The 115,343-nt window shown below is 33.4% G+C and carries 88 protein-coding genes and 1 pseudogene (1 of these 89 only partly in view); 35 read left to right on the top strand and 54 right to left on the bottom strand.

Annotated elements, in window-relative coordinates; all coding sequences use genetic code 11:
* Positions 1–2,095, top strand: partial view of a carboxypeptidase-like regulatory domain-containing protein gene (locus tag Q0845_RS03665; RefSeq protein ID WP_298509331.1) — the 3' portion only. It extends 662 nt beyond the left edge of the window; the window shows 2,095 of its 2,757 coding nt (coding positions 663–2,757); the start codon falls outside the window, past its left edge; the stop codon is at positions 2,093–2,095.
* 96 nt (positions 2,096–2,191) lie between these two features.
* On the opposite strand, the gene Q0845_RS03660 is transcribed toward Q0845_RS03665, so the two are convergent.
* The 3 genes from Q0845_RS03660 to Q0845_RS03650 are packed head-to-tail and all read right to left on the bottom strand — an operon-like array spanning position 2,192 to position 4,238.
* Positions 2,192–2,386, bottom strand: coding sequence for a hypothetical protein (locus Q0845_RS03660; RefSeq protein WP_298509328.1), 195 nt, complete (start codon positions 2,384–2,386; stop codon positions 2,192–2,194).
* A gap of 30 nt (positions 2,387–2,416) precedes the next feature.
* Positions 2,417–3,166 carry a nucleotidyltransferase domain-containing protein gene (locus tag Q0845_RS03655; protein ID WP_298509325.1) on the bottom strand — a complete coding sequence of 250 codons (750 nt, stop codon included), beginning with the start codon at positions 3,164–3,166 and terminating at the stop codon, positions 2,417–2,419.
* A 10-nt stretch (positions 3,167–3,176) separates the two neighbouring features.
* Positions 3,177–4,238: a lanthionine synthetase LanC family protein gene (locus Q0845_RS03650; RefSeq protein WP_298509322.1), complete on the bottom strand. Its 1,062-nt coding sequence runs from the start codon at positions 4,236–4,238 to the stop codon at positions 3,177–3,179.
* 136 nt (positions 4,239–4,374) lie between these two features.
* Between Q0845_RS03650 and Q0845_RS03645 the strand changes: the two genes are divergently transcribed.
* Positions 4,375–4,806: a hypothetical protein gene (locus Q0845_RS03645; RefSeq protein WP_298509320.1), complete on the top strand. Its 432-nt coding sequence runs from the start codon at positions 4,375–4,377 to the stop codon at positions 4,804–4,806.
* A gap of 135 nt (positions 4,807–4,941) precedes the next feature.
* Here the strand turns inward: Q0845_RS03645 and Q0845_RS03640 are convergent, their stop codons facing one another.
* Positions 4,942–5,988 (bottom strand): endonuclease/exonuclease/phosphatase family protein, encoded by a 1,047-nt coding sequence (locus tag Q0845_RS03640; RefSeq protein WP_298509317.1) that lies wholly within the window; start codon positions 5,986–5,988, stop codon positions 4,942–4,944.
* 138 nt (positions 5,989–6,126) lie between these two features.
* Here Q0845_RS03640 and Q0845_RS03635 point away from each other — a divergent pair, with 138 nt between their 5' ends.
* Positions 6,127–8,931, top strand: a complete 2,805-nt coding sequence (locus Q0845_RS03635) for a carboxypeptidase regulatory-like domain-containing protein (protein ID WP_298509314.1) — start codon at positions 6,127–6,129, stop codon at positions 8,929–8,931.
* 62 nt (positions 8,932–8,993) lie between these two features.
* Positions 8,994–10,403 carry a DUF5689 domain-containing protein gene (locus tag Q0845_RS03630; RefSeq protein ID WP_298509311.1) on the top strand — a complete coding sequence of 470 codons (1,410 nt, stop codon included), beginning with the start codon at positions 8,994–8,996 and terminating at the stop codon, positions 10,401–10,403.
* A gap of 760 nt (positions 10,404–11,163) precedes the next feature.
* On the opposite strand, the gene Q0845_RS03625 is transcribed toward Q0845_RS03630, so the two are convergent.
* The 3 genes from Q0845_RS03625 to Q0845_RS03615 all read right to left on the bottom strand — a co-directional run bounded on the left by Q0845_RS03625 (position 11,164) and on the right by Q0845_RS03615 (position 15,489).
* A complete protein-coding gene (locus tag Q0845_RS03625) occupies positions 11,164–13,338 on the bottom strand; it encodes a prolyl oligopeptidase family serine peptidase (RefSeq protein WP_298509308.1) in 2,175 nt (724 codons plus the stop codon).
* A gap of 122 nt (positions 13,339–13,460) precedes the next feature.
* Positions 13,461–13,634: a hypothetical protein gene (locus tag Q0845_RS03620; RefSeq protein ID WP_298509305.1), complete on the bottom strand. Its 174-nt coding sequence runs from the start codon at positions 13,632–13,634 to the stop codon at positions 13,461–13,463.
* A gap of 118 nt (positions 13,635–13,752) precedes the next feature.
* A complete protein-coding gene (locus tag Q0845_RS03615) occupies positions 13,753–15,489 on the bottom strand; it encodes an AraC family transcriptional regulator (RefSeq protein WP_298509302.1) in 1,737 nt (578 codons plus the stop codon).
* A gap of 477 nt (positions 15,490–15,966) precedes the next feature.
* On the opposite strand from Q0845_RS03615, the gene Q0845_RS03610 reads away from it, so the two are divergent.
* From Q0845_RS03610 to Q0845_RS03575, 8 genes are all read left to right on the top strand, one after another.
* A complete protein-coding gene (locus Q0845_RS03610; protein ID WP_298509299.1) occupies positions 15,967–16,131 on the top strand; it encodes a class IIb bacteriocin, lactobin A/cerein 7B family in 165 nt (54 codons plus the stop codon).
* 73 nt (positions 16,132–16,204) lie between these two features.
* On the top strand, positions 16,205–16,369 hold the full coding sequence (locus tag Q0845_RS03605) for a hypothetical protein (RefSeq protein WP_298509296.1): 165 nt from the start codon (positions 16,205–16,207) through the stop codon (positions 16,367–16,369).
* Positions 16,370–16,392: 23 nt separating this feature from the next.
* On the top strand, positions 16,393–16,557 hold the full coding sequence (locus Q0845_RS03600; RefSeq protein WP_298509293.1) for a hypothetical protein: 165 nt from the start codon (positions 16,393–16,395) through the stop codon (positions 16,555–16,557).
* 339 nt (positions 16,558–16,896) lie between these two features.
* On the top strand, positions 16,897–17,079 hold the full coding sequence (locus Q0845_RS03595) for a hypothetical protein (protein WP_298509290.1): 183 nt from the start codon (positions 16,897–16,899) through the stop codon (positions 17,077–17,079).
* A 6-nt stretch (positions 17,080–17,085) separates the two neighbouring features.
* Positions 17,086–18,087: a grasp-with-spasm system ATP-grasp peptide maturase gene (gwsG, locus tag Q0845_RS03590; RefSeq protein WP_298509287.1), complete on the top strand. Its 1,002-nt coding sequence runs from the start codon at positions 17,086–17,088 to the stop codon at positions 18,085–18,087.
* Positions 18,088–18,089: 2 nt separating this feature from the next.
* The gene (locus tag Q0845_RS03585) at positions 18,090–18,296 is read left to right on the top strand and encodes a hypothetical protein (RefSeq protein WP_298509285.1); all 207 of its coding nucleotides are present in this window, start codon (positions 18,090–18,092) and stop codon (positions 18,294–18,296) included.
* A gap of 4 nt (positions 18,297–18,300) precedes the next feature.
* Entirely contained in the window at positions 18,301–19,374 is a 1,074-nt protein-coding gene (gwsS, locus tag Q0845_RS03580; RefSeq protein WP_298509281.1) for a grasp-with-spasm system SPASM domain peptide maturase, read from the top strand.
* Positions 19,375–19,390: 16 nt separating this feature from the next.
* Entirely contained in the window at positions 19,391–20,005 is a 615-nt protein-coding gene (locus Q0845_RS03575) for a DUF6624 domain-containing protein (protein WP_298509278.1), read from the top strand.
* A 102-nt stretch (positions 20,006–20,107) separates the two neighbouring features.
* On the opposite strand, the gene msrA is transcribed toward Q0845_RS03575, so the two are convergent.
* From msrA to Q0845_RS03530, 9 genes are all read right to left on the bottom strand, one after another.
* The gene (gene msrA, locus Q0845_RS03570) at positions 20,108–20,647 is read right to left on the bottom strand and encodes a peptide-methionine (S)-S-oxide reductase MsrA (RefSeq protein WP_298509276.1); all 540 of its coding nucleotides are present in this window, start codon (positions 20,645–20,647) and stop codon (positions 20,108–20,110) included.
* A 1,346-nt stretch (positions 20,648–21,993) separates the two neighbouring features.
* Positions 21,994–23,433, bottom strand: coding sequence for an alpha-amylase family glycosyl hydrolase (locus Q0845_RS03565; RefSeq protein ID WP_298509273.1), 1,440 nt, complete (start codon positions 23,431–23,433; stop codon positions 21,994–21,996).
* A gap of 17 nt (positions 23,434–23,450) precedes the next feature.
* Positions 23,451–25,835, bottom strand: a complete 2,385-nt coding sequence (locus tag Q0845_RS03560) for a TIM-barrel domain-containing protein (RefSeq protein WP_298509270.1) — start codon at positions 25,833–25,835, stop codon at positions 23,451–23,453.
* A 3-nt stretch (positions 25,836–25,838) separates the two neighbouring features.
* On the bottom strand, positions 25,839–27,902 hold the full coding sequence (locus Q0845_RS03555) for an alpha/beta hydrolase-fold protein (protein ID WP_298509267.1): 2,064 nt from the start codon (positions 27,900–27,902) through the stop codon (positions 25,839–25,841).
* 371 nt (positions 27,903–28,273) lie between these two features.
* Positions 28,274–30,196 carry a glycoside hydrolase family 13 protein gene (locus tag Q0845_RS03550; protein ID WP_298509264.1) on the bottom strand — a complete coding sequence of 641 codons (1,923 nt, stop codon included), beginning with the start codon at positions 30,194–30,196 and terminating at the stop codon, positions 28,274–28,276.
* A gap of 336 nt (positions 30,197–30,532) precedes the next feature.
* Entirely contained in the window at positions 30,533–32,839 is a 2,307-nt protein-coding gene (locus tag Q0845_RS03545; RefSeq protein WP_298509261.1) for a glycoside hydrolase family 65 protein, read from the bottom strand.
* A gap of 82 nt (positions 32,840–32,921) precedes the next feature.
* Entirely contained in the window at positions 32,922–33,578 is a 657-nt protein-coding gene (pgmB, locus tag Q0845_RS03540) for a beta-phosphoglucomutase (RefSeq protein WP_298509258.1), read from the bottom strand.
* 8 nt (positions 33,579–33,586) lie between these two features.
* Positions 33,587–35,161: an MFS transporter gene (locus tag Q0845_RS03535; RefSeq protein ID WP_298509255.1), complete on the bottom strand. Its 1,575-nt coding sequence runs from the start codon at positions 35,159–35,161 to the stop codon at positions 33,587–33,589.
* A 202-nt stretch (positions 35,162–35,363) separates the two neighbouring features.
* On the bottom strand, positions 35,364–36,404 hold the full coding sequence (locus Q0845_RS03530) for a LacI family DNA-binding transcriptional regulator (protein ID WP_298509252.1): 1,041 nt from the start codon (positions 36,402–36,404) through the stop codon (positions 35,364–35,366).
* Positions 36,405–36,707: 303 nt separating this feature from the next.
* Between Q0845_RS03530 and Q0845_RS03525 the strand changes: the two genes are divergently transcribed.
* The 4 genes from Q0845_RS03525 to Q0845_RS03510 all read left to right on the top strand — a co-directional run bounded on the left by Q0845_RS03525 (position 36,708) and on the right by Q0845_RS03510 (position 45,333).
* Positions 36,708–39,635 carry a SusC/RagA family TonB-linked outer membrane protein gene (locus Q0845_RS03525; RefSeq protein WP_298509249.1) on the top strand — a complete coding sequence of 976 codons (2,928 nt, stop codon included), beginning with the start codon at positions 36,708–36,710 and terminating at the stop codon, positions 39,633–39,635.
* 25 nt (positions 39,636–39,660) lie between these two features.
* Positions 39,661–41,241: a RagB/SusD family nutrient uptake outer membrane protein gene (locus Q0845_RS03520; protein WP_298509905.1), complete on the top strand. Its 1,581-nt coding sequence runs from the start codon at positions 39,661–39,663 to the stop codon at positions 41,239–41,241.
* Between the two features lie 12 nt (positions 41,242–41,253).
* Positions 41,254–42,315: a SusE domain-containing protein gene (locus Q0845_RS03515; protein WP_298509246.1), complete on the top strand. Its 1,062-nt coding sequence runs from the start codon at positions 41,254–41,256 to the stop codon at positions 42,313–42,315.
* 141 nt (positions 42,316–42,456) lie between these two features.
* Positions 42,457–45,333, top strand: coding sequence for an alpha-amylase family glycosyl hydrolase (locus Q0845_RS03510; protein ID WP_298509243.1), 2,877 nt, complete (start codon positions 42,457–42,459; stop codon positions 45,331–45,333).
* Between the two features lie 176 nt (positions 45,334–45,509).
* Here Q0845_RS03510 and Q0845_RS03505 read toward each other — a convergent pair whose 3' ends face one another.
* The 6 genes from Q0845_RS03505 to Q0845_RS03480 form a co-directional block, all read right to left on the bottom strand.
* Positions 45,510–47,069 (bottom strand): hypothetical protein, encoded by a 1,560-nt coding sequence (locus Q0845_RS03505; RefSeq protein WP_298509240.1) that lies wholly within the window; start codon positions 47,067–47,069, stop codon positions 45,510–45,512.
* 195 nt (positions 47,070–47,264) lie between these two features.
* Positions 47,265–48,668 carry a hypothetical protein gene (locus Q0845_RS03500; protein WP_298509237.1) on the bottom strand — a complete coding sequence of 468 codons (1,404 nt, stop codon included), beginning with the start codon at positions 48,666–48,668 and terminating at the stop codon, positions 47,265–47,267.
* Positions 48,669–48,688: 20 nt separating this feature from the next.
* Positions 48,689–50,518, bottom strand: a complete 1,830-nt coding sequence (locus Q0845_RS03495; RefSeq protein WP_298509234.1) for a hypothetical protein — start codon at positions 50,516–50,518, stop codon at positions 48,689–48,691.
* A gap of 32 nt (positions 50,519–50,550) precedes the next feature.
* Positions 50,551–51,810: a phosphatidylserine decarboxylase family protein gene (locus Q0845_RS03490; RefSeq protein ID WP_298509231.1), complete on the bottom strand. Its 1,260-nt coding sequence runs from the start codon at positions 51,808–51,810 to the stop codon at positions 50,551–50,553.
* 228 nt (positions 51,811–52,038) lie between these two features.
* The gene (locus tag Q0845_RS03485; RefSeq protein ID WP_298509228.1) at positions 52,039–52,602 is read right to left on the bottom strand and encodes a hypothetical protein; all 564 of its coding nucleotides are present in this window, start codon (positions 52,600–52,602) and stop codon (positions 52,039–52,041) included.
* Positions 52,603–52,689: 87 nt separating this feature from the next.
* Positions 52,690–53,976 carry an ATP/GTP-binding protein gene (locus Q0845_RS03480; protein ID WP_298509225.1) on the bottom strand — a complete coding sequence of 429 codons (1,287 nt, stop codon included), beginning with the start codon at positions 53,974–53,976 and terminating at the stop codon, positions 52,690–52,692.
* 267 nt (positions 53,977–54,243) lie between these two features.
* On the opposite strand from Q0845_RS03480, the gene Q0845_RS03475 reads away from it, so the two are divergent.
* Both Q0845_RS03475 and Q0845_RS03470 read left to right on the top strand, forming a co-directional pair.
* A complete protein-coding gene (locus tag Q0845_RS03475) occupies positions 54,244–56,451 on the top strand; it encodes a peptidase domain-containing ABC transporter (RefSeq protein WP_298509222.1) in 2,208 nt (735 codons plus the stop codon).
* Between the two features lies 1 nt (position 56,452).
* Positions 56,453–57,814: an HlyD family efflux transporter periplasmic adaptor subunit gene (locus Q0845_RS03470; RefSeq protein ID WP_298509218.1), complete on the top strand. Its 1,362-nt coding sequence runs from the start codon at positions 56,453–56,455 to the stop codon at positions 57,812–57,814.
* Positions 57,815–58,019: 205 nt separating this feature from the next.
* On the opposite strand, the gene Q0845_RS03465 is transcribed toward Q0845_RS03470, so the two are convergent.
* From Q0845_RS03465 to Q0845_RS03425, 9 genes are all read right to left on the bottom strand, one after another.
* A complete protein-coding gene (locus Q0845_RS03465; protein WP_298509215.1) occupies positions 58,020–58,265 on the bottom strand; it encodes a hypothetical protein in 246 nt (81 codons plus the stop codon).
* A 63-nt stretch (positions 58,266–58,328) separates the two neighbouring features.
* The gene (locus Q0845_RS03460) at positions 58,329–58,595 is read right to left on the bottom strand and encodes a hypothetical protein (protein WP_298509213.1); all 267 of its coding nucleotides are present in this window, start codon (positions 58,593–58,595) and stop codon (positions 58,329–58,331) included.
* Positions 58,596–58,776: 181 nt separating this feature from the next.
* A complete protein-coding gene (locus Q0845_RS03455) occupies positions 58,777–59,019 on the bottom strand; it encodes a hypothetical protein (protein ID WP_298509211.1) in 243 nt (80 codons plus the stop codon).
* A gap of 87 nt (positions 59,020–59,106) precedes the next feature.
* Positions 59,107–60,801: a helix-turn-helix domain-containing protein gene (locus Q0845_RS03450; RefSeq protein WP_298509208.1), complete on the bottom strand. Its 1,695-nt coding sequence runs from the start codon at positions 60,799–60,801 to the stop codon at positions 59,107–59,109.
* A 161-nt stretch (positions 60,802–60,962) separates the two neighbouring features.
* Entirely contained in the window at positions 60,963–61,871 is a 909-nt protein-coding gene (locus Q0845_RS03445) for a thiopeptide-type bacteriocin biosynthesis protein (RefSeq protein ID WP_298509204.1), read from the bottom strand.
* Positions 61,864–64,119, bottom strand: a complete 2,256-nt coding sequence (locus tag Q0845_RS03440) for a lantibiotic dehydratase family protein (protein ID WP_298509201.1) — start codon at positions 64,117–64,119, stop codon at positions 61,864–61,866. Before Q0845_RS03440 ends, Q0845_RS03445 begins: the two co-directional genes overlap by 8 nt.
* A gap of 5 nt (positions 64,120–64,124) precedes the next feature.
* Positions 64,125–65,342 carry a lanthionine synthetase C family protein gene (locus Q0845_RS03435; RefSeq protein ID WP_298509198.1) on the bottom strand — a complete coding sequence of 406 codons (1,218 nt, stop codon included), beginning with the start codon at positions 65,340–65,342 and terminating at the stop codon, positions 64,125–64,127.
* 139 nt (positions 65,343–65,481) lie between these two features.
* A complete protein-coding gene (locus Q0845_RS03430) occupies positions 65,482–66,294 on the bottom strand; it encodes a tetratricopeptide repeat protein (RefSeq protein ID WP_298509195.1) in 813 nt (270 codons plus the stop codon).
* Positions 66,291–66,848, bottom strand: coding sequence for a sigma-70 family RNA polymerase sigma factor (locus tag Q0845_RS03425; protein ID WP_298509192.1), 558 nt, complete (start codon positions 66,846–66,848; stop codon positions 66,291–66,293). The genes Q0845_RS03430 and Q0845_RS03425 overlap by 4 nt, the downstream gene beginning before the upstream one ends.
* A gap of 168 nt (positions 66,849–67,016) precedes the next feature.
* Here Q0845_RS03425 and Q0845_RS03420 point away from each other — a divergent pair, with 168 nt between their 5' ends.
* Complete coding sequence (locus Q0845_RS03420) at positions 67,017–70,691, top strand: T9SS type A sorting domain-containing protein (RefSeq protein ID WP_298509189.1); 3,675 nt, start codon at positions 67,017–67,019, stop codon at positions 70,689–70,691.
* Positions 70,692–70,814: 123 nt separating this feature from the next.
* A complete protein-coding gene (locus Q0845_RS03415) occupies positions 70,815–72,143 on the top strand; it encodes a S8 family serine peptidase (RefSeq protein ID WP_298509186.1) in 1,329 nt (442 codons plus the stop codon).
* Positions 72,144–72,230: 87 nt separating this feature from the next.
* Here the strand turns inward: Q0845_RS03415 and Q0845_RS03410 are convergent, their stop codons facing one another.
* Positions 72,231–72,359: a hypothetical protein gene (locus tag Q0845_RS03410; protein WP_298509183.1), complete on the bottom strand. Its 129-nt coding sequence runs from the start codon at positions 72,357–72,359 to the stop codon at positions 72,231–72,233.
* Between the two features lie 93 nt (positions 72,360–72,452).
* Here Q0845_RS03410 and Q0845_RS03405 point away from each other — a divergent pair, with 93 nt between their 5' ends.
* Positions 72,453–75,206, top strand: coding sequence for a CHAT domain-containing tetratricopeptide repeat protein (locus tag Q0845_RS03405; RefSeq protein ID WP_298509180.1), 2,754 nt, complete (start codon positions 72,453–72,455; stop codon positions 75,204–75,206).
* 32 nt (positions 75,207–75,238) lie between these two features.
* Here Q0845_RS03405 and Q0845_RS03400 read toward each other — a convergent pair whose 3' ends face one another.
* The gene (locus tag Q0845_RS03400) at positions 75,239–76,189 is read right to left on the bottom strand and encodes an NAD-dependent epimerase/dehydratase family protein (RefSeq protein WP_298509177.1); all 951 of its coding nucleotides are present in this window, start codon (positions 76,187–76,189) and stop codon (positions 75,239–75,241) included.
* A gap of 300 nt (positions 76,190–76,489) precedes the next feature.
* On the opposite strand from Q0845_RS03400, the gene Q0845_RS03395 reads away from it, so the two are divergent.
* The 4 genes from Q0845_RS03395 (at position 76,490) to Q0845_RS03380 (ending at position 80,731) form a co-directional block, all read left to right on the top strand.
* A complete protein-coding gene (locus Q0845_RS03395; protein WP_298509174.1) occupies positions 76,490–77,158 on the top strand; it encodes a hypothetical protein in 669 nt (222 codons plus the stop codon).
* A gap of 3 nt (positions 77,159–77,161) precedes the next feature.
* The gene (locus Q0845_RS03390; RefSeq protein WP_298509171.1) at positions 77,162–77,680 is read left to right on the top strand and encodes a nuclear transport factor 2 family protein; all 519 of its coding nucleotides are present in this window, start codon (positions 77,162–77,164) and stop codon (positions 77,678–77,680) included.
* A gap of 97 nt (positions 77,681–77,777) precedes the next feature.
* Positions 77,778–79,850: a M13 family metallopeptidase gene (locus tag Q0845_RS03385; RefSeq protein WP_298509168.1), complete on the top strand. Its 2,073-nt coding sequence runs from the start codon at positions 77,778–77,780 to the stop codon at positions 79,848–79,850.
* Positions 79,851–79,978: 128 nt separating this feature from the next.
* On the top strand, positions 79,979–80,731 hold the full coding sequence (locus Q0845_RS03380) for a hypothetical protein (protein WP_298509166.1): 753 nt from the start codon (positions 79,979–79,981) through the stop codon (positions 80,729–80,731).
* 344 nt (positions 80,732–81,075) lie between these two features.
* On the opposite strand, the gene Q0845_RS03375 is transcribed toward Q0845_RS03380, so the two are convergent.
* Positions 81,076–83,355 (bottom strand): M28 family peptidase, encoded by a 2,280-nt coding sequence (locus tag Q0845_RS03375; protein ID WP_298509164.1) that lies wholly within the window; start codon positions 83,353–83,355, stop codon positions 81,076–81,078.
* A gap of 433 nt (positions 83,356–83,788) precedes the next feature.
* On the opposite strand from Q0845_RS03375, the gene Q0845_RS03370 reads away from it, so the two are divergent.
* Positions 83,789–84,259: a CBS domain-containing protein gene (locus Q0845_RS03370; protein ID WP_298509161.1), complete on the top strand. Its 471-nt coding sequence runs from the start codon at positions 83,789–83,791 to the stop codon at positions 84,257–84,259.
* A 5-nt stretch (positions 84,260–84,264) separates the two neighbouring features.
* Here Q0845_RS03370 and Q0845_RS03365 read toward each other — a convergent pair whose 3' ends face one another.
* The 7 genes from Q0845_RS03365 to Q0845_RS03335 all read right to left on the bottom strand — a co-directional run bounded on the left by Q0845_RS03365 (position 84,265) and on the right by Q0845_RS03335 (position 88,325).
* Entirely contained in the window at positions 84,265–84,948 is a 684-nt protein-coding gene (locus Q0845_RS03365; protein ID WP_298509158.1) for a hypothetical protein, read from the bottom strand.
* Positions 84,949–85,001: 53 nt separating this feature from the next.
* Positions 85,002–85,202 carry a hypothetical protein gene (locus Q0845_RS03360; protein ID WP_298509155.1) on the bottom strand — a complete coding sequence of 67 codons (201 nt, stop codon included), beginning with the start codon at positions 85,200–85,202 and terminating at the stop codon, positions 85,002–85,004.
* 63 nt (positions 85,203–85,265) lie between these two features.
* Positions 85,266–85,460 carry a hypothetical protein gene (locus Q0845_RS03355; RefSeq protein WP_298509152.1) on the bottom strand — a complete coding sequence of 65 codons (195 nt, stop codon included), beginning with the start codon at positions 85,458–85,460 and terminating at the stop codon, positions 85,266–85,268.
* A gap of 1 nt (position 85,461) precedes the next feature.
* Positions 85,462–85,824, bottom strand: a complete 363-nt coding sequence (locus Q0845_RS03350; protein WP_298509149.1) for a hypothetical protein — start codon at positions 85,822–85,824, stop codon at positions 85,462–85,464.
* Positions 85,812–86,570: a hypothetical protein gene (locus Q0845_RS03345; protein WP_298509147.1), complete on the bottom strand. Its 759-nt coding sequence runs from the start codon at positions 86,568–86,570 to the stop codon at positions 85,812–85,814. Before Q0845_RS03345 ends, Q0845_RS03350 begins: the two co-directional genes overlap by 13 nt.
* The gene (locus Q0845_RS03340) at positions 86,515–87,789 is read right to left on the bottom strand and encodes a discoidin domain-containing protein (RefSeq protein ID WP_298509144.1); all 1,275 of its coding nucleotides are present in this window, start codon (positions 87,787–87,789) and stop codon (positions 86,515–86,517) included. The genes Q0845_RS03345 and Q0845_RS03340 overlap by 56 nt, the downstream gene beginning before the upstream one ends.
* Entirely contained in the window at positions 87,789–88,325 is a 537-nt protein-coding gene (locus Q0845_RS03335; RefSeq protein ID WP_298509141.1) for a GNAT family N-acetyltransferase, read from the bottom strand. The genes Q0845_RS03340 and Q0845_RS03335 overlap by 1 nt, the downstream gene beginning before the upstream one ends.
* A gap of 832 nt (positions 88,326–89,157) precedes the next feature.
* Here Q0845_RS03335 and Q0845_RS03330 point away from each other — a divergent pair.
* Positions 89,158–89,337, top strand: a complete 180-nt coding sequence (locus tag Q0845_RS03330; protein ID WP_298509138.1) for a hypothetical protein — start codon at positions 89,158–89,160, stop codon at positions 89,335–89,337.
* A 17-nt stretch (positions 89,338–89,354) separates the two neighbouring features.
* Here the strand turns inward: Q0845_RS03330 and Q0845_RS03325 are convergent, their stop codons facing one another.
* The 3 genes from Q0845_RS03325 to Q0845_RS03315 form a co-directional block, all read right to left on the bottom strand.
* Entirely contained in the window at positions 89,355–90,296 is a 942-nt protein-coding gene (locus Q0845_RS03325) for an IS1595 family transposase (protein WP_298509136.1), read from the bottom strand.
* A gap of 504 nt (positions 90,297–90,800) precedes the next feature.
* The gene (locus Q0845_RS03320; protein WP_298509133.1) at positions 90,801–91,298 is read right to left on the bottom strand and encodes a hypothetical protein; all 498 of its coding nucleotides are present in this window, start codon (positions 91,296–91,298) and stop codon (positions 90,801–90,803) included.
* Positions 91,299–91,680: 382 nt separating this feature from the next.
* Positions 91,681–92,121, bottom strand: a complete 441-nt coding sequence (locus tag Q0845_RS03315) for a JAB domain-containing protein (RefSeq protein WP_298509130.1) — start codon at positions 92,119–92,121, stop codon at positions 91,681–91,683.
* A gap of 307 nt (positions 92,122–92,428) precedes the next feature.
* Here Q0845_RS03315 and Q0845_RS03310 point away from each other — a divergent pair.
* The 3 genes and pseudogenes from Q0845_RS03310 to Q0845_RS03300 form a co-directional block, all read left to right on the top strand.
* Positions 92,429–92,593: pseudogene (locus Q0845_RS03310) on the top strand (single-stranded DNA-binding protein); the annotation flags it as partial.
* The gene (locus Q0845_RS27885) at positions 92,553–92,861 is read left to right on the top strand and encodes a helix-turn-helix domain-containing protein (RefSeq protein WP_367180640.1); all 309 of its coding nucleotides are present in this window, start codon (positions 92,553–92,555) and stop codon (positions 92,859–92,861) included. The pseudogene Q0845_RS03310 and the gene Q0845_RS27885, both read left to right, overlap by 41 nt.
* An 11-nt stretch (positions 92,862–92,872) precedes the next feature.
* Positions 92,873–93,205, top strand: coding sequence for a single-stranded DNA-binding protein (locus Q0845_RS03300; RefSeq protein ID WP_298509127.1), 333 nt, complete (start codon positions 92,873–92,875; stop codon positions 93,203–93,205).
* Between the two features lie 64 nt (positions 93,206–93,269).
* On the opposite strand, the gene Q0845_RS03295 is transcribed toward Q0845_RS03300, so the two are convergent.
* From Q0845_RS03295 to Q0845_RS03285, 3 genes are read right to left on the bottom strand one after another with little or no spacing between them, the layout of a single operon-like run.
* The gene (locus Q0845_RS03295; protein ID WP_298509125.1) at positions 93,270–95,819 is read right to left on the bottom strand and encodes a DEAD/DEAH box helicase family protein; all 2,550 of its coding nucleotides are present in this window, start codon (positions 95,817–95,819) and stop codon (positions 93,270–93,272) included.
* Positions 95,820–95,879: 60 nt separating this feature from the next.
* Positions 95,880–97,319 carry a hypothetical protein gene (locus Q0845_RS03290; protein ID WP_298509122.1) on the bottom strand — a complete coding sequence of 480 codons (1,440 nt, stop codon included), beginning with the start codon at positions 97,317–97,319 and terminating at the stop codon, positions 95,880–95,882.
* Positions 97,316–98,344, bottom strand: coding sequence for a hypothetical protein (locus Q0845_RS03285; protein ID WP_298509120.1), 1,029 nt, complete (start codon positions 98,342–98,344; stop codon positions 97,316–97,318). The genes Q0845_RS03290 and Q0845_RS03285 overlap by 4 nt, the downstream gene beginning before the upstream one ends.
* A 233-nt stretch (positions 98,345–98,577) precedes the next feature.
* On the opposite strand from Q0845_RS03285, the gene Q0845_RS03280 reads away from it, so the two are divergent.
* The gene (locus Q0845_RS03280) at positions 98,578–100,458 is read left to right on the top strand and encodes an NACHT domain-containing NTPase (protein WP_298509117.1); all 1,881 of its coding nucleotides are present in this window, start codon (positions 98,578–98,580) and stop codon (positions 100,456–100,458) included.
* 97 nt (positions 100,459–100,555) lie between these two features.
* On the opposite strand, the gene Q0845_RS03275 is transcribed toward Q0845_RS03280, so the two are convergent.
* From Q0845_RS03275 to Q0845_RS03265, 3 genes are all read right to left on the bottom strand, one after another.
* Positions 100,556–101,068 (bottom strand): hypothetical protein, encoded by a 513-nt coding sequence (locus Q0845_RS03275; protein ID WP_298509114.1) that lies wholly within the window; start codon positions 101,066–101,068, stop codon positions 100,556–100,558.
* A complete protein-coding gene (locus Q0845_RS03270; RefSeq protein ID WP_298509112.1) occupies positions 101,058–101,264 on the bottom strand; it encodes a hypothetical protein in 207 nt (68 codons plus the stop codon). The genes Q0845_RS03275 and Q0845_RS03270 overlap by 11 nt, the downstream gene beginning before the upstream one ends.
* Positions 101,265–101,560: 296 nt before the next feature.
* Positions 101,561–102,523: a tyrosine-type recombinase/integrase gene (locus tag Q0845_RS03265; protein WP_298509109.1), complete on the bottom strand. Its 963-nt coding sequence runs from the start codon at positions 102,521–102,523 to the stop codon at positions 101,561–101,563.
* 403 nt (positions 102,524–102,926) lie between these two features.
* Between Q0845_RS03265 and Q0845_RS03260 the strand changes: the two genes are divergently transcribed.
* The 4 genes from Q0845_RS03260 to Q0845_RS03245 are packed head-to-tail and all read left to right on the top strand — an operon-like array spanning position 102,927 to position 105,910.
* Positions 102,927–104,096: a type IV secretory system conjugative DNA transfer family protein gene (locus Q0845_RS03260; protein ID WP_298509106.1), complete on the top strand. Its 1,170-nt coding sequence runs from the start codon at positions 102,927–102,929 to the stop codon at positions 104,094–104,096.
* 20 nt (positions 104,097–104,116) lie between these two features.
* Positions 104,117–104,587 carry a RadC family protein gene (locus tag Q0845_RS03255; protein WP_298509103.1) on the top strand — a complete coding sequence of 157 codons (471 nt, stop codon included), beginning with the start codon at positions 104,117–104,119 and terminating at the stop codon, positions 104,585–104,587.
* A gap of 33 nt (positions 104,588–104,620) precedes the next feature.
* Positions 104,621–105,406, top strand: a complete 786-nt coding sequence (locus Q0845_RS03250) for a DNA adenine methylase (protein ID WP_298509099.1) — start codon at positions 104,621–104,623, stop codon at positions 105,404–105,406.
* 33 nt (positions 105,407–105,439) lie between these two features.
* A complete protein-coding gene (locus tag Q0845_RS03245; protein ID WP_298509097.1) occupies positions 105,440–105,910 on the top strand; it encodes a hypothetical protein in 471 nt (156 codons plus the stop codon).
* 84 nt (positions 105,911–105,994) lie between these two features.
* Here the strand turns inward: Q0845_RS03245 and Q0845_RS03240 are convergent, their stop codons facing one another.
* From Q0845_RS03240 to Q0845_RS03225, 4 genes are read right to left on the bottom strand one after another with little or no spacing between them, the layout of a single operon-like run.
* The gene (locus Q0845_RS03240; RefSeq protein WP_298509094.1) at positions 105,995–106,609 is read right to left on the bottom strand and encodes a hypothetical protein; all 615 of its coding nucleotides are present in this window, start codon (positions 106,607–106,609) and stop codon (positions 105,995–105,997) included.
* Complete coding sequence (locus Q0845_RS03235) at positions 106,590–111,209, bottom strand: DUF6443 domain-containing protein (RefSeq protein WP_298509092.1); 4,620 nt, start codon at positions 111,207–111,209, stop codon at positions 106,590–106,592. Before Q0845_RS03235 ends, Q0845_RS03240 begins: the two co-directional genes overlap by 20 nt.
* Before the next feature lie 7 nt (positions 111,210–111,216).
* The gene (locus Q0845_RS03230) at positions 111,217–114,819 is read right to left on the bottom strand and encodes an RHS repeat domain-containing protein (RefSeq protein ID WP_298509089.1); all 3,603 of its coding nucleotides are present in this window, start codon (positions 114,817–114,819) and stop codon (positions 111,217–111,219) included.
* 39 nt (positions 114,820–114,858) lie between these two features.
* Positions 114,859–115,254, bottom strand: coding sequence for a LytTR family DNA-binding domain-containing protein (locus Q0845_RS03225; protein ID WP_298509086.1), 396 nt, complete (start codon positions 115,252–115,254; stop codon positions 114,859–114,861).
* Between the last annotated feature and the right edge of the window lie 89 nt (positions 115,255–115,343).

The following is a 115,343-nucleotide window of genomic DNA, read 5'->3' as shown; positions in this document are numbered from 1 at the left end:
CTCTTCTGTAGGTGGTACTTTAAACATTGTTACTAAAACTACCGAAAGAAATGAAGGTGGATTTGTAGGAACAACAGTTGGTAACGATAGCTACCTTAAAACCATCGCTTCCTATTCTACAGGAAGAATGGAAAATGGATTCGCATTTACAGGATTATTCAGTAGAACTGCTGGAGATGGATATATTGACGGAACTGCTTTTGAAGGATTCAACTACTTCGTAGGATTTGGTTGGGCTAACGAAAAAAGAACACACGATATTCAGTTTACTTTAACTGGTGCGCCACAAGTTCACAACCAAAGAACAACGAGTTTCTTTAACGCTGCTACTATTGCACAATACTTACAGTACGGAGATAAGTACAACTTTAATAACGGTACGTTAAACGGAGAAGAATTTAACTGGAGAAGAAACTTTTACCACAAACCAGTATTATCATTAAACTGGGATTGGAATATTACAGATAATACAAAATTATCTTCTGTAGCTTACGCTTCTTTCGGACGTGGTGGAGGAACTGGAGATATCGGTAGAGGTAGAACAGGCGCTGGACGATCTGCTTTTGCTTCAAGCTTAGCCTTTAGAGATCCTGCTTCTGGAATTGTAAAGTTTGATGAAATTGCACAGTGGAATGCTGGACAATCAACTTCTTTTACAGGAACTGCAGACGATCAAATTGCATTAACACAACCTGATGCGCAAGGAAATCACTTTGTAACATCGAGAAGTAATGGTATTGTTCGTAGAGCTTCTATAAACTCACACAACTGGTTTGGTTTATTAGCAAACTTAAATACACAGTTAAATGACAACATAACCTTAGATATTGGATTTGACGCAAGAACTTATAAAGGTTTCCACTATAGAAGATTGGATAACTTATTAGGAGCAGATGGATATTTAGATAATAGTAATGTAAATAACCCGAATGTTGTTTTAACAAACACGTACTCTTCTGATTTTTCTTCTATTGTAAATGTATTTAAAGACATTGATAACGAAGATAAAATTAACTATTACAACATTGGATATGTTCGTTGGTTAGGAATCTTTGGTCAATTAGAATACAAAAAAGATGATATTTCTGCATTTGTTCAGTTCTCTGGGTCTAATCAAGGATTTAGTAGAGAAGACTTATTCTTACTAACGCCTGCACAAGGACAACGTACAGATTGGGAAAACATCTTAGGAGGAACTATTAAAGGTGGATTGAACTATAACATCAATGAAAATCACAACGTATTTGGTAACGCAGGATACTACTCAAAGCAACCTTTGTTTGATGCAGTATACTTAAACAATACCAACGAATTGAATGATGATTATAGAAATGAAAAAGTATTAGGAATTGAGTTTGGTTACGGATACAAATCTGAAAAATTAAGCGCAAACGTAAACATATACAGAACTTCTTGGAAAGATAGATTCCAAAGAATTACAGGAACATTCCCTGATCCAGACGATCCTATGGAAGAAGTTCAAGGACGTACAAATGTAGTAGGACTTGAGCAAGTTCATACAGGACTTGAAGTTGAAACTACGTACCGTCCGTTAGATTTCCTAACGTTTAGAGGAATGTTATCTATTGGTAATTGGGAATATGGAGGAACAGTAAGTGGACCTGCAATTGACATAAACAGTGATAACCAGCGTGTAGTTGGAGAAAACACATTATTCTTAGACGACGTAAAAGTTGGAAACGCTGCACAAACTACAATGCGTATTGCTGCAATTGTAGAACCTGTAGAAAACTTAAAGTTTGATATTGCATGGTTTAGAGCAGATGATTTATATGCAGACATTAGAGCAGAAGACTTTGATACAGCAGATAACAATGGTTCGTTACAATTACCAGCTTACAACTTATTTGATGGTGGTATCTCGTACAAATGGTTATTTGGAAAAGAACAAAATCAAAAAGTTAACTTACGATTAAACGTTAACAACTTATTCAACACTACATATCTTGCAGAATCGCAAACAAACATCTTTGCAAATCCTGGAGACGATACGTATGACGGAATTAATACAGCAAACAAAGCATTCTTCGGATTTGGAAGAACTTGGAACTTTAGTGTACGTTACTCATTCTAATACGAATTAGTTACAGCTAAAGAAAGCTTAAAACATAAGAAAGCCTCGTAAAATTTACGAGGCTTTCTTGTATTTTGTAATTAATGTGATTCAAAATCAGGTTTCACGATCACAGTATGAGTCCATACGTGTGTCACAACATTGACTTTCTTCTGTCGGAGGACATCCCGCTGAATAGTTGCCACCACCACCAATAGTAATAGTACACCAAACAGTTCTTCCTCCTTTTACAGTTGCCAAATTAGATATTGACATCTTTTTTAGGTTTAACTTTGTTTTACTTTTTTTCATGATTTAAAATTTTAATTTACCCAAAGATACTCAATCATGCCAAGAAATGATAGTATTACTATCGTTAAAGTTATGCAAATTCTTTCTTAAATAGTTGTGAATTTCTGCAATGCAAGAAGTGCTTTTTTCTTTCAAACCCGCAAGCCATAAAGCCATAAAGTCTTGATCTGGAAATTTTTCATATCCATAAGCAGCCAAATAACGTTCATCAGTTAAAAAACGACTCAGTTTGCTATCGTTCTCAAACATAATCTCAGCATTTATGAAATCTGCATAACGATGAAGCGCACTTTTTAAATACATCATATAATTATATACATAAAAAGGATCATCAGGATCAGTGCTCATAATGTAACTGTACTTTTTATGCAATGAATACATATACAATTTCAAATCGGCTTCAGAAATTTCTTTGGCAACCAGCGGTGTATCAACATATATCTTAGCTACTTTCATAATTTCAGCAATATCACCAAAAGGATCATGTAAAATTTTACCAACATTATAAATGCACGCTTCCATTTTTACATGCGAAAAAAACTGTCGGTTAAACTTTTTCAACGTCACAGCTTTGCTTCTTCCAATAAAAGAAAAGCTAAAACCATCAATTGTTTCCAGTCCTTTAAATGATTCTGGCACATCATCCTTCAAAATCAAACGAATATCTACATCAGAATCTTCTTTCTGTATACCAACCGCATAACTTCCTGTAAGCAAAATGCCTCTTACGTTAGGTTGCTGTTTCCAATGTGATATAAATTTTTCCAGTGCTTTCTCCATAAACAAAAAATTAAATAAGCATACAAGCTTCCCAATGTGTAGTAAGGTTAAACTTTACAGAAAGATCAGTCAATCCAATGCCTGCATATCCTTTCCAAATGCTAGTATCTTTTACATCTTCTTGTGCGAGTTGTTCTTTCATGATTTGAAAACTCTCTGTAGCTTTTTCTGTGAAGAATGCATCATTTGTTTCATGGCCAATGCTTTGGTAAATCAGTACAAACTTACTCAATGAAATACTGTTCTCTTGGGAAAGATAGTCTGTTGTCTGTTTTAAAAACTGAATTGCTTTTGCTTGAAGCGAATCGTTTTCCAGCACCTTTCCAGCTTTCCATAAGCAATACGCCTGATCCATTCGAATACTTTCTTCCGTTTCCAGTTGATACAACAACCAACTACTCGACGTTTTCAACAAAGGCAAACACACAGGATTAAAATCAGCAATCTTTGCAATTTCAGTCAATACCAACATCAATCCAGAAATATTATTGGCTGCACTCAATTGGTAACGTCCCTGATCATTTTCAAAAGGATACGAATGCTGTTTCCAATACTTGCCATGTACATCAGTAATGCTTCTGTATTCTATATAAAACAGAAATTGAGTAATATATGTTTTGTATGTTTCTTTTAAAGCAGGATTTTGTGTCGTTATAAATCTTTTTAAAAAATAAAAGCAAATACCTGTGGCGCCATAAAAGAAATCATACAAATTCATATTCAAAAACTGAATCATATCTTCATACAAAAGTGTATCTACCGAAGTATCTAAAAAATCTTCAATATCAATTTCTGCAATTTCAGCTTCGTTCAAATGACAAATAAACCAACCAATACCAGCCAAACCATTATAAAACGTAGTATGCACTTGACCACTACTCATAATTTCAATGACTTGTTGTAGTTTTAATACAGCAGTATCATACGAAGCGTCTTCATCTAGTAGTTCACTTCTATAAAAATGATACAAGCTTTCACCTGCAAGTCCATTCAAAATACCAACATTAGTTGTGTTAGAATGCTCTTGAAGCTTTTGTAAAATAAATGCTGATAGGTTGTCTTTAGTTGTCATTTAAGAAACATATAAAGTCTAAAATTAGCACAAAAAGTAAAACAATGCTTACGGTTTTTAAACTTTAGCAAAACAATAACACAATCAAAAAAATAAGTACCTTTGTGTATCAACTAAAAACAAATACTCTCAAAATATGATAAAAGATTTACACTCTTACTTTGCCTACTTTGTATTATTAATGCTAATAATAGCGGTAGCCAATGCGGTTATAGGGTTTACGACGAACAAAAAATTTACAGCGAAAGACTTACGCATTTCTTTATTTGCGCTCATCTTTACACATTTGCAATTACTAGTAGGAATCATTTTATATTTTACTTCTGCTAAAGGATGGCAAACTTTCAGTACAACCAAAATAGGAGATATGGGAGGCGCAAGACTAATAGCTTTAGAACATCCAATAATAGGAATCTTAGCCATTGTCTTTATTACTATAGGATGGTCTAAACACAAAAAACAAGAAACAGCTAAAAGAGCCTTTGGGAAAATTGCTCTCTTCTACGGAATAGGATTGGTGTTAATTCTTTCAAGATTGCCTTGGAAAATTTGGCTAGGTTTAAGCTAAAAACAAACAATATATAGCATACAAAAAAAATCCTTATCAAGTACGATAAGGATTTTTTTATGTTATTCTTGTAAAGTGAAATACCAAACAAGTCTAATATCTAAGTTCTAACAGCAAAGCGGTCTAAAATCTAAACTACTTTACTTCTTTAATCAAATGTACATACACCGGAAAGTGATCACTATAACCACCAGTATACGATCCGCCTGCAAAGCTTCTAAAAGGATATCCTTTATAGCGTCCACGTTTGTTTGATAAATACGTTTTATTATAAATTCCAGCTTTATAATAACGATACTCTGAAAAGTCTTTCTCTAATAATGGAGCAGACATTACAATTTGATCAAACAAATTCCAACCATCTCTATATGCTAAAGTTCCATTTCCTTTCCTTGCCATTCCTTCCATAGGATTGAACAGGTCTTTTCCTTTAGCATCTTCACGCTTGTCTTTCGTTTTAAGTACTTCTTTCATACTTACATTAAAAGGATCATCGTTTAAATCGCCAATCGTAAAAATCTTAGCTTTCTTATCAATATCTTGTAAAGAATCAATAATACGTTTATTCAACTCGGCAGCTTTTACACGTTTTGGTCTACTTCTTGCTTCTCCACCACTTCTTGAAGGCCAGTGATTTACAATAATATGGACTTCATCTCCATCAAGCACACCAGAAACCAATAATTGATCTCTCGTATATACTCTTTTATCACCATTATATATATATAAAGGATGTTTTGAAAAACTATGTGGCTGAAAAACATCTTCTTTATACAGTAAACCAACATCAATTCCACGCTTATCAGGAGAATCAAAATGGATAATACTATAATCAGAATCTTTCAATTTTGGATGATTTACCAAATCTTCCAATACTTTCCTATTCTCAACTTCGGCAACACCTAAAATAGCAGGAGATGTTTTAGCAACATCGTATCCTATATCAGAAATAACACGTGCCAGTTTAGAAAGTTTATCTTCATAAATCTTTGAACGATCTCTTTGAATTTCCATCATCGGACTCTTCTCATCGTCTTTCAATGGATCATTAATAGTATCGAACAGATTCTCTACGTTATAAAACGCTATTGTTTGCACTTTATACTGCTTCTTTTTCTGTGCCCATGCCTGGGTAAAAACTACTAAAAAAGTCAGTAATACTAGGGATTTAAGGTTTTTCATTTATTGAATGTTATGTTATCTTAAACAATCTATACAAAAGATAGACCAAAAGTAGTTATTAATTATAAATAATGTACATTTGCGCGTCGTTATTAAAGATTTTTTAAACTCGAATAATAATTAATTGCAAATTACAGTATGAAAAAACTTATTTTTTTATTTGGATTGCTATCAGTTTGGTTTGTCAGCGGACAAAATTCAATTACGGGAATCGTACTTGATGCCAATACAGATGACGCAATTCAAAATGTTTTGGTTTCGGTTGCCAGTAACAACAAACAGGAAGTTGTTACAGATGCATCTGGAGCTTTTAAGTTAACAAATGTTGCAGCAGGAGATGTGGATATTGTATTCACAAAAGATGGATACTCAATTTTGAGAATGCCTGTAACAGTTGCCGATGGTCAAGCAATTGACTTAGGGACAATTTTGTTAAAAAAATTCGCTCAAGAAGATGTTACCCTTATAGCATTGACTGATGACGAATTGAATGATGATTCAACAGCAGCAGACAACATTTCAGGATTATTACAATCTTCTAGAGATGTATTCCTAAGAACTGCAGCTTTTGAATTTGGAGCAACTTTCTTCAGAGTAAGAGGTTTGGACTCAGAAAACGGAACAGTACTTATCAATGGTATTGAAATGAACAAGCAGTTCAACGGAAGACCACAATGGAGTAATTGGGGAGGATTGAATGATGTTGTAAGAAATCAAGAACTTACAAATGGTTTAAGTGCTTCAGATTATACATTTGGAGGTGTTTTAGGAACAACAAATATCAATACAAGAGCTTCTCAATATAGAGAAGGTGGTAGAGTAACGTATTCGTCATCAGACAGAAGTTATACCAACAGAATTATAGCAACATATTCTTCTGGTTTACTTGAAAGTGGATGGGCGTACACAGTTTCAGCAGGAAGAAGATGGGGAGATGAAGGTTTTAACGACGGTACTTTCTACGACGCAAATTCTTTATTTCTTTCAGTTGAAAAACAATTAAACGACAATCACAGTATTAACTTTACTGGAATTTATGCGCCAAACAGAAGAGGTTTATCTTCTGCAAACACACAAGAAGTATACGACTTAAAAGGAATTCGTTACAACGAATTTTGGGGATACCAAGACGGTGAAAAGCGTAATTCAAGAGTACGTAGAGTAATTGAACCAATTTTAATGTTAAATCATTATTGGGATATCTCAGAAAATACAACATTAAACACAAATGTTGCCTACCAATTTGGTGAGCAAGGAAGAAGTCGTTTAGATTTTGGTGGAACAGATTTAGATGTTAGTGGTTTCCCAGTTGGAAATGCTGCAAATCCAAGTCCTACATACTACCAAAAATTACCAAGTTACTTTAGAAGAAACTTCCCAGACAATCCATTATTAGCATTCCAAGCGCAAGAAGCGTTTGTACAAGATGGACAAATTGACTGGACAGCTTTATATACAGCAAACCAAAATAACTTAGTTGCTGGCGGAAACGCTATCAATATTGTATATGAAGATAGAGCAGATGACAGACAGTTTACTGCAAATTCAATTTTGAATTCAGTAATCAACGATAATATTACCTTCAACGCAAATGTAAACTTCACTTCATTAGTTTCTGAAAACTTTGCAGAAGTTGTAGATTTATTAGGAGGAACTGGATATTTAGATGTAGATCCTTTTGCAAGCGATTTAAACATTGATCCAGGAGCAGTACAAAACGACTTAAACAACCCAAATAGAGTGGTTACAGAAGGAGATCGTTTCCGTTATAACTTCGAAATCAGATCAAACACTATTGGAGGTTTTGCACAAGCACAATTCAAATACAAAAAAGTAGATTTCTTTGTTGGAGCTAGTGTAAAAAATACAACCTACCAACGTGAAGGATTATACAGAAATGGTGGTTTCCCAGACAATTCTTTTGGAAAAAGTGAAAAATTATCATTCACTGGTTTAGGAGCTAAAGCTGGATTTACGTATAAATTAACAGGTCGTCACTTATTTGATGTAAATGCTGGATACTTAACAAAAGCACCATCAATTCGTAATACATTCTCTAACTCAAGAGAAAACAATAATGTAGTACCAGACATTACAGAAGAAAAAATTACATCAATTGATGCAAGTTATATCTTCAGATCTCCAATCGTAAAAGCGAGATTAACGGGGTATTACACAAAAATGGAAGATGCTAATGAAATCTCTTTCTTCTTCGCAGACGGAATTGGAGGAGACAACCAAGCATTTGTTCAAGAAATCTTAAAAGGTGTAGATAAAAGACACGTTGGAGGAGAACTTGGAATTGAAGCACAAGTAACATCAACTATTAAATTAAAAGGTGTCGCTTCTATTGGACAATATACATACGCAAACAATCCAAATTTATCTGTAACGACAGAAGATAATATTGATGCAAGAAATGCAGGATTTGTTGATGGTAGATTGGACTTCGGAGAAGTAAGCTTAAAAGACTATAAAATTGCTGGTGGACCACAAAGAGCATTCTCTGTTGGTTTTGAATATAGAGATCCAGATTACTGGTGGTTTGGAGCTACAAGTAACTTCTTCTCAAATGCATACATTGACGTAAGTCCATTACAAAGAAGTAGCAACTTCTACACGGACTTTGATGGACAAGTATTTAATGATTACGATCCAGAATTGGCACGTGAGTTATTAAGACAAGAACAATTTGACGATTACATGTTAGTAAACTTAGTAGGTGGAAAATCATGGAAACTAGGTGACTATTATGTTGGTTTCTTTGCAAGTATCAACAACGTATTTGACAAAGAATATAGAACTGGAGGTTTTGAGCAAGGAAGAAATGCTAACTTCAGAGAATTAAGAGACGATTCTGCATTAGAAACAAGAGTATTTGGTAACAGATATTGGTATGGTAGAGGAAGAACGTATTTCTTAAACTTATATTTTAGATTCTAAACAAAACAAAAAAATTAAAGATTGCGTATCTTTATAGGACGCAGAAAAATAAAATCGAACAAATGAAAGCAAATAAAATTTTTAGTTTAATAGCTGTCTTAGGAATTATGGGATTAGTTATTACTTCTTGTGTTCAAGACGATGAATTTGCAATTCCTAACGGAACAACAGCTGTTGATCCAGGATTAACTGCAAATGCTACTTTCCAAAATATGGTAGCAAGATACCTGCAAGCAGTAGGTGATGGAGACCAAATTGCAACCATTGCAACGGATGAAGCAGAAATTATTATTGAAGGATATGTAGTATCTAGTGACCAAGCTGGAAACTTCTTCGAAGAATTAGTAATACAAAACAAAAAAGACGGTGCAAACCCGGATTCAGATCCAAGATTAGGATTCCGTGTTGATATCAACCAGTCTGCATTATTCAACAGCTACGAATTTGGTAGAAAAGTATATATCAAAATGAATGGTTTAGCTATTGGACTTGAAAATGGTGTATACGCTATTGGAAAACCTAATGGAAACGATATCGATCAAATTCAACCATTTGAATTAGAAGAGTTTGTAGTACGTGGTACTGAAGTAGCTGAAATTTCTCCTAAAGTAACTACGATTGGAGAATTGACAGAAGCTGATGAGAATACATTTATTCAAATAGAAGGTGTTCAGTTTGCATTAAACAATATCGGATTAACATATGCTGGTGAAGCTTCTGATAACTTTGACGGATTTAGAAATCTTGAAGAATGTGATAATAGTGGAGTAATTTCTTTACAAACAAGTACATTTGCTGATTTCAAATCATTAACTGTTGATGATAAAAAAGGAACAATTCAAGGAGTTTTCACAAGAGATTTTGGTGATGATGCCAATGTTTTAGTGATCAATACTTTAGCAGATATCAACTTTACAGATACGGTTCGTTGTGATCCAAACGTTTTAGATTGTACAGGACCAGTTTCTACTGCAATGACTGTATTTGAAGAAGATTTCCAAGCAATTACAAACGAAGCACAATTAGATGCTTTAGGATGGACAAACGTAAATGTTTCAGGTGGTTCTGAGCGTTATGAAGATAATTCTTTCTCTGGAGACAGATACATGAAGATTTCTGCTTTCGGAACAGGTGAAAGCCCATTAGAAGCTTGGTTAGTTACTCCAGCTATTAACTTAGACGGAACAACTCAAGAAGAATTAACTTTTGAAGTTTCTGCAAACTTTGAAACAGGAACAATCTTAGAAGCATTCATCACAGAAAACTATACTGGAGATCCAACAACAACAGAGTGGACATTACTTGACGCTAACATTCCAGTAGGAGGAAGCGGATTTGGAAGCTTTGTAGGATCAAACATCAATATCTCTTGTTTAAATGGAGATGTACACGTAGCATTCAAATATTTAGGTGCTGATGGTGGAGCTGAAACAAGATACCACATTGACGATATCAAAGTAACAGGAATGTAAGATTCTTGAAACATAATACATTATAAAAAAAGAGTGCTAGCAATAGCGCTCTTTTTTTGTGTTTAAATTATTAGAGTAGTTAGATGCTCCAAAACGTCACATCGAGTGATTTTTGAAGAAAATTGTATTGAAATGCACTATGAATTAGTATTGAGTATTGAGATGTTAGTATTGAGAAGTTTCAAAGATCAATTTGATTTCTATTGAAGGGTTATTGTTGCTTAGGTAGTTTATCAGTTTATGTTTTGAGATCAAATCAAGAAAAGCAAACAAACAAATCAACAAAAAAACAAACAAGAAGTTTGAAAGGTTGATAAGTTTATGAAGTTTCAAAGATCAATTTGATTTCTATTGAAAGTTTATTATTGCTTAGGTAGTTTATCAGTTTAAGAGTTTATGTTTTAAGATCAAATCAAGAAAAACAAACAAACAAATCAACAAAAAACAAATAAGAAGTTTGAAAGGTTGATAAGTTTATCAGTTTATGAAACTTCAAAGATCGATCATAGGAAAGTAAAGTATATTTCGAATTTCGTCATTACAAACAAAAGTGAAGTAATCTGTATCTTGGGGAAACTTTACATAAACAAACAGACAAAAAAACAAATTAACAGAGAGACAAAGAGACAAAAAACAAATAAGAAGTTTAAAAGGTTTATCAGTTTAAGAGTTTATGTTTTGAAATCAAATCAAGAAAAACAAAAAAACAAAAACGCAGTGACCCAACACCCAACACCAAAGACCCAACACCCAACAAACCCTACTTCAACCGATACTTCTCACTTCCAGTTCGCCACAAAGCAAAAGAAATAATATCTGCAAGTTCTTCACGTTTGCTCTTCTGTGTACGATCAAAACCGTGACCTTCCGAAAAATTGACAGACAATAAAATAGGATTTTCTGAACTCGTAGCTGCTTGCATACGTGCAGCAAACTTAGCCGGTTGCCAAGCTGCCACTCGCGAATCGTTGATGCCCGAAGTTAAAAACACCGAAGGATACGCTACATTTTTCTCAATATGATGATAGGCATCCATCGCTAACAACGCTTCAAACTCTGTAGAATCTTTTACCGTACCAAATTCCTTAATATTATTTTGTCCGTTAGGTGCAATCTCAGATCGTACTGTATTCAACAAGCCAACTCTAATCACAACAGCAGCATACAAATCAGGGCGTTCCGTAACTGCGCGTCCAATATTAATTCCTCCAGCACTTCCGCCCCAAACAGCAAAACGTTCTGAAGAAGTATATCCTTCATCAATCAAATATTCGGTACAAGCAATAAAATCTTTCCAAGTATTTGGTTTTGTTGTTTTATAACCGCTTTTGTGCCATTGTTCTCCTTTTTCACCGCCACCACGCACATGAGCTACCGCGTAAATGCCACCTTCGGAAATCCAATACAATAAATACGGATACAACATAGGCGCATTAATCCAGTTGTAGCAACCATAACCATTCAGCAGCATACGGTTTTTACCATTCTTTATCATTCCTTTCTTATAAATGATCGATAAAGGAACTTGTACACCATCGTGAGACGTAATTTCAATCTCTTTTATGACAATATCATTAAATACTGGATAATCTAGTACTGGAGTTACATTCTCTTTCTTAAACGTCTTCTTTTTGACGGAATAGCGATAACGGTTTTTATGACTTGTCCAACCTTGAGTTTCTATCCATAACTCTGGAAATTGTGTGCCAATCGTTGATAAATGAATACTTCCAGATGTTTCAGGCAATGCAATCTTTTCATTTTTTGTATTGGTGGAATGGTATAAACTTGCGAGTACACCATTTTTGGAAGTTGTATAGAATAAGCCTTCGGAAGTTATGGTGAAATCTTTGATGATTTCATCAGTTATGGTAGGAATTACCTCCGAAGGCGAGTCAAAATTAATATCTTTAAAAGTTGTTTTATACAAGCTAAAGTTGGAAACTTTTTGTGCGCTTGAAAAATAGATCTCTTCTCCGTGAGGCAAAAACTTTTCTACCTTATGTTTCTTTTTAAACAGCGGTTTCCAAGTCACATTTTTTTGCTGTAATTCACTTATGGGTGCATAGTAATAGTCTTTAAACCCAATTCCGCCAACTCTGCCAAACATATACTTTTGGTCTTTCCCAAAAATATTTACAATAGGAAAATCGGCAGGATTTAAATGAAGTTGTGGATGTGTTTTTCTGGAAAAAATAATATGTAAATCTTTCGGATTTGTTCCTAAATGGTATAAAACGGTAGCAGAATCTAAGATATAATTAGGCGATGTAGTATCAATATCTGGGATATGTAAATAGGTGAATCCAGAATTATCATCTAACCAATTAATTCCGCCTAATTCAGACGGCCAACAATGGTCAATAATTTCTTTGTGAAATGTTTTTGTGGGTACATCGTAAATAACAACTTCCGAGAATTCTTCGTCGTTTTTAGTAAATCCAATGGCTATTTTTTTACCATTCCAGCTTGGCTGAAAATAATTAATAATATACTTGTCTTTGGAGTTTGACTTATAATTCTCAGAATTAAAAATCTCCATTTCTTTTCCGTGAATTCCATTCTTAAAATACAGAACATTAGCTTCATGATTTTTAGCGTATTTTAAATAGTAATATGCAGACGGTGATAGTACTTTTAGGTTATAAGTAGCTTCGGAACCCATGTTATCGTAGGTTTCAATCTTTTTCAAAAGTTGTTGGCGTCCAGAAATATGCTGCAATGTAGTTTTGGTATATTCATTTTGAGAAACCAGCCAGGATAGTACGGCACTATCTTTTAAATTTTCTAGGTATTGATACGGATCTTCAACTATGGTAGAAAAATACGTATTGATTACAGGTTTTTCAGTAGCGAAAAGAGGTTCTTGTTTATTAGTAGTGCATTGTGTATTAAAAACAAGAAGTAATAAATAAAGAGGGAATGGGTATTTCATTTGGTAGTTTTTGAGTGTTCTTCTTTCTAAAAACAAAATGCTACCTCAAGAGGATGGGTGTGCATCACACTTGAAATAGCATTTTTGTGATTATGAAAAAAGAGAAATATAAATTCTTTATACTATTGTGTGTCTATGGTATCGCCAGCGCATAATAGTGTACAAATATTTTGACTTGTACAGTTTTCTGTTGGCCTTGGAAGAGATCCTCCACATATTTTTCTTGGGTCTCCAACTTGAGCGATCATTAATTTAGATAATGTAAGTTTTCCTAAGTTTCTTTTTGTAGTTTTCATGGTGTTAAAGTTATTTTGATTACGATGTAAATGTATATCAAAACACACCCCTTTTATAATGAAGTATAGTGGTATTTATAAATATCACGATAAAAATTAAAATATAAATAATTGAAAATCAACCACTTGAAACTTTATTCTGATTTTCAAGTTGTTTTAAGAAGTAAGATGGATTAATGCCCGTTTTTTTGTGAAAAGCGATTGAAAATGACTGTGCATTATTAAAACCAACCTCCTGTGCAATGGCCTTAATTGTGTACGAACGAAACAGTTTATTTTCTTTCAATTGTGTAATTGCATAATCAATTCGGATTTCATTCATATACTTTGCAAAATTCATTCCTTTGGTCATATTAATGATCTTTGATAAGTAAGTACTATTGGTATCTAATTCCTTAGCAAGTTTTGTTAAGGTGTAATTTTTCTTCGTAAATCGATGTGTATCTTCAAATCTTTTCAATTTCACCAAAATGGGCGCTACAATTTCTTCTGGCAATCCAATGCTTTCTTTTTGTGCCGATGAAACCAAAGTTTCCTTTTCTGTAGTTGTATTGTTTGTATTTTGTGCTTTTTCTTTCTCAACTTTCTTTTGATCGTATTCTTCCATCAATGCTTTAAAGCGTTTCTTGTATACAACATTTCTTCTAAAAAAGTAAAAAATGATGACTAAGAACAATATAGATGTAATCACAAGTGCCGTAACTTTCTTTTGTGATAAAAAGTTTTTGTCTTGTAATTGATTGATGAGTTCTTCTTTTTGATTGATAAGTTCTTCGGTTTCAGAAATCATCAAATGTGTATCATACTTTTGAACAATCTCTTTTCCCAGATTTTGATACTCATCTTCAATAATTTTATTTACCGCTAATAACTTTTCAATAGTTGCCAATTGTTTTTCAGGATCTTTAGCAGCTTTGTGTTCTATATTTAAAGACTCATACGCTTCTCTGGCTTGAAAAATGACCTTTGGTTTTTGATTGTAAATAGAATCTACCTTATATAAATAAGAAATACCAGCATCATTTTTCCCTAACTTTTCCATACACCTATATATATATAGGTAATTAGAGCATAATGCTTTTTCGTTATTCTTTAAAAATTTGGTGGCTTTTAACAAGCTGTCAATTCCAGTAGCATAGTTCTCTCTATAATAGGAAGTAACTCCGTAAGAAGTTAAAAACCAAGGATACAAATATTTGGTAGGATGTTGTAAACTCACCTTTATTCCGAGCTTGTTTACAATTTCGGCAGAATCTAACACACGATTCTTATTATAGGAATTAGAAAGAGCAAACAAGGACTTTAAATATTGCTCCGGATTTTTCTTTTCAAAATTATTCTCACGGATAAACTCAATATTTTCCTGAAAAATCTTTAAAGCTTCCTCGCGTTCTTCACTTACATTTTTAAGTAAACCTATATAATGCTTAATTGAAATTTGCTGTCTAATATTTTTATTTGCCAGCGCCATGTCATTTGCAGTCGCAAAATTGGTAAGCGCATCATTATATTTAGAGTTGTAGTATAACTGGATCCCTTTTGACAAATATCCTTCTGCAGGATAGTCTTCTAGTTTTGCATTTTTGGTCAATAAAATAATACTATCGGTATACGAAACTGCTTTTGGTGTATGACTATAATAGGAAACAAACAATTCATAACCTTCTACAATTCGGTGTACTTCATTTACTTCTTTGGCTTTCGCCAGATACGTTTTTGCGCTATTAAAAGCCTCTTCAGAATTTTTAGCAGCCTTCGTAAACTCAGATTTTATTCCTTCAAAAGAGTCAGTATCAAGCTGTGCAGAAACAGAAATTGAGCAAAAAAGCAGTAAAATAAGGTGAATTTTAAGCATAAAATCATGTTTCCTACGGAAAAAATCTGCGAAAACGCATGCAAAAGGGGCTAGATTTTGAATATAATTTTTCACTTTTTTCTAATTATTTAGAATTTGATGCCAAAAATGCTCTTTTCCAAAAGCTATAACGGTTAAAATTCAATTAAAATTGTAGGTTAATACATATGTATAATTGACAAAAATTAATTTGTGACTTTAAAATTACTGTAAATGTGTATAAAGATAGCGTTTTATGCAAGAATAAAGACACATATTCGTAAAGCTATTATAGATAAAGCAATTGCGGAAAATTTAGCAACGTGAGATTTATAAATCCGTTGCATGAGATTTATAAACGTCAGTACTAACCACTTGATAAATAGGAAATTCCGCCATTAATTAGCACTGTCGATTCGTTGCAACAATCACGAAAAGGTGGAATCCGAAAAACCTTAAAACAGAGTAGGAACCAAAATTTTTTAAAACTTTAATATTATGAAATTAAATAAAAAGAACGTAAAGGAAATGACAGCTCAAGAATTAGAAGCAATCTCTGGAGGATTAAGTAGAATTAGTGGAGATACTGCAACAGCAACTGCAACAGCTAGTGCTCGTTCATCTGCAGAAGCAGAAGCAGAGGCAGAAGCTTCTTCTAAGTAATAGTTAATTTATAACTAATGGCTGCTTCCACAAAAGCAGTCATTAGTATATAAATAACCAAAAAACTAACGTCATGAAGATAAGTAAAAAAAGTATCGAAGAAATGAAACCAGAAGAATTAAAAGTAATTCGAGGTGGTTTCAGAGAACAAAATAGTGATACAAATACTATTTCAAGAAGAGCTAGCGCTCGTGCTCCCATAGAAACGGAATATGAGATACCAATACCGACAAAATAGTTTAATCTATTAAACCAATTCTTATGAAACTCAACAAAAAAGAAGGTATCAAAGAAATGTTACCAGAAGAGCTTAAAGTGATTGCTGGAGGTGTTAAAAGTTCAGATGGACAAACACAAACAAATACAGATTCATACAGTGCACGTTCTTCGTCTGAAGCAGAGGCCGAAGCAGAGTACGGAAATTAGTCTTGAATTTGTATAAAACACAAGTAATTATCAAGCTATATACTAAATATTGTAGTGTAGGTGATAAATGAGTATTACCTACACATTACAAAACAAAGAATCATCAGTACTTAACAAAGGTTAATACAGTATATTCTTCAAAACACACACCTTTAGAAACATTGTCTAAGCACCAAGTGATATAACAATATTTACCACACTAATTTAAACGAAGACGCTAATCTTCTAAATCACTTTGCTTTTAGTTTCTGACAACAGAATATTTACTGTTACCTATACGTATTACTGATTCAAATTTATATTACAAACACATTTTATAAACCACAAAAATCAGTCATTATGAAATTAGCAAACACAAAAATCAAAGAAATGTCTAAAAAGGATTTAGCAGCTGTTCGAGCTGGTAATATAGAACCAGTTAGAAGTTCACAAGACACCTATTCTAAAACCCAAACGTTAAAAGCGATGGCAGAAACAGAAGTTGATCTTGAGTACGAGTATGACAATCCAGGAAAATTTTAAGATACCATGGAAAACGATGAAAAAATATTAGTACTCAGCCGTCAAGATGATGGAAGTACGAGCAATGTAATTGAATGGCTTGTAAAATATAACAAGCCATACATTCGCCTCAATACCGACGATGATAAAGCACGCCTGCATTTTCTCGATATTGACGATAGAGAATTGACCGTTTCCAAACATGGAGAAGAACATAACTTATTCAATATTTCATCAATTTGGCACAGAAGAAGAGGTTTTTCATTGAAAAATGTAGCGATCAATTTTGACGAACTTGAAAAAGGAATCTTATTCGATACACCAAACTATCACAAAAATCACATCAACTCAGAGTACAAGGTGCTCACAGAGTATTTTCATTACATATTACAACAAGATGTAACTGCTATTGGAAATTATGTGAGTACTGATGTAAACAAACTGATTGTCTTAGAAATTGCTAAAAAATACAATGTTCCAATTCCAAAAAGTTATGTGGTGACCACAAAAGCAGGAATTCGAAGAATTTTAGCAAATACAGATGCAAATTTTGTAGTAACCAAAGCGATTAGTCAAGGAGTATATCACTTTACGCCAGATTATGGATATTATTCATATACCGAGCGTATTACTGAAGAAAGTTTGGACGAATTACCAGATCGCTTTTTTCCATCATTACTGCAAGAAGAAATCAAGAAAAAATACGAACTCAGAGTTTTTTATCTCAATGAAGAATTCTATGCAATGGCAATATTCTCGCAAAAACGAGCAGATACGGTAGTTGATTTTAGAAAACATACCGATCAAGAAAATCCGCAGCGTAAAGTGCCATATAATTTACCACAACATGTAAAACAAGGACTTATTGACATCATGAACGAACTGCAATTAAACACAGGTTCTATTGATATTTTAGTCGATGAAGACAACAATTACATCTTCTTAGAAGTAAATCCTGTTGGACAATTTGGAATGACGTCCGCTCCTTGTAATTATTACTTAGAACGAAAAATTGCTAAAATCTTGTAATCATGATAAAACTAAAGAAATTACCAATTAGCGAACCACAACTAGAAAACTTACCATTATTTTATAATTACCTTATATATAATGAGTTGCTGCCTTCAGATCCTTTTTATAGAACTGCATATAGTGAAAAATATAGTAGTATCATTTTTTATTCAGGATCCGATAAACCAATTTCGAAAATTGTAGATGTTACTGAAATAAAAAGATAAAAAGATGAAAGAATTAGCCACCATAAAAGATAAATATCTCTATATGTTCGCAGATTGTTTTCCTGTAAAAGGACACACAAGAACAATGTTATGCGATGTTTCTAGACAAAAAGTGTACTTTGTTGATAATTCATACTATGAACTATTATCAGTACTTAAAGAAAATAATATCGGTACTGTTGCCGAAATGCTCGATGGAGAAGAAGATCTCATTTTCTTTAAAGACTTTATCGATTATTTAGTTGACATAGAGTTGGCAATTGTAGTGGATACTTTAGATCGATTTCCAGCAATGGAACTGGAGTGGGATCATCCATCAAAAATTATCAATTCTATTATTGATATCCGTGATGAAATGCACGATTTTGAGAAGATTTTTAACGAATTAGAAGTCTTGGCGTGTTATCACATTCAAATTAGAGCTTATTGCCAATTACCTGTTTCTAGATTAGAAGAAATATTGGCATTGACCGTTGGAAAAAACTTCCGATCAATTGACTTCTTAATTGAATATGACGGAAAAGAAAAAGAAATAAAAGCACTTTTAGATAAATATGAAATTGCTCAGGTTACCTATCACACGTATGATATGGAACTTTTTGATGAAGAACCTGAAGCTAAAAACAGATCAAAAGTTTACCACGGAAGTTTGGGCTATACCAAACAAAAAGTAAGTGGTTGCGAAGGTTGCGGATTAATCAATGTAAACTCTATGCGAATTAGAGATGTAAAAGGATTTACCGAAAATATAAAGCACAACGGATGTTTAAATAGAAAAATTTCTATTGACGAAACAGGAAATGTGAAAAACTGTCCTTCTATGCAAAAATCGTATGGACATGTAAACAACATTTCATTGACAAAAATTGCCGATGATGCCGAATTCCAAAAACCATGGAATATCAACAAAGATAATATTGATGGTTGTAGAGATTGCGAATATCGATACATCTGTACAGATTGTAGAGCGTATACAACAGACGGAGATTTACATTCCAAACCAGCAAAATGTCAATACGATCCTTACACAGGAAAATGGGCAGATAAAGTGGAAAGTGTAAACACTGTTTTTGCTTAAAAAAGCGCACAACATCATGAAACAACTACTTTTCATAACAATTATTATTAGTTCAATAACGATGCAGAGTCAAACGCAAATACAAGCAAAACCAATAGATTACAAACTGCTCAAAGCACAATTGGAAACTATTCGTATCGAAGATCAAACTTTACGACAATTACTTCCAGAAGCTGAAGCTAAATTTGGAAGAAATTCAGATGAGTTAGCATACATATGGAAACTTATTCATGAACAAGATAGCATCAACGAAAAAAAAGTGTTGCACATTATTGATACTTATGGTTGGCTTAGTAAAAATAAAGTAGGAGAAATGGCGAATCAAACCTTATGGTTGGTCGTACAACATGCAGAAATTGACACACAAGAAAAATATTTACCCTATTTAGTTACATCGGTTAATAATAATGAATCTGATGGTTGGTATTTAGCCTTTCTAAAAGATCGGATTTTAATGCGAAACGGTAAAAAACAACACTACGGTACTCAAGTGAAAAAAGACAAAAAATCTGGATTCACATATATATATCCAATTGCAAATGCTCATAAAGTAAACGAAAGAAGACGCGCTATAGGACTCAATTCAATTGAAGAATATGCGAAGACTAATAACTATGTATTGCATAAATAGTTTAAAAGATCTAGAACCTTAGTGACTAGAGTTTAAATTAAAGGTGGTTAAAAAGAGTACTAATATTTTAGTACTCTTTTTTATATAGTATAAGTATAAAAATTATTTCAATTTATCTGCAAACAGCTTGCGAAGTTTTGTCAACTTAGGAGTAATCACATAACTGCAATATCCTTGTTGTGTGTTTTGTCTGTAATAATTTTGATGTTCAACTTCGGCTTCATAAAAAGTTTCTGCCGCAGTTATTTCGGTTACAATTGATGCATCATAATATTCAGAAAGTTCCTGAATGACAACTTCAGCTGTTTGCTTTTGAATGTCATCATGATAAAAAATAACCGAACGATATTGCGTTCCCACATCTGCACCTTGACGATTTAAGGTCGTTGGATCGTGTGTTGCCATAAAAATGATTAAAATCTCCTGAAAGGAAATAACATCAGCATCAAAAGTAAGTTGTATTACTTCTGCATGTCCTGTGAGTCCCGAACAAATTTCTCTATACGTAGGCTTTCCAGGAACAGTGCCACCAGTATATCCAGAAACAATGGTTTCAACACCTTTTACTTCCTGAAAAACAGCTTCTGTACACCAAAAACAACCACCGCCAATAGTGGCAATTTGTATATTTTTTTCTTTCATCTAGTCTTCTTTATTTAACAAAAAACAAAGATACTCATAAAAGTATTTTATTATTTTATATGGTTGCAAATACAACAAAAAAACACTTGTTGTCATATCTGTGACAAGTTGTAGGTGTTTTTTTTAACTTTTAGAACATATTGGTGAAAGAGACTTAACATTAATTTGACATTACGCTGCGCATTCGTCTATAAAAAGTATACGTTCGTCGAAGGAATGTAAGTTGTTGTCTAATATATAGGGTTTTATGAAATAGAGGTATTATATTTGGACTTAACTTTTTTTCATGGTTAAAGTAATTTATTGGTTATAAATTATTTCCCTTATTACCCTAAGACCCCAAATAAGAATAACCAATTTTTGGTAAGAGAAAAGAGCTTCCGCAAGGAGGCTCTTTTTATTTTAACAATATTCGGTTTTGAAAAATCAAAAATTGAGTTGATTTCTTTGTAGATGAAAAGCTCAAAGTATTTTCTATGATACTTTTTTTAACTGAATTAAATTGTCAAATAGAACACAGTCAAGATAAAATTGAAACGTTCAATTTGCTTAGTTTATTGATTGTTTATACCAGATATCTTCAATAAAAACATATTTCTATTTCAATTGACTCACTGTTTTTTTTAAAATTCACAAATAGCAATCTTCACTACTTAATCTCACATAATTCGCGGAATTGGCGGATGCTTTACTAGTTGCTATCACTGATCTTCAGTACTTTAGTTTCATTATAAATCATTAAAACTTATTTAATATGAAAACATTGAATCAATTAACACAATACCAAATTGAAAACGAGCAGCTTATCATTGGCGGTTCAATTGTTGAAGAATACGGAGGTATTTAATCCTAATTTTATAAATTTTAAAACAAATTCTTATGAGTATAATACATCAATTAGAAGAATATCAAATTGAAAATACGCAACTTATTGTTGGTGGTTTTATCATTGAAGAAGGTGGAGCAGTTTAGTTTCTTTCAGCAGCATTAATCTTAATTATAAATTTTAAAACAAATTTAGATGAAAACAGTAGATCAATTAGTACAGTATAAAATTGAAAATGAGCAAGTTATAGTTGGCGGTTCAATTATAGAAGAAAGTGGAGGTCTTTAATTTTAGTATAAACTCTTAAAACAAATTCAGATGAAAACAATAAATCAATTAGCACAACACCAAATTGAAAACACGCAACTTATAGTTGGCGGTTCAATTATAGAAGAAGTTATTGGACTTTAGGTTTCTCAAAAAAAGCTGTCTAAAGAATGAATTTTTCGTCAAATCGAATCGAATTCAAGATGACATTTTTCAAAATTTTTTAGACAGCTTCTTTACTGTTTTTTACATATTATTCAGCAACTAACACCATATATTGCCAAGGCTGCAAGGCTACATCTTGTCCTTCTCTAAACATAATAGTGTCGCCATTTATATGATTTGTGAAGCTTCCAACAAGGTCAATTGTTGTGATGACAGCTTCGTTAGATAAGTTTCCAATATAATACACTTGCTTACCATCTTTTTCACGTTTAAATGCCAATACCTGAGCTGCTTTACTAGTTTGCAACTTTGTGTATGAAGCAGGATTTTTTCCGCCGTGCAATGCAATATTTGTATTCTTTAATGCTCCTAACTTTTCTAATAATGGCCACATTTCGCCTTTTTCTTTCGGAATTTCATCTTTCTCGAAGAATTTCAAACGATGCTTCATATCATATTCTTGTCCTGAGTAAATCAATGGCATTCCTGGTGCCACAAAACTCAATGCTGTAAATGCAGCAGCGCCTTTTCCCATGCGTTCTTCAATAGTTCCATTCCATGAATTTTCATCGTGATTGGTAACGAAATTCATTAAAATATCATCGCTTTCATACAAAGAATCAATTTGCTGCATACGCTTGTCCCAATTGGCAACAGTTTCTTCTCCTTTGGCAATATGATTCATTCGGTGATGCGTGTCCCAACCGTACGCCATATCAAACAATTTACCTTTCAATAATTCTGGTTCCCATGCTTCAGCTAACATAAAAATATCTTTGGTAGCGCGTAATTGTGGTACAGCTTCTTCCCAAAAATTTGTGGGAACTGATCCTGCCACATCACAACGAAAACCATCTACGTTTTCTTCTGTCAACCAAAATTGCATGTCTTTAATCATGGCTTTGCGCAGTTCCTTATTATCATAATTCAAATCAGCAACATCTGCCCAACCTACAGGTATTCCATCTTCGTTTAGCGGATCGGTAATTTCGCCTTTTGCATTTTTTGTATAGAAATCTGGATTCGTTTTAATCCAAGTATGATCCCAACCTGTATGGTTTGGAACCCAATCTAAAATCACGTAAATACCGTTGTCATGTGCGGTTTTTACGAGTTCTCTAAAATCTTCCATCGTTCCAAATTCCGGATTGATCTTGGTAAAATCAGAAACGGCATAATAACTTCCTAAGTATTTTTTACGCTCTTCAGGATCTTCAATATCACTGGCAAACTTGTCACCTGTAGCTTTGCGTTTGGTTTCTGAAATAGGAAAAATCGGCATCAGCCAAATAATTTTTACGCCTAATTGTTTTAACTGTGGAATATCTTTCGTGAAAGCATCAAAAGAACCTTCTTTCGAATATTGACGAATGTTTGCTTCATAAATTACGGCGCTTTCCATCATGTCTTTTGAAACAGCTGCAATTTCTTTTGCTTTGGGTTCTGGTGTTTTTACAGCTTCTTTTTTCTTTGTATCGCACGATAGGAAAAGAAGCGTTACAATTAAAAATAAGTTTAGATTTTTCATTGGTTTATATGTTAATTTTATAGTTTGATCGTAATTTTACGTTCTTTTTTGGTGTTCCAGCTAATTGTAAATTTCACGGTTTTATAAGTGTTGTTCCAATCAAATTTGACACGCTTTCCGCGGAATTTTATTTTTCTAGGTTTTTTCTGAATATTATGAATAATCACTTCCATTTCTTTGGTGCTTGAAGCGTAGTTTTTACCAATTTCTGCTTCCAATTCAATAAGCAAACGATTGTTGCCAAACTCACTTTCAAACGTCAACAACTCATACATACCTTTTTCATATGCATTTTTTGTTTCGCCATCGTCATTGTACAATTTGCGTTCACTTTCTGAGATACTTTCATCATGATAATAATGAAGCTGTACAACATTTGGATTGTATGCTGCGGTGGTTTGCATCGGGTTAGCTATCGGAATAAACGCGCCACCACGAACATATACAGGAATGGAGTTTTCTTTGGTGTTGACCATTTTTGTTTGCCCGCCAAGTACTTTTTCATCGGTTTCAAAGTCAAACCAAACAGCATCTTTTGGAAAATAAACTTCTTTGGTGTCCACGCTATCTTTCACAATCGGAGTTACTAAGAAATCATGTCCCCATAAATACGTAGCAGTGTTTGTATACAAGTTTTTGTTATGGTCTTCTACAAAAAACAACGGACGCATCAACGGAGTTCCTTTTTGATTGTTCTCAAAAGCAATGGTATAATTGTAGGGCAATAATTGGTAACGCAATTCAATTGCTTGCTTTGCTAATGCTTTCGCTCTTGCGGAACGAAACACAGGTTCACTTGGTACTTCTTCTTGTGCATGCGGTCTGTAAATTGGTTGAAAAACGCCGTATTGCAACCATCGAGTGTATAAATTATCGTCCAAATTCGCGCCAGCAAAACCACCTAAATCAGAGTGCATATAACTCAAACCTTGCATGGCCATTTGCATGGCAATTTCTGGTTGCGATTGCAATCCGCCCCAAGTTCTATTCACATCGCCAGACCAAGGAATGAGTCCGTAACGTTGCGAACCCGAATATCCTGCACGCATCAAAATAAATGGTCGCGTGTTTGGAAAATCTCTGGCGTATCCTTCATAAATCAATCGTGCCCAATCGTGTCCGTAAATATTATGCTTCTCGTTGGCAGTTCCTGTGTGATGCATTAGTTTTTCTGGATGCACTTCAGGTTCTCCCAAATCGCCCCAAACTCCTGCCACACCTAAGTCTGCAAGTTCTTTATAAATATTCCAAAACCATTGTTCTCCTTTCGGATTGTAAATATCAATCAATCCAGTATTTCCAAAATAGAAATCGAACTTAAACGGATTTCCGATAGAATCTTTCGCTAAAATTCCCAAATTTGACGCTTCATACCAACGTTTGGAAGTCGTTAGAATAAACGGTTCGGTAATGAAAATCGTTTTTACACCTTGATCATTAAAATCTTTAATCATCTGCTTTGCGTTGGGAAACGAATCTTTGTGAATTTTTAAATTCCCCATCGTTCCTTTAATCTCTTTTCCAAACCAATACAAGTCCAAAATCACAGCATCTACAGGAATTTCTTCATCCTTAAACGCTTTAATAGTCGCTTCGGTTTCCGCTTGAGAATGATAGCCAAATCTGCTTGAAAAATTACCAAAAGCCCAACGTGGTGGCAATGGTTGTTTTCCTGTCAAATCGGTATAATTATCAATCACATCAACCCAAGAATCGCCAGCAATCACTTGATAGGTTTTACGACCCGAAATGGTTTCGTACGTAAGCGTATTGTCTTTTTTACTATCCAAATCCAAATAACCAATCGGAGCATTGTCAAAGTGAATCATGTATTTTTGAGAAGACATTACAATTGGAAGTGTAAAATTCATCAATTCAGAACGTGTTTCGTAGCCGTAATGCGCTCGGTTATAAAGTTTCAAGCGATTTCCACGACGATTCATTCCCAACGCACGCGCGCCGCCGCCCATGAGAATTTCATCTTTTGTCAAATTAAAATCAATCGCTTCGCCACCTTCTACTTTTTGATAGCCAGTTTTTTCAGAAATAATAGGTTGTCCTTTATAGCTGTATGAAATTTGAAATGGTGATTTTTGAATATGCGCTGAAATTCCATCAGAAACCAACTCAATACTCGTGTCTGTCTCAGAAACGGACTTTATTTTTTGAATGTCTTTTAAAATTACGGCATGACTTTGCGCTGTAATTTTTTGTCCTTTTGGAATAAAGGTTGTTCCAATAATATTGTCATTAATCAGCCGAATAAAATACGTTCCATCAGATACTTTGATGGAGTGTACATTCAAGCTTTCAGCATAACTCACAAACTTTCGATCTGCATTCTGTGCCAACGAAAACTGACAGCATAAAAACGATATGAATAGTATTTTAAATAGTTTCATGTATTACTTTTTAAGTAGAAATGTAAATGGAATGTGTAAACGTTTTTGCCAAGCATTCTCGGAATGATTAGTGCCTTCAAACTTTAGATTCGTATAATTTGCTTCGGTATATCCTTTTTCCTTAAAAACTTCATCCACATTTGGTGCATATTGCGGATAATGTTTGTCTAAAGTTTCTGTTCCGTAATCAAAATAGAATCGATGTGTTTTTGGTGATGGCAAATGATCACGCATATAGGCAAAAAATGCATTTGGAATTGGATTGTCTTCTCTCGGACTTGCGCCAACCCAATGTGTCGAAATACAAGCGGCTGCACTATAAATTTCTGGATATTCACACATGGCATACATCGAAATTAGTCCGCCCATGCTAGAACCAGCCACAAACGTATGTTCGCGATCTGTTTTTACTGAATAGGTGTTATCAATATATGGCTTTAGTTCTTCCGTGAGGAATTTTAAATAGTTGTCTGCATTAAAATTGAGCGAAAAATTATTCTTTTCTGCTTCTTCGCGAAACGTCTTTTGTGTTGCTTCATCTAAATAAGTAAATGCTTTTTGTGGAAAGTAATCTTGCCAACGAATTTCAGCTATATTCCATGGAGACACGACAATAAAATCTTTTACTTTTCCTTCTTTCATCAATTTGGAAGCCACTTCGTCAACTTTCCATTCTTGCTTATTCCAAGTTGTAGAAGCGTCGTATAACATTTGTCCGTCATGCATGTAAAGCACATTGTATTTTTTTTCTTTTGAATAGTTTTCAGGCAACCAGACATCTACATTTCGTGGACGAATATAGTTGGATGGAAAATCGACCACACGCATGAGTTTTCCGCTTGCCAAGGTTACATTCTTTACTTCTTGTGCTACAGGTTCGCCGTGATGTTGAATCTTGATATTTTCAGAAAACAACCAAAGCAAGGCCGTTTTTAATTCACTGCGCCAAAATGCTTCGCTGTGCGTGCCATCGGGAGAAAATTTAGTAGTAAACTGATCTTTTGGAAAACCATTTTCATTTAGCAATTTCAACATTTTATTCAGGTTTGCCATCATAACTTCACCTTCTTTTTCGCCCATTAAGTAGTATAATTTTGAGTGTTGAGCTTTCGCTAGATTGTCCTTTGTGAAACTAAATGTATCTTCTGAAAACCAAAACGAAGGTGAAAATACACCAGCTTTTCCAAATACATCTGGATGTGCAAAAACAGCATAATGTGAAATTAATCCGCCCATAGAACTTCCCATGATAGCTGTATTTTGAGCGTCTTTTTTAGTTCTGTATTTTGCATCAATCGCAGGTTTTAAGGTTTTTGCAATAAACATTACATATTCTTGTCCTTGTGGTAATTTATACTTTGGACTTGTCCATGCTGAATATTCTTGCATGCGTTCTTCGCTATTATCAATAGCAACGACAATGACGTCTAAACCGTGCGTTTGGTGTAGTGAATTCAGTGTTTCATCTACTTCCCATTCGCCAGAATACGAAGTGGCTTTGTCAAATACATTTTGTCCGTCGTGCATATACAACACAGGATATGATTCGGTAGTATTCGCATAATTTGGTGGTAGATACACTTGAATTTTTCGAGTTTTGTTGAGCTGTGGTATTTCAAAGGTTTCTGCAAACGTTTCTACATTTGGTTGTTTGGTAGAAGCTGTTTTATTTTTGTTTCCTTTGGACCAATTCCATACAGCGTATGTACTCGTTTTTAAATTTTCATCATACGTGTAGGTTCTGTTTTCAACGTCAAATCCTTGACTGTCGAGTTCTACTGTTTCCCAAGAACCTAAGGTAAATTTGAAATTGATGGTTTCTTTTTCCATGGGAATTTTAATTCGGTATAGTTTTCCCAGTTTTTCCATTTTGAATTCAGGTTTACCACCTGACCAATCTTCAAAATCTCCTGAAATATAGATGTCTTTCGAAAAATCGTGGTCTTTAGGTAAAAAATTCACCACGATTGTAGCAACTTTTTTATCTTGAGGAGTCTCACCTTTTTGTTGTCCTTTGCAGGAGAAAAACAAGACGGAAATTATGAGTAAGGTTAGTTTTAGTTTCATTGACATTTTTGTTATTCTCGCGTAAGCGGGAATCTATTTAGTTATATTGTTTTTTATTCCTATACATTTCGACTGCGCTCAACAGATGTTTTCAAATTACTTCTCGATACAATTTTCTTCATTTCATTTCGAAAATCACTCGAAGTGACGTTTTGGTATTTGTTTACGCTTTACGTCAGATCGAGTGGAATTCTGAAAGAATTTTGTATCGAGATCTGCTTAATTTTTCAAAACTTCTCACGACTAATATTTTATATTTTCGTTTCCAAGTACTTCTCGATACTTTTTCTCGCTTCACTCAAAAACACTCGAATTGACGTTTAGTTTCCAAATTGGTTTTCAGTTCTTGACTAATACCCAAAACCTAATCCCTAATTAGATTTCGTTGTTAATATCATACTTCCTTTTTCTTTGAATTCAATTTCATCATTCCATGTAAATTGTTTTCCGGTAATAATATTCGTCAACGTTTTTCCTTTCAAATTCATTTCTGCATAACGTTTAAGATCAATGGTAATAGGTTGTTCGTTTTTATTGATGATATGTACGATGGTTTCGTCGTCTAAAGTTCTAAACAAGAAATAAGTTCCTAAAAATGGTGCAAAATGTGTGGTTTTCCCTTTGTGAATGGCGTTGCTGTTTTTGCGGAAATTCAATAGTTTTTTAAGGTATGATTGCATGTCTTTTTGTGCCGCAGTTAAACCTTCGCCTGTAAATGCGTTTGCCGTATCACCTTGCCAACCACCGGGAAAATCGGTTCGGATCAATCCGTGATCGCCAGGTTTTTCAAAGTCATTCATGAGAATTTCTGTTCCGTAGTAGAGTTGTGGAATTCTTGGTAAAGTCAACAAATAGCTCAATGCCATTTTGGTGTTTACAATGTCTCCTTTGAGTTGTGTAAAGATGCGACTCATATCATGATTGTCTGGAAAAATCATAATGTCTTTCGGGTTTGGATATTGAAAATCGTTTGCCAAACCTTCATAGATTTTTACCAAGCCTTTGTCCCACGATTCTTCTTCGTTTAAAGCTTCTACGGTTTTTCGCTGCATTGCAAAATCCATCGTAGATTTTAGATTGCTTTCATATCCATCTTTATTGTTGGCGCCAGTTTGCCAATAGCCAATAAGTAACGGATTGTAACTCCATTCTTCGCCCACAATAGAAAAGTTTGGATATTCGGTCATAATTGCGCCAGCCCATTTGCTCATAAAATTCTTGTCAGGATACGGATATGTGTCTTGTCGAATTCCGCTCAGCCCGAGAGATTCAATCCACCAAATACTGTTTTGAATGATGTAGTTTGCCATGTATGGATTGCGCTGATTGAGATCGGGCATTGTTATGACAAACCAACCGTCGGTCATGCCTTTTTGATCACTTTTGGAAGCGTAGATATCTTGATTGGAAGTCCGTCTATGATTTGAAAAGGTTGTTTTTTCGCCATTTTCAAAGTCTTTTTGATAGTTTACCCAATCGTTGAATGGCAAATCTTTCATCCACCAATGTTCCAATCCGCAATGGTTTGCTACTTGATCCATGATGAGTTTCATTCCGCGTTTGTTGGCTTTGTCTGCCAGTTCTTTGTATTCGTCAAAGGTTCCAAAACGTGGATCTACTTGATAGTAATCTGTAATGGCATATCCGTGATACGAACCGCGTTTCATGTCGTTGGTGAGAAGCGGACAAGACCAAATTGCCGTAAATCCTAAATCGTCAATATAGTCTAAATGATTTGTGATTCCTTTGATATCGCCACCATGACGCGCATAATTATCCTTGCGATTAATGGTTGTTTCGTTTAGGTTTTCAAACACATCATTTTCAGGTTTTGCATTGGAAAATCGGTCTGGAGTGATTAAATAGATCGCGTCTGAACTGTTGAACCCAATATATTCTTTGGCAGCTTTTGTTCGTTGTTTGAGTTCATAGGTTTGCGTAAGTGTTGAACCGTTTTCGAGTTTAAATTCGATATTGAATTTTCCAGCTTTTGCTTTAGAAATGTCTAAATCGATGAAGAGATAGTTTGCACTTTCTCCTGCTTGTATTTTTTCAATCTTAACATTGGTATTTGTAATACTTGGTGTTGTTTTGGCAATGTTTGGATGTTTAACTAAGAGTTGGAGTTTGGTGTTTTGAAAACCTGTCCACCAATGTGGCGGTTCTATACGTTCGATATCGTTTTTGATGTCGGTTACGACTTCCGTTTTTGATGCGGCATCAGATGCTTTGTCTTCCGTTTGTTTGCAAGAGAAACATAATGCAAGTACTGTAAGTAAGATTATTTTTTTCATCTGATTGTTGTTTTTAAGTATTGAGCTTTTAGTATTGAGTATTGAGACAATTGGATTCCTGCCTTCGCAGGAATGACAGTTGTTTTCAAAGTGCTTCTCGATACGATTTTCTTCATTTTATTATGAAAATCACTCGAATTGACGTTTTGAGTATGAATTCCAATGGATTCCTGCCTTCGCAGGAATGACATAAAGAAACGTTCTCAATACTCACTACTAATTAATCTATATTTGGTATGAAACACTAAAGTTTCTGACTAGCCCTGATTGCAGTGGCATCCTCCCGATTTGTTCGGGAGATACAACGGAAAGCAGGAAATAGCTTCAAATTTACATTCAAACTGTAACCAAATCGTTTGGTGAAACGGCTACTTTTTTTCCATCGACCAAGATCACTAAATCTTCTCCTTTTTCAAGTTCGAAAGAAGTTCCGTTTTGCGTGACGTTGATTTTAAGAATGTGATTTCTATAGTTTACTTTGAACGAATATCCTTTCCATCGTTCTGGAATTCTTGGTTCAAAGGAAAGTGTGTCATTTTTCATGCGCATGCCACCAAAACCTTCTACAATACTCATCCAAGTTCCTGCCATGGAGGTAATGTGTAAGCCTTCTTCGACTTCTTTGTTGTAATCGTCTAAGTCGAGTCGCGATGTTCTTAGATAGAATGTATACGCCATGTTCATTTTGTCCAATTTAGCTGCTTGAATGCTGTGAACACATGGTGAAAGTGATGATTCGTGCACGGTAAATGGTTCGTAGAAGTTGAAGTGTTTTTCAAGTTCTTCTTTGGTAAAATGATCTTCAAAGAAGTAAAAACCTTGTAAGGTATCTGCTTGTTTGATGTATGGTGAACGTAGAATGCGATCCCAACTCCATTTTTGATTGATTGGTCGTTGTGATGTATCTAAATCGGCCACACTTACCAAGTCTTTGTCTAAGAAACCATCTTGTTGTAAGTACACGCCGTATTGCTCACTGTATGGAAAGTACATGTTTTCGGCAACTTCCATCCATGAAGAGATTTCCTGATCGGATAAGCGTGCTTTTTGCATGATGCGATCATAATCGGCAGCATATTCATTTTTTACTTTTTCGATGTGTTCTTGTGCAAATTTGATACACCATTGTGCAATGTAGTTTGTGTACCAATTGTTATTTACATTATTCTCGTATTCGTTAGGTCCAGTGACGCCCAGAATTACATATTTGTTTTTTGCGGTAGAGAAACTTGCTCTTTGATGCCAAAAACGTGCAATTCCGATCATGACTTCTAGTCCCATTTCTGGAATATAGCTGTAATCGCCTGTGTAACGTGTATAGTTATAGATAGCAAACGCGATGGCTCCGTTTCGGTGAATTTCCTCAAAGGTAATTTCCCACTCGTTGTGACATTCTTCGCCATTCATGGTTACCATTGGATATAGCGCAGCACCATTATTGAATCCTAGTTTTTCCGCATTTTCAATCGCTTTTTCTAAGTGATTGTATCGGTATTGCAATAAGTTTCTAGCTACTTGCTGATCTTTTGTAGTCATGTAAAAAGGAATACAATAAGCTTCCGTGTCCCAATACGTACTTCCACCATATTTTTCGCCTGTAAATCCTTTTGGGCCAATGTTGAGGCGAGAATCTTTTCCAAGATAGGTTTGATTCAGTTGAAAGATATTGAAACGGATTCCTTGTTGTGCTTTTACATCACCTTCAATGGTAATGTCTGCCATTTCCCAAATTTTTGCCCAGGCTTCTTTTTGGTTTTCTAATAGTGTATCGAAACCAAGTGAAGTTGCGTTATGCAATGCTTTTTTTGCAGCAGAGATGAGTTCGTATTTGTCATGATTTGTACACACGGTATAGCCGCCATATTTGTAAATGGTAAGCGTTTCGTTTGCTTTTACTTCTTGTGCGTAGTTGAATGAAATGTACGTTGATTTTTCAGAAACATTCGTAGGTACATCAAGTGACTTTCCGTTTAATTTTAATTCCGTTTGCATGAAAGTACATGCATAGAAGTCAGTTTTTAGTGTTTTTGCAACAATAAACGCTTGATTGTTTTCTTCTTTTACTTGAATGGTTTCCCAGAATTTTTCTTCCCAGTTGGCATCTTCATTTTTGATTCCGGAATCTAAGTATGGCGTATATTTTATAGTGGCATCACTGTTGCGTAATTGTATGCTGTAAGCAATGGCACCAACTTCGTCAATGTCTAAACTTAGAAATCGTTTTGCAGCAACCGAAATTTCGATATCGTTTTGTAATGTTACTACAAATGAACGTTCGTACCAACCTTCTTTCATGTTGAGTTCACGACGGAAATCGGTTACTTTTTTGCAGGCATTTAAGTCTAGTACTTCATCATTGATGCTTACATTGATTCCAATCCAATTGGGAGCATTGAGTACTTTGGCAAAATATTCTGGATATCCGTTTTTCCACCAACCTACTTTTGTTTTGTCTGGATAATATACTCCGGCAATATAACTTCCCTGAAAGGTAGCTCCAGAGTAGTATTCTTCAAAATTAGCTCGTTGTCCCATCGCACCGTTTCCGATACTGAAAAGACTTTCGGAAGATTTGACACTTTCTGTATCAAATCCTTCTTCGATGATCGACCAATTGTCTGGTTGTATATAATTCTGATTCATTTTTTTATGGGTGTTTGGTTTTGGGTCTTGGGTTTTAGGTTATAGCACGACACTAATTCCTAACACCTAACACCTAATACCATCATCTATTTATTAATTCTTCTATAAAACTTGTTTGTATTTCGGTAAAATCTTTGAAGACATAATCTGCATGTCCAAGTGTATCTTCGGAACCAATTCCGATAGAAATCATTCCTGCGCTATTTGCAGCAGTTACGCCAGCTACAGAGTCTTCAAATACAATACAATCTGTTGGTTTTTTGTCTAATTTTTCGGCAGCAATTAGGAATACTTCTGGATCGGGCTTGGCTTTGCTGACATCATTTCCATCAACAATACCTTCAAAAACTTCAAAGAGTCCTACTTTTCGTAGAATTTTGCGTGCGTTTTTGCTGGCTGATCCAAGTGCAATTCCTTGCTGTGTTTCTTGTAAATAGTTTAGTGTTTTTGGGACATCAGGAAGAATTTCTCCAGCATCCATTTGGGCAATATGCGATAAATAGTTATCGTTTTTCTCTGCCATATATTTATCGAACGCTTCTTGGGAGAGTGTTTTATTTCCCCAGCCTAAAATAATTTCTAGGGAACGGACTCTACTGACTCCTTTGAGTTGTTCGTTTTGTTCTAATGAGATGTCAAAACCTAGTTCATTGGCAAGGGATTTCCAAGCTAGGTAATGGTATTTTGCAGTATCAACAATGACACCATCTAAATCAAATATAAATCCTTTTTTATTCATTGGTATACTTATGATTCTTCTGTTTGGTAACTAATAGCTTTTTTGTTGGTAATGAGGAAGTTGCAAAGTCCAGCAATAATTAAACTTACTCCTGCTAGGATCATTGCATTGATAGCGCCTTCTCCAAATAGTCCTGTTATAAAGGTGATTCCGCCCAAAGCGGCAATAATTTGAGGAATTACAATAAACATGTTGAATATTCCCATGATGACTCCCATTTTTTTAGGATCAACAGAACTTGATAACATTGCATATGGCATTGATAAAATACTTCCCCAAGCAAAACCAATAAGCGTAAAGCTTACAAAGAGATAGTCTGGTGATGGAACAAAATACATTAGAATAAATCCAATTCCTCCAAGAATTAATGATGACATGTGTACATATTTTCTATTAATTCTTCTTCTAGAAGTGTACAATACTAGGATCAACGCAAAAACCATAGATGATAATCCGTAAGTTCCCATATATGATCCTACTAAGTTTGATGATTTTTGGAATTTATCATTGCTTACCCAATACCATACTTTTTGATCTTGGAATGAATCTACATTCTCTTTTAAGTATGCTAATTTTTCAGATTCACTTTGTAATGCCCCATATTTGGTAAAGATTTCTTTAGAAAGTACTGTATTTGCAATTAATGTGTCTTTCATTGCATTGTTTACAAACACACTATCTTTTGCGGCTAATTCAAAGAACGCAGTTCTGTTCTCGCTTTTAAAAGCATCGGTCTTTTTAGTTTTTTTATATATTTCTTTCGTAGGATTTGGAGTGTTGAATACATGTTCGGTTAAGGCAGGATTTGCCATACTCCACATCGTAAAAAATGCAAACCAACTAAAAAATTGAATCACACCTAAACGTTTCATCGTTGTTGGCATGCTACCAATATTTTCTAGAATATCAGGAATAAACCTGTTTTTTTGTTTTTTCTCTCTTTCGAATTCTTCCATGTCTTCTGGAGGATATTCGGATGTTGTAAAAACGGTATACAGAATACTAACTAAAAACACAAATGCACCAATGGCAAAAGCTACTTTTACAGACATAGGAACAACGCCGCTTGCTGCAGAATCACTAACACCTAACTCTGAAATAAGCCAAGGTAAGTTACTTGCAACCCAAGTACCAATTCCAATAATAAGTGTTTGAACAACAAAGCCATAGGATCGTTGTGATTCAGGTAGTTTATCGGCTACTAATGCTCTAAAAGGTTCCATAGATACGTTGATGGACGCATCTAAAATCCATAGGAATCCTGCCGCCATCCATAATGCTGGTGAATGTGGAACAAAAAATAATGCAACAGAACTTAGAATTGCTCCAATAAGGAAATAAGGTCTTCGTCTTCCCCAACGCGGATGCCATGTTCTATCACTTAAATAGCCAATTATTGGTTGTACTAGTAAACCTGTCAATGGAGCTGCAATCCATAACATGGGAATGTCGTCTTTTGCTGCACCAAGAGTTTGAAATATTCTAGACATGAATCCACCTTGTAAGGCAAACCCAAATTGTATTCCCAAGAAACCGAAACTCATGTTCCATATTTCCCAGAAACTTAATTTACGCTTTTCCATTATCGTAATGTATTAGTTAATAACTATGTACGATAAGCGTTTAAACTTATCAAAACTTACTTTTTGGGTGAGAGGTAAAAATATAAGTCTTGATATTTATGGTGTAAATATAGTTGTTTTTTTGAAACAGCCACTATTAAATTGCAAATCTGAATTGTAATTCTGTCAAAATTTAACAATTTGATAGCTGAAAATCACCTGATTATCGTGTGGTGTCACGTTCTATTAAGGTTGTACTAATAACTTCTGTTTGATATTTTTCTTCGTCTACTAATTCTTCTAGTTTGTCAATTAACATGGTTGCAGACTTTGCGCCCATTTCTACTGCATGTTGGCTAATGGTACTTAAAGAAGGAATGGCGTGTTTTGATAAAACGCCATCTGTAAACGCAACTATAGACATGTTTTCTGGAATTTTATAGCCTTTATTAATTGCTATTTTCATGGCTGTAATGGCATAGAGTTCATTTACAGCAAAAATTCCATCAATTGATTTTTCTTTATCAAGCAAAGCAGAAATTTCCTTTTCTAAGGTTTCAATCTCTATTTCTTTGTCTTTGTTTTCTTCTACCTTAATAATCAGCGAAGCTTTTGGGTCAATTTTATGTTCTTCTAATGCTTCTAAATATCCTTGTGTTCTGAGTTTACCTACGTTTACATAATCTTTGGTCGTAATCAAAGCAATGTTTTGGCAACCACTTTCTATCAATTTGGCAACTGCTTTTTTTGAACCGAGTTTGTCATCTACCACAACTTTATCGCAGGCAATTTCATTTACAACTCTATCAAACATAACAATTGGCATTCCTTGATTGATGGTTTCATAGAAATGATGGTAATCTTGAAGTAATAGGGTTTCTTTGGCAACTGAGAGTATAAAACCATCAATACTTCCATTGGCCAACATTTCAATGTTGATCACTTCTTTATCAAATGATTCGTTCGACAATCCAATAATAACATTATAACCTCTGTTATTGGCTTCTTTTTCAATTCCGCTGATCACTTTAGAGAAAAAATGATGTACAATTTCAGGAATAATCACACCAATGGTTTTGGTACGCTTGTTTTTGAGACTTAACGCAATATTATTTGGACGGTAATTATAGAGTTTTGCAAACGCTTGAACTTTACTTCTGGTGTCCAAACTTATCTCTTTGCTATTTCTTAAAGCTTTGGAAACAGTTGATACAGAAACGTCTAATTCTTTGGCTATTTGTTTGAGTGTTACTTTTCGCTTCATGAGGATATGTTATAAGATCAATAATTAAAGCTAAGGATTTTTATTTTTTTGTTAAAAATACACCGTTTTTAATGGATAAAACCCAATGTTTACAAAAGTTGTCAACACGAAAACGATTGCGTAACCCCAAAATTTATGACTGCATTTTTATTTACTCAAAATTTACATAGTTTTAACATCGAGAGGTAAAAATATAATAGTATTTGAACAAAAATATCACGGATTTTATCAAAAATAGTTCAGAAAAAATTGAAGAAAATCGTGATCATTTTACGACAATTTTGAAAATAAAAAATTAGACAAATGAAGAAAATGCAAAAATTTATTTTGTTTTTGGCTTTTTTGATTCCCATTGGAATGCTTGCCCAAACAAAAGTGACAGGTGTTGTTACTGAGCAATCTACAGGAACTCCATTATTAGGAGTAAATGTAGTTATCAAAGGAACAACGACTGGAACCACAACGGATTTTGATGGTAAGTATCAAATAAACGCTACGAATGGTCAAACCATCGTATTTACGTATGTGGGCTACAAAACCCAGGAAATCGCATATACAGGACAAGCTTCTGTAAATGTAGCCTTGGAAGAAGATGCTTCCAAACTTGATGAAGTAGTCGTAGTAGGATATGGTTCTGCAGTAAAGAAAGACGTAACTGGAGCTGTTGAATCGGTTACATCCGATGATTTTAACGGTGGAGCTATTGTTTCTCCAGAACAATTAATTGCAGGTAAAACTGCCGGAGTACAAGTAACACCACCAAGTGGAGCGCCAGGTTCTGGTTCTGCAATTAAGATTAGAGGTGGAGTTTCATCGTTATCGGCAAGTTCTGCGCCACTTATTGTTGTCGACGGAGTTCCGTTAGACCAAGGAAGTAGTGGACTAAACTATATCAATGCAAACGATATTGAGTCATTTACAGTATTAAAAGATGCTTCTGCCGCTTCTATCTACGGATCGAGAGCAACAGGTGGAGTTATCTTAATTACAACAAAAACTGGAAAATCTGGTCAGCCTGTAAATATTAATGTAAATCATTTTACTTCTGTTGGAAACAACGTAAATGAAGTAGATGTTTTATCGGCTTCTCAATTTAGAGACTTAGTAACAGCGAACGGAAATCCAAATCAAATTGCACAGTTAGGAAATACGAGTACAAACTGGCAAGATCAAATCTACAGAGGATCGTTAACTTCAGATACCAATGTAACGGTTTCTGGAGGTTTTGATAACTCTAACTATAGAGCTTCTGTTGGTTTTGTAAGTCAATCAGGTACATTAAGACACTCTCAAGTAGAGCGTTGGACAGGTTCTGTAAAGTTTGTACAACGATTATTAGAAGATGACCTTCGCATTGAAGCCAATGTATTAGGTGCTTTATTAAATGATAATTTTGGAAATACAGGAGCTATTGGAGCTGCCGTTTCTTTTGATCCAACGCAGTCTGTATTTGACCCAAACAGTCCTTTTGGAGGATATACTGAAAATGTAAACAATGATGGTTCTATCAATACAATTGCTGTTCGTAACCCAGTTGGTTTACAAGAATTGTTCAGCAATAGAGCGGACACACAAAGAAGTACAGGAAGTTTAAAAATTGACTATACATTACCATTCTTTAGAGATTTAAAATTAACCGCAAAAGGAGGTTATGACTATTTGGAAGTTGACGGAAACTTAAACATTCCGGGAGTTGCAGCATCTAACTTTAACGACCAAGGATTATTTGGAACGTATAGCACACTCAATAGAACTCGATTATTAGATGTATATGCATTCTATAAAAAAGATATTGAAAGTATTAAGAGTACAATTGACTTAACAGTTGGACATTCATTCCAAAGCTTTTACAGATCTAACAGATTCCAAAATGTAACAGGATTAGATCAAGTTACAGGTAATATATTTAAAACAGAAAACGCTTTAGAGTCGTATTTCGGGAGATTGAATTTTGCGTATGACAATAAATACTTAATCACATTCAACTTAAGAAACGATAGTTCTTCACGTTTAAATCCGGATGATCGTTCAGATTTCTTCGGTGGACTTTCAGTAGGATGGAATATTATTGATGAGAACTTTATGAAAGATTCTAAAGTATTCTCTCAATTAAAAATAAGAGCTGGATACGGAGAAACTGGACAGCAAGAATTTGGACAAGATTACGGATACATTCCACGTTATACCACAGGTGACGGACAAGTTCAGTATCAATTTGGATACAATGCAGATGGATCGCCACGTTTTGTAACAACACTTCGTCCAGAAGAATATGACGAAAACTTACGTTGGGAGCGTTCTAAAACATTCAACATTGGATTGGATTTCGGATTCTTCAACGATCGTTTAACTGGTTCGGTAGAAGTATATGAGCGTAAAGTAGAAGACTTAATCAACTTTATTCCTGTACCAGCTGGAACCAACTTATCAAACGCTTTATTTACAAACGTTGGTAACTTAGAAAACAGAGGTTTGGAAGTGAATTTGAATGCAACAATTGTAGAAAATGATAACTTTTCTTGGAATACAAACTTCAATATTTCATTCTTCGACAATGAAATCACGAAATTATTCTTAACAGATGATCCAACGTCTCCAGGTTCGCCAACAGGAGGAATTGCAGGTGGAGTTGGAAATACTATCCAGATCAACTCGGTTGGATTTGAAGCAAACTCTTTCTATGTATTCAAACAAATTTATGATGCTAGCGGAGCGCCAATTGAAGGAGCGTATGTAGACATTAACGGAGATGGTGTTGTTGATACGAGCGATAGATATAGATACAAGAGTCCAAACCCAGATGCAGTTATAGGATTTAACTCTAATATGCAATATGGAAACTTTGACTTTGGCTTTACAATGAGAGCTAGTTTGGGTAACTTTGCATACAACAACGTAGCCTCTAATACAGGAAACGTACAAGCATTATTTGGTGCAAATTCTATCAACAACGTAAATGCATCAATTTTAGATACAGGTTTCCAAAATCAGCAATTATTCTCTGATTACTATGTACAAGATGCTTCTTTCTTAAAGTTAGACAACTTAACGATTGGTTATAGCTTCGACAATATCTTTAAAGATGTACGCATGAGGTTATACGCAACAGGACAAAACTTATTTGTAATTACAGATTACGATGGATTAGATCCTGAAATCAATGGAGGAATTGATAACAACTTCTACCCAAGATCAAGAAACATCTTAATGGGAATTAATTTGAACTTATAATAAAGTATACCAAATACACACAATGATGAAAACACTAAAAAAACAATCAAATCGTATAGGTATTGTACTATTATTACTCGTAGCCAGCATAGGATTTACGTCTTGTGAAGATCAGCTAGACTTAGAGCCAATAGTAGAACAGTCAGCAGCAGACGTATTCGACGATCCTGCAGCTTACGAACAATTTCTTGCAAGAATTTATGCAGGTTTTGTAGTGAGTGGACAGCAAGGTCCAGCCGGAAATCCTGATATTACAGGAATCGATGAAGGATTCTCAAACTATTTGAGACAATACTGGAAACACCAACAATTAACAACAGATGAAGCTTTAATTGCTTGGAATGATGGTACTATTCATGACCTTAACTGGCAAGTATGGACGCCAGCCAACGAGTTTATTACTGCAATGTATAACAGAATTTATTTTCAGATTTCAATCTCAAATGAATTCTTAAGAGCGACAGCAGATGTCCCAGAATCAGAATTTTTACCAGCAGCATACAAAGCTGAGGTTCGTTTCTTAAGAGCATTAAGTTACTGGCATGCTATTGATATGTTTGGAAATGTTCCTTTTGTAACAGAAGCAGATCCAATTGGAGCATTTTTACCAGTTCAAGGAAGCAGACAAGAAGTATTTGACTTTATTGTTTCAGAATTAACTGCGATTGAGCCAATGATGATTGATGCACGTCAAAATGTATACGGAAGAGCTGACAAAGCTGCGGTTTGGATGTTATTAGCAAAATTACACCTAAACGCACAAGTATACACAGGAACAGATCAAAGTGGACAAGCAATTCCATACTTAGAAAATATTATCGGAGCAGGATATGCTTTACATACAGATTATGACGAATTATTCTTGGCAGATAATGATACGAATGGAGCACAAAATGAAATGATTTTCTCTTTCAACTCTGATGGATTAAACACACAAGGTTTTGGAGCAATGACATTCTTAGTACACGCACCAGTAGGAGGAAGCATGAGTGCAGCAGCTTTCGGTATCAACGGAGGTTGGGGCGGAATTAGAACTACGAAAGCCTTCGTAAATCAATTCTCAGCTTCAGAATTATTAACAGACGATAGAGCTAACTTCTTTACAGACGGACAAGAATTAGAAATTGCAGATGTATTCAACTTTAACGATGGATATGCAGTAGAAAAATTCAAAAATGTAACAAGTATGGGAGTTCCTGGATCAGACAGTTCAGGTGACTTTATCGATACAGATTTCCCAGTATTCCGTTTAGCAGATGCGTATTTAATGTATGCAGAAGCTGTAAAAAGAAGTGGAACTGGCGATCAAGGATTGGCAGTACAATACGTAAACTTAGTAAGACAACGTTCAAATGCAAATCCAATTGGCGGTTTCTCAGACATTACAGATGAGTTCTTATTATCAGAGCGTTCAAAAGAATTGCACTGGGAAGGACATAGAAGAACAGATTTAATTCGTTTCGGACAATTCTCTGATCAAGGCGTATGGCCATGGAAAGGAAATGTAGAAAATGGAACTACAACAGAAGCTTTTAGAGACTTATTCCCAATTCCATCTACAGATATTACCGCAAACCCTAATTTAACTCAAAACCCAGGTTACTAAAAAAAGATTCATATGAAAAAATTAAACAAAATAACAGGAGGCTTTTTAGCAATTGTTGCCTTTGTTGGATTCAATGCATGTAGTGATGATGATAATTTAATCATTGCTTCTCCACAAGGCGGACCAGAATTAGTTACACCAGCAGCAGGAACAGCAATCGTTTTAAGTGCTGCCAACGAACAAAATGTAGCAACTACGTTAGTTTGGAACGATGCAGATTACGATACACAAACGTCAGTTACTTATGATGTAGAAATTGCATTAGGAGGAACAGATTTTGCAGCACCAATTGCAGGCGGATCTACAAATGAGAGATTTATATCTTGGACTAACCAACAATTAAATGATGTATCAATCGCTGCAGGATTAAGTCCATTTGTTGCAGGTGATTTAGATATCCGTGTAATTTCTTCTATTGGAACACAAGATGCACAACAACAAATGTCTCAAACATTGACATTAAACGTAACTCCTTACACAACATCATTACCTATGATTGCTGTGCCAGGAGATCACCAAGGATGGGATCCAGGAACAGCACCAAGATTAGCTTCTTCTGAATTCGGAGCTTCTGACTATGAAGGATATGTTTGGTTAAGTAACGAATACAAATTTGTGGCACCAGATGATACTGGAAACTTCGCTTGGGGAAATACGGATTGGGGAGATGATGGAAGCTTCTCAGGAATCTTAACAGAAGATGGAGAATCTAACGTGCAAACAACACCAGGATATTACTACTTACAAGTAGATACTGAAAACTTAACATACAGTGCTGCTCAATATACAAATTGGGGATTAATCGGATCTGGAACACCAACAGGTTGGGACAGTGATAACGACATGACGTATGATGCAGATTCACAAACATTCTCAATTACCATCGACTTAACTGCTGATGAAATTAAGTTTAGAGCAAACGACGGTTGGGATTGGAACTATGGAGATACTGGAGCTGACGGAAGACTAAACAATGGCGGAGACAACATTGTAGTACCAGCAGCAGGAAACTATACAGTGGTATTAGACTTGAGCAATCCAAGAGAATACACATATACACTGACGCTTAATTAATATAACGATCATTCAAAAAGGCTGTAATACAATCATTACAGCCTTTTTTATCTTCATGAATCAATATTTAAACAAAAGCTATGAAATAGGTCATGACGCGTTCGCATTCCATGGCAAATTTTATCTGAAAAAGGGAAAGAGATGAAAAAAAAACTACACATACTCTGTTTATTGTTTGCGAGTATCGCATTTGGTCAAGTGACCATTACGCCAACACCTTATGAGGTTGACGACTCAATTACAATTACAGTAGACATTAATAGTACTGCAACGGATTGCGATGGAATCAACAGTCCGAACAAAGTATACATGCACTCAGGTGCAGGAACTGACGCCAATCCTTGGACCTATGTTATTGGAAATTGGGGACAAGATGATGGTGTTGGAGAAATGACCGATATGGGTGGCGGATTATGGCAAATTACCATTGTGCCAGAAACCTATTACGGACTCACAACAGCACAAGCAGAAACGATTACCAAAATGGGAATGGTTTTTAGAAACGAAAATGGAGGACAAGAACTGAAGGCAACAGGTTGTTCTGATTTCTTCTTTGATGTAGGAGCGTTTCAATCTACTTTAGTAACGCCAAACGATGGAAGTACTACCATCTTAGCATCAGGTTCAAACTTTACCATTACAGCAAATAATACAGGCGGAAGCGCTGCGTATGTTTTAAAAGCAAATGGAAGTACGATTAACTCAAATAATGGCGCTTCGTATTCGTATACAGATACAAATATTACCGAAAATAAAAGTTATGCTTTAGAAGTAACTTTAGGCGGAACTACCATTACAAAAACTTTTAATGTAATTATCAATCCTGGAACCGTAACAGAATCATTAGCGGCAGGTTTAGAAGATGGAATTAACTATGATGCCGATACGTCAAAAGCTACATTGGTATTAGATGCGCCAAACAAAGACTTTGTATACATTGCAGGAAGCTTCAACAATTGGCAACCAGATGGAAGTTATGCCATGAAAAAAGATGGTACGACAGGAAAATTTTGGTTGGAAATCACAGGATTAACTCCAGGACAAAACTACACTTATCAATATTGGGTGATTGACGAAACGCCAATTGCAAATTCGCCAGCATTAGTCAAAACAGCAGATCCATATTCTACATTAGTATTATCGCCTTTTGACGATCCATTTATTCCGGCAGCAACTTATCCAAACCTTCCAACATATCCTGCGGGACAAGAACGTGAAGTTACGGTATTGCAAACGGGACAGACACCTTACAACTGGCAAGTGCAAAACTTTACAAAGCCAAAAAAGGAAGACTTAATTGTATATGAAGTATTAATTCGTGATTTTGATGCCGATAGAAACTATCAAAACCTAATAGATCGTATTGATTACTTTAAAAACTTAAACGTAAACGCCATTCAATTAATGCCAATCATGGAGTTTGAAGGCAATGAAAGTTGGGGATACAATACTTCTTTTCACTTAGCATTAGACAAATATTACGGAACCGCAGATAAGTTTAAAGAATTCGTAGACTTATGTCATCAAAACGGAATTGCCGTGATTTTAGATGTCGCGTTAAACCATGCTTTTGGAAGAAATCCAATGGTGCGTATGTGGATGAACGATCCAGATAACGATGGTTGGGGCGAACCAAGTTCCGAAAATCCATATTTCAATCAGGTAGCAACACACAGTTACAGTGTTGGATCTGACTTTAATCATCAACAAACACGAACCCAGTATTACACAGAACGTGTGGTAAAACATTGGATTGAAGAATATAAAATTGATGGTTTCCGTTGGGATTTAACCAAAGGATTCACACAAGAATGTACGGCAAGTGACGAAGGTTGTACCAACGGTTATAGAAATGATCGTGTAGCAATATTAAAGCAATATGCAGATTATTCTTGGAGTTTGGATGACGATCATTATGTGATTTTTGAGCATTTGGGACAAGACAATGAAGAAAAAGAATGGGCAGATTACCGTTTGGGTGAAGGAAAAGGAATTATGATGTGGGGAAAAATGACCGATCAATACAATCAATTGACGATGGGATTTGCTTCTAATGCAGATATTTCCAGAATGGGACACAACAGTAGAGGTTTTAATGGACCAAGATTGATGGGATATGCTGAAAGTCATGATGAAGAGCGCTTAATGTATAAAAACTTGCAGTTTGGAAATACAGCATTAGCAACGCATAATGTACAAGATTTGAATACGTCATTATCCAGAATGTCTGCTTTAGGAGCAGCTTCTTTAACGATTCCTGGACCAAAAATGATTTGGCATTTTGGAGCGTTAGGAATGGAGAATTCTATCTTTACCTGTGGAAATGGAAGTGTCAATTTACCAAGCGATCCAACACCAGGCGATTGTAAATTGGATACGAAACCACAACCACAATGGACGAACAATTGGTTGGCAGATGCTAACAGAGCTAAAATCTATGACGATTGGGCACGCATTATTGACTTAAAAGTAGAAGAACCTGTATTTGAAGGAAACTACTCCATCAGTCCATACATTAACGATATCAGACAACGTATTTACATTTGGGATGATAACATTCCTGCGTCTGAATTAAAGAATGTAGTGATTTTGTGTAATTTCTCTGTGGCAGATTTAACGATTGTTCCAGATTTCCCATACACAGGAACTTGGTACGATTTAATGGACGATACGGGTGCAACAAGCATCAATGTAACCAATACGGCGGATCCGATTTCTATTCCTGCGGGACAGTTTAGAATCTTTGGAAATCAACAATCCATCTTAAGTACCCAAGAATTTCAAAACACAACAAACATACTTTCCTTATATCCAAATCCTGCTTCCGACAGCTTTAAACTAGACAAAAAAGTAGAAGAAGTACAGATTTATGATATTACAGGAAAACAAATCAAAACCTTTAAAGGTGGTTTTACTGCAGGATATTCTTTTGATGTTTCTGAATTAACCAGAGCGTTATATTTAGTAAAAGTAGTTTCTGATAAAGGAACCACCACAAAAAGAATCGTAATAAACTAACATTTTTTTCTAATCAAATGAATCGGCTATATATATCATTATTTTGACTAAACTTGTTCGTAGCTAGTGTTATTATAATTAAAAATATAGAAGAAAATGTTTAAAAAAGGTCGCTAATTTTAGCGACCTTTTTGTATAGTTATCGTTTGATAACGAATTGTTATAGTTAACTGATATTACTTTTTTCGCCAAAGCATCACTTTTCCATTACTAGAAGAGTTTCTTGTCGTAGGATATCTAGAAACTCCTTTTCTGTTGATTGATAATATTCCATCAAAATTACTATTTGCATCCCAACTAGGATCAACACTATAAAAAATTGGACTTAGAGAAAAAAGGTCTAAATAGTTTTCGCACAATGTGTTTTGAAACTTTTTGGTAATCTCTTCCGCTTTCTTTTTAGTAGCCAATTGCCAATCATTATATCCTAAATAACTATAATTATTTCCTCCAATAGCAGTCGCATGTTTTCTCCATGTTTGAGAAGTTAGCTTCATAGGGTTCACAACCATTTCATTAGAATTAGGCACATCAATCGTATTAAAAGTATACCCATTTTTATGAGTTTTTGGCAGCCCTTGAGATGAATTATAAGTTTCAAAAGCGATAGGAAGTGCGTCTTTTTTCTCCACAAGCGCATCTTGATAAAAATTAACTTTACCATTCCAAACATTACCCAGATACAGACCAGAAGCTCTATTTTGAAGAATGTAAAAATCATCTGTTACTTTCTCAATGTTCCAATATTGATCTCCTAGAGATGAACCGCTAGTCTTTTCAAATACAACTAATTGACCAAGGATATTGTCATAGTAAGGTTTTGTGTTAGAAACTTTTATAGGACTCAATACTCTCTGACTCTTCCCTGTAATTTTGTACCCTTTGCTAGCTCCTAGATATTCAATTTTATATATATAATCTTGAGCAAAGTCATCACGTTCATTTAACCCTGAATAATTACCTGTTGTATATACCCAACATATACTACTTGTACAAGGAATTCCCGGAGCATAATTTTGTTGATTCACCTGACTCTTTCTTCTATACGCAACACCTTTATTAAGTGTAGATGTATTTGTCATCCATTGATTTCCTATAATATTAGGATGTTTTACAGCTTTCGGAATCTTTTTTCCTGCAACAAATCCTCTAGAAAAATTTCCATTAACAGGAATCACATTAAATTTTCCAGCTCTTCTGTCTGTTTTTCCATAGTAGGCTGCCAATACTTGTGATTTGCCTTTTAACATATCGGGACGATCGTTTCCAGGATGGTAACGAGTTACATATTTGCCATTGAAAGCTTTAATCATGTAAAAGTCACTATTCTTAACAGGAATAAAATCAAATAATGCTTCGCGCGATACTTTTCTGTTAGACTTTTTCTTCATTGTAGCAACTAAAAGGGAATTAGGACCTTTTTTTCTACAGTCACCACATACAGAAAGATACGTGCCAGCATAGGTGAGCAATCGTATTTTTCCATCTTGGTATTCTACTGTGTAAATGGATTCTTTGTTAGGATTTCTGCTTGATGCGTCTGTGTTAGACGTTACTGTTAAGTTGATAGATGAATACTTTAATCTTTGACAGTCCTTGCAAACGGTTGCCCATCGATTCAAGTCTGTGACTAAGGCAATTTGAGTACCTTTAGGAATGGTTTGTTGTGCAAAAGCACTGTTGGTAGAGGTTAATAAGATTAAAAAAAAACTGGATACTACTAATAAACGTTTCATAAAAATTTTGGATTAGTTAAAAATGAATAATTTTGGCTATTAAACAATTTTTAATGCTTCCTCAATTTTTGTAGTTAATGCGTTATTTCAACTTTAAAATATAGTAGAAAAAGGAGTAAAAAGGTCACTAATTTTAGCGACCTTTTTGTGTAGTTATCGTTTGATAACAAGTTGTTATAGTTGACTGATATTACACTATTTCATAGTTTTCTCTTTTTTGTTTGCTACTGTAGCTGTAGGAACTTGCTCTTGCGCCATTCCGAATATAAAACTATAGTCAGAAGCATATTCTTGTCCATCTTTTTTATGATTAATTCCAGCACCAACATGACAATCTAAACAAGAAATCGTTTGTACATAAGTTTCCATGGTTACATTGGTCATAATCATTGGTGTTTTTCCACCATCTTTTAGCGGAGTGAATGTTTCGTTGTCATTATCAGAGACGGCACTCGAAGGCCATTGACTGTCTACTAAATGATAATATTTAAAGACACTATTTGGACTTAGTTCTTTGATGCGTTCATGCACAAATTCATTCAGTACTTTGGCATCCAATCCCACAGTAGCTTCGTGTTCTTTAATTACTTGAACAGGCTGATCAATTGGATCTTTTCCAACAGTTGGTGTTTGATTTGGTGTTTCATTGTATTTCTCCGGATTGTATAACAACCAATCTATTTTAGACTCTTTAATTTGCTTTTCAGGAGCTAAATCCGCATGTTCAAAGGTTGCCCAGTGGAATTGTGGCATGGTTGGCGTTTTTTGAATAATGTGTAATCCTACCAAGCCTAGTTTTGTTTCTTTATAATCACTCATTTTCACAGAGTCTCTGCTTTTTACGACTACTTTCTGCGGAACCCAAGCGGTAATAATTTTATAGCGATCTTTCAGCTTTTCGTAATCTGCATCTGCAATTTCGCGCCAAGCTGCTTTAATCTCAATAGAACCATTTGGCAACCAAATTCCACCATTTTCTGCCATTGCATTTTGCTTTACAGGATTGTATAATTCGTTCGTAGAAATATAATCGAACTCAGTATGATTCACTTTAATTTCATACCAAATCAACTTTCCATTTTGATCCGTTAACCACGAAGTTCCACCAGAAGCTTGAAACAACTCGTTTACTACTTCTTTATCATCATCAAACTTACTAAAATCGGCTACTTCTCTATGTGAAATATTATCGTTAGGATCGGTATTCATAATTTGATCTAAATTGCTTCCCCAACGTGTTGGCTTGTGCTTGGTAAAGATATTTTCGGCACTTTTATAGGTTCCTAAAGCCATTGGTGTTAAATCGCCTGGTTTCCCCCAATCTTCAACAGTTTTAGAACGATCTGGTTGTCCTGCTTCTACTGGACTCGATGGCCATGTCAACGCAATAAACGACTGCCAAGCAAAGGTATTGGCACACTGTTGATTCAATATTTTAACATCAATTGGATTGTTTGGTAAAAACACCAAAGTATCGCATCCTACGCCACAGGCATTTGCGGCAGACATGTCTACATAGGTTGCTTTTTTATTATTCTTGCAGCCAATAACCATAAGGATTGCTACAACTGTTACGAAACTGATAATTTTTGTTTTCATTGTATAATTTTAAATGGTTATTATTTGGCTAATGCATCGGCAGCCACTACTTCAATCATGTGCGGAACTGCCAAACCAAAATTGTTGTTTGTTACCAGAATACTGTATTGTCCAACAGATACATCTGCAGGGACTTTTACGCTAATATTAAACGTATATTCTTCGTTTTTGGTCAACGTAGCGTATGCAGGATCGTTTCCAACATAGCTCGATGTAACTTCTATGTTAGTATCTGGAAAACTGATTTTAAAGTTTTCTGGTTGAAACTTATTCGGAGGAATTCCATTGCCAAATTTATCCACTACATTGCTAATAACTACGGCAAGATTATCTACGGTACTTCCTTGCGCTACTTGCGTAATATTACTTGTTACATTCGCGTATATATTCAATTTATTATAACTGTCAATACTCGTTTTTAAGATGTTGGCATCTACAAAATAATCGACTCCAACAATTCCATTATCTGCTGTACAGTCAAGTTCTAGGGCTTTGGTTTCTACAGAAGCAGGTTTTCCAGCGGCCGCTAGTTGTACTTTGATGGTTTCCATCACTTGAGAACCATATTTTATGTTCTTACCAAACACTTTAATATCTTCCAAAGTAATACTGTCATCCCAACTTTCAGGAATTTCCATAATCATATGCAAAATCATATTGTTTGGATATGGCAATTGATCTTCTTTGTTATGAACTTCTCCACGTACAAACTTGAAGCAATCCTGTATTTTAGCATATTTTGGCGCGTTTGCAGGAAGTTCAAAATATTGGTATAATGGTTCTTGCAAATACAATCCAACAGGATTTAAAAGTGTAACTTCCAAGCCTTCTTGTACTGCCTGATATACGTTTTGTCCAATATGCGGATCGCTATGTCTAAAGCGTCTTCCGTATTTACTACAACAAATTAATGTGTTTGCATCAGCGTTTTCTTCCACATTATAGCTGCGTAACACAGCACCGCCACCAGCCAAGACAATTTCAGCTTGCAATTCATTTGGCGGACTCGTTAAATGCATAGCGCCACCTTTAGTATCGGTCATTTCAGTTCCGCTATTCCATTTGTTGATAGGATTATAAGCAGGTAACTGCGTAGTTCTGTCAATTACAGCATTTCCTTTAGCATCTGTGAGGTACAAATCTTCTAACTGGATATTTGTATTGCCTAATGTTTTTTGATAGATGTCCAATACTTTATTTGGATCTACTTTCCACATGGTCCAGTAATACTCTGGATTTTCACAGGTAAAGTGAAGCTTTTTAATTTTTTTGGCTGAATTTCGCATGATACCCATTTCGCAATATTCATCGAGCCAACCTCTCGGTCCAAGTGGATCGAATAATTTTAAATTATCTGGATTTGGATTGCAAGGACTTTTGGGAATATATACAATACTGTCTTTGTATTCCGCTTGATACGCTACAGGTCCCATATCAACCATTTTATACATTCTGTCGGTTCCTTCGACAAATCCGTAGGTGTCAATAAACTTCTGTTTTAAATAGTATAAAACACGTCCTGGGAAGGCTTCCCAACGTACAGGAATTTGTGCTGCATCTTTAAAGAAATCGGGATATTCTTTTGGATTTACGTATGTTTTTCCTGGCACTGTGTATTCGTAGCCTCCACTTAAATTATAAGTTGCAGCATTAACTGTGTACCGATTTACATATTTGTCCCAAGCATCTGCAAAAGCAGCTCTTTTATCAGGATCTTGAAAATCCTTGTTTCCTTGATACGCTGGTGTGTCAAATACAAAACTGCTAGTGCTTGTTTGCGATTCTGACATATTCATCAGCAACACACCAAAAACAGCTAATAGCAGTACTATTACGATTATTCTTTTCATTATGATGGTTATTATGGTTCGTTAGTTTTGGTTTAATTCGCTACAGCGATGGCAGAGTTTACAGGAACAATTTTAGAATCTGCTCCTTGTTCTCCTTGTGGAATAGCAGGCAATGTAAAATTGGCAATGGCTCCTTTTTGGAACAATACACAATGCGTAGAACCTCCAAACTGGAAATACCCAATTTGTTCTCCTTTTTTCACTTTATCTCCAACTTTTACGGTGACTAAGCAGGAAGAAACTTCTGCCATTCCGATTGGCATGACACAAACAGTTCCTAAGTTTTTATCGCCACTATCAATAAAGATTAAAGCTCTTGCTGCGACTTGTGCTAAGTATGCTTGCGAATTGTTCGGTCCTGCAGGATCAAAACCTTCAGAAGCTGCTTCGGAGTAGTACGTTCCTTTTACATGACGAACTTCAACAATTTTCCCATCAATTGGAGCATGCCAACGGTGATAATTTTCAGCACTTAAATACGCTTGATAGACTGTTCCGCCCACATAATAATCGACATTGTGACCATCGAGCATGTGTTCTAGTGAATACGGTTGCCCTTTAATCCAAAACTCGCTCGTACGCTGAACATTGCTGCTAATGCGTAATGGAGCCGCTTCACAGGCACTTACAATTACTTTTTTGTTTTTAGGAGATGCAATAGGTCTTTTTCCTTTTTTGAATTGACGAATAAAGAAATCATTCCACGATTTAAATCCCCAAAAAGGTTTGTCTGGTTCATGAATAAAATCTTGCATGCTCAACGCTTTGTAAGCGCTTTTGCTCATCCAGCCATTTGGTCCTGTATTGAGTACATATAACGAATCTGGAGTGTCTAAATATTTTTGCCATTTCTTTAAGATTCTCATCAAAGCTTTGTTCACTTTTGCATCGGCAAAGGCTGCTAAACCTGCGGGAGTAATCATTGGGAAATCGAGAATAGCGTTGATTGGAAAACCGACCATTCCTGTGGTATTGTATTCTGGAGCTGTTTTTAGCACATGATTCATGATGAGCAACATTTCCTGATAATTCTTAATTTTTACATCACCACTATTTGGTGGCGGCGCAAATTTTGGTTGTTGCTGAAACATTTGTGTGAAGTACATATTGATGATAGGATCGGTTTCTATCAACTTTTTAAAACTCTTAATCGTAGGATCAAGTTTAAGCTTCTTCTTCTTTGCTTCTTTTTTAGTCTTTTCGAGCCAAGCTGCTGCGTCTTTTTTGGTTGGAAGCCAATTTCCCATTCTGTTGGTTACTGGCATGTGCGCATCATTTTTTGGAGATTTCATGCTGTTATGGATTTAGGTTAGTTGTATACAAATACCGCTTTCGGGTACGCTCGTAAATATGTAATAATAAACCTAGTCTTGTAAGCGTAAAACCTCTAAATTTTAAAAATAGGTAGTTATACTTAGTCCTTTGAGGTGCAATAGGTCACTTTTGCCGTTTAGGTAAAAGTGTAGTAGAGGAGCAGGATTTTGGTATGAATTATTCTCGCGAAAGCGGAAAAAACCAATTTAAAAATCACCTTGACAAATGACAATCCATTCGGTCCATTTTCCATTAATACGCTTGTAAAAAGATAAACTTGTATGCCCGTAAATGTGACCACAGCACAAATCTGCACTGTACACACAAGCAATGGTATTGTTTCGTATGAAGATTGGTTTGGAAACAATTTTTAAGAGGCTGTTTTTGTTTTTTGCAAGGAAGTGGACAGCGAGTGACTCATTATTTTCAACAACAAGTAATTTGTTTTTTCTGTTCAAATTCCACTCAAAATTTTTAGAAGCTCTCAATTCGGTAATTAAGTATTTTTTTTCTGTAGAACTTAATGTAATGCTATCAGTACGTTTTGTGTTTCTTTGATATGTAGAATAGGTTAATGATTTGTGACCTTCAAAATTTTTCAAGTCGAAAGAAAGCATTCCGAAATGCACTTTTTTTAAGTATCCAACTTTACTGTTTTCATCGGAAGATTCAAGATCAACGATATCAAAGAAAAGCTGTTCAATATTAACAGACTGACTTCGTATGTTCTGACAACAAATGATGAGTAGTAAAGTTGCTATGTATTTCATGTTCGAAGACAGTTGCTTTTATACTAAAACATGATAGATAGTAATATTATTGCTAAGGCTTTTGTTTTTTGTAAAGTTTGATATGAATTACTCATCAAACAAGCGGAAGTCATCGTCAATTTTAATATCTGGAATTCCACTATATTTTCCTTCGAGATAGTCTTTTTCGAAAGAAGCATCTTTTCGGATTTTCTTATCGTATAAAGATTCCATATTGGTCACGCCAAATTGATCTTTTTCGGTGATAATGATTTGATCACGGCGGAAAAGTTTACGTTTCGGATTGATCAACGCCGGATTGTGTGAAGCAAAAATTAATTGTGCACCGTGCGGATTATTTTCTTTAGAATTGAACAACTCTACAATCGCTTTGCTTAAATGCGGGTGCAATTGTGCGTCAAATTCGTCAATAATTAAGGTTTTTCCATTCATTAACGTATCTATGATTGGACCTGAAAGTGCTACATATTTTCCTGTTCCCAATGATTCGTTGACAAATAGGTTGAAATAAATATTGTCTACTTCCTCATTATTTTCATCGTAAATTGGGTGTTTTGTGCTGACTACAACATTTTCCTCATCAGATTCTAAAATCATTTTTCGAATCTCTTTTGGAACGTTTCCTTTTTCTAAAATTTCTTCCGTAAGCTTGAAACGTTCTACTTTGGTCTCGGTAAATCCTAAATCGGCACTGGCAATAAAATTGTCTATATATTTCTTCTTGGTAGGATCGTCCATCATATCAATGGTAAAGTTGACCGTATAACGATCTTGCATTCCTGAAATGTATTGTACATTGCTCAATGCTTTTAAAATGGCCATTGCTGTGGGAATATTAAATTGCGCACATACAGAAATAAATAAAGCATTTTTTCGTGTAATAGACGTTAAGTTATTACTGGCAGCATCGTATTTTTTAGTAATGGTAATGTCTTGAAAGTCTCTTTCAAACAAGAGTTGTTCCTTGTTTTTGGTAGTCATATATAACCATTCCTTATGAATTTCGGTTTCATCAACTTGAAAACCATAGCGATATTTTACAGCATCATGAATAAATACCAATTCAAAAAGACTCGGATTTTCTATCGTTTCAGTAGATAGGCAAAACGGTTGAACTTCTATAGCTTCGTCTGATTGTGAATCTTTCGAAGAATTGATGATAAACTTTCGCGCAAAGCTAATTGCTTTAAACAAATTACTCTTTCCATTGGAATTTGCTCCGTAAATAATCATGCTCTTTAACAAGGTCACATTTTTTAATGGTGATTGATAAAGATTTGCATCTCGCAGTTCGGTAAGGGAAGTCGCTGTGAAATCAATAGAGGTTCTATTTTTGAAAGATAAATAGTTTTCTACTGTGAATTTTACGAGCATCTGGGTTATTTTTTAGGTTCTTACACTACAAATATATCAATTTATACGAAAATATCGTACAAAAAGTCATTTTTTGTTTGGTGAAAATCAAATAAAAATATATATTTGTACGTGTTTTTCTCATAAAAGACAATTTTTTTAAGAAAAAACCAAAGTTATTTATGGAATCGTCGCAAATGTCGTGTGAACTATTAAAAATAAGAAAGTGATCGAAAAAATTCCATAAAAACAGAAACCAAACTATAAATTACACAAGAAAGAAAGTTAATGATAAAGAGAGAATTTCCTTTTTACCGACAGTTAGATCAGATGGATTGTGGACCAACGTGTTTACGTATGGTAGCAAAGCATTTTGGACGTGCCTATACAATTGACTTTCTGAGAAAGAAAGCAAATATTACCAGAGAAGGTGTTTCCCTTGGTGGAATTGCCGAAGCTGCTGAAGAAATTGGCTTGCATACTTTAGCCGTTAGTGTTGATTATAAAACCTTAGTAGATGAAGTTCCGTATCCGTGTATTGCACACTGGAGACAGCGTCATTTTGTAGTGGTTTATAAGATAAAAAGAAATACAGTATATGTTGCCGATCCTGCACATGGTTTGGTAAAATACTCAAAAGAAGATTTCATAAAAGGTTGGATAGGAAGCAATGCTGATCCGGATAATGCCGAAGGATATTTGTTGTTGTTAGAGCCAACTCCAGAGTTTTATGAAATGGAGAAGGAAGAAAAGAAAGAATATGGCTTTAAGTTCTTATTCTGGTATTTTAAACCTTATAAAAAATATATTGCTCAGTTAATTTTAGGACTACTGGTCGGGAGTTTGCTGCAGTTGATATTTCCGTTTTTAACCCAATCCGTGGTGGATTATGGTATTAATTATCAGAATAAGAATTTTGTCTTCCTGATATTAATTGCGCAATTAACGTTGTTTATTTCGCAAACTACCGTAGAACTGATTCGAGGTTGGATTTTATTACATATGACAAGCCGGATTAACATCAACCTGATTTCCGATTTCTTAATCAAGTTGATGCGTTTGCCAATTGCCTTTTTCGATTCTAAAAATACGGGAGATATTATTCAGCGTATTTATGACCATAACAGAATTCAGAGTTTCTTATCGTCTACAACCTTGAATACTTTGTTTTCTGCTTTTAACATGTTCATTTTTGGAGGTGTATTAGCGTACTATAATATGCAAATATTTATCGTATTCTTTGTAGGTTCTGCGTTGTACATTGGTTGGACACTGTTATTTATGAAGAAAAGAGCGGAACTCGATTACAAACGATTCGATCAATCTTCAGACAACCAAAGTAGTTTGTATCAGCTAATTTCGGGAATGCAAGAAATTAAACTGAACGGTTCTGAACGAAGAAGACGTTGGGAATGGGAAGCAATTCAGGTGCGTTTATTTAAAATTTCTATTAAAGGATTAGCACTTTCGCAGACACAAAATACAGGTGGACGATTTATCAACGAGCTTAAAAATATTATCATTACCTATATTGCGGCGACTTCCGTAATTGACGATCCAATGTTTACCTTAGGTATGATGCTTTCGGTACAGTATATCATTGGACAGTTAAACTTACCAATCAACAATTTCATTACGTTCATTCAATCTGGACAGGATGCAAAAATTAGTTTAGAGCGTTTGTCTGAGATTCACAATAAAGATGATGAAGAAGATCGTTTTGAAGAAAATATCAAAGAATTACCAGAAGATAAAACAATCAAACTTACGAATGCAAGTTTCCGTTATGGTGGAAAAAGTTCGCCATTAATCTTAGACGATTTAACAGTAGACATTCCACAAGGGAAAGTAACAGCTATTGTTGGAGCCAGTGGTAGTGGAAAAACAACCTTGATTAAATTGTTGCTTAAATTTTATGATTTTAATGAAGGTTCAATTCATATTGGTCCGCATAAGTTAGGTGACATTAGTACAAAATACTGGCGTAAAGCGTGTGGTTCGGTAATGCAAGATGGTTTCTTATTTGGAGATACGATTGCGAGAAACATTACAGAATCAGATTCAGAAGGAATTATAGACAAGCAACGTTTGATTCATGCTGTAAAAGTTGCCAATATTGAAGACTTTATCGAAGAATTGCCATCAGGATACAATACTAAAATTGGATCGAGTGGTGTGAATGTTTCTGGAGGACAAAAGCAACGTATTTTAATTGCACGTTCTGTATACAAAGATCCGAAGTATATTTTCTTTGACGAAGCAACCAGTGCTTTAGATGCGAATAACGAGAAAGTTATTATGGAAAATCTTCAAGAATTCTACAAAGGAAAAACAGTAGTTGTGGTAGCGCATCGTTTGAGTACCGTAAAAAATGCAGATCAGATTATAGTACTAGATAAAGGAAAAATCATAGAACTAGGAAATCACGAAGAATTAACCGCAAAACGCGGAGCATATTACACATTAGTAAAAAATCAATTAGAGCTAGGAAATTAATATGGCTAAGAAGAAAGACGAAAAAAAGGAAGAAAAGGAAAAAAAGGAAGAGAGACGCAAGAAAATTAATGATCTTGACGAACGTTCCGATCAGGTCAAGGAAATCCTTGGCCAAGCACCTAATTGGGTAATTCAATGGGGAATTTCGGTAGTGTTTATCATTATTATCATGTTTATAGTTGGATCTTCTTTGCTGAGTTATAATGATATTATTCCGGCAAGAGTTACTATTACTTCTGAGAATCCGCCTGCACATTTAACGGCAAAAGCTTCTGGAAAATTGACAAGTATTTTTGTAGAAGCTGGACAAAAGGTAGAAGCCGATGAAGTACTGGCTGTTATTGAAAATACAGCAAGCTATGAAGATGTACAGTTGTTAAAGAAAGTATTGAAGGATTTTGTACCTAAGGAGAGTCACTTTGATTCGCTAGCCTATATACTTCCAACAAAATTGAAATTGGGTTCAGCACAGCCTGCTTATAATCAGTTTAGAGCACAGTATTTAACGTATTTAAACTATACTATTTTCAGTGAAGATAGAAATCAAGCGAATAATATACGTTCACAGCTCATTAGAGTTCGAAACAGGTTGCGTAACAGTAAAAATCAGCTCGCTTTGCAAGAAAAAGAGCTAGAAAACGCTAAAGATGATTATGAAATATATAAGCGTTTGTTAGCAAAAGGAAGTGCTTCTGAACGTGAATATAAAGATAGAGAGAATATGTACTTAGCGAACCAGCGTTCGTATCAAGGATTGTTATCTGCTATTGAGAATGATGAAAATTCTATTTTAAACTTACAAAATAATCTACGTCAAGCTTCGGTTGGTGATAAAAGTTCGGAAATTTCTACCGATCAAAATTTAGAGCAAGCCAAGCAGGATTTAGAGAATCAAATTTTACAATGGGAACAGCAATTTGTGTTGAAATCACCTATAAAAGGAGAAGTTACCGTATTTGATATTTGGTCAAAATACCAAAATGTGACTGTAGGACAAGATTTGTTTACCGTAATTCCAGATAAAATGGAAGGTATTATAGGAAGAGTTTCGTTTCCTGTAGCGAATTCAGGGAAGATTAAAGTTGGACAAAGAGTGATTATCAAATTAGATAGCTATCCGTACCAAGAATGGGGAAGTTTATCAGGAGAAATCATTAATATTTCAGGTGTTCCGCAACTAAGTCCGCAAGGTGGGGCTGCAATGTATGTCGCTTATTTAAAAGTAGATTCTTTAAATAGTTCTTTTGAAAAGGATATAGATTTTAAACAAGAAATGGAAGGAACCGCTGAAATTGTGGTAGAAGAATTGACTGTGATGCAGCGTATCTTTTATCAACTACGCGAAGTATTTAGTAGAAAGTAAAAACACATAAGAAATAAGTAGATATTTCTTTTTTTCATGATAAAAGCCTCAAAGATGGACACTTTGAGGCTTTTCTTTTACTGTTTTAATACAATTGTCAAATTGAGCACAGTCGAGATTCATTAGATACTGAAATATTAAATAACTTCTCTACTGCCTCGAAGTGACAAATAACTGATTTTAGCTATCTTTTAGTTTCCTCACTTTAACAAGAAAAAAGACATGATAAAATAGCCTGCGTGTTACATGTTGGATCATTTGTTTCACAGTTGCGAGTACCAGTTCCTCCTCCAGGACAATTTTCTGTGATGATACATCCTGTTGGTGGTCCTGTAAAAATACAATGCGGCGCTGTAGATGCACCACCACCTTTTACATTTGACTTGTTTAATTCAGCAATTCTTGATTTTGTCAAGCTTAATTTGTTTAATCCTAACTTTTGTTTTTTCATGATTAAAATTTTATGGTTAATAAAAAATACAGTTATAAGACTTTTTGGGAACACTATACTTTTTTAACAATCTTCATAACATGATATGAGTTGTAGCGTTTGTGTTGGAGGCGGACAAGCTGCACTTGGACAATTGTTAGTTCCTCCGCAATGGTTTGCTGTGTTGCAATTTTCGGTTACATTACATCCATCGTCATAATAACCTGTTGCAAAACAAAAAGGATTGGTAGAAGCGGTATTCCAACCACCTTTTACATTTTCACGATTTAATTCGGCGATTCTTGACTTGGATAATGCCAATTTGTTAAGTCCTAATTTGTGTTTTTTCATGATCTAATTTTTTTAATTAACAAAAAAATACACCATTAGGTATTTTGGGAAATACATATTAAAGATAACGAACAAATCAAAGAAATCATGTTTCATAATTGTTAATTAACAAAAAAAAGAGCCTCCATTTTATATAATGAAGGCTTGTAAGAAATGAATTGGTTAGGTTGTTTTTAAGTGTTTAAACTTGCTGGGAATTAGATGGATTACTACCTGATCCAGGTAAACCCGTTCTTCCCAGTGTTCCTCCGTTATTAGTTTGGTCGTTGCATGCTACATCATTATCATCCTTAGTATGACGACAATCTCTACGCTCTGAAGTATTTTTGTCATCATTGCCAGAAGGTGGATTTCCTCCCGCTATGATTAAATGAGGATTTGTTATTCTAGAAATTTTTACTTTTTTTAATTGTAGACGTTTCATATTATTTTTTGTTTAGTTAACAAGTTCAATATCTAAAAAATATATCAGTATAATAAAGATTTGTAGTGATGTTTTATAAAATGTCACTTATGTATTTGATTGATTTTCAAGGTTTTTTATATAATTCGATGGATACATGTTAGTCTGTGCTTTAAAGGCTCTGGAGAAGGTTTCGGAACGTTTAAACCCAAATTCTTCTGCAATGGCTTTGATAGTATACGAGCGTAATTTGTCGTCATTTTTAAGTTTGATCAAAGCAGCATTGATTCGCAATTCGGAAAGGTAGGATTTAAATGATTTTTCTTTATACGTATTGATGACATTTGACAAGTAGGTGGTATTTGTTTTTAACTTTTTAGCCACATAGCTTAAATTACAATCTTGTCGTAAATACAATTCTTTTTCTTCAAATACCGCTAAATTTTTTAAGATTTGCAATGCGTTTTCGTCCGTAACTGTATTGGAAACCTCTTTTGCGACGACTTCAGGTGTTGTATTTTCTTTGTCTTTTTCCAGTTGTTCAATTGTGACTAATAATTCTTGAAAACGGATTTTATTTTGTTGTTGCTTTCGTTTATACCAAATGAAAAACCCAAAAAGAGAAAGTAATAGAATGGCAGATGCTCCATATAAATACTTTGTATATGTGCCTAAAGAATTTATTTCGTCTTGAAGAGGCGCAAGTTCATGATCATGCATCAAATCGTTTACATCTAAATTAATACTATCAGCTTTTTTATCTAATTTTAGATATAAATCAAAACTTTTAGTAGCCTTTTTAGAATTACCTAGTGTATCATAACATTTATATAATATTTCATATCCATCTTTTTGGTCACTATATACAATTTTATTCCTTTTGATAATATTATTTGCCTTTTCCAGATAATATATTGCTTCTTTAAAATTGTTCTTTTTATAATAATTTTTCCCCAAATAAAAATAAGGAACTACTAATCTTTCTTCTTGATTGATATTTGTATAATATTTTACAGCTTTTTTTGCGATAGTTATCGAGGAATCATGTTCTTTACTTTGACAATATGCAATTGCTTTGTTCATTAATAATAAGTGATACAATGCAGGAGCGTCTTTTTTACTACATATTTTTAAAGCTAAATCATTGTATTTATTAGCTATTTTAGGTTTATTAATTCGCAAATAACAATCTGAAAGATTAAAAAGGATTTGCTTTTTGTAGGTTTCTTTTTTTGGGTCTGAGGTTTTTAAGTTGTCTAGAGTTATTAAATTTTCTTTATAGATTTCTATAGCTTCATCATGATCTTTATGGATTTTTTTTATGTAGGCTATATTCACAGACACTACAATCTTATTTAATGGATCACCTGTTAAATCAGCATATTTTTTGGCAATTTTATATTCATCAAGAGCTTTAAATTCTTTCTCAGTTTCTGAGAGTACATTTCCTCTTAGATTATGATTTTTAAATAAGAGAAAGTTGTCCTCTATTTTTTTGGCAATGACAATTGATTTTTCAATTCCTTCCATAGCTTCTTCATGCAATGGAATAAAACTATTAGCATACGCTATATGGAATGTTGACCAACCTAATTTTTTAGAGTTATTTTCTTTTTTTGCTATTTTGTTCGCAGCTAAGGCATAGGTTTTTGCAGTATGCGGATTCTTAAACAATGCATTTTCATACAATCCAATCAATTCCTCATACGATTTTCCTTGTAGTGAGTCGGTTTGTGCATTCAGCGAAAGCGAACAGAAAAAAAGAAAACTGATGACAAAGAGAAGCGATTTTTTTAAATGCATGTGTTGGAAATTAATGGCAATCAATCCTTACAATAATAGCCCTTTTTTAGCAGGAAAAAAAATAAGGTAGTTAAAAGACGTTTCCTTCACTGTCAAAGGATTGTAATAAAAAAAAGCCTAGTTAAATACTAGGCTTTTTGTGTGATTTATAATGTAGAATATTACTTCTTCTTGTTTTTGTTCATGTGCTTTTTACGCGCAATCATTGATTTGTAGTAACGATATAAGAAATCGTAACATACCATCTCGTGAATACGGTTTTTTGACTTGAACAAACGATTCATCAACATGTGCAAATAACTTCCCATTAAATCATCAATAGGCATTATAAGCGTTTCGTCGTCTTTGTGTTTGATAATGGCAGCTGCTATTTCTGCAATTCCATCTTCTTTTTGTTTTAACACATCTAAAATTGGCGAATAATCTGGATTTTCCTCAGCGGTAAATACCATAAATTCTTCAATCTTTTTACGTTCGGCTCTAAACTTGTCGTCTAATTGTTTTTTTAACGGTCGTCCCATTCCAAATTCGTTTCCAAATCCAGTTTTTAAACGTTCCATAATGACAAGTTTTTCATCATCATTGTAGCCATAACTCGTTAAATGCGAATCCATGGCTCTGATAGAGAATAACCAACGTAATTCTTCACCTTCGTCACCTTCAATCATGTCCACAAAGTCCACAATCATTTTACTATCATGGTAAAACATGGCTTCTGCTAAATCCATTGTATTGGCTCCGTAACGCTCTATTTCGCGCTGATAGGTGTCTATTTGAATCTTATAAATTAAGTCCTGATCAATAAATTCTTTAAATTTTGGATACAATCCATTGATAATAAATCCAACATTTTCAGGTCTTGTATAGTGAAAACGGACACGCACATGGTGTTTTGGATCGGCATATCTGATAAAAAACCATTTGTCAATAATTCCGTGTTCAATTAGTTGCTCTGCAACAGGCTTTATGATTTCCGTTAGCACAGCATCGCAGGTTTTTGGTCCTGTATAAATTTTGTAATACAGCCAACTGTCTCCTAGGATAAAATTTCTTTGTATATCGTTACTCATTGCTCTGCTTGCTTTGCGTTAATTTTTGTTCGTTATAAAATGATATTACAACTTGATTTGTATAATATTCACTTCCTTCTTTTACAATACCGCGTTCGCTGAATAGGAATTCGGTAAGTTTGAATGAACCTCGTTTACTCACTGTGTTCAGTAACATACGAACTGAAGTAAGATTGCCAAAGTTTACAAGCAATTCATTATCACCATCGGCAAGCATGACATATTGCGGAATTTTTAAACTATCGCGCAATGTTTGGATCACTTCCGTTAATTTATCGTTGTCGTTTTTACTTTTTAGTAAAGGTTCTATATGACTTTTCTTTAAGTTCCATGTAGCATCATGGAAGATTAAGTTGTTGAACTCTACACGAGGTAAAAACGGAAAGTCATTGGCAAATGGTCCTAATCCGAATCCAACTCCACTACGAATACCTTGTGTTTGCATATCGGCTAAGAAGTGATAGATTGGTAAGGAATTGTGCGAGTAGTTATGTGCATTGGTTAAATGTGGTACTACTTCTTTGTTGTTCTTTTTAGAACGTAGTAATACTTTGCTCATTCCTTTTACAGAAACCATTAAATCGTCAATTGGCAATTGATCTTCTTCTTCTTTGATCGATTTTGCCAAGTATGGAATTTCGTGTTTACGTAAGTCTGGACGCATTAAAATGTTTCCTACTCTCGATTCTGGAAGATGCACAATTTCGGCTAAGATTTTGTCTTTGTTCATCTCAGCTTCCATGTCGGTCATTTCTTGTGTGTATGCGAATAATGCTTCATCACCATGACAAAAACGTCCTAGTAAATTAGCCGCACTCGATCCACCACCGCCACTGTATTTAATTTTGTGTTCGCCGTTTTCATCTTCTAAGATTTCAATCATACATGATAATGTATCTGGAAGATCATTCCAGTTAAGATCGTACCCTTCAAAATCTTTTTCGTCAATTTTGATGACATAATCATCATTTTTAAACGCTTGAATCAGCTTGTCTTGAAAGAAGCTATTGATAGAAGACCAACGCACTTCCATCATTGGATGTTTTGCTTGTCTTCCTGGAATAACAATATTATCTACAAGTGGATTTACATCTCCTGCACCTTGATCTTGCTTGTATCCAATTCCAATTTCAACGTCTAAGGCAGTAGAAAGTGGTACTTCACGTTCTTCGAAACGTTCGTGAAATGCATCTCTAAACTTGGTTAGTGTTGTTGTATTTTGTGGAAATGTCAAACGATTTAATAGTGCAAATCCTTTTTGAATATCTTCTACAACCTTTGTACTCAATACATTTTTGGTGTTTTGTAGTACCATATCAGTTTGGAACATGAACTTTAATTCAAAGTCGGTGTCCAATTGTTGTAAAAACTCACTGAGTTCTAAGTATACTTTCGGATTGTTTCCAATAGATTGGTCAATCGCGTTGATTTTTTTATCTGCTTCTTTTAGTGCAGCCAAAATACCTTCAACTCCTTGCAAGCGTTCTAGTACAGAACATATTTGCTCAAGGAATTCAGGACCAGAAACCGATGGTTCTAGTTCACTAATTAGTAACTGACTTGACACTAATTCTTCTATGAATTCTGTTGCTTCTTCAATCGTAATTTCATCATCTACCAATAAATTAGCCAAATCAGATAAAGAAGCTCCATGCGAAGCTTTTTCTAATACAACGGCTAAATATTCGGTATCATCTACCGCTACAATATGGTGATGTCTTCTACTGTTGAAATATTTATATTCTATATAGCGTAACTGCGGTCCGGCTTTATAAATACTAGAGTTTGGAAAGAAAAGTAATTGCTCGCGAATTTTTTTATTGGTAACCAAATCTTGCGAAAGTGCTACCAGATAATTCATATCGAGTCGCGTATGGCGTTTATTTTGATCGGAACCTTTGAGCTGAATATCTGTTTCTTCACCAAATTCTCCTACCGAACATCCTGCAAAAAGTCCAAATGGAGTACATCTAGAAGACATTCTGGAGATATATTTTAAGATAGAATAGCGTAGTTTCTCTTCTTTTTTAGCATCGTCCATTTCGCCAGCAAGCCAACGATTCATCTCTTCAAATAAAGATGGAGATGCCAAAAATAGGGCTTCTCTCACGACAGGGTTTTCACAAACAACTTTAAAATCCTCATCTGAGATTTCTTGTTTTTTGGTCAATTCTTGATAAGAAGTGAATGAGAAAAGCGGTGTTCGTAATATATATTTCGAAAAATTCTTATATGGGTTTTTACTCATTATTGTTAGCTTATCATTAAACATTCATCCCAATTGGTATCGTAATCTGCCAAGTAATCAAGAATTGTTAATCCAATTCCAGCAATTCCTTCAAGAACAGACACTTCTGGAGCCCAACTTTTGTCCATTCCTTTCCACTGTTTGTAACCAGCGTATCCATCTTCAAATGTACCTCTGTCAATTCCGTCTTGCATCCAGAATTCAAAAGCATCTTTAAATTCCTGATCACCAGTTTCTTTGTACATTCTAAAGAACATTTGTGCATTTCCGTAAGAACCATGGCACACACCAGCATCACGTACCAAACTATCTTCTACTGCCGTTCTTTTAGCGGCATGTTTTAATACTTCTAAAGCTGTTTTTCCTAATGCTTCATCGTTTAAGGTTTTGGATGCAAACCAAAAACGCATGGCAACACCTAAATCTCCGTAACACCAAGCCAAACGACTTTGTCCATCTTCATCGTCTTTTTTGTCAGTTACCCAACTTGGGAAAATAGAAAAAGGATCGTCTTTTTTAGTTTTGAAGCTTAAAATATATTTGATGGCACCTTTTAACATGGACTCAGATTTTTCTTTGAAAACATCTTGCTCGTGTAATTTGGTTAAGATACCTACAATACTAGACATTCCGTGAGATAAACTTAAGTTGTAACCTCTTTCTTTGGTTTCAATACTCAATTCAGATTCCCAACGTATTTTACCGTCTCCAGCATCTTCAGATAAATCTTCTAATAAATCTAAAAACTCATTGATGAAGCCTACATATTTTTGCTTTAATTCGTCCGATTTGGTATTTCTGTAACGATTTAAGAAGTAAAAAGCGTATCCTATAGCTCCATGAAGGAAATCATAGTTTCCGTTTTTCATATCAGTGACCATAAAAGTATGAATATATTGGTCAAGCTCAGGCAATAATTCGTCATTATCAGCATCCATGAATTCTTCTTGCTCCAAGTGATCTAAAACCCAACCTGCACCTGCAATACCAGTACAAAAAGTAGGATAACTATATCCTTCATTGATTTTATCAATACAATCAGTCAGCATTTCAACACCAATATCGGCGTGATCATCAATATCAAGATATTTAGAATAGTAAAACTCAAATAAAGAGATTCCAGCTAGTCCAGCTAATACTCCAATTTGAGTTTCTTCTTTATATTTTGATTTAATAATTTGGTCAATTTCTTTTAACTTTTTTTCTAATAGTTCCTTATTCATAATTTTTCAAATGATTCAAGTTTTGGTCTACCTCAAATTAAAGGCTTTTTTTATTTTATTACAAGCATAAACAGGAGTATTCACCGATAAAAACGGAAATATCTTATCGAAATTTATAAAAAACAGGAAGAATTATGAATTATTTTAATTTTTTTAGCAATTCTTTAGCTTTTTTGTAATTGAAGTTGCTAGAATTTTGAATCAAAGTGTTGAGTACTTTTTTGGCAGTTTCGATATTATTTTGCTTTAAATGAGTCAACACAGTATACCAATATGCTTTATGATTATCGAGTGTATCACTATTGCGTAATTCGTCAAATGTTTGATGAGCTTCATGATAGTTTCCAAGTTCTAAATAACACACACCAATATACAATAGCACATTTTGATCGAATGTCTCACTTTTTTGTTCATATTGTTTGAAAGTCGTTAGTGCTTCTTGGTATTTTTCTTGTTGAAAGAGTTCTTGTGCTTCGGCAGCGATGTCTTTTGAACTACTTTTTTCTACCAAAGATGGTAATGAGTTCCAATCATGATATTGCTCAAAAGCTTCGGTGGCAGTGAGCGATTGCATGAATGAAAAATAAAACAGCGTCATTACAGCAGCTATTGCTACGGCTGAAGAAATAATATAGAAATATGACTTTCTGTTTTTAGGAGTTTGTGTTTGATGTGCTTCGCTTTGAATATCTCGTATCTTGTTAGATAATGACATTACATCAGCGGCTCTAAATTCTGCTGCTAATGCTTTTACTTCTTCAATGGAGGCATGACTCTCTACCGCCCACAAGTTTTCATCGTATACATTGTCCAGCGATGCAAACGTTGCTACAAACGATGCAAGTTCTGTATCATTTTTTAGTAAAGCTTCAAATGCTGTTTTTTCAGCTTCATTCATCTGATTATTTATATATGAAGCAATTTGTTCATATTGGTTATCATCAAAACTCATAATTTCTTTATTTTGGAAAACTTATCGTCTCCCTGAATTAGCTTGGTTAATTTAGCTTTGCATTTAAAAACTCGTTGTCTGGCAACTACTTTTGATGAGTATGAAAATATTTTTACAATTTCATCATACGAAGTTCCATTAAACAACAGCGTTAATACTTTTCTACAATTTTCAGAAAGCAATTGAAACTTTTCTATATACAATTCCCACTGTTCTTGTTCAAGTAATGCATAAGCATTTTCTGTTTCTTTGTCCTCAAGTTCAATAACCTTATGTTTTGTTACCCGTTTTTTATTTAATTCTCGTCGCCAAAGATTTTTACAGGTTGTAAAAAGATAGGCTTCAAAAGAAGATTTTATGACTAACTGTCTGTTTTTGAGTCGAATGTATATTTGGATTAATGCATTATGAAAAACATCTTCTGCATCAGTAACAGCGCCTTTATTTTGCAAGACAAATGTCTTTACTTTCGTAAAAAACTGATCATAAATTTCTTTCAAAACAGTTTTTTCTCCAGTGCAAAGTCCTTCAATAAAATAAGTATCATTTGACATAAAATAGGGATGACTAAAAAAGTGGTACTAAAAATAAGGAAATAAATTGGGTAACAAAATTTCTTACGTGTAACTATCTCATGAATCGATTCATTCAATAAGGTGGAATCCGAAAAACCTTCAACTAAAACAGAGTAGGAAATAACCAATAACCAACATATTTTAATTATGAAAAAAGTTATACTAAGTATGTTTTGTTTATTCTTGGCAAGTTCCTTTATGGGAATTTTTGCGCAAAATAATGTTTTGCAGCAACAGCAAATTCAACAAGAAGAACAAAAGGTAGCTGCTTACATTGCAGAGAACTTGAAAAAAGTACTTCCTGAGAATGTAAAACAGAACTTCATAAAAGGTTTTAATCATTCTGAAGGTCAATTAAAGTTCAATCAACTTTCTGTTGAAGAGCAAAAATTACAAATACAGTTTTTTAGAGAAGCATATCTCAGATATGAATATTTTCAAAAAAATCCCAAAGCTTGGATACCATATCAAGCAGAAATGGCACCTATTTGCCTTAATGGAAGTTTTGAAGATGGAAATTTTAACAATTATCAAGGACAAACCGCTTTTGGCTTTCCTACAGGTGGAAATCCTGCGGGTTATATAGGTTCTGGTGGAGGAGAGTGTAACGCTATTCCAACGATGGGCTTTGGAAACTTTGGTTGGACGCCTAACAATCTGTTTACAACAAGTGTAGATAATTTTGATATTGTAAGCGCAGGAAATGATCCTATAGTTGCTAGCGGTGGAGATACATTAAGTATGATTAATCCTAATAGTCCACTAGACAATGATAATGATCCAATGACAAGTAACCAATTTGCGGCAAGAATTAATAGCCCAAAACCTTTGGTAAATCCAACAAGTACTTTAGGTGTTTGTAGACCAGATCATGGAATTAATAGATTAATTAAACCAATTACATTAGATGAAAGCGGTATTCAAACGGTTCGTTTTTATTATGCATTAGTATCTGAGTTTCCAAATCATAACAACGCAAATCCAATTTTTGTAGCAAGAGCCTTAGATGGTAATAATGCAGAATTAGATAGATTATGTGTTATATCTAACCCAGCCGGAAATCCATTTTTTAACCAATTAGACGGATTAACAAATGATGGATGTCCATTAGCTCCAGTTTTATGGCAAGATTGGACCTGTGCAGAGTTAAAAGTTTCTGGAAATGCTGGAGATGTTATTAATTTAGAATTCATCATGGCCGATTGCGGAGCTGGAGCACATTTTGGATATGCTTATATTGATGATATATGCGCAGAAGAATGTGTGCCAGGATCAAACTTTCAAGGAAATATTCGTTTAAATGAATTTGATCCTTGTGAAGTAACATTGCCATTTGATGTATGTGCAGACTTTACATTGCCAGAATTGAATGGAGAAACAGGAACACTTACAGCAAACAATACTTCTTTAGATATTTTACAAAATGGACAGGTTGTACAAACATTAACAAATGGAGTAATTACAGGAAATACTGTTTGCTTTACTGTAAATCCAGCTGATTTCCCAGGTCAAAGTGGAGGTTATGATTTTCAAGTAAATGCAATTTTTGGCATCGCAGGAGAAACACAAAATGCAGATGATGTACATACAATTCCAGGACAAAACAATGATTATATTTTTAACAATCCTGACTGTTGTGATATTGCTGCTACGATATCAAATATTGTATGTTATGATCAAGGTTCTACTGATCCAAGTGATGATACGTGGACTTTTGATTTAACAGTAACAAATTCGGCAGGATCTACTTGGACCGCTACAACTCCAAATGGTGACTCTGGAGGTTATGGAAATCCAACAACCATAGACATGGGAGATATTTCTGCTAATTCTGGAATATATACTTTTTCAGTCTTTGATGACGCAGATCCAAGTTGTACCACAGATGTTTCTATTGAAGTTCCAAAACCATGTTCACCACCATGTGATTTAGAATATACGTTTACTGTAGGTGAATGTAACGATAATGGAACACCATCCGATTATTCAGATGATTTCTATTATGTAACAGTAACTGTTACAGGAACGAATGGATTACCATGGATGGCGAAACAAAAGTTAGAAAGTAATAATGCAGAATTTGTACTTGATAATGTTACCGGAGATGTAACAGACTATCAACTCGGTCCAATTGATGTAAGTGATGGTGATTGGACACTTTGGATAGGCTTGACTGATTATTCAGATTGTTTAAAAGACGAATTTATTCATGTACCAGATTGTTGTACTGATGATCCTTACATTTCACCATATTGGGATCATCCAAACTGCCCAGAAGTAGTATGTACTGCTGATCAATGGCCAATTCATGTATTAAGTAGTGACGGATCAACAATAGAGAATGGAAACGGAATTACTATTGTTTGGGATAACTTAGATACTGCAGTAGATGAAAACGATATTCAAGATTGGATTTATGTGTCAGCATTAGAAAACTGGCAAGCAACAATTACCTATCCAAACGGATGTGAATATGTTATAACATACTTAGAAGATTGTTGTGATGAAGATATTTACATAAACGCAATAGAATGTCCAACAACTGCTCAATTGCAAGCATATCAAACATCGCTAGAAAAAGCAATGGCAGCTGCAGTAGCAACTCAATCTGCTTCAGCAGAAAATGATGCACAAAGTTCAGCACAAGCGCAAATTCAAGCAGAACTAGACAGGTTAAGGGCTTATATGGAGCTTCGTGCTAGTAGTGGTGATGATTGTGATCCTTGTATACTAGGAAGTATACTTATAGAGTTGGTTGATGTCAATGGAGATCCAATAGATATTGATGATTATGATACCTTTAGTTGGGATCACAATGGTTCGCAAGCAACAAATGTTTTAGTAGATTTACCAATGGAAAATGGACCAATCTGCTTTACTGCAACAAACACAGAATACGGAAAAGAATGTGTGTATCAAGATTGTTTCTTCTACGAATGTGAAGAAGAATGTGTATGTGATGATTTGGTTCTTGGAGATTTAAATGTATCACAAGTTAATGAATGTCTGTACTCAATTGGAGCTAGTTCATCAGTAAACTGTTTCCCAGATCAAATCGTAGATGAAGTGTATTCATTCACAATTAACAATGATCCACCAATTACGTCTTCAGGAAATGGTATCTATCATACATTTACAGCAAACGGAATGTATGATATCACAATGACATGGACAATAACAGATGTTGAAGGATGTGAAACTACGGTATCTATTTCTGAGACTGTAAAAATAGAATGTGTAGACGATCCAGATCCATGTGTAGAAGCTACAAATTTACGATTCGATTGTAGACGCGCAAGTATGAGTTGGACAGGAGATCCTTTACAAGCTTATGTTGTTGAAGTTACTTGGGACGATCCATATTGTCGCGATTGTAAAGGAACGAGACCTACTCAAATGAGATGGGACGTTCAAGGAACATCTTTCTCATTGCCTTATATTGATAGATCGGGATGCTTTAGCTGGCGAGTTGGAACAAAATGTAAAGATGGTACTGTATTATGGTCAGCATCACAATGTGTAAGCTGTTACACAAGACCACATGAGCCAACACCATCAGATGTGAAAACTGTTGCTAAGATTTCACCAAACCCGAACGACGGTAATATGAATATCGAAATTTCAGGAGCCAACAAAACAAACTTTGATATCAAAGTATATCGTTTTGACGGAATCTTAATCAAATCATTCGATAAAAATCATATAGAAAATAACTTAACTACCATAACTTGGAATGGTAAGTCAGTATTAACGCCAGGAATTTACTTCCTTGTCATTACTACTGATACAGAAACAATTACCAAGAAAGTAATTATAAAATAATTTTTATAATGCAAGAGGATTCCAGCCAATTTCGGTTGGCTGGAATTTTTATCATACCTAAACCAACCCTAAGTATACATGCTTTGTATACAACTAGTAGTATTAATTTAAACTAAAAGAAACATGAAAAAAGTAATAGTATATTGTTTTGCATTGTTGTTAATAACGACAGTAGGCTGTCAAAAAGAAAGCTTAAATCTTGAAGAAGCAGATATTGCTAAAGAAACTGAAATCACACAAAAAGGAGGTTATGCAAATGCTTCCAATATTCAAAATAATGAACTTATAATTCTGTATCCTGATGGTACAACAGAAGCCGAAAAAATATTAAAGAGAGCAGAATATGATATTCAATCCCATAAAAAATGTGAATGTGCCGATCCAAATTTAGAACTATGGACTATACAAGAAAGAAAAGGACCTAACAATGATGGTGGCTTAGAAGAAAAAAGAGAAGCAGCAAGATCTGATGAAGAAATTGAAGGTGCCGAATACAACCCTGAGATAAAAATATTAGATAATGTATTTGTGGAAACTGGAGGAATTGGTTTTGTAAATGATGCCATGCAAAAACAAGTAATTTTAAACCAGGGTGTAACTATTGCAGTATTGGATACGGGAATTGATTATAATCATACAGGTTTTCCAGAAGCATTTTTATACAACAGTGCTGATACAGGTTGTACAGATAATGGATATGATGAGATATTTGGTTGGAACTTTGTAAATGAGAACAATAACCCATATGATGATCATTATGGAAGACACGGAACCATTGTTGCCAGTTTGATTATATCTGAATTAGAATCAGCTAATGTTGATTATCAAATATTACCTGTAAAAGTAGCAAATAGTGGAGGAAATATAAGTTATTTTGATGCTTTATGTGGTTTTCAATATGCAGCAAACAAACCTGATGTAGATATTATTAATATGAGTTTTGGTTGGTATCATCAAGAACGAGAATTATTAGAAAGGTTTATTCTTGAAGCTCCAGATAAATTAGTTATAACATCCGCAGGAAATGAAGGGCTTAATAACGATGAAATACCACATTATCCATCTTCATATGACTCCGAAAACATATTAGCTATAGCAGCACTTGCAAATCATCAAGTGCCAGGATATAATTCAAACTCTTACGCAAGCGGATCATTTTCAAATCCATCTGTAGGAGGCATTTCTGCTTTGGCCGATTTTTCAAATAGAGGTGTAACCTCTGTAGATATTGCTGCACCTGGAGAACAAATCCCTTTTGCTTATAATAATGAAATATTTTATGTAGATGGAACCTCGTATTCTGCAGCTTTAACCTCAGGATATAGTGGAAGTATTCATGTTGATGGAATGTCAGGCATAGTATTAAAAACTGCGGTAATACAAAATTGTATCTTCAGTCCTTATTTGGATGATTTAGAACATTCATCATTTTTGCCATTATTTGATGACTAGTATATAGTTTAAATTAGGTTTAGGTAATCTTGCATTTAGACTATTAAAAAAGAGGAGCCTCAAAAACTCCTCTTTTACATACTATTTTTAACCTCCTAACTCAATTTCTTCATCTGATGTTGCTCTAGCTTTTTTTTCACCACCATTAATTTTGGAGAGAAGATTGGTTGAAATTTGAAATTGATTAAATTGTGTAATGTTTTGTTGAATTTTCATAATGTAAAATTTTATTTATAAACAACTCTGAAAAAAGAGTATTTATTGTGTAAATTTACAGATAGTGCTTAAAAATCTAATATTCAATTACTTATGATTATAGTGTCTTTAAGAATCCGAATGTTTTTTATGGTTTCTTTTTCTCTTTACTGTTTTGGAGTAGTTAATGCACAGGAACAACTAGATTTAGTAACTTACTATAATGCTATAACTGAGGCTAAAGAGTTGTCAGTTAATGCCAAAGGAAAATTAATTGATAGCTTGCTGCAAATTCCTAATATCAAAGTTGATAAAATGGAGTTGGCTCAAATTTATTATAAATTATCTGGAAAAAATTGGAAATCTAATTTAAAACGTTCCATAACGTATGCTAATAAAATATTGAAAATTTCGGATGAATTAAAGAATCATCGAGAAGAGGTATTTATGAAAACGTATTGTAATAAGGTACTTTTTTTGGCAGAAGATAACCAACCATATAAAGCGTTAAAGGCAAGTCAGCAATATCTGAATTTGTATAAGACAGAAGACACTAGGTTGGGGAAATTATTTCGTTTAAGAGGAAATGTTTATAGTGTTTTAGGGGATTTACAGAAATCGATTGAAAATCTAGATAAATCGATCTTTATATTTAAATCTCTCAATGAATGTGAAGAATTAACGAATACTTTGATAAGTAAATTTGCAACCTATGTCTTATCAGAAGATAAACTCTATTCTAATAAAATAGCAAAAGTTATAAGAGAGTTGGAAGTTATTGATAATAAGGTTTGTAAGTTTGATTCTGTAAACCAGATTGCAAAAGCTCATAATGAAGGTTATTTTTATGATTATTTTCTAGAAGATTATTCTACAGCCAAGATTAAATATGAAAAAGCATTAACTATTTCTATTCAAAAAGAGGATACAGTAAAAATCTATAGAAGTTGCTTAAATCTTGCCATCGTAAGTAAAAAAGAGAAAAATTTAGAGCAGGCGAAAGAATATTTAAAAAAAGCCAGTAGATATAGTCTAAATAATCACTTGAAGAGCTCAAAAATATATAATAATCAGGCAGATATATATCAACTAGAGAATAATCACCAACAAGCATTAAAATACTACCATAAAGCAATCACGCAAGCATTGCAATCCAAAGAGCTTCCATATCAAACGCTACCTAGTTTTAAAGACATGGAACTGTCACCGAATAAAATAGATATCCTAGGATATTTAATTGACAAAGCCAACGGATGGATTGCCTATGATAAAGCGGAAAATAATACGGAATATCTTGAGAATGCATTAGAAACTTTTGCACTTGCTGATAGCTTGGTTGATGTCATTTATGTGGAAAGTCGTGAAGATTTATCAAAGTTATTTTGGCGAAAAAAAAGTGCTACATTCTATCCAAAGGCAGTTGAGGTGTGTTACCGTTTGCAACAACCTGAAAAAGCATTTTTCTTCATGGAAAAAAATAAAGCTATTTTATTATTGGAAAATATGACGGATGCTAATGCAAAACGCTTGTCAAAACTTCCAAAAAACATTCTAAAACGTGAGCAGCATTTGATCAAAAAAATCAAAAAGCTTGAAGGAGAAATACAAATATCTGCATATACGGAAAGCCATATAGATTCACTAAAAGATGATATGTTTAACTATAAAAAAGAGTTGAATGCCTTCATCGATTCATTAGAAATAAACTACCCAAAATATTTCAAATACAAAAAGAATATCAATGTACTTACGTTGCATGATGTTCAAAAAAATCTGCAAAAAGATGAATTGGTGCTGCAATATATTGTTGGAAAAGAAAAAGGTTTTGTGACGTTAATTTCACCAGAAACCATTCAACTGAAAGAATTACCTAATACAAAAGAACTCACGAAAACCGTTGCTAAGTATAAAAATGCCGTTTCAAAACCATTTGTAAATTTAGAAGATAAAAACGCATATGAAGAAGTTGCAACAGTATTATACGAACAACTTTTTCCATTTGCAGAAACGTTTTCTCAAAAACGAATCACCATCATTCCAGATGGCATTTTACAATACATTCCTTTTGAAGCATTGCGTACACCTGCACATCAATACTTAATTGAAAACACACAGATTCATTATAACTATTCGCTATCATCTGCTGCACAGTCGCAACAAAACAAAATGTCCTCAGGAAAGTCATTTATTGCCATTGCGCCTACAAAATTCAAAGATGAACAATATGCAACCTTAACAACAAGTTCTGCCGAATTGGAAAAATTGGCAAGTATTTTTGGTGCCAATCATTTTCAATATGAAAACGCGACCAAAGTACGATTTACAGAAGCCTACGGAAATTATAAAATTGTGCATTTATCTACGCATGGCGGACTCGAAAATACAATTCCGTGGTTGGCATTTTATGATGAGAAAATTACGTTGGACGAATTGTATTTTACCAAAAACCAATCTGAATTGGTCGTATTGAGTGCTTGTAAAACCTCTGATGGGGAATTGAAAAAAGGAGAAGGTGTTATGAGTTTGGCAAGAGGGTTTTTCAATGCTGGTGCTAAAAGTGTCATTTCTTCCTTATGGGATATTAATGAAAAAGCAAGCAATGAAATCATACAAGAATTCTATAAAAATATTATTGCCGGCGATACCAAATCGAAAGCCTTGCAAAAAGCAAAACTCACGTACATTCAAAACAATGAAAACACAAGTGAAGCTTCGCCTTATTATTGGAGTGCCTTCACATTAACAGGCGATGCAAATCCAATAAATTTATCAGGAAACATATACTTATACTATATTTTTGGAGGAATATTACTCACAGGGATCGTAGTATACATTCGCCGAAAAAGAAACAAAAAAGAAGCAGCGTAAACTCAATTCATAATTTAGCATTTACAATTATATTAGACCAGCACGCGTTGCAAATTTGAAATCATTTCCGAAACAATGGCTTTCATGTCAAAATCATGTGACCAATTCCAATCGTTCGTAGCGGTAGTATCATCAATGCTTTCTGGCCATGTATCTGCAATTTTCTGTCTAGAATCTGGCTCATAAGCAATCGTAAACTCCGGAATCAATTCCTGAATAGCAGTTGCCAACTCAGCAGGTGTAAAACTAATAGCTGCAATATTATAAGATGATCGAACCTTTACAGAAGCGGCATCGGCATTCATAATATTAATAGTAGCACGAACAGCATCGTCCATAAACATCATTGGAAGCGCAGTATCTTCCTGTAAAAAACAAGTATAAGAACCTTTTTGAACAGCTTCGTGAAAAATCTCTACAGCATAATCTGTTGTTCCTCCACCAGGATTTGCTTTCCAGCTAATAATACCAGGATACCGAATACTTCGTACGTCTACACCGTAATTTTTATGGTAATATTCACACCAACGTTCCCCAGATAATTTGCTAATTCCGTACACCGTAGACGGCTCCATAATGGTATGTTGAGGTGTATTTTTCTTCGGAGAATTTTCACCAAAAACAGCAATAGAACTTGGCCAAAATACTTTTTGTATAACTTTCTCTTTTGCCAAATTAAGTACATGAAACAGGGAATTCATATTCAAATCCCAAGCAAAATCAGGATTTTTCTCAGCCGTTGCAGAAAGCAATGCAGCCATTAAATACACATCGGTAATCTCATGTTTTTCTATACAAGACTTAATAGCATCTTTATCGCGAGCATCCAAGAGTTCAAAAGCACCTTGATTGAAGACTTCACTATCACTTTTTCGAATATCAGAGGCTACTACATTTGAAAAACCATACGTATTTCGCAAAGCAGTTGTCAACTCTGTGCCTATCTGCCCGCAGGCGCCAATAATTAAAACTTTTGTACTCATCAAAAATTAGTAAAATTGCTCAGGGAAAACCCTAGAGACATATACATAAAATTCACAATAAAATATGGAGGCAAGCCTCTAGCGTTAAAAATCTCAATTATCGAGTAAAAGAGAATTACAAAGATAAAAAAATCTAATTCGAGTGAATGCGAAAAATGAAATAAAAAGGCTTAAATTTTGATAAATTCATAAAATACAATGCCTTAGAGTGGTAAACTTTGTTAAAAACACAGGCAAACTTAAAAAACTAGCTATATTTGTTTCTGTTTTTTATACCAAAGTAGACAGTTGAAAAAATTAATGAAAAAAATCATTGCATCGGTTCTTGTTTGTATTACCCTTTTTGCATGTGAAAAAGAACAGCAAACCACGCGTGTTCAGCAGACACAGAGCCAAGAAGAATATCTTGCCAAGAATAAATTAAACATTCCTAGAAAAGGACAATTAAAAACCTTAACACCAGCTCAAAAAGAGTTAGTGCAAGATTGGTTAGAGTTCAATACGGTTCATGAAAATATGAAACTCATCAATGAGAGTACGCGTTTTGCTATCATAGAAGATTTGGGGCAATTGGCAAATAATATTGACGAGATTGAGAAAAAGAAACTGCCCAAAAAACTAGACGTTATGCAAATACGCAGTCGTTTCTTAGTGCTCAAAACCAAAGCCTTAAAATTACAAGATGATGCCACAGATGATAGCATTCCAAATAATTTTATAGAAAAAGAAATTGTAGAAATGAACAAAGTGTTTCATGCAGTTTGTTATCAAATACAACAAGCATCAATACTTGATATTGCAGCCGAAGAAATACTAGGAGATGTATTTAAGGCAACAGACAGCACAAATGCTGAAAAGAAAGTTTCTCAAAAAGAGCAATTGCCACTAAAAAAATCTCCAAAATATATGGCTCCAAAGCAGAAATCACCCAAAAAAGCATTCAAAGAAGTAAAACCAAAAAATAATTAAGTCTTGAAAAAAATCATTCTATGGGTTGTTGTAATTGCATGTGTTTCATGTAATACTGAAAAAGCACGCCAAAAAGTAGAAGAGTTTCGTTTAGCGCAAAGTAAAACAGAAATCAACACAGTACTCGATGCTTGGCATAAAGCTGCGGCTGATGCAAAATTTGACGATTACTTTTCTAAAATGACGGACGATGCCATTTTTATAGGAACTGATCCGACTGAAAATTGGCAAAACTCAGCGTTTAAAGAATTTTCAAAACCTTATTTCGATAAAGGAAAAGCATGGAGTTTTATAGCGCTTGAACGCAATGTATTTATGTCAGAATATGGCGATATTGCTTGGTTTGATGAATTATTAGATACACAAATGGAATTGTGCAGAGGATCTGGTATTGTCAAAAAAGTAGGAGACCAATGGAAAATTGCACATTATGTACTTTCTATTGCAGTTCCAAATGATAATGTAAAGGAAGTCGTTGCGTTGAAGAAAGAATTTGACTCTATTGTGAAGACCAAATTATAAAATTATCATAAAAAAATGTTAATGTGTACTGTATTCGTAACATTAATCCCTCAATTTATACTAAACTACATAAAACTAAATTAAACAGAACCAAAAAATGAAGACAAATAGCTTAAAAATAGCACTTTGCTTTACGGCAAGCGCGCTTCTTTTCTCGTGTGAAGGTGAGAAAAAGGAAGTAAAAGAAAAGGAGGTAGCTCAGGTTGAAGTTCCCGGAATCAACCTAGAATATATGGACAAATCTGTGCGTCCAAATGATGACTTTTACAACTTTGTAAACGGAAAGTGGATGGAAGTTACCGAGATTCCAGCTGATAGAACATCTTGGGGAGGATTTGGAGTGTTGCGTAAAGACACAGATAATGATGTCATTGAAATCCTTGAAAAAGCGAACAAAAGTGGAAAATATGCTGCAAATACCGATCAGGCAAAAGCATTATTTATATACAATTCTATTTTAGATACGGTTGCAAGAAACAAAGATGGTATCAAACCATTACAACCAGCTTTAGACGCGATTGCTAGCATTCAGTCAATTGCAGATATGCAAACAGTATTGGCAAAAAATCCAGCAACGATCACGGCTCCATTTTTAGGACTAACTGCTTTTGCAAACTTAAGTGATAGTAGTATAAACGCTGCGTATGTAGTGCCAGGTGGATTAGGTTTGCCAGAAAGAGATTATTATTTAGATGAAGATGACAAAGCAAAAGAAATCAGAGCTAAATATGTAGCACACGTTACGCGTATGTTGCAATATTTAGGTGACGATGAAGCAAAAGCGAAGAAAGATGCTGAAACAGTATTGGCTTTAGAAACAAAATTAGCAGCACCACGTTTGGACAAAGTACAAAGTAGAGACATGCGTAACTTTAACAATCCACGTACAGTAGCTGAATTGAGTGAAATGACTCCTGTAATTGATTGGAAAAAGCTAATTAGTGATTTAGAAGTTAAAGAATTAGATACGGTTATTGTAATGCAACCAAAATATATGACTGCTTTACAAGATGTATTAAAAAATGAAAGCATTGAAGATATTAAAACCTTAATGCGTTGGTCTACTTTAGATGGTGCAGCAGGAATGTTGACAACTGAATTGAACAAAGCTAACTGGGAATTCTATTCGAAAGAATTAAACGGAGCTAAAAAGCAACGTGATGCTAAAGAAAGAGCTTTAGCAACAGTGAATGGAACAGTTGGAGAAGCCATTGGACAATTATATGTAGATGCTAAATTTCCGCCAGAAGCGAAAGAAAAAGCAGAAAAAATGATTGCTAATGTAATTGCTGCGTACAAAGATAGAATTATGGCGTTAGACTGGATGAGTCCAGAAACGAAAGAAAAAGCAGTAGAGAAATTAGATAAATTCACGGTGAAAATTGGATATCCTGACAAATGGGAAGACTATTCTGAATTAGAAGTGAAAGAAGGAAATTCATACTATGACAATATGGTGGCTGTTGGAAAATGGGCATTCAGAAAGAACTTAGATGATATTGATCAGCCAGTAGATAAAACAGAATGGGGAATGTCTCCACAAACGGTAAACGCATACTTTAATCCATTAAATAATGAGATTGTTTTCCCTGCGGCAATTTTACAACCACCTTTCTATAACTACCAAGCTGATGATGCTGTAAATTATGGTGGAATTGGAGCTGTAATTGGACACGAAATTTCACATGCATTTGATGATTCTGGAGCACGTTTTGATGCAAACGGAAACTTAACAAACTGGTGGACAGACGAAGACTTAAAGCAATTTACGGAAAGAGGAAATGCTTTAGCTGCACAATACAGTGCTATTGAAGTATTACCAGACGTATTCATTAACGGTAAATTTACCTTAGGTGAAAATATTGGAGATTTAGGTGGTGTTTTAGGTGCATATGATGGATTACAACGCCACATTAAAGAAAACGGTAGACCAGATAAAATTGACGGATTTACTGCAGAACAACGTTTCTTCCTTTCTTGGGCAACCGTTTGGAGAACAAAAATGAGAGAAGAAGCATTGCGTACACGTATCAAAACAGATACACACTCGCCAGGACAATACAGAGCGTATGTTCCTTTACAAAATATTGACGCTTTCTATGAAGCATTCAATATCAAAGAAGGAGACAAAATGTACATTGCTCCAGAAGATAGAGTACGAATTTGGTAAACACCAAATCATTATAAAATTGAGAAAGCCTGAATGTTTAACGTTCGGGCTTTTTTTGTGCTCTTATATGTTAAAATGTTTAATTGCAGGTTGAATAAAAAATAATACTATCTTTAAAAAAAGATGATATGCTACAAAAAATAAGTTTTCTTTTCTGTGTTTTGTGTTTGATAAGTTGCAAACAAGAAAAGCAACCTAAGAAAGCAATTGAAACTTCTCAGGAATTGGATAGCATTCCCCAAAAAGAAGCAATAATTACGGTAGATGAAACAGGTTTTGAACCGTTTGATGCTTCTGAATATCTATCAGCGCAATTATTGATAGGGAGAAGTGAAGATTTTAAAAAAGAAAAAATTCAAAATCTTCATCTTGAAGGATACGGTTTATTTCATATAAATGACCAAGGATTAATTACTGCGCGATATGACATTAGCAATAATTATAGTGAATACAAGTATACAAAAGATGGATTATTAAAATTTATTGCTAACAAAGTACATACGCCAGCATACACACACTATAGTAAAGAATGGTTTTATAAAAAAGATGGCAGCATTCGAAAGGCAGTTGAAATTCGCTACGATCGAGAAACGAAACAAAAAACAGAAAATATCATTACTGACCAAAAAGAATTGGCAAAAGAGAATATTCCTTATTCTGGAGGTATCATTACGAAAGAACCCTTTAAAATCAATCGTGCAAAACGTATCATGTTAAGTTATGGAAACGATCTTGTGTTTTGCTGTGGCGAATTGATGCCCGGAAAAAACAGTCTGCACTATTATTACAATGAAAATCAATTGATCGATTCTTTAGTGATTAATGGTTTAAAATCACCTTATAAAAAAATGACTTTTAAGTATAGCTATAATACTGACTAACAAAAGCTTTAAAAATATTCGTGCATTCGTGGTTAAATATTCAATACTCAAAATCTTTTTTTTAGCACTTTTCCTGTCACGAATTCGCAAATAAAAAATCTCTAATTACGTATTATTTAATTATATCCACGAACGATCTTTCGCATACAATTAAAACGTCAGTTCAATTTCTATGACAAAAGCAAAAAAAATGATAAAAGTTTAGTTATATACTGCATACTAACAAATACACTTTAAAAATATTCGTGAATTCGTGGTCAAACATTCAATACTCAAAATCTTCTTTTTAGCACTTCTTTTGTCACTTCAAGCATTCTCATAGCTCACGAGAAGCTCCTAAACAATCAAAACCGAATCGTTTTCTTCACAATAATGGCATCATTCAATACAAAAGGTCGCGGCATCATATTTTTAGCACGTGCAGGAATTGAAAATAATGGATTCTCCATCAAATCAAAAGACGCTTCATACAAAATCAGCTCAGGAGTTGCATTCGGTTGTACCGTAAATGACAATTCCAACGGATCATTATCAGAGACATAATAACTCGTCAAACGCTTCCAATCATTATTTGGATATTTTACATCAAGTCCATTCACTTTTGCAGCAGTAAACTTGGTGTCATTGGTAAAAACTTCCATACGATTTACAGTTCGTTGCGGCGTAATTTTCACATCAATATGACGAAGATTGTTATACGTAGTATCTTTTAAAGTTTCTATCAATGGCATCGGAATCTGCTTTACAGGCGCATCTTGCGTATACGTAAATCCTGATTTGTATTTGCTGTCCATCACATCTTTCGATTTAGACACATTGGTTTCATCTTTGATATAATTCTTTGTCCAATCGTCTAAAATGCCATCATACGTATTCCAATTGGCTTTGTTGGTGTCTGAATCTAAAATATATACCAGACTATTTGGTTTTTGTCGTTCTTCCGTAAAGTCAGATCGCGAGTGCGCAACAAAAAAGGCGATAATCGTCAATAAGAAAAATAAATTTGCAGTCCATTTTGGGCGTTTATACAATCCGAAAACAGGCATTAATGCACCGTAAATCAAGGTAACTAATAATGGAACTACCACAATGATTTTTAATCCTAAACCAACGGGAAATAGCTTTATAAATGGCACTAAAATAAATACAGCAGGAAATGCTAACACTGTATATAACAATGTCATTGGTTCATCTTTTTGCTTGATTAAAATGAACAATGAAATGATGGTAAATAGTACTGGAATTGCAATAAAACTAGCGCCATCTAAATAGAAAGCGGCCAATGCCGTAATCACAATCCAAAAGAATAAAGGCGCAATAGATAAATTGACGGCGGTTATTTTTTTACCAAATTTATGATATGAATAAAAGATAATTCCCAAAGCGAAAAAGGCAAATAATGAAATGTAAACATATCCGTTATAGGTGAATCCGTGTTGAATTTCCGCGTATTGTGGATAGAGCCATTTGAAAATAATCCAAAGTAAAATAGTAAGTCCGCAACTAGCAGTTAAACCAATTAAAAATGGTAAAAACCCTTTTAAAATTCCTTTAGTAGAAAGCATTCGCTGACGAAATCCGTACCAAATCAAACCAATAAATAATACAATAATTATAATTAAAATTGGGAAAATCCAGCTAAATGGATATGCATGAAAACCTAGCGGACTATTGAAATAAATTAAATCTTCATCTGAAGTAATTTGAGTTAAATCTTGCTTCGAAAAATAGTCAAGTAATGGCATTAAATACGTTCCTTGATGCGTTAACGTATTGAAATCTAAATTTTCTGAAGTATCGTTTTCGGTGTGATAATCGTAATGATCGTCAATAAAAGCAAAATTGAATCCTTGAATATTTCCATCTTCTCTAAAAACCGTCAAATCGGTATCATTAGGAAGCATTTTATAAATACTATAGGCAAGCGAATTTCCAACAGGATATCGCAAACCAGCCTCTTGAAATGCTTTGATAAGTTTGGCGTTTCCGTTATTGGTTTCCAATAGCATGATGCTTGGTCCGCCACTTCCGCGCGCTTCAAAGTTGAGTACCAATCCGACATCTTTTGCCCAAGGATGTTTATTTACAAACAAATCGGCACCATTCAATCCTAATTCTTCTCCGTCAGAAAGTAATAAAATAATATCATTTTCAGGTTGTTCCCCTTTGGCTAAAAAAGCACGTGTTCCTTCTATAATTGTGGCAACACCACTTGCAGCATCGCTGGCTCCAACAGCAGAATGTGGATCACTATCGTAATGTGACAATAATAATAAAGCTTTCGCTGAATTTTTCCCTTTAATGCGCGCTAGTACATTTTTAGGTTTTGATATATTTCCGGAAGCATCTAGTGTAAAACCTTCTTGTACTGTTGGATTTAAACCTAGCTTTTTCAATTCGGCAATGATATAATTGCGAACCTCAGCATGTGCTTTAGAACCTACATAATGTGGTTCTTTCGCCATTTCGTTCACATGAGCAAAGGCACGAACGGTTGAAAATTCTTCTTTGGGTACATTTTCTTCCGTAAGACTTTGTGGCATTACGCTTTTAAAACTGTAGTATACAGCGCAAGCAATCAGTATAAAAGATAAAAATGTGTAACGTGCTCTTGGTGTCGTCATATAGATTGATTGAATGGTTGCTTAAAAATACTAAAAAAGTATACAGAAATGGAGAAGTAACTGATGTTTTAGGTTAACATTCATAATTTTTCTTAAATGAAAAACTTTCCGAATGTCTAGAGAAAATTTTATTTCATATTGAAATTCAGTGTTTTATTTTTGTTTTCTTTGCTCGCCCAAAGAATACTAAATCAAGTTCAGCACAAGCTTCCACAAAAGAAAAGGCGCTTTTCCAGAGGTGTTTCTAGTTTTCTTTTTGAGAAAAACTAGAACCGCAATAATTTTTCTAAATTTTCTCCAAGGTTTCAAAAATTCTTAACGAAAAATTCTTGCTACACTGCGGAAAAGAAAAATGTTGTGTGTAATTTTTATGAAGAACTGATATTAACTAATTAAAAATGAGTAACTTTAAGAAAACCTAAACCCTAAAGTCATGGCAATAAAAAGTTTTCAAGGAGCGCGAAAGTCACAAACAACGAACACGAACAAAGCAGAAGCTCTTAAGGTAAGCGATTATATGTCGCGAAACTTAATTACATTCAAACCAGAGCAAACCGTAGAAGAAGTGATTCAAAAACTGATTCAACATAAAATATCTGGTGGACCTGTTGTGAACGATAAAAATGAATTAGTGGGTATTATTTCGGAAGGAGATTGCATCAAGCAAATTTCGGACAGCCGTTATTATAATATGCCGTTTGAGCATAATAAAATAGAAGCACATATGGCAAAAAATGTGGAAACTATTGATGGAAACCTCAATATTTTTGATGCAGCCAATAAATTTATTCAATCGAAAAGAAGACGTTTTCCTATTGTAGAAAACGGAAAGTTGGTAGGGCAAATTAGTCAAAAAGACATCTTAAAAGCTGCTATGAATTTAAAAGGGCAGAACTGGAAATAGTTGGTTTATAATTTTTGTTTTACACGTTCCATAGCTTTGGGTTCGTCCGTAATGAGTAACTTTTGTTCTTTGGTACCAGTCAAAGCTAATACTCTTGAATCGGAATAACCATCAATTGGTGTGTCAATTGTGGTCCATTTTCCAATGCCCATTACGGCGATTTCTTCATCGACTTCAATGATTCGTTCGGTAAAACGCATGGTTTTATTAAAGCCAAAAGCCCCTGTGCTATTTTTTCCGTATTGTGCTAAATATCGTTTTGTTTCTTCATCAAGATTCTTTAAAAAACCAGAACTAAACGCATGATCGGCAACTAAGTGAATTTGTTTTTCTACTTCGTTTCGAGAGTTTAGGTGAATTACGGCGCTTTCGGTTCCTGCTTGAATAAAGAAATCTTGAAACTGCACATCATTTACAACTCTGTGCCAATGTTTTCCTCTTTTTTCCTTGATTTTTACATCATAATACACGCATTTGCGTTTGCTTAACGGTGCAATTAAAGGTTCTCCAGCATATTTTGCTTTCCCAACAATTTTGACATATTCATTTTTACGAACACTATGAATTGCCTTTCTACGAATTTTTTTTAATTGACGAAGAATCTTATTTTTTTTACTGTAGTAAATCCAGATAAAAACAAGTGCGCCAACACTCAATATAAAAATCGGAATAAGAATAATTGGTGTCATGTGAATCGTTATTTAAATGATTGGTGTTTCCTAATTTCTTTTTCTAGCTCTTTTTATGGTGTATTATAGATAGAATCTTGTTTTGTTTTTTCAACTTGTTGCAGTATGCTTTGTTCATATTCTTTTTGGCGTTCTTTCAACTTTAAAAATGCCTTTTGAACTGCTTCAATAAACACTTCATTTTTTTGCTGCTTTTTATAATTTCTGTAGAATAATGATCCAGAAACTGCTAAAACTACAATGGCTGCCAACATAAAACCTGCTTTTTTCTTAGTGATATCGAGCGTTTTACCAATGAATATTCGTTGAGAAAATCGTTATTCCTTTAGGAATTCTATAGAGTCTAGTTCTATATTTTTAACTCCTTCATCCAATTCTAAAAGAAAATTTTCAAACTTTTTTAGCGCTTCATATTCTTCACTATGTACTGCATAGTTTTTATGAAGAAATAGCGCGATAGTTACTGTAGCCACCACAATAATAAGTACGATGATACTATTTTTTTTATCCATATTAAGAATTCTTTTTTACTAATAAATAATACTCATTTTCTAATGGTAAATAACCCTGATCATATACATAATAGTAGGTAGAATTGGATTTTGTTACATAAATGGAGGTAAAATAAGTAAAATCGAATCCTTTTTCTAAGAGTCTGGTTTTCGTAGTTTTTGTTTTACCATTTACATTTAAATCTTCTAGAATTCGCCAATTTTTGCGCAAGCGATTGTTGATATTTCGAATGAGATTTTTTCCATCCTTATTCAGTCGATTGTTATAGGCATTTCGGCAATAATCGCTGCAAAACTTTTTATCGACACGACCTTTAAATGAATCGCCACATTCTAAACATTTTTTTTGATCTACTGTTTCCATTGGTATGTAATATAAGGAGTATTGTGTAAATTGGTTTCTTTTAGCGGAATGATTTCTGCTTTTAGTTTATAAGCGTGTATGAGCAAGTCATCGCCATCAATTACATTTGGAATGCCTCGATCTTCATATAAAACCGAAACCTGATGCCCAAAGTGCAGAATAATTCCTTTTTTAATAACAGATGTTTTTTGCATGTATTTCGTAATTCCTCTTAGTCCACAATACGGAACTTTCATGCCTTGTTTGCGTTTTCCGTAAATGGCAAGTTCGGCACAATCGGTTGCAACACGCAAGTCAGTTTGATGTCCATATTCGCTTAAAAATTCGGGCGAAAGCACAAAAGGAATATTCAACAATTCTTCTAAATGTCCTAAATATCCTGTGTTTTTTGTGTATACAATTTGATATATTTCATCATGAATAATATGCAAAGGCAATTTTGTTTCGGGCAGATGGTTTGGTTTGGAAAGGCTGAATAAATACGTTCCCACAGAAAAATTTTCAAGCATATCTTTTGTTGCCACATGCTTTGAAGTGTATGCAATTTCTTGAGTAGTATCGTAAGCATACTTTTTATATACAGGCGTAATTTCGTAAATAGAATCGTTTGTGCTGAATGGAAAATTAGCCAACGAATGTATACGGATGGTTTTTCGGTGATTCTGCGCTAAGACTTCGGCAGAAAAACAACTAATCAGTACGAGGCTTATAACCTGCAAATAGTATTTCTGAAATACATGTGTCATTGTATTTTTTGCCTTTATAGGTTTCTAGAACTTTAAATTCAATTTTTGAAGTATATTTGATCATATCACCCGAATCGGTATGTTTTACCATATCATAAAAGGTATTGATATCTACTTCTTGATAAGGAATATCTTCTAGGTCTAACTGATATGTAAATTCTTTATTTGATCCTTCATAAGACGCATAATACTGTGTAATTGCTACTTTTTTCAGTCGATTGTTATTATAATAAGTTTCTTTAGATTTCAGATATCCTGGCGTAAAAACGATTGAAGAAACTTCGACACTATCTTTGAATGTAAACGTTAGCGTTGGATTTTTGTCTTTTGGTTTCGCACACCAGCAGTTAGAAAAATTGAGATCTACTAAATTATCTTTTGTATACTTTTTTTCCAATCGGGAAGAAGCAACAATCTTTTTTATTCGTTCTTTTTTAGCTGATTTTTTTAAGAGATATGCTGAAGCTTTGTGTGTTTTTAGTTCATATTCTACTTCAAGATTTGGAGCTTCTTTAAAATCAAAATCTGTTGTTTGGAATGTGTAAAGTCCATTTTCCTCTTTAAAATCAATGCCATTCATTTTTAAAACTTTTCCATGAAGTTGCTTGATAGAAGAGATGTCAAACGAAATATTTAAACGTGTTCCTTTTCCATTGCCCCAATATTGTGCAGGAGAAAAGTCATAGACAAAAGTTCGTTCATTAAATACGGGATAAAAAGATTTAGAATAAGCAAAATCTACAAAACCGACTTTGAACTTGTAGTGTACTTCTAGCATTACTTCTTTTTCATTTTTGCCGATATCAAATTTTACAAAATACCAATGCTTTCGGGTTCTACCTTCGTTGGTTTGCAAATCAATTTGTGATTCTTTCTGTAAAACTTCGCCGTTTTTTTTGAAGGTAATAAAGTTTACATATTCTTCTTTCCAACCTGGTTCTTCTTCTATATTTGAAAATCCAAAATCTATCGGAAAGGCATAAAAAATATGTTCATCAATATTGTAATGATTTTTTAGTGTATAAATGACTTTTACTTCGGCATAATCTCCCTCAATTTTGATGGCTAAATCTTCATTGATAATACTTATACTTGCTGTATTTATAAACTTTAAATCGCCCACAGTTTTAATCGTAGATTCATCAATTGGTCCGCCATTTGCAAGTAAAAACAATGGAAGTAAAAAACTTAGTATGGTAATGTTTTTTTTGGTGATCATTAGTGGTTTGGATTTTTGATATCATACCAACGTAGCATCATATCTTCGGGTTCATAATAGAAATCTTCTATATAGTTTAACCCAATTTTCAACAAAACATTGTGAGAAGCTGCGTTCCCTTTTTCGGTAATTCCGTATACGTTTTCAAGTTTCATAACATTCCAGGCATATTGTAGACAGGCAACGGAAGCTTCTGTGGCATATCCTTTTCCCCAAAATTCGCGTCGCAATCGGTAGCCAATATCGTGGAAATTTGTGCGATTGTTAAAGGTGTAATCAGTATACAATCGTAGGCCGCACCAACCTATGAATTCGCCTGTTTCTTTAATTTCAACTGCCCATCGTCCAATACCGCGTTCTGCATATTGGGTATTTACATCTTTAATATATTTCAATGCTTCCTCTTTATGTTTGATGGGTTTATTGCCTAAATACTTGTGTACTTCCGGATCGGAATCAAGGGCAAACATGCCGTCAAGGTCTTGTTCTGTAAGGTCTCGGATAATGAGTCGTTCGGTTTCTAAGTGTATGTTCATATGAAATAAATGAAGAGACAAGGTACAAAAAATATTCGTTTACAAACGACTACAAATATTTGTAAACGAAAGTAAGCGCGTTGTAACGGCATCTATATACCAAATGGGACAAGATAAAAAAGAGTGATAATATTAAGCGGGAATTCGCTTTTTTTGAATAGAAATATATTTACTTCATAGGCTCAAAATCCTATACACCGTAGCGGATAAATTCAAAGTAAATTTTAATGTTAAAGATCGTATTACATACGTTAATACCTGTTTATTGATTCCAAAACAGCCATCCTAACTATACAGCCAAAACTGATATGTAAGAGTTTATTCCTTGCTTTTAGGCTTCGGAACTGAAACTTTTAGTACATCGTCAAAAGTTCCATCTATTTTTAAAGGCTCGTCGTTCTTTTCGACTTCCTTGTTTTTTTCTTTGTCTTTGTTCATGGTTCAAAGTTAGTAAATTCAACTGAAATTAAATATTTGTAAGCAAAAACTGTAACATTTTGTGTTTTCGACATACATATAGTTCAAATCATTAAATCAAATGTATGAAGTGAATTAAATTATAGGCGCGTAAACAAAAGAGTAAATGTTCAAAATTGAAGTGAAAAACTCACTATTGAATATTAATCAAAACTCTAAACACAAATGAAAACTATAGACGCGTTAGTACAAATTATGAATTTTTTATGCGCATTGATTGCGTTAATATTGTTAATACGAGAGCTTATGAATAAAAAGGACAATTAAAATATCTAAATAGAATCAAAACGTTCCCCAGAAATGGGGACTTTTTTTTTGAATATTCACTAACTTACTGACTCATAAAACTATTATTATGAAATTAAATTACAAAATTACGATCTTACTGTTTGTTATATCCTTATTTTTTGTTTCCTGTACAAGGTTAGAAGTAAATGAACCCGAAAACGAACACGCTTCATTAGACCCTCCACCAAGTGAAACAACAGGAGAAGAAGTTGACGACCCAGCAGAACCAAAAGACCACAAAGATTAAAACACAAAGCAGACCTTTTACAAGTCTGCCTGTGTCAATTCATTATAAGTCAACACACTTTCGCTATCTACTAGAAACTTATCGAATCTTTCTTGACTTGATAATGTTCTCGTATTGAAACGTGCCGCGTATTCATCTAAATAACGGCTTACGTGTTTATCACTTACTTGGTGATAGATTCCGTATAAACCGCGCTTTAAAACACTCCAAAAGTTTTCTATCGTGTTGGTGTGTACATTTCCATCAACATAAATATTAAGTGAATGCTTAACGTTGTCGTGTGTATAGGTTTTATGCAATTTACTATAAACCTTTGCTTCATCTGAATAAACCGTAGAACCTGCGGGAACGTGTTTATTTATAAATGCTACCATATTATTTGCATCTGCTTTCGGAACGTGTTTTAAAACTACGTTTCCGTTACGCTCAATAAGTCCTACTATTATTTTCTTCTCTTTATATGGTTTACCCTCGTTTGTAACGTTTTTATCCTCTAAAGATCGTCTTTTACTAATATGTTTATTCTTTTCCTTACCACCGATATACGCTTCGTCAACTTCTACCATATTGTTTTCGCCTAACATTTGCGGAGATTTATCTTTTAGCATTTCGCGGATGCGGTGTAATACAAACCAAGCTGTTTTCTGTGTAATTCCTAAATCAATTGCTAATTGTACAGAGCTGATACCTTTTTTGTGTGTGGTTGCCAAGTAGATAGCCGCAAACCAAATTCTAAAAGGTAATTTAGAGTTTTCAAAGATAGTACCAACTTTTACCGTGAATTTCTTTTGACATTCTTTATTTGCACATCTGTACCCTCTATTTGTCTTGTATACTTTCTCACTATCGCAATGCGGACACACTGGCTTGCCGTTCCATCGAATTTTTTCGTAGTACTCAATACACGTTTTTTCTTCTCGGAAATAGTCTAGTAACTGTGGTAATGATTTGAAATTCATGGCTTATTGATTTATATATACAAATATATACGTATTATTTTGTAAAAACAAATAAATTTGCAAATATGTACGTATTATTTTATATTTGTTGAATGATTAGAGATTTAAAGAGTCTGTATGTTGCTATCGTGGATAACAAAGTGGTAGTTTTTGAAACGAATTTAAAATTGTTTGTAGAAGAACTGGCTAAGATTGAAAAAGAAGCAAGGAATTACGACTATTATTATAGGCAGTTTAAGCTGAAAAATATTGTATTATTGTCAAATAACGATGATAAAAAGTACTATTTACAAAAACTTTTGTAACTTTGTCAAATGAAAAAAGGGAGCAGCCTTTCAAAACTTACTCCCCTTTTATTGTCGACGGTAATCCTCTAAAGTGTGCCTTAATGAGAATGCTTACATTGAGAAAACATATATGTTGGTGCTGTCCCGTCTGATACTTGCTAATGGTGCAAGCCTTGATAGTATATTTAAGCACTCGATTCGAGTGCTTTATTTTTTTTTACATATCATCAAATAGTTCTGAACCCGTCGAAATCTTAGTCGATAAGTAGTCAGAATTATATAAATGCTCTTTTTTAATCGAACCGTCTTCATTTAGCCAATTTGGTCTTCCCCAAAAACAATTCTTTTGATTTGTGCCTACTTGATGCTTTACAATAGTATTTGAAGTCTTTAAAGTTTGAGTTCCCGAAGACAGCTTAGATGCTAATTCTGCATCTGTTAATCCTGTATTCTCTAAACTGTTTATCATATTACCAGCTTCTCTAAAATGTAAAAATCTATTGTTCTCCTTTAATAAGAACACGAATTTCTTTGAATAACTCCATTTAGAATTATATTCAGTTTTAGATATATTTTTAACAGGTGCTACTTCTGATTTTACACTATTAGAATCTAAAGATTTTAAAGTTTCGTCTATAGTTTTAATATCAGCTAAAAGTCGCTCTTTCTTTTCGATAAGGGCGTCAATTATTATTTTGTTAGAATTTGTTGACATGACTTTTTTTCTTTATATTTGTTATACAATAAGGCGATTAAGCTTTTGCTTAATAAGTCTTTTTCGATAAAATTGGATACTCTCTGTTTGGTGATGGAAGTGTCCTTTTTTTATTTATACAAATATAGAACTAAAAATCGAATTACACAAAGATAAATCGAGGCATATTAGAGGTAAACACATAAGCTACTTGTACAAACATGATATAACCTCTTGCGGTGTCTAGGTTGTCTTTAAAAAAACAGAAATACAACTTATCGTTAAAATTCATTATTTAATCGTTGTAATGCATTATTGTGTAGTACTTATCTTAATAAGCCCGCCTTGCTGTTAGTTACTAAAATAGATGCTTAAGAAAATAAGAGGTAGTTTTATATTACTACTAAAAATCCCCATCTTTAGGAAAGCTTTTACTATCCCCGAAGCTGAAATATTCTTTTTCTTCACATATAATGATGTGATCGAGTAGTAATATATTGAGAGTCTTTGCGCCTTGTAGAATTTTATAGGTGAGTTTCTGCGCGCTTCTGCTTGGTTTAATCTTGCCTACTGGCTTATTGTGACAAATTACGATCTTAGTACACTTTTTTGATACTGCGAAGCTTAGAACATCTACAGGTTCTATTTTATCAAGGCTTATTTTTCCGAAAGATATGAGTTCGATGTATTCAATATCATTTTCCGCACTCAAACCGATCGCCCAAAAATAATCTTTCTTTGGGTGCAACCTGTTTTGGCGTAAAAGTATCTTGCGCATGATTCGCGCTATGTCTTCTCCGTTTGCGATATTTATATTCTCGTCTTTTGGTAAGCGTATGTTCATGGTATTGGTCTTTGATTCAAAGATAACAATATAATGAAATATCTTACGAGTTGGTTAATGTTTACTTATTTCTATAGTTGCAGTAGAAAACGCACGTTTTTTCAAGGTTCTTCACTCTCCAAAACTAACTTTGTCAACCGCAAATATGAATTTCAAATTTTAGTTAATATTCGGTTCTTGTCCCATTTGGTATATAGATGCCGTTGTAACCGAATAAAATTTGCGTGTCGTTTCATATTTGCACTGTTGAATCACAATAACGATTCCGTCACAAAACAAAATAATAATTTAAAACATCATCATAGTTATGAACACGCTTAGAAACAGAGTACAGTTAATCGGAAATTTAGGAAACGATCCAGAAATTATCAATTTGGAAGATGGTAAAAAAATTGCAAAGTTTTCTATCGCAACCAACGAAACATATAAAAATGCAGAAGGCGATAAAATTGAAAATACGTATTGGCACAACTGCGTTGACCATTTGTACCCTCGAATTAACTGCCAAAGCGCCGCCTAAAAAAGGCTATCCAATTGCTCCAGTTACTTACGGCGACTACTTCAAGCAAGCGCGAATGGATTATGGATACACACAAGTAGAACTTGCGATGGAACTAGAAGTATATAAGTCTACGATAGACAAATGGGAGCGAAACGCAACAATACCGAATTATATAAACAAACAAAAAATAAAAACATTCTTTGGATTTGATCCAGTAACAGAAACAATAACAATTTAAAACATAACATTATGAACACATTAAGAAACAAAGTACAGTTAATCGGAAATTTAGGAAATGACCCAGAAATTATCAATTTAGAAGATGGTAAAAAGATTGCAAAATTTTCTATTGCAACAAACGAAACATACAAAAATGCACAGGGAGATAAGATTGAAAACACCTACTGGCATTCGTTGATTGCCTGGAACAAAACAGCAGAAATTGTAGAGAAGTATTTATTGAAAGGAAAAGAAATTGCTATTGAAGGAAAACTAACAAACCGATCTTATGAAACTGAAGATGGAGAAACTAAATATGTGACTGAGGTATTGGTGAATGAGATTTTGATGTTGGGGAGATAGATAATTACACTTTGCTATTATAAAGGAGAGCAAATATTGATTGTATTTGCTCTCCTAATTCATACTAGTTTTTATGCAAAACCTTTTGATAATATTCTTCAAACAAGTGTTTATTAGATAATTTATGTTGCTCTAGCAGTATTGATACATTAGTATGATCAATGCTTTCTAAATTTGAATTAATAAATTCTTTAAAAAACTTTTCAATATTTTTTTTCAAAAACTTTAATTTTGATTTTCTCATAACAACTGTTTCTGGATCAAGAGATGCATCATTAGAAACCATTCTAGTGTTGATTATCATCACTGATAAACATTCAGATTCTTCATATTTTCTTCTAAACCATACTTGTGAGTTGTTCATTTGCCCAGTCTCTTTTTTGTATATTTCTGCACGATTTTCTTTTACATCATTTTTGCATTCAAAAAGAATGTATTTACCATGTTCTATACACCATAAATTATCAGGTCCTTCTTTCCAATATTTTTCTGGGCGTTCACTATTAAACCCTAGAATCTTACCAAGTTGCTCTAATGCATGTTCAAATGTATCAGCTTTAACACCGAAAGAAATATCATTTAAAATAGTATTAAGACTAATTGATAATTCTTCATAATTTTCATATTTTTTAATCCATTCAATTATTTTTTGCACCCTATTTTCATGTATTTCTAACCTCTTGAAATCCATTCCTTGGCTCGGTTTATACAAGTACTTATTATTCTTATGAGCTTGTATTTGAAATTTATTCGATTTAGAGACACTAATATTGTATTTGAATCTAGCCATTTGTTGTAAATACCACCCTCTTTCAGTTCTATTAGAAGGGTCAATATAGTTGTCTAGTATGAACTGGATTTCTTTTACAGCTTCTTCGTATTCACCTTGACTATATTTTTCTTCAGCTCTCCTCTCTTTCTCTAGAATATCTAAAATGTTATCAACTTTTATTCGAGGTTTTATTTCATTCATTTCACTTTTGTAGTATTCTTTCCATCCATCATTTCGTTCTAAACATTGATCTATTACTTTTTGTAAAACTTTTAATGAATCGGCAGAATCAGCATCTTCAACTGCAAATTTAGTAACTTGAGTTCCAATATCAATTTGCTTTTTTGTTTCTTCAGAGAAAAACCGTTTATATCTTGGATCTGAAATAACACGAATAATATCATTACCAGTTAAAATAATTACACAATAATCTTTTTCACCTCTTACACCGCGACCTAATCCTTGTTCAATCTTTTGAGCAATTTTGATATCTATTAGATCACTATCCATTCGCACATCTTCTTGGTATCTCTCATATAGATTTTCTGCATAAGGTTTTGAATCAATAATTAAAACTCTGCAACTATTATCAGGCAGGTCAATTCCATCATATCTATTTGCAATAACTAAAGTATTTTCATAATTTCCATTTTTAAGTTTACCTATTTCGTCAAAAATATTATGTGTATTTATTTTTATAGAACCCAATTCTTCCCAATAATTGCTCTTTTTAAATCCAGATGTCAATACAACAATCCCATATTTTCTTTTTTCATCAGAAGGAGCAAAAAAATTAACAATACCAAATCTACTTAGATCACTATCTATTTTATATGGTGAAAGAATCATTTTTTCACCAGACCAAAGTTTATCATTATAGACTAATGGATTTTCAATAGTTTCTTTAGCTAGACTTAATCCTTTTATAAAAAAAGAATCATTATTAGTAGTGGCTGACATAAAAACTCGATGCTTTGCATTAAAAAAACTACCATATTTTTCTATTGGATTATGATAAGGTTTAATTTCTAAACTTGATCCTGTAAAAGTACAATAGCAATTTTCTATCTGATCTTTAATTAGTCGCCACGGAAAGAAGTAATAATACATATTACTACCATTTTGATCTAGATCATTTTTGTGACTTACTAAAATCTCTGTAACGTCTGTATATCTTTCATTCCAAACCCAATAGGGAACACTGATAACGTTTTCACTACTTCCCTCTTTAACTTCTTGTAATTTCGCATAACCTTGATCTTCTAAATTAGCTTCAAATAATGCAAAAATTTTATCATATACAGGAGTTTCAGATTTTATTTTTATTGTGAAGCTATCTTCAATACTATCAATACAGGAGTGAGAATCATCTAAAACTATAGTTCCAACGGGTATAGCTTTTCCTTTAAATCCAAATTTAGTTAATCCATTAAATACTTTTTGAGTATGTGTTATTAATATTTTTTTAGCATTAATGAAGTCATCAGGAATATTTCCATCGGGTTCAATTACACAATATTCAACACCAAATTGTTTTGCTTGAGCACATGTTTGTTTTACAAGATATATATTGGGACAGATATATAATGAAGGTTCATTAACCTCATTTAATTTTGATTGAAGTATTAATAATCCAATTATAGTTTTTCCTTGACCAGTATGTAATTTGATTACGCAATCCCCTAAACTTTTGTATGTATCATTCCATTTATTTAATACTTCAAGTTGAGAGGGTCTCAGAGGACCTTTATCACTGGCGCGATCAAGAGTATCATAAATTTTTACTGGATGTAATTCTTTAGGTTTTTTAGACTTTTTTATTCGTTTTTGAAAATTGATCATGTAATTTATAGTATTAAAAAATTTAATAGTTATTGTAAATAAAAGAGCATCTTTATCTTATTATATATAGTTAGATAATTGTGAGACAGCTATATAAAAAACTATCATGGTTACTATCCATAAGATTATAAATACAACTATTCTAATGTCAGTATATTTAAGTTCATCATTAAATTCACTATCATTATTTAAGATTTTTGAAATATCTGTTTTGGTTAATAAATCAGTATTCTTTGTTTTTAACAACTCATATCTTTTTTCAATTCTATTTCTTTTAGAAAAAACTAACCAAATAGAATATATAAGGTATATAAAGGAGATTGCGAGTAAAGATAGAAACATGACAGTGGCATCTTTCGTGAAAATATTTTGAAAATCATTTTTATTTAACATACGTAATATAAATACTGACATAAAAAATGAAATATATAAAAAGTTGCTTTTTTGATAATTGGATGAGAGTTCATTGAGAGACTCTCTTGTCTCTAACAAAATTTTATTAATATCATCACTTAGCTTAGTTCTGATTTCAATATATTTAGATATATTATCTTTTAAATAAATTTTATAACCAGAAAGTATAGACTCATAGACATTATCATCAATTTCAAGAGAATTATCTCTTTTATAAAGAGAAATAATATTTCTTGCTAATCCTATTTTATCTGAAATATTACTATTGGTTGAGTATATCCAATTATTGATCTTTGTATACAAAGAATATGTTTCATCTAAGGTGCCAATTTTCACACTCCCTTTTAGATGCTTAAATCCATGTAACTGAAAAACTAATTCATCATTATCTATGTATGTAACATCAAATAGACTGGTTATAGAAAATAGATTGCTTAGATTTATCAGTTTTGAAGTTAAGGGAGGAAAATCTTTAGTGTTTTTTTGAATACTTATAAAATCATTCCCTCTATATGGGTAATCTTTATTATTATCAAAATGAAAATATTCCCAATTATTCGACAATTTTTGACGTTTAAATATGGAGTCATTAACTCTAACTCTCTCTGAAATAATAGTTATGTCAGACCTTTCTAAAAAAATAAAATTGACAAATAAATTTTTCTTTATAATTGGGTTAATTACTTTTAAAAAAGATATTGATGATAAATTATTTAACCAGCTTTCAAAATGTTTTAGGCTATAGATATTGTAATTACCATTATTATTTTCTTTTTGTATAATTAATTTAAAAGCTAATTTATCATCTTCAATTGGGTACACATCTTTATAATGAAATTTGAAGTCATCAGAGATTTCATTATGAGTTTCAAACAAAGGATCTTCATCATTTAAGAAAATCATTAACACCCATCGATCATTTTTTGGAATAAGATAATTTAGAAGACATTTTTCATTTTCTTCTAAAATGGGTTTATTAGATTTTAAAATTCCTTTTATAATAAATTTTTCAAACCTCTCTACTATTTCAATATTTTCTGCTTGATCTGAAAAAAAATCATTTATTATATTGACAATATTTTTCAATCTGCTCTTCTTTTGAATTGTTCATAAACGGATTCTTCCTCAGTAAAAACCTGAATAAACATTTGACCACTATCTGTTTTACCAGAATGTATAATTCCTTTAAAGTTTTTAATATGGTTTTTCAAGTGTAAATCAATATTCTCTGCTATTTTGACTTTTCTAGAAGCTCTTTTCTTTATATCTTTTTTAGAAATTGAAAAAGAGCTATCAAAATCAAATTGTTTAGGTAAAGCTCTTATTTTATTTACAATTGAATCTTTTGGGAATTCAATATCAACTGGGTAGTAATCATCTAAGAGTGTTGATATGAAATCTTCTATCTCGAAATTAGATTTTGATCTAAAAAAGCCAATAAAACTGTTTCTCAGAATCCAATAATCAGATGGATATTTTTTTTTGATATTATTAAAAACTCTAATATCTATCTTGTTCATTGATTGTTGAGTATTATAGCTGCTATTGTGCTTTTCTCTTAACTCAAGAAAATCATCATACCAATATTTAGAATGATTAACATCTAATATATCGACTTCCTCAAATATGCTATTATCATTATTAATATGAATTAATGCGGCTTTAAATATTTTCTTGTCCCAAGGTAAGCCACTTCTTAATGACAAAGAGTTTTCATCTAAGTATTGATTATGATCTGCTTTACAAATTATCACCTTTTTTTCACCATCAATCTCTATCAGGGTTTGAAATAAACTACCCTTAAGAATCTTTACTTTCATTTTTCTACTATCCATCCATTCTTGTGCTTTGGTTTCTTTTTCAAGTAATCTACTAGCACTCAATTCGACAGAGTCATTTCTCTCTTTATTGTTAATAACATTTTCAATAACCTGTCTAACTTCAGTTTTATCACTTTTGAAAGTATATATCTTTTTATTTTCACTTTCATTTATTTGTTTGAATAGTTTATTGGTATAATCTATAAGTGTACTACTTAAAGTTATACTGATTGATCTTACAGAGCTATTTGAATTGTCAACATGATGTAATGAAGAAAATAAAATATTCATAATCTTACTTTTGGATTTATATTTTTTTGAAACTCTAATTTTTATCCTTTTCTAAAATAAGTTGGAATAAGAGAGGTGAAAAGATGAGTAGTAATCTCTTTTTATTTTTGATCACTTACTTATATTTTTCATAAATATAAGAATATACTTTCTTATAATCAATGTGGTTTCCCGTAATTGTAAAGAAGTAATTTTATTATATTTAGGGGTAATAACTTTCAATATTTCAATTTATGTTAAAAGAATACTTTATAACCAAAGCCTTAGACGAAATTTATAAGAAAGTGGCGAAAGCATTTTCAGAAGAAAATATTAAAGTTAAGTTTACAAGAAAAAGTCTTTTAAAATCATTAAATATACATGTGGAAGAGACTACAAAGTGGTCAAGAGAAATCAATATTAATACAATTGAATCATCAAAAAAAATTGAAAACTCTTATGTACATTTAAATTACTATTTGACTCCTAGAAGGGAACAAATGGAAGGACATTCTGAATCTCCATTAAAAATATTATTCAAAGATCACTTAAATGAAACAGATAAGAATATTATAATATTGGGGCAACCAGGAGCAGGAAAAACGACATCAATTAAGTATATCGCTTTTAAGTTAATGACTGATGAAAAGTTTTGTCCACATAAATTTAGCATTCCAATAGTTATTAGATTTAGAGAACTTAAATTATATGGAGATAATTTTCTCAAAAAAACGGAGGGTATCTATGAAAAATTATACAAAATACTAGGTTTTAATGGAGCTGAAAATTTTAACGAAAGGAATAATTATATACTTGAAAATAAAATAGCTGAAGCGTTAGATACTCTAGAAGCCTTACTTATACTTGATGGTTTTGATGAGTACCCATACTCTGATAAGGATAAAATTGTAAATGAGATCGAAAGTTTATCTAGAAAATTAAAAAATACTAGATTTATTCTCACTTCAAGAACTGTAGAGTTTCCCTATACGGTTACTAATTCTAAAAAATTTGAAATTTCAGAACTTGATGATGAGCAAATAAAAGAGTTTACACATTCTTGGTTAAGAGATGAAGATGAAAGTAAGATATTTCTAAGTCAACTATTTCTGTCAACATATTTAGATACAGCACGTAGACCATTGACATTAAGTCATTTACTTATAATTTTTGATAAATCGCTACCTAAACACATTCCAGATACTCCTAATTTAATATACAGTAAAGTGGTTGACTTACTTATACTTGAGTGGGACACCGAAAGAAATATTGAGAGGAAATCAAAATATAGTAAATTTTTACCCTCTAGGAAAAAATCATTTTTGTGTAAACTTTCGTTTTATTTAACAAGGAAATACTATTCTTCTTCCTTTTCATCTACAACAATTCGCTCAACATATCTAGATTTATGTCTCAGGTTTAATTTGCCAAGGGAAGAAGGAGACATAGTAATACAAGAATTAGAAAGTCATAATGGCTTGTTTATTAAATCAGGAAGGGATAAATATGAGTTTGCACATAAATCAATTCAAGAATATTTTACCGCAGAGTATCTAAAAGGAGTACCAGTTATTACTAATGATCATATTTCTCTTAAAAAGATACCTAATGAACTAGCTATACTTGTAGCTCTTTCAACAGAGGCTAATGATTATTTTGAATTGATTTTGAATATTGCAAAGAAAGAGAACTTTGATGCAGATTTTTTAGAAAGTTTTTTAAACAGGATTAGATTAGAAAACCCAGACTTTTCAATTGATCCAAACTTAGGGTTTAATTTCATATCTATTTTTAATAATTTAATTAATCAGAAAAGAAAAACAAAGCAAGAGGAAAATATATTTGTAGATAATTGTATAGAATCATTAGAGAAATTAATTTCAAGTAACAAAATAATTCCTGAATCTATCTATAATTTAGAGAAGTATTATAAGTTGTCAAAAATAGACATTAAAAAAGTTTTTGGATTCAACTATTTAAAGAATATTAATGAGTTGGATCTGGATCAAATGATAGTAACTCTTGTGCCTGATAAAATAAATGTACCAGAGAATCCATATCACTTAAACATATTGTGTAAATTAAAATATCTAAGAGATTGGAAATATATAAGTCCAATTTATAGAGATATATAATCTTATAAATTATGAAAGTCTATTTGATTTTTTACTGGTTTATAGATGAAAGCTTTTATAATTTCCTTTAGGAAATTATCTACCTCAAAAAATAAAATTATACCCAGCTATCTCTTTGAATTTGTTTACGCTGTTCTTGCTCTAGTATTTCTTTAATTCTTCTTTGGTCTGGGTTTGCATTTTCTGCGTTGTAATTTTGTAAAAAAGTTTCTTTTGTAGTCCGCAATTCTTGCGGTTTGTTTTGGTCATTTTTTTCGGTCTGAAACGCAATTTTTTCAACGTTATCCACTACAATGGAGTAGTAGACTCTTTTTGATTTTTTACGCTCTGTAGGGTTGTTCAGTGAATTGCCGATATAGTCAGTAACGGTAATGAGTTGTTTTTGAAGGAGTTCTTCAATAGCGCTTGTAACGCTACGATTGGATAGTCCAACTTTTTCAAACTGAGAATGTGCAATCCAATCACGCCCTTTGATACGTCCACTTGGATCACGCCAACCAATCGTATTACGAACTATTTTTAAATACACACGAATAGCAGAACCACTTAACTGACTCATTTGCAAATCGAAAAACACATTCGGAACTGCGGTAGTATTGTTAAGCTTCATGATCGGTAAATTCAATCACTGGTAAGGTTTCATTATGATTTGGGAAAATCATAAACTCCGTATGAGGCTGATGATACATTTGTAAAAACCAACCACCGTTTTTGGTGATTTTTACTGTTCCTACCTTGTGATAAATAGCTTTTTCTGCGCTATTAGGAATTACCTTTTTAACGACTACATTATAAAATTTTGACATTTTAAATTAAATTTTAACGTACTCTCAACCTTAGGGAATAAACCCATACAGTACTTTTCTATTCAAAACGGCTGTCGCATAAACGGTATTTTACGACGTTAAATCTTTATTTTTTAAAGGGCTATGTGCCCTTGTGTGGAGAGTCAACTAATACCGAGTACATAACAGATGTAACTTAAATACAAAGTATTAATCTTTGTAAAAACATTTATCAAGCAAGTATTGTATTCATAGTTGAAAGTACTGAGCCTAATTATAAACTAAGTTCAAGTAAAAAACAATCGTGAAGATTGTTTTTATGAAAACTGAAATTTCAGTTGATTATCAGATTCAAAATAAGTTGATATTTCCGATGTGTTTTTAAACGTATTGAGGTATTTCCTAGCCACATCTTCATATCGTTTTTGTGAGAGTTGCATGTATTGAAAACTAGATTCAGGTTTTACATGGCGAAGCAATGCGCTAACATCTCTTACGCTTCCACCTTGATCGAGTATGTAGTTTGCTTTTCCATGTCTAAAACTATGTGGTGTGATTGTTTTATCAAGCATTGCCATGTCTGACAGTTCAGTAATCCAACGTTGAATGCTTCTAGGGGTAAAAGATTTTTTAGTTTTTGGATTGATCAGTAAATTTTGATGATCGGTTTCCATACACAAGCGAATTCCTAAATATCGGTTGATAAGTTCATTGGTATCTGCTCCCCAAATTACTAAGTTATAGCGCATACTTTTTCTTGTCCGAACTTTAGCCGTTCGAAGTCCATCGCTTCCCTGTTTGTTAATGTCCGAAATTTTAATATCCAATAATTCGCTCAATCTCATTCCTGTATCCCATAGTAAATGCAATACAAGCTTCTTTTGTAAATCAGGTAAATTATTTAATTCTAATAAACTATTCATATCTTCTAAGTCTTCACGAGTTACAATATCTTTATCGGCACTCACAAATCGTATTGGAATAATTTCTTTAGGATTGAAAGCTGTAAATCCTCTACCATGCCAAAACCAGAAAAAGTTTTTTAATACTCTTGCGGAATAAGCAATGGTGTTTAAGCTGTAATGATTTTCTAAACTGCGATGAAAAGCAATAATGTCATCTCCATTGACTTCGGAGAGTTTTGTTTTTGGTTGTATAAATTCTGCAAATTGCTCTAGTCTAATTTTATAACAGGTATAAGCTGCACTTGTGTGAGTTTGTTTCCACTCAAGATAAGAATAGATAGCATTTTGAATCTCTATTGATTTTTGAATCTTCATATATAAAAGACCCGCCAAAAGCAATCTAGCGGGTCTTTTATATAACCTAAACCGATTATGATTTAGAGAATATAAATAAACACGCGCTGTTGCTTTAGTTCAAACTAAAAAAGTTTAAACGACCCTTTCGGGCAACGAGGTTTCTTTGTATTTAAGTTACGGTTAATAGTGTATTTCATAAATGATTTTTTTGCAAGGACTGTATGCTCCCCCTACAGAATTTCGCTGAGGACTTTGCTGCATTCTAAATATGGTATAATAGGTATAAGTTAGCACGCAAAAAAGCCCTTCAAGCATTTCTAAAAATTACCATAGCATTTAAAAAAAGCAAGTAGTTCCTTTTTTTGTCCATGAAAATTGACAAACACAATTCAATATATTACTCATTCTTCTTTTCAAATTCATGTCTTTTTTCAATGAACTGAACAGTGTCAGCTATTTCGCAAGAACTAATTTTAGAAGTGATGGAAAGTTATTTGGCATCAGACAAGCTGATAGAATGTTACATTTTTACTGCTTTGGAAAAAGTGGGAGTGGAAAAACGACATTACTAAAAACACTTATGGTACAAGATGCAGAAGCACATCGTGGTTTTGCATTCTTAGATTTACATGGCGATGCGTCCACAGAAATTGTAGCCAGTATTCAAGATCGTTTTCCAGATAGAAAGCTCATCTATTTTGATGTGACTGATCCTGAAATTCTGTTTGGATATAATCCGCTAAGGAAAGTAAGTGCTACAAAACGTTCACTTGTTGCCTCTAATATTTTGGAAATATTCCAACGCAATTGGAAATCCGCTTGGGGAATGAAAATGGAACATATTCTAAGAATGATTTTACTTTCTCTACTCGAACAGCCAAAAGCAAATCTATCAGATATTTTAAGAATCATACACGATACGTCATATCGTAATTCATGTCTTAAACATATAACATCAGAGGAGATTCTCCTGTTTTGGGAAAAAGAATTTCCGAAATACAAACCAAACGATCTGCTTCCAATCATGAATAAGATTGGTGCATTACTATCGCATCGAATCATCAAAAAAGTTCTTGTTGAAAATGATGAACAGATTTCGCTCAGAAAAATCATAGATACAAATCAAATTTTGATTATCAATCTGGCTAAAGGACACGTTGGAAGCGATGTTGCCAATATTCTTGGCGGATTACTTCTGACTTCCCTAGCATCTGCTTGCTTCTCTAGAATTGATATTCCAGAGCATCAACGAGTTCCCTATTTTCTGTATATCGATGAGTTTCAAATTCTATCGAGTACCGAACTTATTGCAGAAATGCTCGCACAAATCCGAAAATTCAAAATAGGACTTATTCTTGCCAATCAATTTCTCCATCAACTCAATATTGAAGTACGTAATAGTGTGCTTGGAAATGTTGGAACAATAGTTTGCTTTAGACTAGGAATTACTGATGCCAATTTAATGGCAAAAGAATTTTATCCTGTCTTTAGTACTACCGATTTCACTTCCCTTGCTAACTATTCTATTTACCTGCGATTAATGATTGACGGTAAACCATCAGTTCCCTTTAGTGCAGACACCATTTTGTAATCCACAAAACAATTCCATATATGAAACCAAACAGTTTACCATCTACGGTAGTACTTAGTAGTGCTATCGTAGGAGTTGTCTATAAACGGCAAGCGTTTAACAATATGTTTACCATCAAGAAATCAAAAGATGCTAGTGATTATTTACGCTCCGTTATTGATACAAATATACTTGATCTTCAAGAACACTTTTGGGCGATCTATTTAACCAATGCGAATCGTGTACTTGCTTTTGCAGAAATTGCAAAAGGAGGTGTTACCTCGGTAACTGTAGATAAAAAGAATATCTTTCAATTAGCCCTTTTAGTAAATGCAACAGCAATAATTGTTGCACACAATCATCCGTCGGGAACACTTAAAGTTTCAAGTGCAGACAAAGCAATTACGAAAAAGCTCTGTTCTGCTGGCGAAATCATGGATATCAAAGTCTTAGATCATATCATTATCACATCAGAAGATTATGTGTCACTCGCTGACGAGAACTTGATGTAGTCTCTTATTATTCGCCCTTCCCTATCAACCTTTATGAAAACCCCAATATCATATTACGGTGGCAAAATCACGTTGCTGTCTAAAATACTTCCTTTAATACCCGAACATACTATTTATACCGAAAGTTTTTTCGGTGGTGGAGCCGTTTTCTTTGCGAAAGAGCCTGCTCAATCAGAAATCATTAATGATACCAATAATATGGTCATCAACTTCTTCGAAGTGTGTAAATCTGATTTTGATAATCTCAAAGCAAAAGTAGAAGCTACACTCTTCTCACGTGCAACTTATACCGTAGCACATACGATCTATCGAATGCCACACTTGTTTAAAAAATTACAACAAGCATGGGCATTCTATATCGCTACGAATATGGGATTCGCGTGCAAGATCGGAAGTTGGGGATTTGATAAGTATGGGAAGCGATTGAAAACAGTACGGAACAAGAAACTTCGATTTGATGAAACTATTTCCAAACGCTTGGAGCATACACAAATTGAAAATAACGATGCGTGTAAAGTGATTGAAACCTATGATACCGATGATGCATTCCATTATGTTGATCCACCGTATTACAACGCTGACATGGGACATTATGATGGATATAGTAAAGCTGATTTTATCAAACTTCTTGACACACTTTCTGCCATCAAAGGAAAATTTCTTTTGAGTTCATACCCTTCTGAAATACTTGAAGAATATAGTAAGAAGTATGGTTGGCATACGATGATGGTTGATAAACCACTTGTTGCAAGTAATGGCGCACATGAGAAAAAGCGGAAACGCAAGATTGAAGTCTTGACGGCTAATTATCCTATTTAAAAAATAAACATAAACCTTTAAAAATTAATGATTATGAGTAATCACAACATTATCGACACGCTAATACAGAATATTAGCGATGATCAAAAACTGCTAGAAACAGCAGATGAAAAAATTGAACAAGCCAAAGAAGAAAAACGAACAATTACCAATCGTATCAAAGAGTATCAGAAAGATGCTACTGCTATGATGAAATATGCAAGTGATGAGCAAATTCAAAAACTTGAAGCACTTGATTTAGATTTGTCAGAATCCAAACAAGGATTGAATTCAGTAGCTACAACAGCTTTTGATATTATGCTTAATAGCAAGAAAAAGAGCATGACTAACGAGGAACTTTACAAAGCGTATATTGATACATTGGATGATAAAGAGAAAGCAGTTAGTTATACAGCATTCAATATCAAATGTCGTCCGTTATTTAACAATCAGCGATTGTTACGTAAAGAAGGAAGTGATCCGAAATCGTCACGTACCAGTATTATTATGAAAAATAAGAGTTGAAAATAATTGAATAAGTAATAAAAATATGTTACTTCATAAAATGAAAAAGGTGGGATAATCCCACCTTTTATTAATAAATAATATTTACTCTAAGTGTACGTTTTTTATTTGATACTCAATATTTTCATCGTTTACCTTCATTGTTGAGAAGATTGTTAAATATTTGAGCATGCTATTAATCTTTCCTGTACATGATGTTTCTTCAAAACTTTTTCCTAGATAATAATCACCAGAAGTAGCTTTATCTAATAATTCAAAAAAGAAAACTTTTTTCTGTTTATCATATTCATAACGAAACATTTTTTCCATTTCATCACTATAGATTATGAATTGAAAATCATTCCCATATATTTCTATAATAGTTAATTCTTCTCCTTTCAGTCTTTTTAATAGAGGCTCAGAAGATTTAAGATAATCTATAAGATTTTTTCTTTTTGATAAATAATAGTTTATATGATCTTGAAGATTAGTTATCTCTACGCCTTCAATTTTAGTTGATAACGATATATCTCCATCTTTATAATTAAGTGTTGCATCATCTAAATTACATTGATTTAATACAAAATCTGATGTAGATTTATCCCATTCTTTTAGATTTATTCCTTCCAAAACGTCTTTAACATTATCTTTTTTTACGCATTGTAAAAAAAAGAAGCATGTTAGTACTACGATTATTTTTTTAATTCGATCTTTTTCCATCTAATATTAATTGTTGTTGTGGTAATGGTTTTTTTGTTGTATGTTCTAATTTTTTCCATCTAAAATAATAGCCATTCGTGGCTTTTATCAACACTCCGTCAGAATAAATATCATCAAAAATATCATCTATTCTATGTTGAGGAAAGATACTTTTAGAGTATTCTGCATAATTCTTTTTTCTTACTAGGTTATAATAATGTCCTCCTACTTTTCTTCCCCCCCAATCTACTTTTTTTAGTTCCATTCCATATACAAGAGTACCGTCAAAATGTGTTCTCACTTTCATCCCTAATTCTAGTCTAACTTTATTCTCCATTTCGACCGCATAAAACTCAGAAGACCCAAAGTTTATGCTACTTAAAAAACGCTTTCCACTAGGGGATTTTTTTCCAACACTCCCTGAAGGATTAGGATCTAAAAAATGTCCAATCTCGTGCGCTAAATCTGTAGATGAACTTCTTTTCAATTTTTTTCCATAATGCCCGTCTTTTGCATCAAATCCTTTTTTATACCCGTTAGCATCATATGCCAAAACATTATACTCGCCTTCGGCAACTCCACCGAGTCCACCTTCCCCACCAGTTCTATCAAGTTGATTAATTTGCTTTTCAGTAAATGACTCTGTATTTACGATGACTAATAATTTATCACTCTTGATAGCATCCATTACTAATTTATTACCTGTTTTAGAAGTTGCTGCCAATTTGGCAAGCTGAAATAATACCTTATTTCTATACTCTTCACTTCCTTGAATTGATATTCGCTTTCCATCAGGGTCATACGCTACTATTGGCGTATTGGCTACATAAGTATATGGGCTAGTATTAAAATAATTTTCAGCTAAAGGGTCAATATTTACCCATCTTGCCAAACTTGGATCATAGTTTCTTGCTCCATAATCAATCAAGTTAAGTTCTAATTCACTCTGTACTTCCTTGTTGTTATATGCATAATTATGATTTCTACCAATTATTGTACCATTATACCCTTTATGTTTTAATCCAAAGGGATAATAATGATTTTCTTGCTTAATTTCAGATATAGGATCAATATATCCATCTCCATTCATGTCTTGATATGAAAGTCGAATATTTTCTAAATGATCTTTATATTGATAAGTAAAATCAAATCCTGTTATTGTCTCAACAATTGGCGTTGTTCCCTGTACCCCATTACCTAAAGGTTCTCCTCCAGAAAGCTCATAAATAGGCTCCACATATCCTTCAGAAGTGTTAAAAAAAGTAAGTTTTTCAGAACTTAATCCACTTCCTTTATTATAAATATATTTACCTATGTAGTAGGTGCTTTGGATACTTGATAAACTATAATCATTTATACGTTTTTCTAACTTTACACCAGTAGCATCGTAAATATAAGTAATAGTATTATTATTATCAAACGTTATTTGTTCTGGTAAGTCTAAATGATTATAAGTGATAAGATTAATTCCTTTATTTTTATCCTTAATAATATTTCCATTTTCGTCATACATATAATCATTGTTCACATTTTCAGGGTCTAAACTTGTATGAATGTTCCCATCTTTAAATCCAAATTCTATAGCATTAGTATCTGTAACATTAAGTAATTGATTACCATGATAATCATATGAAAGGTTGTCCATTATTCCAAAATCTGTTTCTTGTTCATTAAGAGGACCAGTCCTTCTTAATGAAATAATATTTCCATTTTTATCATAATTCAGTTGATCAAGATTATAGTTTCCTGTATTATCAAAAGCGCTCTTAATTCTATTTAGTGCATCATATTCATATATATAGTTTTTCATAGAATTATCTTGCCCTTTAGTTTTCCAAGAAGCACCACTTATATTTCCATTAAATAGCTTTTTCGAGGGGTCAGTAATATTATTATAAGTTAAATTAAAGCTAAACAAATCATCGCTTTGCTCATTGGTATTGATTCCTTTTAACCATCCTCGGATATTGTAGGTGAAGTCTACTTCTTGAAGTCCATTATCTAAATCTATTAAAACTACATTTTTTATTTTTGTCCCTAAATAATATAGAGCTACATCTCCTAATAATGGTTGTCCATTATCAATAGTAGCTGAGACAAAAAATGTCTCACCGTTTTTTATATAGTGAATTTGAGTTCCTCTTCGCTCAACTTTAAGCTCATCACCAACTGTATAACTTGTAATATTAGAATGATAATTACCGTTATCAAATAATCGAATTTCTCCTGATGGAGTAGCATAGATGGCATATTTGATACTTTGATAGCTATTATTTCCTGCTACATCTGATAATCCTGCGATAATGGTTCTATTTACTTGTTGTGGAGTAAAACTAAAAAAACCATCACCTGAAATTGTCTCAGCAGTATTAAGTCCACCATTCCAATCATTTTCAGAGATTTTTTCTAAAACATTTCCATTAACACTAATATTACTTACATTAACATAACTATTACGACTAGGTAATGATCCTCCTACTTGTTTTTTAATTAATTGACCTAATTCATCGTAGTTGTTCTTTGCAATTAATTCCTTATTAAAGCCGTTAATTTGCTTAGTTTGATACAAAAGACGGGACATGTTATCATAAATAAATTGATCTTCCGTTACAATAGGGATATTTTTCCCTTTTATATGTGTAGCCTTATTATTTATAGGTTTTCCCGTAAAATCTAGTAAAGTACTCATAGCATCTTGCGTATCTAAATATTCATTTTTTGATGTGCTGTGAATTTCTCTTCCTTTATTATCATAATATAAAAAAGAAGTAGTCCACTTATCTGTTGTTAATATTTTAAGAATATTTCCAGTTAGTAACCCTTTTGGGTTTCCAAATGCTTGACCTTGTGATGAATAGCCAATATGTACATCACTTATCTTCATACCTTCTTGAAATAATGAACCATCTCCGATGAGAACACCTTGATAGGAAACTTCTATAGCATGGAATACTTCATCATTCTTTTTAAATAATATTTGATTTCCTGAACGTTCTACTTTAAAAGTATCTCCTGATACAAAGGTAATAGCTGGTGAAGATACATACACTCCTTCATTATAAATATATACTCGATTATCTGTACCATATCCTGTATAGATAGCATAATCAATCGTGTTATAGTGATTATCTTCTGCTGAATCAATTGCTGAGAGACCAATCATACTACGTTGATTAGTTGCTGAAACGGTAAATTGAATATAACCATCCCCTTCTATCTTACCATCTGTAACAAACCCTGCATTATTCCAGCCATTAGAAGCAGTTTTAGAAATAACATTATCTTCTAATTCAATTCCCTCAAAAGTAAGGCTATAATTTGCTTCAAGTGAATTTTGTGGATTCCATAAGTAATCATCAAAATAGTTCACACTTAATAATTCAACTGAATTGTCGTTTGGAAAATTATTGTTTGAATAATAAACATTTAATCCATCGATAGATATTGGATTTGTTGTACGACTTTCGTAAACTAAAGAATTTGCATTAAATAATTCTTGTAATGTCTCTCTGTTAGAAGAAGAGGTAATTTTCCCTGAATAGATAATTCTTCCAAATACATCATATTTAGTGAAAATCCATTTATTTTCTAGCCTTAAGTTAGCATCTTGCGTTAAGACTGGACGGTCTAATAAATCATAAACTATTAACTCTTCTCCCTTGGCAGGAAGCTTTTTCGATATAATTCTGTTTCTGTAATCATAATTATATTGATAGCAAAGTTTATTAAGTTCATCTGTAGAGACTCCGTCGCTTGTATTTACTAGAGGAGGAATTATATATGTTAAATTCGCAAAATCATCATATATATAATATGTGTCGTGTTGCCCTCCTTGATTATAAGAACGAGATAAAAGAACTTGTCCTGCCTTATTTTTAAATTCTTCGGTTGTATTGTCTTTATCTAAAAAAGCACCTTGGTTAGACTGCCAATTTTCATCTTTAGTTATGGTTTTGTATAAAGTTCCTTCTGCATAATACCCAGCAATAGTTATCATTGTCATTTCTGTATTATTAGAAGGGTGAAAAACTTTGAATAACTTTACATTATCTTTATTTGGGTCATTTACATCTAAAGTATTTGTTCTATAATTTATTTTTACTGTATGATCATCTCCACTATTACTAATTTTCCAATCTTCTCCAGGGAAAGATTGTTTTAAAACTCTATTTAAAGGAGATTTTTCAAAACCTATTTCACTATATGCATTGGTGTTTTGAAGATCACTGAAATCATTACTATATTTATCATAATAATAACTAGAAAGTAGATTGTTATCTAGTAAATCACTATTTTCTCTATAATCTAATGACGATGTATTTAAAGTTTGATTTACATCGACATAAGGTAAATATTGCTTTGTTTTTCTACTAAATTCATCATAGGTAAAAGGAACTATTATATCTTGCCCTTGACCACCTGCTTTTTTACCAACTTCTTGAATCGGTCTTCCTAGCCCATCATAATAAGTAATGGTTTCGACAGCATCAAATGAGTTTGTTATTGTTCCATCTTGTGTCTTTTTTTTATAAGTTGTGATTTTTATATAATTCTCTGAATCGGTCTGTCCAGCAAGAAATATAGGTAGTGCTAATAGCACTAATAATATGTAATTTTTCATAGTGTTATTAGTTTTGTGTTTTATAATTATATTGTGTTCTATTAATTATATTTCCATCTGCATCTGTAATCTCTTTGAGTCTATGTGCCTCATCATACTTGTAATATACAGTATAACCCTTTGAATCAGTCATGCTTGTAATACCAATTAGAGGATCGTATGTATAAGTTGAAATCATTGCTTGAGGAAATACATTCCTTAAATTATTTAACGCTACTTTGAGTGATTCTTCAGTTTCTTCATCTATATCTGAGTTAGATAGATTTTCTAATAATGTTATTGTTGATGTAGGGATCGAAGCAATAGCTAAATTTTCAATTTTAGCAATAGGAACTGTATGGTTATAACCCCATATATAAGCGGTATTAATACTTGTATTTGCTGTTATAATTTTATTAGATTGTATTATGTTATTATGCTCATTATAAATAAATTTAACTCTTGGCTCCAAAGAATTGTCTCCTTTTGCAGATAAAACTTCAAATAATTTAAACCCAGCAATAGTACTACCTTCAAATCTATTCTTACGATTAGAAGTTTTATTATTATTAATAGATGTTTCTGTTTCGATTATTTCCATCAATTGATTATTTGCTACCATTTCACCATATACTATTTCGTTAAAATCTGATGGATACTTATAGGAAACTTTCATTTGCTCTTGTTTACTATCAGTAGTTATCATTTCTTTCAATAAATGATAGTTTTCTGCTCCTGCATATATGTTATCAATTTTCCTTTCAACTTCTATTCCTTCAAAATATTCTTTGGTAACCACTTTTAAAGTATTACCCGTTTTTCCATTAGTAAGATATCGGTAAATCGACAATGGGCTATATTTAAGATCACCTAAAAGGCAATTATAAGCTGTCCCTGTACCTCCAGAACACTCCGTTGGGCAGTGAGGTTGTGGATTACAACTAGTAGAAGAACCTCCTGAACCTCCACTAAAACATTGCCAACATGCATCTTGATAAAAATATTTGTATCTCCCTGTTGTTTCATCTAATTGGGATACTAGATATTTATATTTCAATTCATCTTTATTGATTAAACTAATTCCTTGTTGTGAAAATATGGTAGTATCATAATATGTTGTTGCTGAATTAGATAATACAGTTGATGAATTATCATACAGCTTAGTATTTTTTTGTTTTCCTGCTTCATAATTTCCATAAAAACTATTAGTGAAAGGCGGTAAACGTCTTGAATTTACTATTCCAGTCTCACCAGCATAAAATGAATACTCAGTGTAACCATTAGGTGTTAATACATCTTCATCTCGGTAATTGCCTATTATCTCGTATATCTTCTCATATACAACATGTGGCTGTTGACTATTACCAATAGCTGTTGTATTACGATGCAATGTTTGTTCAAGAAAAGTTTCTCCAGTTCTAGGTACATATTTTTCATAAGTAGTTGTATATGAAAACTTAGGAGAAAACAGTTCTATTCCTGACGAATAATTGCCATTAAACTCTGTTCGATATCTATAGTTTTTTTTAAGTGCAATAGTATTTTCATCTGAATAATCTGTTATTGTAGCTATTCTTAATCCAGCTTTTTTTATTGGACTTGCAATAGTCGTGGTTACTTCTTTACTAACTTTAATACTTGCATTGCTCCATCCACCATCATCAGATTCATCAGTCAAAACCATATAAACATACCAGCCTTTTTGCAAATATTGAAAACGGTCAATATCAGAATAACTATTTATTATAAAAGGAGATTGATAAAAATTACAGTAGTTACTATAATTGGTTAAATCGGAAGGACGTTGACATGGTTCAGATGTACAAGGGATATCAAAAGGAATATATTTAATTTTTCCTTCTGTATTTCGTGTCCCAGAACCATTAAATTCTATACGGTACGTACCATCTTCAGGTAAATAAAATTCACCAATCTTAATTCGTGGGTAATTATCAGGATAAGGTCCACCATCTAAATGTCTATCATCACAAGGGTTTCCATTCTGATCTTGATATAATGTTACATCAACTTGTGTTGAACCGCCCACTGTTTCTGATAAATAATATACATTTTGAGTATTTTCAGTAGGTTCTGTTAAATCATGTAATTCAAACTCATATTCTGTGAAGCCTCCTGTAGGATAAGTCAATCTCTTTAACATTCCTATTCTAGCATGAAACTCGCTTGGATTTCTATCTGCTCCAGCAAAGGTTATAGCATTTGGTAAGCCTGCGTCTAATACATAGGAAGGATACAGTATGTCTCCATTATTTGCTCCATTGAAATAGCCTAGATAGTCTTGTGATGTTGAATTGGTAAATGGAATTTGTTCTGGCTCATAATAACTGAAACTATAAGTTTGATAATCATAATTCGACATTCCTTTAACAGTTACAGTATCTAATTTTAAGCGGATATCAGAAGGATTTTCTAAAGCTGGATTTTCATGCTCTTCAATTCCAAAATAAGAATAATTAAAAATAAATTCTTTTAGAATATCAGATGTACAATTATTGGGTGACGCATAACAAGGTTTATGTATTGTAATTTTATCAAGCTTTTTTACTTTTGAATCGATATCATACCTACTGGACATATCAGTAGATATAATTAAGTTACTATTATGTTTAATTTCAGATAAATAAACTTGATCAATTTTATAAAATGAAGCATTAGTAGTTTGCCCTGTTGGTTCATTTACTAAGGATGGTAATGCTGGAGATATATTATTTGTAACATGAGATACACGAGTAGCTGGTAGTGGTTGTTGCCAGTATCCAGTATGAGTATAACTAAATTCATAAACATCTTTTCTATTTTTAGATTCCATTTTAGTTAGTACCCATGAAGAATAATATTTTCTATCATATCCGTATCCTCCTGAATCTCCGTACGCGTGTGTATGTTCTTTTTCTTCAAAATAATATTTTGTTCCATCTTCACTTGTAACAATCCATTCTGAAATTAGTAATTGGGAAGCATTAGGGTCAGCATAAACAACTTCAATTTTTGTACGCGGATTAGTTAATGACTTTGGTTGAAGTGTTTGTAAATCAAATACGATATGCTCACTAAGTCCCATTGCGTTAAGACTAAAATAATCTGGCTCAAGATCTATGATATTTTTACTTACATCAAATAAAAAATAAAAATAATTAATCATATTTTGCTCACTATCAAATGTGAGATTATCCTCAATATAATTATTTATTTTGTTGCGAGTTACAGATTCCATAATTGTTTTGTAACCATTATTTGAATGGAAATAATCATCAGGAAGACCATTTACTATTCTAGAGATTCGTCCTCCGCCAGAAAAACTCCAACTAAGTCCTACTTGGGTAGCTCTTTGTTCTACCTTCACACCAGAAGCATCGTAATTTAAAGCTAATGGCAAATCTAATTCTCTTCCTTTTAATGTAAATATTGGAACGCCTATATTTGGTGACCCTGTGTACATATTTACAGAAGTGTTTCCATATTTTGTGAAAGCTTCTGCTTCGGGAGAATTAGGAATATTTAGAATGCGACCTAGTTCTCCGTCATAATCAAAAGGATTAGAGTCCACATTCTGTGCTTGTACGGAACATATTCCGATCAAAACACATAACAATACAGTGATATTTCTCATATAGTTTGAAATTAATTAATTTTCGTTTTATTGTTTTACTTATATAGCTTTTGTCAGCAGCGTATTTAATTCTTGATTATTAATCATCTTTGAGATGATACGATTCTTTCGGTGGCTCACAGATAAAACTATTTCACCTTTTAAATGGACCAAACGATAACTTGGTTCATACTGTTTTAAATGGGAAAGATTGATTAAAAATGAGCGGTGAATACGTGAAAAATTTTGATTTGAAAATAGCTCCTCATAGTATCCAATAGCCTTACTGCTAAGAAATTTTAAACCGTCCCGTGTAAATATCCATGAATAACACTCACAGGCTTGGATATAGACAATATCTGATTTTATAATATATTTCCCTTGACTTTTTGTACCTATCAAAAGATGGTCTTTACTATCTTTAAGGCACTGCCTTCGTTTTTTCTTATGTATCATGTGTAATGTTTTTAATTAATAACTCATTTAAAATGGATTTGGGAAAAGGCAGTTGAGTTTTTCTTTTGTGTATTAAAGGAAAGTACTTT

The organism is uncultured Kordia sp. (assembly GCF_947489565.1).
In the GTDB taxonomy this organism is placed as follows: domain Bacteria; phylum Bacteroidota; class Bacteroidia; order Flavobacteriales; family Flavobacteriaceae; genus Kordia.
Note: the sequence above shows the minus strand (reverse complement) of the source record. Positions and strands in the feature narration are given on the sequence as shown.

What these genes read in the sequence shown, in the direction of transcription:
- Q0845_RS03260 (WP_298509106.1), top strand. Translation starts at nt 102,927, where the DNA reads ATGTCTTTTTTCAATGAACTGAACAGTGTCAGCTATTTCGCAAGAACT.
- Q0845_RS03445 (WP_298509204.1), bottom strand. Translation starts at nt 61,871, where the DNA reads ATGAGTAACGATATACAAAGAAATTTTATCCTAGGAGACAGTTGGCTG.
- Q0845_RS03565 (WP_298509273.1), bottom strand. Translation starts at nt 23,433, where the DNA reads ATGAAAAATCTAAACTTATTTTTAATTGTAACGCTTCTTTTCCTATCG.
- Q0845_RS03510 (WP_298509243.1), top strand. Translation starts at nt 42,457, where the DNA reads ATGAAAAAAAAACTACACATACTCTGTTTATTGTTTGCGAGTATCGCA.
- Q0845_RS03315 (WP_298509130.1), bottom strand. Translation starts at nt 92,121, where the DNA reads ATGAACATACGCTTACCAAAAGACGAGAATATAAATATCGCAAACGGA.
- Q0845_RS03635 (WP_298509314.1), top strand. Translation starts at nt 6,127, where the DNA reads ATGAAAAAACTTATTTTTTTATTTGGATTGCTATCAGTTTGGTTTGTC.
- Q0845_RS03320 (WP_298509133.1), bottom strand. Translation starts at nt 91,298, where the DNA reads ATGTCAACAAATTCTAACAAAATAATAATTGACGCCCTTATCGAAAAG.
- Q0845_RS03470 (WP_298509218.1), top strand. Translation starts at nt 56,453, where the DNA reads ATGGCTAAGAAGAAAGACGAAAAAAAGGAAGAAAAGGAAAAAAAGGAA.
- Q0845_RS03265 (WP_298509109.1), bottom strand. Translation starts at nt 102,523, where the DNA reads ATGAAGATTCAAAAATCAATAGAGATTCAAAATGCTATCTATTCTTAT.
- Q0845_RS03485 (WP_298509228.1), bottom strand. Translation starts at nt 52,602, where the DNA reads ATGAAATACATAGCAACTTTACTACTCATCATTTGTTGTCAGAACATA.
- Q0845_RS03345 (WP_298509147.1), bottom strand. Translation starts at nt 86,570, where the DNA reads ATGACACATGTATTTCAGAAATACTATTTGCAGGTTATAAGCCTCGTA.
- Q0845_RS03585 (WP_298509285.1), top strand. Translation starts at nt 18,090, where the DNA reads ATGATAAAACTAAAGAAATTACCAATTAGCGAACCACAACTAGAAAAC.
- Q0845_RS27885 (WP_367180640.1), top strand. Translation starts at nt 92,553, where the DNA reads ATGCAGAAGGCGATAAAATTGAAAATACGTATTGGCACAACTGCGTTG.
- Q0845_RS03270 (WP_298509112.1), bottom strand. Translation starts at nt 101,264, where the DNA reads ATGTCAAAATTTTATAATGTAGTCGTTAAAAAGGTAATTCCTAATAGC.
- Q0845_RS03230 (WP_298509089.1), bottom strand. Translation starts at nt 114,819, where the DNA reads ATGAGAAATATCACTGTATTGTTATGTGTTTTGATCGGAATATGTTCC.
- Q0845_RS03285 (WP_298509120.1), bottom strand. Translation starts at nt 98,344, where the DNA reads ATGAATATTTTATTTTCTTCATTACATCATGTTGACAATTCAAATAGC.
- Q0845_RS03280 (WP_298509117.1), top strand. Translation starts at nt 98,578, where the DNA reads ATGTTAAAAGAATACTTTATAACCAAAGCCTTAGACGAAATTTATAAG.
- Q0845_RS03500 (WP_298509237.1), bottom strand. Translation starts at nt 48,668, where the DNA reads ATGAAAACAAAAATTATCAGTTTCGTAACAGTTGTAGCAATCCTTATG.
- Q0845_RS03425 (WP_298509192.1), bottom strand. Translation starts at nt 66,848, where the DNA reads ATGTCAAATGATACTTATTTTATTGAAGGACTTTGCACTGGAGAAAAA.
- Q0845_RS03525 (WP_298509249.1), top strand. Translation starts at nt 36,708, where the DNA reads ATGAAGAAAATGCAAAAATTTATTTTGTTTTTGGCTTTTTTGATTCCC.
- Q0845_RS03355 (WP_298509152.1), bottom strand. Translation starts at nt 85,460, where the DNA reads ATGGATAAAAAAAATAGTATCATCGTACTTATTATTGTGGTGGCTACA.
- Q0845_RS03660 (WP_298509328.1), bottom strand. Translation starts at nt 2,386, where the DNA reads ATGAAAAAAAGTAAAACAAAGTTAAACCTAAAAAAGATGTCAATATCT.
- Q0845_RS03370 (WP_298509161.1), top strand. Translation starts at nt 83,789, where the DNA reads ATGGCAATAAAAAGTTTTCAAGGAGCGCGAAAGTCACAAACAACGAAC.
- Q0845_RS03455 (WP_298509211.1), bottom strand. Translation starts at nt 59,019, where the DNA reads ATGAAACGTCTACAATTAAAAAAAGTAAAAATTTCTAGAATAACAAAT.
- Q0845_RS03435 (WP_298509198.1), bottom strand. Translation starts at nt 65,342, where the DNA reads ATGAATAAGGAACTATTAGAAAAAAAGTTAAAAGAAATTGACCAAATT.
- Q0845_RS03630 (WP_298509311.1), top strand. Translation starts at nt 8,994, where the DNA reads ATGAAAGCAAATAAAATTTTTAGTTTAATAGCTGTCTTAGGAATTATG.
- Q0845_RS03340 (WP_298509144.1), bottom strand. Translation starts at nt 87,789, where the DNA reads ATGATCACCAAAAAAAACATTACCATACTAAGTTTTTTACTTCCATTG.
- Q0845_RS03420 (WP_298509189.1), top strand. Translation starts at nt 67,017, where the DNA reads ATGAAAAAAGTTATACTAAGTATGTTTTGTTTATTCTTGGCAAGTTCC.
- Q0845_RS03495 (WP_298509234.1), bottom strand. Translation starts at nt 50,518, where the DNA reads ATGAAAAGAATAATCGTAATAGTACTGCTATTAGCTGTTTTTGGTGTG.
- Q0845_RS03475 (WP_298509222.1), top strand. Translation starts at nt 54,244, where the DNA reads ATGATAAAGAGAGAATTTCCTTTTTACCGACAGTTAGATCAGATGGAT.
- Q0845_RS03395 (WP_298509174.1), top strand. Translation starts at nt 76,490, where the DNA reads ATGAAAAAAATCATTGCATCGGTTCTTGTTTGTATTACCCTTTTTGCA.
- msrA (WP_298509276.1), bottom strand. Translation starts at nt 20,647, where the DNA reads ATGAAAGAAAAAAATATACAAATTGCCACTATTGGCGGTGGTTGTTTT.
- Q0845_RS03610 (WP_298509299.1), top strand. Translation starts at nt 15,967, where the DNA reads ATGAAATTAAATAAAAAGAACGTAAAGGAAATGACAGCTCAAGAATTA.
- Q0845_RS03515 (WP_298509246.1), top strand. Translation starts at nt 41,254, where the DNA reads ATGAAAAAATTAAACAAAATAACAGGAGGCTTTTTAGCAATTGTTGCC.
- Q0845_RS03300 (WP_298509127.1), top strand. Translation starts at nt 92,873, where the DNA reads ATGAACACATTAAGAAACAAAGTACAGTTAATCGGAAATTTAGGAAAT.
- Q0845_RS03325 (WP_298509136.1), bottom strand. Translation starts at nt 90,296, where the DNA reads ATGAATTTCAAATCATTACCACAGTTACTAGACTATTTCCGAGAAGAA.
- Q0845_RS03645 (WP_298509320.1), top strand. Translation starts at nt 4,375, where the DNA reads ATGATAAAAGATTTACACTCTTACTTTGCCTACTTTGTATTATTAATG.
- Q0845_RS03410 (WP_298509183.1), bottom strand. Translation starts at nt 72,359, where the DNA reads ATGAAAATTCAACAAAACATTACACAATTTAATCAATTTCAAATTTCA.
- Q0845_RS03430 (WP_298509195.1), bottom strand. Translation starts at nt 66,294, where the DNA reads ATGAGTTTTGATGATAACCAATATGAACAAATTGCTTCATATATAAAT.
- Q0845_RS03235 (WP_298509092.1), bottom strand. Translation starts at nt 111,209, where the DNA reads ATGAAAAATTACATATTATTAGTGCTATTAGCACTACCTATATTTCTT.
- Q0845_RS03405 (WP_298509180.1), top strand. Translation starts at nt 72,453, where the DNA reads ATGATTATAGTGTCTTTAAGAATCCGAATGTTTTTTATGGTTTCTTTT.
- Q0845_RS03595 (WP_298509290.1), top strand. Translation starts at nt 16,897, where the DNA reads ATGAAATTAGCAAACACAAAAATCAAAGAAATGTCTAAAAAGGATTTA.
- Q0845_RS03360 (WP_298509155.1), bottom strand. Translation starts at nt 85,202, where the DNA reads ATGTTGGCAGCCATTGTAGTTTTAGCAGTTTCTGGATCATTATTCTAC.
- Q0845_RS03650 (WP_298509322.1), bottom strand. Translation starts at nt 4,238, where the DNA reads ATGACAACTAAAGACAACCTATCAGCATTTATTTTACAAAAGCTTCAA.
- Q0845_RS03615 (WP_298509302.1), bottom strand. Translation starts at nt 15,489, where the DNA reads ATGCTTAAAATTCACCTTATTTTACTGCTTTTTTGCTCAATTTCTGTT.
- Q0845_RS03385 (WP_298509168.1), top strand. Translation starts at nt 77,778, where the DNA reads ATGAAGACAAATAGCTTAAAAATAGCACTTTGCTTTACGGCAAGCGCG.
- Q0845_RS03560 (WP_298509270.1), bottom strand. Translation starts at nt 25,835, where the DNA reads ATGAAACTATTTAAAATACTATTCATATCGTTTTTATGCTGTCAGTTT.
- Q0845_RS03380 (WP_298509166.1), top strand. Translation starts at nt 79,979, where the DNA reads ATGCTACAAAAAATAAGTTTTCTTTTCTGTGTTTTGTGTTTGATAAGT.
- Q0845_RS03240 (WP_298509094.1), bottom strand. Translation starts at nt 106,609, where the DNA reads ATGGAAAAAGATCGAATTAAAAAAATAATCGTAGTACTAACATGCTTC.
- Q0845_RS03225 (WP_298509086.1), bottom strand. Translation starts at nt 115,254, where the DNA reads ATGATACATAAGAAAAAACGAAGGCAGTGCCTTAAAGATAGTAAAGAC.
- gwsG (WP_298509287.1), top strand. Translation starts at nt 17,086, where the DNA reads ATGGAAAACGATGAAAAAATATTAGTACTCAGCCGTCAAGATGATGGA.
- Q0845_RS03545 (WP_298509261.1), bottom strand. Translation starts at nt 32,839, where the DNA reads ATGAATCAGAATTATATACAACCAGACAATTGGTCGATCATCGAAGAA.
- Q0845_RS03620 (WP_298509305.1), bottom strand. Translation starts at nt 13,634, where the DNA reads ATGAAAACTACAAAAAGAAACTTAGGAAAACTTACATTATCTAAATTA.
- Q0845_RS03555 (WP_298509267.1), bottom strand. Translation starts at nt 27,902, where the DNA reads ATGAAACTAAAACTAACCTTACTCATAATTTCCGTCTTGTTTTTCTCC.
- Q0845_RS03640 (WP_298509317.1), bottom strand. Translation starts at nt 5,988, where the DNA reads ATGAAAAACCTTAAATCCCTAGTATTACTGACTTTTTTAGTAGTTTTT.
- Q0845_RS03505 (WP_298509240.1), bottom strand. Translation starts at nt 47,069, where the DNA reads ATGAAACGTTTATTAGTAGTATCCAGTTTTTTTTTAATCTTATTAACC.
- Q0845_RS03365 (WP_298509158.1), bottom strand. Translation starts at nt 84,948, where the DNA reads ATGACACCAATTATTCTTATTCCGATTTTTATATTGAGTGTTGGCGCA.
- Q0845_RS03335 (WP_298509141.1), bottom strand. Translation starts at nt 88,325, where the DNA reads ATGAACATACACTTAGAAACCGAACGACTCATTATCCGAGACCTTACA.
- Q0845_RS03250 (WP_298509099.1), top strand. Translation starts at nt 104,621, where the DNA reads ATGAAAACCCCAATATCATATTACGGTGGCAAAATCACGTTGCTGTCT.
- Q0845_RS03535 (WP_298509255.1), bottom strand. Translation starts at nt 35,161, where the DNA reads ATGGAAAAGCGTAAATTAAGTTTCTGGGAAATATGGAACATGAGTTTC.
- Q0845_RS03460 (WP_298509213.1), bottom strand. Translation starts at nt 58,595, where the DNA reads ATGAAAAAACACAAATTAGGACTTAACAAATTGGCATTATCCAAGTCA.
- Q0845_RS03600 (WP_298509293.1), top strand. Translation starts at nt 16,393, where the DNA reads ATGAAACTCAACAAAAAAGAAGGTATCAAAGAAATGTTACCAGAAGAG.
- gwsS (WP_298509281.1), top strand. Translation starts at nt 18,301, where the DNA reads ATGAAAGAATTAGCCACCATAAAAGATAAATATCTCTATATGTTCGCA.
- pgmB (WP_298509258.1), bottom strand. Translation starts at nt 33,578, where the DNA reads ATGAATAAAAAAGGATTTATATTTGATTTAGATGGTGTCATTGTTGAT.
- Q0845_RS03655 (WP_298509325.1), bottom strand. Translation starts at nt 3,166, where the DNA reads ATGGAGAAAGCACTGGAAAAATTTATATCACATTGGAAACAGCAACCT.
- Q0845_RS03575 (WP_298509278.1), top strand. Translation starts at nt 19,391, where the DNA reads ATGAAACAACTACTTTTCATAACAATTATTATTAGTTCAATAACGATG.
- Q0845_RS03415 (WP_298509186.1), top strand. Translation starts at nt 70,815, where the DNA reads ATGAAAAAAGTAATAGTATATTGTTTTGCATTGTTGTTAATAACGACA.
- Q0845_RS03245 (WP_298509097.1), top strand. Translation starts at nt 105,440, where the DNA reads ATGAGTAATCACAACATTATCGACACGCTAATACAGAATATTAGCGAT.
- Q0845_RS03550 (WP_298509264.1), bottom strand. Translation starts at nt 30,196, where the DNA reads ATGAAAAAAATAATCTTACTTACAGTACTTGCATTATGTTTCTCTTGC.
- Q0845_RS03625 (WP_298509308.1), bottom strand. Translation starts at nt 13,338, where the DNA reads ATGAAATACCCATTCCCTCTTTATTTATTACTTCTTGTTTTTAATACA.
- Q0845_RS03465 (WP_298509215.1), bottom strand. Translation starts at nt 58,265, where the DNA reads ATGAAAAAACAAAAGTTAGGATTAAACAAATTAAGCTTGACAAAATCA.
- Q0845_RS03480 (WP_298509225.1), bottom strand. Translation starts at nt 53,976, where the DNA reads ATGCTCGTAAAATTCACAGTAGAAAACTATTTATCTTTCAAAAATAGA.
- Q0845_RS03275 (WP_298509114.1), bottom strand. Translation starts at nt 101,068, where the DNA reads ATGAAGCTTAACAATACTACCGCAGTTCCGAATGTGTTTTTCGATTTG.
- Q0845_RS03350 (WP_298509149.1), bottom strand. Translation starts at nt 85,824, where the DNA reads ATGGAAACAGTAGATCAAAAAAAATGTTTAGAATGTGGCGATTCATTT.
- Q0845_RS03255 (WP_298509103.1), top strand. Translation starts at nt 104,117, where the DNA reads ATGAAACCAAACAGTTTACCATCTACGGTAGTACTTAGTAGTGCTATC.
- Q0845_RS03375 (WP_298509164.1), bottom strand. Translation starts at nt 83,355, where the DNA reads ATGACGACACCAAGAGCACGTTACACATTTTTATCTTTTATACTGATT.
- Q0845_RS03440 (WP_298509201.1), bottom strand. Translation starts at nt 64,119, where the DNA reads ATGAGTAAAAACCCATATAAGAATTTTTCGAAATATATATTACGAACA.
- Q0845_RS03450 (WP_298509208.1), bottom strand. Translation starts at nt 60,801, where the DNA reads ATGCATTTAAAAAAATCGCTTCTCTTTGTCATCAGTTTTCTTTTTTTC.
- Q0845_RS03605 (WP_298509296.1), top strand. Translation starts at nt 16,205, where the DNA reads ATGAAGATAAGTAAAAAAAGTATCGAAGAAATGAAACCAGAAGAATTA.
- Q0845_RS03295 (WP_298509125.1), bottom strand. Translation starts at nt 95,819, where the DNA reads ATGATCAATTTTCAAAAACGAATAAAAAAGTCTAAAAAACCTAAAGAA.
- Q0845_RS03330 (WP_298509138.1), top strand. Translation starts at nt 89,158, where the DNA reads ATGAAATTAAATTACAAAATTACGATCTTACTGTTTGTTATATCCTTA.
- Q0845_RS03490 (WP_298509231.1), bottom strand. Translation starts at nt 51,810, where the DNA reads ATGAAATCTCCAAAAAATGATGCGCACATGCCAGTAACCAACAGAATG.
- Q0845_RS03520 (WP_298509905.1), top strand. Translation starts at nt 39,661, where the DNA reads ATGAAAACACTAAAAAAACAATCAAATCGTATAGGTATTGTACTATTA.
- Q0845_RS03400 (WP_298509177.1), bottom strand. Translation starts at nt 76,189, where the DNA reads ATGAGTACAAAAGTTTTAATTATTGGCGCCTGCGGGCAGATAGGCACA.
- Q0845_RS03530 (WP_298509252.1), bottom strand. Translation starts at nt 36,404, where the DNA reads ATGAAGCGAAAAGTAACACTCAAACAAATAGCCAAAGAATTAGACGTT.